Annotated in this window: 107 protein-coding genes, 5 tRNA genes, 1 pseudogene and 1 riboswitch (2 of these 114 cut by a window edge); of the genes and pseudogenes, 39 read left to right on the forward strand and 74 right to left on the reverse strand. The window is 44.4% G+C overall.

What is annotated here, in order from left to right; all coding sequences use genetic code 11:
* The 4 genes from AYW76_RS01330 to AYW76_RS01345 all read left to right on the forward strand — a co-directional run.
* Positions 1-1,494 carry the 3' portion of a sodium:solute symporter family protein gene (locus AYW76_RS01330; protein WP_067214833.1) on the forward strand. It extends 273 nt beyond the left edge of the window, so only the last 1,494 of its 1,767 coding nucleotides appear in the window; the start codon falls outside the window, past its left edge; it ends in the stop codon at positions 1,492-1,494.
* 75 nt (positions 1,495-1,569) lie between these two features.
* A complete protein-coding gene (locus tag AYW76_RS01335; RefSeq protein ID WP_067034460.1) occupies positions 1,570-2,097 on the forward strand; it encodes a hypothetical protein in 528 nt (175 codons plus the stop codon).
* 86 nt (positions 2,098-2,183) lie between these two features.
* Positions 2,184-2,831, forward strand: a complete 648-nt coding sequence (bluB, locus tag AYW76_RS01340; RefSeq protein ID WP_067034463.1) for a 5,6-dimethylbenzimidazole synthase — start codon at positions 2,184-2,186, stop codon at positions 2,829-2,831.
* A 130-nt stretch (positions 2,832-2,961) separates the two neighbouring features.
* Entirely contained in the window at positions 2,962-3,162 is a 201-nt protein-coding gene (locus AYW76_RS01345; protein ID WP_067034466.1) for a hypothetical protein, read from the forward strand.
* Between the two features lie 203 nt (positions 3,163-3,365).
* Here the strand turns inward: AYW76_RS01345 and AYW76_RS01350 are convergent, their stop codons facing one another.
* Together AYW76_RS01350 and AYW76_RS01355 are read right to left on the reverse strand one after the other, a co-directional pair.
* The gene (locus tag AYW76_RS01350) at positions 3,366-3,848 is read right to left on the reverse strand and encodes an FKBP-type peptidyl-prolyl cis-trans isomerase (RefSeq protein WP_067034470.1); all 483 of its coding nucleotides are present in this window, start codon (positions 3,846-3,848) and stop codon (positions 3,366-3,368) included.
* A 169-nt stretch (positions 3,849-4,017) separates the two neighbouring features.
* Entirely contained in the window at positions 4,018-4,365 is a 348-nt protein-coding gene (locus tag AYW76_RS01355; RefSeq protein ID WP_067034473.1) for a DOPA 4,5-dioxygenase family protein, read from the reverse strand.
* 196 nt (positions 4,366-4,561) lie between these two features.
* On the opposite strand from AYW76_RS01355, the gene AYW76_RS01360 reads away from it, so the two are divergent.
* Positions 4,562-8,029, forward strand: a complete 3,468-nt coding sequence (locus AYW76_RS01360; protein WP_067214835.1) for a PAS domain-containing hybrid sensor histidine kinase/response regulator — start codon at positions 4,562-4,564, stop codon at positions 8,027-8,029.
* Here the strand turns inward: AYW76_RS01360 and AYW76_RS01365 are convergent.
* From AYW76_RS01365 to AYW76_RS01430, 14 genes are all read right to left on the reverse strand, one after another.
* Positions 8,026-8,658 carry a TetR/AcrR family transcriptional regulator gene (locus tag AYW76_RS01365; protein WP_067214838.1) on the reverse strand — a complete coding sequence of 211 codons (633 nt, stop codon included), beginning with the start codon at positions 8,656-8,658 and terminating at the stop codon, positions 8,026-8,028. The genes AYW76_RS01360 and AYW76_RS01365 overlap by 4 nt on opposite strands.
* 21 nt (positions 8,659-8,679) lie before the next feature.
* Positions 8,680-9,180: a HugZ family pyridoxamine 5'-phosphate oxidase gene (locus AYW76_RS01370; RefSeq protein ID WP_067214840.1), complete on the reverse strand. Its 501-nt coding sequence runs from the start codon at positions 9,178-9,180 to the stop codon at positions 8,680-8,682.
* A gap of 29 nt (positions 9,181-9,209) precedes the next feature.
* On the reverse strand, positions 9,210-9,587 hold the full coding sequence (locus tag AYW76_RS01375) for a DUF2750 domain-containing protein (protein WP_067034487.1): 378 nt from the start codon (positions 9,585-9,587) through the stop codon (positions 9,210-9,212).
* Between the two features lie 24 nt (positions 9,588-9,611).
* Positions 9,612-10,325, reverse strand: coding sequence for a pseudouridine synthase (locus AYW76_RS01380; RefSeq protein ID WP_231872519.1), 714 nt, complete (start codon positions 10,323-10,325; stop codon positions 9,612-9,614).
* Between the two features lie 159 nt (positions 10,326-10,484).
* Complete coding sequence (locus tag AYW76_RS01385; RefSeq protein WP_067214843.1) at positions 10,485-11,102, reverse strand: YitT family protein; 618 nt, start codon at positions 11,100-11,102, stop codon at positions 10,485-10,487.
* Between the two features lie 187 nt (positions 11,103-11,289).
* A complete protein-coding gene (locus AYW76_RS01390) occupies positions 11,290-11,745 on the reverse strand; it encodes a hypothetical protein (RefSeq protein ID WP_067214846.1) in 456 nt (151 codons plus the stop codon).
* Positions 11,746-11,825: 80 nt separating this feature from the next.
* Positions 11,826-12,437: a cob(I)yrinic acid a,c-diamide adenosyltransferase gene (gene cobO, locus AYW76_RS01395; RefSeq protein WP_082866049.1), complete on the reverse strand. Its 612-nt coding sequence runs from the start codon at positions 12,435-12,437 to the stop codon at positions 11,826-11,828.
* A gap of 1 nt (position 12,438) precedes the next feature.
* The gene (locus AYW76_RS01400) at positions 12,439-13,059 is read right to left on the reverse strand and encodes a trimeric intracellular cation channel family protein (RefSeq protein ID WP_067034497.1); all 621 of its coding nucleotides are present in this window, start codon (positions 13,057-13,059) and stop codon (positions 12,439-12,441) included.
* 13 nt (positions 13,060-13,072) lie between these two features.
* Positions 13,073-13,654: a histidine phosphatase family protein gene (locus AYW76_RS01405; protein ID WP_067214850.1), complete on the reverse strand. Its 582-nt coding sequence runs from the start codon at positions 13,652-13,654 to the stop codon at positions 13,073-13,075.
* Complete coding sequence (locus AYW76_RS01410) at positions 13,654-14,427, reverse strand: adenosylcobinamide-GDP ribazoletransferase (protein ID WP_067214854.1); 774 nt, start codon at positions 14,425-14,427, stop codon at positions 13,654-13,656. Before AYW76_RS01410 ends, AYW76_RS01405 begins: the two co-directional genes overlap by 1 nt.
* On the reverse strand, positions 14,417-15,493 hold the full coding sequence (cobT, locus tag AYW76_RS01415) for a nicotinate-nucleotide--dimethylbenzimidazole phosphoribosyltransferase (protein WP_231872520.1): 1,077 nt from the start codon (positions 15,491-15,493) through the stop codon (positions 14,417-14,419). Before cobT ends, AYW76_RS01410 begins: the two co-directional genes overlap by 11 nt.
* Positions 15,494-15,513: 20 nt before the next feature.
* Complete coding sequence (gene rlmB / locus AYW76_RS01420) at positions 15,514-16,278, reverse strand: 23S rRNA (guanosine(2251)-2'-O)-methyltransferase RlmB (RefSeq protein ID WP_067034507.1); 765 nt, start codon at positions 16,276-16,278, stop codon at positions 15,514-15,516.
* Between the two features lie 31 nt (positions 16,279-16,309).
* A complete protein-coding gene (gene rnr / locus AYW76_RS01425; RefSeq protein WP_067214857.1) occupies positions 16,310-18,904 on the reverse strand; it encodes a ribonuclease R in 2,595 nt (864 codons plus the stop codon).
* A gap of 316 nt (positions 18,905-19,220) precedes the next feature.
* Positions 19,221-20,024: a pyruvate, water dikinase regulatory protein gene (locus AYW76_RS01430; protein ID WP_067214861.1), complete on the reverse strand. Its 804-nt coding sequence runs from the start codon at positions 20,022-20,024 to the stop codon at positions 19,221-19,223.
* A gap of 186 nt (positions 20,025-20,210) precedes the next feature.
* Between AYW76_RS01430 and ppsA the strand changes: the two genes are divergently transcribed.
* Complete coding sequence (gene ppsA / locus AYW76_RS01435) at positions 20,211-22,607, forward strand: phosphoenolpyruvate synthase (protein WP_067214864.1); 2,397 nt, start codon at positions 20,211-20,213, stop codon at positions 22,605-22,607.
* 103 nt (positions 22,608-22,710) lie between these two features.
* Here the strand turns inward: ppsA and AYW76_RS01440 are convergent, their stop codons facing one another.
* Positions 22,711-22,977, reverse strand: coding sequence for a DksA/TraR family C4-type zinc finger protein (locus AYW76_RS01440; RefSeq protein ID WP_067034518.1), 267 nt, complete (start codon positions 22,975-22,977; stop codon positions 22,711-22,713).
* Positions 22,978-23,496: 519 nt separating this feature from the next.
* Entirely contained in the window at positions 23,497-23,814 is a 318-nt protein-coding gene (locus tag AYW76_RS01445) for a hypothetical protein (protein WP_067214867.1), read from the reverse strand.
* 275 nt (positions 23,815-24,089) lie between these two features.
* On the opposite strand from AYW76_RS01445, the gene AYW76_RS01450 reads away from it, so the two are divergent.
* The gene (locus AYW76_RS01450) at positions 24,090-24,635 is read left to right on the forward strand and encodes a stationary phase growth adaptation protein (RefSeq protein ID WP_231872521.1); all 546 of its coding nucleotides are present in this window, start codon (positions 24,090-24,092) and stop codon (positions 24,633-24,635) included.
* A gap of 542 nt (positions 24,636-25,177) precedes the next feature.
* Here the strand turns inward: AYW76_RS01450 and AYW76_RS19615 are convergent.
* Positions 25,178-25,276: pseudogene (locus AYW76_RS19615) on the reverse strand (hypothetical protein); the annotation flags it as partial.
* Between the two features lie 372 nt (positions 25,277-25,648).
* Between AYW76_RS19615 and AYW76_RS01460 the strand changes: the two are divergent.
* Positions 25,649-26,326 (forward strand): hypothetical protein, encoded by a 678-nt coding sequence (locus AYW76_RS01460; protein ID WP_067214874.1) that lies wholly within the window; start codon positions 25,649-25,651, stop codon positions 26,324-26,326.
* A gap of 385 nt (positions 26,327-26,711) precedes the next feature.
* Here the strand turns inward: AYW76_RS01460 and AYW76_RS01465 are convergent, their stop codons facing one another.
* Complete coding sequence (locus tag AYW76_RS01465) at positions 26,712-26,954, reverse strand: DUF1127 domain-containing protein (protein WP_067214876.1); 243 nt, start codon at positions 26,952-26,954, stop codon at positions 26,712-26,714.
* Positions 26,955-27,082: 128 nt separating this feature from the next.
* On the opposite strand from AYW76_RS01465, the gene AYW76_RS01470 reads away from it, so the two are divergent.
* Positions 27,083-28,036, forward strand: coding sequence for a LysR substrate-binding domain-containing protein (locus tag AYW76_RS01470; protein ID WP_067214880.1), 954 nt, complete (start codon positions 27,083-27,085; stop codon positions 28,034-28,036).
* A 150-nt stretch (positions 28,037-28,186) separates the two neighbouring features.
* On the opposite strand, the gene AYW76_RS01475 is transcribed toward AYW76_RS01470, so the two are convergent.
* The 8 genes from AYW76_RS01475 to AYW76_RS01510 form a co-directional block, all read right to left on the reverse strand.
* A tRNA-Leu gene (locus AYW76_RS01475) sits at positions 28,187-28,273 on the reverse strand.
* Between the two features lie 10 nt (positions 28,274-28,283).
* A tRNA-Cys gene (locus AYW76_RS01480) sits at positions 28,284-28,357 on the reverse strand.
* Positions 28,358-28,383: 26 nt separating this feature from the next.
* Positions 28,384-28,458 (reverse strand) — tRNA-Gly (locus AYW76_RS01485).
* 138 nt (positions 28,459-28,596) lie between these two features.
* Positions 28,597-29,157, reverse strand: coding sequence for a CDP-diacylglycerol--glycerol-3-phosphate 3-phosphatidyltransferase (gene pgsA / locus AYW76_RS01490; RefSeq protein ID WP_067034529.1), 561 nt, complete (start codon positions 29,155-29,157; stop codon positions 28,597-28,599).
* Positions 29,158-29,202: 45 nt separating this feature from the next.
* A complete protein-coding gene (uvrC, locus tag AYW76_RS01495) occupies positions 29,203-31,020 on the reverse strand; it encodes an excinuclease ABC subunit UvrC (RefSeq protein ID WP_067214883.1) in 1,818 nt (605 codons plus the stop codon).
* A 10-nt stretch (positions 31,021-31,030) separates the two neighbouring features.
* Positions 31,031-31,672, reverse strand: coding sequence for a response regulator (locus tag AYW76_RS01500; RefSeq protein WP_067214886.1), 642 nt, complete (start codon positions 31,670-31,672; stop codon positions 31,031-31,033).
* 217 nt (positions 31,673-31,889) lie between these two features.
* Complete coding sequence (locus AYW76_RS01505; protein WP_231872522.1) at positions 31,890-32,696, reverse strand: replication protein P; 807 nt, start codon at positions 32,694-32,696, stop codon at positions 31,890-31,892.
* The gene (locus AYW76_RS01510; protein ID WP_231872523.1) at positions 32,605-33,366 is read right to left on the reverse strand and encodes a DnaT-like ssDNA-binding domain-containing protein; all 762 of its coding nucleotides are present in this window, start codon (positions 33,364-33,366) and stop codon (positions 32,605-32,607) included. Before AYW76_RS01510 ends, AYW76_RS01505 begins: the two co-directional genes overlap by 92 nt.
* A 319-nt stretch (positions 33,367-33,685) precedes the next feature.
* Between AYW76_RS01510 and hpf the strand changes: the two genes are divergently transcribed.
* The 6 genes from hpf to AYW76_RS01540 all read left to right on the forward strand — a co-directional run bounded on the left by hpf (position 33,686) and on the right by AYW76_RS01540 (position 36,249).
* Positions 33,686-34,003 (forward strand): ribosome hibernation-promoting factor, HPF/YfiA family, encoded by a 318-nt coding sequence (gene hpf, locus AYW76_RS01515; protein WP_067034544.1) that lies wholly within the window; start codon positions 33,686-33,688, stop codon positions 34,001-34,003.
* Between the two features lie 150 nt (positions 34,004-34,153).
* Positions 34,154-34,813 (forward strand): Bax inhibitor-1/YccA family protein, encoded by a 660-nt coding sequence (locus AYW76_RS01520; RefSeq protein ID WP_067214896.1) that lies wholly within the window; start codon positions 34,154-34,156, stop codon positions 34,811-34,813.
* A gap of 79 nt (positions 34,814-34,892) precedes the next feature.
* The gene (gene tusD / locus AYW76_RS01525; RefSeq protein WP_067214898.1) at positions 34,893-35,285 is read left to right on the forward strand and encodes a sulfurtransferase complex subunit TusD; all 393 of its coding nucleotides are present in this window, start codon (positions 34,893-34,895) and stop codon (positions 35,283-35,285) included.
* A gap of 1 nt (position 35,286) precedes the next feature.
* On the forward strand, positions 35,287-35,631 hold the full coding sequence (locus AYW76_RS01530) for a DsrE family protein (RefSeq protein WP_067214900.1): 345 nt from the start codon (positions 35,287-35,289) through the stop codon (positions 35,629-35,631).
* Positions 35,632-35,640: 9 nt separating this feature from the next.
* The gene (locus AYW76_RS01535) at positions 35,641-35,925 is read left to right on the forward strand and encodes a DsrH/TusB family sulfur relay protein (RefSeq protein ID WP_067034556.1); all 285 of its coding nucleotides are present in this window, start codon (positions 35,641-35,643) and stop codon (positions 35,923-35,925) included.
* 3 nt (positions 35,926-35,928) lie between these two features.
* Entirely contained in the window at positions 35,929-36,249 is a 321-nt protein-coding gene (locus tag AYW76_RS01540) for a TusE/DsrC/DsvC family sulfur relay protein (RefSeq protein ID WP_067214903.1), read from the forward strand.
* Between the two features lie 40 nt (positions 36,250-36,289).
* Here the strand turns inward: AYW76_RS01540 and cobA are convergent, their stop codons facing one another.
* The 7 genes from cobA to AYW76_RS01575 all read right to left on the reverse strand — a co-directional run bounded on the left by cobA (position 36,290) and on the right by AYW76_RS01575 (position 44,614).
* On the reverse strand, positions 36,290-37,030 hold the full coding sequence (cobA, locus tag AYW76_RS01545) for a uroporphyrinogen-III C-methyltransferase (RefSeq protein WP_067214905.1): 741 nt from the start codon (positions 37,028-37,030) through the stop codon (positions 36,290-36,292).
* Positions 37,031-37,095: 65 nt separating this feature from the next.
* Positions 37,096-38,391: a serine--tRNA ligase gene (serS, locus tag AYW76_RS01550; protein ID WP_067034565.1), complete on the reverse strand. Its 1,296-nt coding sequence runs from the start codon at positions 38,389-38,391 to the stop codon at positions 37,096-37,098.
* A gap of 55 nt (positions 38,392-38,446) precedes the next feature.
* Positions 38,447-38,818, reverse strand: coding sequence for a fluoride efflux transporter CrcB (crcB, locus tag AYW76_RS01555; protein ID WP_082866050.1), 372 nt, complete (start codon positions 38,816-38,818; stop codon positions 38,447-38,449).
* A complete protein-coding gene (locus AYW76_RS01560; RefSeq protein ID WP_067214908.1) occupies positions 38,818-40,167 on the reverse strand; it encodes a replication-associated recombination protein A in 1,350 nt (449 codons plus the stop codon). Before AYW76_RS01560 ends, crcB begins: the two co-directional genes overlap by 1 nt.
* Before the next feature lie 3 nt (positions 40,168-40,170).
* On the reverse strand, positions 40,171-40,776 hold the full coding sequence (gene lolA, locus AYW76_RS01565) for an outer membrane lipoprotein chaperone LolA (protein WP_067214912.1): 606 nt from the start codon (positions 40,774-40,776) through the stop codon (positions 40,171-40,173).
* Between the two features lie 24 nt (positions 40,777-40,800).
* Positions 40,801-43,629 carry a DNA translocase FtsK gene (locus AYW76_RS01570; protein WP_067214915.1) on the reverse strand — a complete coding sequence of 943 codons (2,829 nt, stop codon included), beginning with the start codon at positions 43,627-43,629 and terminating at the stop codon, positions 40,801-40,803.
* A gap of 103 nt (positions 43,630-43,732) precedes the next feature.
* Positions 43,733-44,614: a hypothetical protein gene (locus AYW76_RS01575; protein WP_067214918.1), complete on the reverse strand. Its 882-nt coding sequence runs from the start codon at positions 44,612-44,614 to the stop codon at positions 43,733-43,735.
* A gap of 469 nt (positions 44,615-45,083) precedes the next feature.
* On the opposite strand from AYW76_RS01575, the gene aat reads away from it, so the two are divergent.
* Both aat and infA read left to right on the forward strand, forming a co-directional pair.
* Complete coding sequence (gene aat / locus AYW76_RS01580; protein ID WP_067214920.1) at positions 45,084-45,851, forward strand: leucyl/phenylalanyl-tRNA--protein transferase; 768 nt, start codon at positions 45,084-45,086, stop codon at positions 45,849-45,851.
* A 127-nt stretch (positions 45,852-45,978) separates the two neighbouring features.
* The gene (gene infA / locus AYW76_RS01585; RefSeq protein WP_055461515.1) at positions 45,979-46,197 is read left to right on the forward strand and encodes a translation initiation factor IF-1; all 219 of its coding nucleotides are present in this window, start codon (positions 45,979-45,981) and stop codon (positions 46,195-46,197) included.
* Between the two features lie 107 nt (positions 46,198-46,304).
* Here infA and clpA read toward each other — a convergent pair whose 3' ends face one another.
* Both clpA and clpS read right to left on the reverse strand, forming a co-directional pair.
* On the reverse strand, positions 46,305-48,566 hold the full coding sequence (gene clpA / locus AYW76_RS01590; RefSeq protein WP_067214923.1) for an ATP-dependent Clp protease ATP-binding subunit ClpA: 2,262 nt from the start codon (positions 48,564-48,566) through the stop codon (positions 46,305-46,307).
* Between the two features lie 20 nt (positions 48,567-48,586).
* Positions 48,587-48,934 carry an ATP-dependent Clp protease adapter ClpS gene (gene clpS / locus AYW76_RS01595; RefSeq protein ID WP_082866051.1) on the reverse strand — a complete coding sequence of 116 codons (348 nt, stop codon included), beginning with the start codon at positions 48,932-48,934 and terminating at the stop codon, positions 48,587-48,589.
* A 271-nt stretch (positions 48,935-49,205) separates the two neighbouring features.
* On the opposite strand from clpS, the gene AYW76_RS01600 reads away from it, so the two are divergent.
* The 6 genes from AYW76_RS01600 (at position 49,206) to AYW76_RS01620 (ending at position 54,911) form a co-directional block, all read left to right on the forward strand.
* The gene (locus AYW76_RS01600; protein WP_067034587.1) at positions 49,206-49,451 is read left to right on the forward strand and encodes a cold shock domain-containing protein; all 246 of its coding nucleotides are present in this window, start codon (positions 49,206-49,208) and stop codon (positions 49,449-49,451) included.
* 112 nt (positions 49,452-49,563) lie between these two features.
* A complete protein-coding gene (locus tag AYW76_RS18895; RefSeq protein WP_082866052.1) occupies positions 49,564-50,271 on the forward strand; it encodes a pseudouridine synthase in 708 nt (235 codons plus the stop codon).
* Positions 50,204-50,593 carry an NUDIX domain-containing protein gene (locus AYW76_RS01605; RefSeq protein ID WP_082866053.1) on the forward strand — a complete coding sequence of 130 codons (390 nt, stop codon included), beginning with the start codon at positions 50,204-50,206 and terminating at the stop codon, positions 50,591-50,593. Before AYW76_RS18895 ends, AYW76_RS01605 begins: the two co-directional genes overlap by 68 nt.
* Positions 50,594-50,676: 83 nt before the next feature.
* Complete coding sequence (gene mnmA, locus AYW76_RS01610; RefSeq protein WP_067034591.1) at positions 50,677-51,786, forward strand: tRNA 2-thiouridine(34) synthase MnmA; 1,110 nt, start codon at positions 50,677-50,679, stop codon at positions 51,784-51,786.
* Between the two features lie 26 nt (positions 51,787-51,812).
* The gene (gene hflD / locus AYW76_RS01615) at positions 51,813-52,442 is read left to right on the forward strand and encodes a high frequency lysogenization protein HflD (protein WP_067034593.1); all 630 of its coding nucleotides are present in this window, start codon (positions 51,813-51,815) and stop codon (positions 52,440-52,442) included.
* A 249-nt stretch (positions 52,443-52,691) separates the two neighbouring features.
* Entirely contained in the window at positions 52,692-54,911 is a 2,220-nt protein-coding gene (locus tag AYW76_RS01620; protein ID WP_067214929.1) for an NADP-dependent isocitrate dehydrogenase, read from the forward strand.
* Between the two features lie 105 nt (positions 54,912-55,016).
* On the opposite strand, the gene gbdR is transcribed toward AYW76_RS01620, so the two are convergent.
* The 4 genes from gbdR to AYW76_RS01640 all read right to left on the reverse strand — a co-directional run bounded on the left by gbdR (position 55,017) and on the right by AYW76_RS01640 (position 60,266).
* Positions 55,017-56,123 carry a choline metabolism transcriptional regulator GbdR gene (gene gbdR / locus AYW76_RS01625; protein ID WP_067214932.1) on the reverse strand — a complete coding sequence of 369 codons (1,107 nt, stop codon included), beginning with the start codon at positions 56,121-56,123 and terminating at the stop codon, positions 55,017-55,019.
* Positions 56,124-56,509: 386 nt separating this feature from the next.
* Positions 56,510-57,220, reverse strand: a complete 711-nt coding sequence (locus AYW76_RS01630) for a 3'-5' exonuclease (protein ID WP_067214934.1) — start codon at positions 57,218-57,220, stop codon at positions 56,510-56,512.
* Positions 57,221-57,229: 9 nt separating this feature from the next.
* Complete coding sequence (locus tag AYW76_RS01635; RefSeq protein WP_067214937.1) at positions 57,230-59,110, reverse strand: DUF294 nucleotidyltransferase-like domain-containing protein; 1,881 nt, start codon at positions 59,108-59,110, stop codon at positions 57,230-57,232.
* A gap of 22 nt (positions 59,111-59,132) precedes the next feature.
* Positions 59,133-60,266 (reverse strand): hybrid-cluster NAD(P)-dependent oxidoreductase, encoded by a 1,134-nt coding sequence (locus tag AYW76_RS01640; RefSeq protein WP_067214939.1) that lies wholly within the window; start codon positions 60,264-60,266, stop codon positions 59,133-59,135.
* 315 nt (positions 60,267-60,581) lie between these two features.
* Here AYW76_RS01640 and AYW76_RS01645 point away from each other — a divergent pair, with 315 nt between their 5' ends.
* Complete coding sequence (locus tag AYW76_RS01645) at positions 60,582-61,853, forward strand: aromatic ring-hydroxylating oxygenase subunit alpha (protein ID WP_067214942.1); 1,272 nt, start codon at positions 60,582-60,584, stop codon at positions 61,851-61,853.
* Positions 61,854-61,933: 80 nt separating this feature from the next.
* On the opposite strand, the gene AYW76_RS01650 is transcribed toward AYW76_RS01645, so the two are convergent.
* The 12 genes from AYW76_RS01650 to AYW76_RS01705 all read right to left on the reverse strand — a co-directional run bounded on the left by AYW76_RS01650 (position 61,934) and on the right by AYW76_RS01705 (position 75,909).
* A complete protein-coding gene (locus AYW76_RS01650) occupies positions 61,934-63,790 on the reverse strand; it encodes an Lnb N-terminal periplasmic domain-containing protein (RefSeq protein WP_197467745.1) in 1,857 nt (618 codons plus the stop codon).
* A 66-nt stretch (positions 63,791-63,856) separates the two neighbouring features.
* On the reverse strand, positions 63,857-64,336 hold the full coding sequence (locus AYW76_RS01655; protein ID WP_067214946.1) for a DUF3015 domain-containing protein: 480 nt from the start codon (positions 64,334-64,336) through the stop codon (positions 63,857-63,859).
* Between the two features lie 228 nt (positions 64,337-64,564).
* Positions 64,565-66,142, reverse strand: coding sequence for a BCCT family transporter (locus AYW76_RS01660; protein ID WP_067214948.1), 1,578 nt, complete (start codon positions 66,140-66,142; stop codon positions 64,565-64,567).
* Positions 66,143-66,601: 459 nt separating this feature from the next.
* A complete protein-coding gene (locus AYW76_RS01665; protein ID WP_067214951.1) occupies positions 66,602-66,844 on the reverse strand; it encodes a hypothetical protein in 243 nt (80 codons plus the stop codon).
* A 107-nt stretch (positions 66,845-66,951) separates the two neighbouring features.
* Positions 66,952-67,722 (reverse strand): electron transfer flavoprotein subunit beta, encoded by a 771-nt coding sequence (etfB, locus tag AYW76_RS01670; protein ID WP_067034631.1) that lies wholly within the window; start codon positions 67,720-67,722, stop codon positions 66,952-66,954.
* Positions 67,712-68,971, reverse strand: a complete 1,260-nt coding sequence (etfA, locus tag AYW76_RS01675; RefSeq protein ID WP_067214953.1) for an electron transfer flavoprotein subunit alpha — start codon at positions 68,969-68,971, stop codon at positions 67,712-67,714. Before etfA ends, etfB begins: the two co-directional genes overlap by 11 nt.
* A complete protein-coding gene (locus AYW76_RS01680; RefSeq protein WP_067034635.1) occupies positions 68,971-70,884 on the reverse strand; it encodes a (Fe-S)-binding protein in 1,914 nt (637 codons plus the stop codon). Before AYW76_RS01680 ends, etfA begins: the two co-directional genes overlap by 1 nt.
* A gap of 89 nt (positions 70,885-70,973) precedes the next feature.
* A complete protein-coding gene (gene dgcA / locus AYW76_RS01685) occupies positions 70,974-73,037 on the reverse strand; it encodes a dimethylglycine demethylation protein DgcA (protein WP_067214956.1) in 2,064 nt (687 codons plus the stop codon).
* A gap of 52 nt (positions 73,038-73,089) precedes the next feature.
* The gene (locus AYW76_RS01690; RefSeq protein ID WP_067214958.1) at positions 73,090-73,635 is read right to left on the reverse strand and encodes a DUF5943 domain-containing protein; all 546 of its coding nucleotides are present in this window, start codon (positions 73,633-73,635) and stop codon (positions 73,090-73,092) included.
* A 146-nt stretch (positions 73,636-73,781) separates the two neighbouring features.
* On the reverse strand, positions 73,782-74,759 hold the full coding sequence (locus AYW76_RS01695; protein ID WP_067034641.1) for a dipeptidase: 978 nt from the start codon (positions 74,757-74,759) through the stop codon (positions 73,782-73,784).
* A 207-nt stretch (positions 74,760-74,966) separates the two neighbouring features.
* On the reverse strand, positions 74,967-75,194 hold the full coding sequence (locus AYW76_RS01700; RefSeq protein WP_067214961.1) for a hypothetical protein: 228 nt from the start codon (positions 75,192-75,194) through the stop codon (positions 74,967-74,969).
* Complete coding sequence (locus tag AYW76_RS01705; protein WP_067214963.1) at positions 75,172-75,909, reverse strand: HAMP domain-containing protein; 738 nt, start codon at positions 75,907-75,909, stop codon at positions 75,172-75,174. Before AYW76_RS01705 ends, AYW76_RS01700 begins: the two co-directional genes overlap by 23 nt.
* 191 nt (positions 75,910-76,100) lie before the next feature.
* Between AYW76_RS01705 and purB the strand changes: the two genes are divergently transcribed.
* From purB to AYW76_RS01720, 3 genes are all read left to right on the forward strand, one after another.
* Positions 76,101-77,474, forward strand: coding sequence for an adenylosuccinate lyase (gene purB, locus AYW76_RS01710; RefSeq protein ID WP_067214966.1), 1,374 nt, complete (start codon positions 76,101-76,103; stop codon positions 77,472-77,474).
* Between the two features lie 75 nt (positions 77,475-77,549).
* Positions 77,550-78,746, forward strand: coding sequence for a cupin domain-containing protein (locus tag AYW76_RS01715; RefSeq protein ID WP_067214968.1), 1,197 nt, complete (start codon positions 77,550-77,552; stop codon positions 78,744-78,746).
* A 3-nt stretch (positions 78,747-78,749) separates the two neighbouring features.
* Positions 78,750-79,166 (forward strand): GNAT family N-acetyltransferase, encoded by a 417-nt coding sequence (locus tag AYW76_RS01720; RefSeq protein WP_067096629.1) that lies wholly within the window; start codon positions 78,750-78,752, stop codon positions 79,164-79,166.
* Between the two features lie 56 nt (positions 79,167-79,222).
* Here AYW76_RS01720 and AYW76_RS01725 read toward each other — a convergent pair whose 3' ends face one another.
* Positions 79,223-79,843 carry an FKBP-type peptidyl-prolyl cis-trans isomerase gene (locus AYW76_RS01725; protein ID WP_067214971.1) on the reverse strand — a complete coding sequence of 207 codons (621 nt, stop codon included), beginning with the start codon at positions 79,841-79,843 and terminating at the stop codon, positions 79,223-79,225.
* Between the two features lie 380 nt (positions 79,844-80,223).
* On the opposite strand from AYW76_RS01725, the gene AYW76_RS01730 reads away from it, so the two are divergent.
* Positions 80,224-80,709: a universal stress protein gene (locus tag AYW76_RS01730; protein ID WP_067034655.1), complete on the forward strand. Its 486-nt coding sequence runs from the start codon at positions 80,224-80,226 to the stop codon at positions 80,707-80,709.
* A 75-nt stretch (positions 80,710-80,784) separates the two neighbouring features.
* On the forward strand, positions 80,785-82,710 hold the full coding sequence (locus AYW76_RS01735) for a DNA topoisomerase III (RefSeq protein WP_067034664.1): 1,926 nt from the start codon (positions 80,785-80,787) through the stop codon (positions 82,708-82,710).
* Here the strand turns inward: AYW76_RS01735 and AYW76_RS01740 are convergent.
* From AYW76_RS01740 to exaC, 5 genes are all read right to left on the reverse strand, one after another.
* The gene (locus AYW76_RS01740; protein ID WP_067214973.1) at positions 82,707-83,327 is read right to left on the reverse strand and encodes a LysE family translocator; all 621 of its coding nucleotides are present in this window, start codon (positions 83,325-83,327) and stop codon (positions 82,707-82,709) included. The genes AYW76_RS01735 and AYW76_RS01740 overlap by 4 nt on opposite strands.
* A gap of 101 nt (positions 83,328-83,428) precedes the next feature.
* Positions 83,429-84,217, reverse strand: a complete 789-nt coding sequence (locus AYW76_RS01745) for a hypothetical protein (protein ID WP_067034666.1) — start codon at positions 84,215-84,217, stop codon at positions 83,429-83,431.
* Positions 84,218-84,284: 67 nt separating this feature from the next.
* On the reverse strand, positions 84,285-84,983 hold the full coding sequence (locus tag AYW76_RS01750) for a hypothetical protein (protein WP_067034675.1): 699 nt from the start codon (positions 84,981-84,983) through the stop codon (positions 84,285-84,287).
* 101 nt (positions 84,984-85,084) lie between these two features.
* Complete coding sequence (locus AYW76_RS01755; RefSeq protein ID WP_067214976.1) at positions 85,085-86,653, reverse strand: inorganic phosphate transporter; 1,569 nt, start codon at positions 86,651-86,653, stop codon at positions 85,085-85,087.
* Between the two features lie 365 nt (positions 86,654-87,018).
* Positions 87,019-88,536, reverse strand: coding sequence for an acetaldehyde dehydrogenase ExaC (exaC, locus tag AYW76_RS01760; protein WP_067214978.1), 1,518 nt, complete (start codon positions 88,534-88,536; stop codon positions 87,019-87,021).
* Between the two features lie 202 nt (positions 88,537-88,738).
* Here exaC and AYW76_RS01765 point away from each other — a divergent pair, with 202 nt between their 5' ends.
* Both AYW76_RS01765 and AYW76_RS01770 read left to right on the forward strand, forming a co-directional pair.
* Positions 88,739-89,647 carry an AraC family transcriptional regulator gene (locus AYW76_RS01765; protein ID WP_067214981.1) on the forward strand — a complete coding sequence of 303 codons (909 nt, stop codon included), beginning with the start codon at positions 88,739-88,741 and terminating at the stop codon, positions 89,645-89,647.
* A gap of 113 nt (positions 89,648-89,760) precedes the next feature.
* Positions 89,761-90,999 (forward strand): MFS transporter, encoded by a 1,239-nt coding sequence (locus AYW76_RS01770; protein ID WP_067214983.1) that lies wholly within the window; start codon positions 89,761-89,763, stop codon positions 90,997-90,999.
* A gap of 115 nt (positions 91,000-91,114) precedes the next feature.
* Here AYW76_RS01770 and AYW76_RS01775 read toward each other — a convergent pair.
* Positions 91,115-91,199: transfer RNA gene (locus AYW76_RS01775), tRNA-Leu, on the reverse strand.
* Between the two features lie 163 nt (positions 91,200-91,362).
* Positions 91,363-91,447: transfer RNA gene (locus AYW76_RS01780), tRNA-Leu, on the reverse strand.
* Positions 91,448-91,638: 191 nt separating this feature from the next.
* Here AYW76_RS01780 and AYW76_RS01785 point away from each other — a divergent pair.
* Positions 91,639-92,523 carry a carboxylate/amino acid/amine transporter gene (locus tag AYW76_RS01785; RefSeq protein ID WP_067214986.1) on the forward strand — a complete coding sequence of 295 codons (885 nt, stop codon included), beginning with the start codon at positions 91,639-91,641 and terminating at the stop codon, positions 92,521-92,523.
* 82 nt (positions 92,524-92,605) lie between these two features.
* Here the strand turns inward: AYW76_RS01785 and folE are convergent, their stop codons facing one another.
* Positions 92,606-93,289: a GTP cyclohydrolase I FolE gene (gene folE, locus AYW76_RS01790; RefSeq protein WP_067034698.1), complete on the reverse strand. Its 684-nt coding sequence runs from the start codon at positions 93,287-93,289 to the stop codon at positions 92,606-92,608.
* 47 nt (positions 93,290-93,336) lie between these two features.
* Complete coding sequence (locus AYW76_RS01795) at positions 93,337-93,684, reverse strand: SDR family oxidoreductase (protein WP_067214988.1); 348 nt, start codon at positions 93,682-93,684, stop codon at positions 93,337-93,339.
* 198 nt (positions 93,685-93,882) lie between these two features.
* On the opposite strand from AYW76_RS01795, the gene AYW76_RS01800 reads away from it, so the two are divergent.
* On the forward strand, positions 93,883-94,779 hold the full coding sequence (locus AYW76_RS01800) for a dienelactone hydrolase family protein (RefSeq protein WP_156489004.1): 897 nt from the start codon (positions 93,883-93,885) through the stop codon (positions 94,777-94,779).
* Positions 94,780-94,848: 69 nt separating this feature from the next.
* Here AYW76_RS01800 and AYW76_RS01805 read toward each other — a convergent pair whose 3' ends face one another.
* From AYW76_RS01805 to AYW76_RS01835, 7 genes are all read right to left on the reverse strand, one after another.
* The gene (locus tag AYW76_RS01805; RefSeq protein ID WP_067214993.1) at positions 94,849-95,928 is read right to left on the reverse strand and encodes an MJ1255/VC2487 family glycosyltransferase; all 1,080 of its coding nucleotides are present in this window, start codon (positions 95,926-95,928) and stop codon (positions 94,849-94,851) included.
* Positions 95,925-96,440 (reverse strand): phosphatase PAP2 family protein, encoded by a 516-nt coding sequence (locus AYW76_RS01810; RefSeq protein ID WP_067214996.1) that lies wholly within the window; start codon positions 96,438-96,440, stop codon positions 95,925-95,927. The genes AYW76_RS01805 and AYW76_RS01810 overlap by 4 nt, the downstream gene beginning before the upstream one ends.
* A gap of 147 nt (positions 96,441-96,587) precedes the next feature.
* A complete protein-coding gene (locus tag AYW76_RS01815) occupies positions 96,588-97,547 on the reverse strand; it encodes a phospholipase A (protein WP_231872524.1) in 960 nt (319 codons plus the stop codon).
* Between the two features lie 43 nt (positions 97,548-97,590).
* Positions 97,591-97,938, reverse strand: a complete 348-nt coding sequence (locus tag AYW76_RS01820) for a 5-carboxymethyl-2-hydroxymuconate Delta-isomerase (RefSeq protein ID WP_067215002.1) — start codon at positions 97,936-97,938, stop codon at positions 97,591-97,593.
* 34 nt (positions 97,939-97,972) lie between these two features.
* On the reverse strand, positions 97,973-98,923 hold the full coding sequence (locus AYW76_RS01825; RefSeq protein WP_156489005.1) for a 2-hydroxyacid dehydrogenase: 951 nt from the start codon (positions 98,921-98,923) through the stop codon (positions 97,973-97,975).
* A gap of 44 nt (positions 98,924-98,967) precedes the next feature.
* Positions 98,968-101,367, reverse strand: coding sequence for a putative bifunctional diguanylate cyclase/phosphodiesterase (locus AYW76_RS01830; protein ID WP_067215164.1), 2,400 nt, complete (start codon positions 101,365-101,367; stop codon positions 98,968-98,970).
* A 241-nt stretch (positions 101,368-101,608) separates the two neighbouring features.
* Positions 101,609-102,829, reverse strand: coding sequence for an MFS transporter (locus AYW76_RS01835; RefSeq protein WP_067215004.1), 1,221 nt, complete (start codon positions 102,827-102,829; stop codon positions 101,609-101,611).
* A 96-nt stretch (positions 102,830-102,925) separates the two neighbouring features.
* Between AYW76_RS01835 and AYW76_RS01840 the strand changes: the two genes are divergently transcribed.
* Complete coding sequence (locus AYW76_RS01840; RefSeq protein WP_067215168.1) at positions 102,926-103,813, forward strand: LysR family transcriptional regulator; 888 nt, start codon at positions 102,926-102,928, stop codon at positions 103,811-103,813.
* A 28-nt stretch (positions 103,814-103,841) separates the two neighbouring features.
* Here AYW76_RS01840 and AYW76_RS01845 read toward each other — a convergent pair whose 3' ends face one another.
* Together AYW76_RS01845 and AYW76_RS01850 are read right to left on the reverse strand one after the other, a co-directional pair.
* Positions 103,842-104,519 carry an energy-coupling factor ABC transporter permease gene (locus tag AYW76_RS01845; RefSeq protein ID WP_067215007.1) on the reverse strand — a complete coding sequence of 226 codons (678 nt, stop codon included), beginning with the start codon at positions 104,517-104,519 and terminating at the stop codon, positions 103,842-103,844.
* A 40-nt stretch (positions 104,520-104,559) separates the two neighbouring features.
* Positions 104,560-104,751, reverse strand: a riboswitch (cobalamin riboswitch).
* A gap of 34 nt (positions 104,752-104,785) precedes the next feature.
* Positions 104,786-105,877 carry an FUSC family protein gene (locus AYW76_RS01850; protein WP_067215010.1) on the reverse strand — a complete coding sequence of 364 codons (1,092 nt, stop codon included), beginning with the start codon at positions 105,875-105,877 and terminating at the stop codon, positions 104,786-104,788.
* A 144-nt stretch (positions 105,878-106,021) separates the two neighbouring features.
* Here AYW76_RS01850 and AYW76_RS01855 point away from each other — a divergent pair, with 144 nt between their 5' ends.
* Positions 106,022-107,926, forward strand: coding sequence for a methyl-accepting chemotaxis protein (locus tag AYW76_RS01855; protein ID WP_067215012.1), 1,905 nt, complete (start codon positions 106,022-106,024; stop codon positions 107,924-107,926).
* Between the two features lie 56 nt (positions 107,927-107,982).
* Here AYW76_RS01855 and AYW76_RS01860 read toward each other — a convergent pair whose 3' ends face one another.
* Complete coding sequence (locus AYW76_RS01860) at positions 107,983-108,564, reverse strand: NnrU family protein (protein WP_067034751.1); 582 nt, start codon at positions 108,562-108,564, stop codon at positions 107,983-107,985.
* Positions 108,565-108,883: 319 nt separating this feature from the next.
* Between AYW76_RS01860 and AYW76_RS01865 the strand changes: the two genes are divergently transcribed.
* The 4 genes from AYW76_RS01865 to AYW76_RS01880 all read left to right on the forward strand — a co-directional run bounded on the left by AYW76_RS01865 (position 108,884) and on the right by AYW76_RS01880 (position 114,287).
* The gene (locus tag AYW76_RS01865; RefSeq protein WP_067034754.1) at positions 108,884-110,446 is read left to right on the forward strand and encodes a glucan biosynthesis protein G; all 1,563 of its coding nucleotides are present in this window, start codon (positions 108,884-108,886) and stop codon (positions 110,444-110,446) included.
* On the forward strand, positions 110,446-112,581 hold the full coding sequence (gene mdoH / locus AYW76_RS01870; protein WP_082866054.1) for a glucans biosynthesis glucosyltransferase MdoH: 2,136 nt from the start codon (positions 110,446-110,448) through the stop codon (positions 112,579-112,581). Before AYW76_RS01865 ends, mdoH begins: the two co-directional genes overlap by 1 nt.
* A gap of 282 nt (positions 112,582-112,863) precedes the next feature.
* Positions 112,864-113,472 carry an OmpW family outer membrane protein gene (locus AYW76_RS01875; protein ID WP_067215015.1) on the forward strand — a complete coding sequence of 203 codons (609 nt, stop codon included), beginning with the start codon at positions 112,864-112,866 and terminating at the stop codon, positions 113,470-113,472.
* 236 nt (positions 113,473-113,708) lie between these two features.
* Positions 113,709-114,287: a porin family protein gene (locus AYW76_RS01880; protein ID WP_067034763.1), complete on the forward strand. Its 579-nt coding sequence runs from the start codon at positions 113,709-113,711 to the stop codon at positions 114,285-114,287.
* A 61-nt stretch (positions 114,288-114,348) separates the two neighbouring features.
* Here AYW76_RS01880 and AYW76_RS01885 read toward each other — a convergent pair whose 3' ends face one another.
* Positions 114,349-115,343: the 3' portion of an MFS transporter gene (locus tag AYW76_RS01885; protein ID WP_067215017.1), read on the reverse strand. The gene runs 229 nt beyond the window's last position; 995 of the gene's 1,224 nt are visible here — the last part of the coding sequence; its start codon lies beyond the right edge, outside the window — the gene reads right to left on this strand; the stop codon is at positions 114,349-114,351.

Raw genomic sequence — 115,343 nt, forward strand, 5'->3', positions numbered from 1 at the left:
GCTCCTTACCTACGTAAGTTCGGTAAGTTCACTGTGCCTGATTTCATCGGTGACCGCTTCTACTCAAGAACAGCGCGATTAGTCGCTGTTGCCTGTTTGATTGCAGCGTCTGTGACCTACGTTATCGGTCAAATGACGGGGGCTGGCGTTGCGTTCTCTCGCTTCCTTGAAGTAGACAAAGATACCGGCTTGATCATCGCTGCTGTGGTTGTATTCTTCTACGCTGTATTAGGCGGTATGAAAGGTATTACCTACACACAGGTTGCGCAGTACTGTGTATTGATCGTAGCTTATACGATTCCAGCGGTCTTTATCTCGCTTCAACTGACGGATACATTCATTCCAGCCATTGGCCTATTCTCTGAGCACACTCAGTCCGGTATGCCTTTGCTACAAAAATTGGATGAAGTCGTACGTGAGCTTGGTTTCAGAGACTACACCGCTGATGTAGACAATAAACTGAACATGGTTCTGTTTACTTTGTCACTTATGATCGGTACAGCAGGTCTACCTCATGTCATCATTCGTTTCTTTACAGTGCCTAAAGTGGCTGACGCTCGTTGGTCTGCTGGTTGGGCACTTGTCTTCATCGCGTTGCTTTACCTAACTGCACCAGCAGTGGCATCTATGGCTCGCTTGAATCTTATGACGACTATTTACCCTGATGGCCCAACAGAAAACTCAATCGCATACGATGAGCGTCCTGATTGGATCCAAACGTGGGAACAAACAGGTCTAATCCAATACGAAGATAAAAATGGTGACGGTCGTATTCAGTTCTACAATGACACACCTGCCTTCGCTGAAGAAGCTACGGCACGTGGTTGGGCTGGAAATGAGCTAAACGTTAACCGTGATATCTTAGTATTAGCAAACCCTGAAATTGCTAACCTTCCTAGTTGGGTTATTGGTTTGATTGCGGCAGGTGGTTTAGCCGCAGCGCTATCAACGGCAGCAGGCTTACTATTGGCTATTTCGTCTGCTATTAGTCATGATTTAATCAAAGGCTCTATCAATCCTGATATAACCGAGAAAGGTGAATTACTTGCTGCACGTGTGTCTATGTTCTTTGCCATTATTATTGCAACGTATTTAGGTATGAACCCACCGGGATTTGCGGCTCAGGTCGTCGCTCTGGCGTTCGGTATTGCAGCGGCGTCTATCTTCCCTGCGCTAATGATGGGTATCTTCTCAAAACGTGTAAACAGTAAAGGGGCGGTGTTAGGTATGCTAGCGGGGCTAGGCTCTACACTGGTATACATTTTCACGTACCTAGGTTGGTTCTTCATCCCTGATACAAATACACTTGCGAATACGCCAGATAACTGGTTATTCGGTGTGTCTCCGTTATCGTTCGGTGCCATCGGTGCAGTCATCAACTTCGCAGTTGCGTTCCTTGTTTCAAGCATGACAGAAGACGTTCCTGAAGAAATTCAAGAACTTGTTGAAAGTGTTCGTTACCCTAAAGGGGCTGGCGGCGCTGTCGACCATTAATTGTTAGCCTTGCTGACGATGCCTAGCTCCCTTGGAGCTAGGCAACTTTATAACAAATAATAAGAAGGTGACTTTATGCTTTGGGAATTAATCGCGACCATCTGTGCTGGCTTAGCTGGGGCTGGTATCGCACTCTTTATCCGCAAGCTGTCCTTTAAGAAAGCACCTAAATGGCTGGTTCCCACTTTAGCAGGACTCGGCATGATCACGTTTCAAATTCAGAGTGAATACACTTGGTATTCACACCAAGCAAGCTTACTTCCTGAAGGGGTTGTGGTTGTTAAAACAGTCGAAGAAGAAGCGCCTTGGCGCCCTTGGAGTATGTTTTATCCTCAGACAACACGCTTCATTGCTGCAGACATCAAAAATGCGGCACAAAACCATGTTAATCAAGATGTGTATTTAGTCGATTTGTATTTCTTTGAACGTCGCTTGGCCGCTAAACGCGTGACACAAGTGATACATTGCGCGGCTGGCGCTCGAGCAAACTTCACTGATCAATTACATGTTCCTAATGGTACTCAGCTAAACAATGATGATTGGGTTCCATTAGCCGATAGCGATCCATTACTTGAAGCTGTATGCGATCATCGCGCTTCATGAAAAGAACTCAGGTAATAACGCTAAAGTAAATTTGTTCTAAGAAGCGTTTTCTCTGACAATAAAAGGCCCTCTCATTGGAGCCTTTTATGCTTTTTGACGATTCTCATCGCGATACTCTCTATAACATCATCTTCCAACGACGAGATGTACGAAGAGACTTCCTCCCCACACCGATCCCTGACGACATCATTCTGCGCTTATTAACCGCTGCACATCACGCACCTAGCGTTGGTTTTATGCAACCTTGGGACTTTATTGTTATAAAAGATCCCTCTACGCGTCGCAAAATTAAAGAAGGCTTTCTAATTGCCAATGAGGTTTCTGCAGATAAGTTTCAAGGGGATAGGAAAAGCCTGTATCGAACGCTCAAGCTTGAAGGGATCGAAGAAGCGCCACTGGGCATCTGCATCACTTGTGATCGCTCGAGAACAGGTGATGTCGTGTTAGGCAAGACGATAAAACCTGAAATGGATCTCTATAGCGCCGTATGTGCCGTACAAAACTTGTGGCTGGCGGCTAGAGCAGAAAACCTTGGCATGGGATGGGTGAGCATTTTAGACGATGATGTACTCTATAACACTCTTAATATACCGCGTGATTTGAATATTATTGGTTATTTTTGTATTGGTTACGTCGAGCAGTTTCAAAACACACCCGATTTACAACAGTTTGGCTGGCAGGATCGACGCCCATTGAAAGATGCCATTCACTTTGAGACCTGGAATACAAAATAGATGAGTTTTATTCAACTGTTAGACTAATTTATATCGTTTGAGTTTAGTGAGTGCTGCACCTATCATGTGCAGCATAAAGTGATGCACTTACCATGAGCAAAACTACTTTAGATAACCAAAGGAGAGTTATATGAAAACTAAATCACTAGTTGAACTAATCGAATCTGTTGATACCAGTTACCTAACAGAACAAGAGCGAGTTGAAGCCATCGCACGAGCACAAGCAGCAGAATACTTTGCTGAATTAGTCGTTTCTGCAATGTCTTGGGTTAAGAACAAACTTGTTGGTAAACGCACTCAGTTCAACCCAGCTAAACACTCCCACGCTTAATCATTGCTAGATTAGCGTTAGGTTAAAGGCGCAAAAATAACACAAAAACGCGCTTACCTAGCCTACCTTCCCTTCTTGCACACTCCTCCTTGTTAGACCTTCAATTTATTCTTATCGCACAAATATTCCGCTACCAGTAAACCAATGGGCATAAAAAAGGCCGCCTATGGCAGCCCTTCTTAGTCTTAGCAAATCAAGCACTGTTAGTGCTGATGACCGCCTTCACCGTGAACGTGACCGTGCTCAACTTCTTCTGCCGTTGCTTCACGAACTTCCACGATTTCTACTTCAAAGCTAAGTGGCTTGCCTGCTAGCGGGTGGTTACCGTCTAGTACAACACCATCTTCTTCTAGACCCACTACTACAACTGGCTGCTGACCATTTGGCGTTTGTGCCATGAACTGCATGCCAACTTCAATAGAATCAACACCTTGGAAGTTTTCACGTGGCACTGATTGAATAAGTTCGTCATGAACTGGTCCGTAACCTTCTTCAGGAGTCACGTCAACTTTCAAAGCATCGCCAGCTGATTTACCCTGAAGTGCGTTGTCTAGACCTTCAATGATATTACGAGCACCACTAAGGAATACTAGAGGCTCTTGACCTGCAGATGAATCTAAAACTTCACCGCTCTCATCAGTCAGGGTGTAGTGCATGCTCACAACTGTGTTTTCTGCGATTTGCATTGTTTTCTCCTAAGTTTGGTTTGGGGAACGAGTGTTTGATTAAAGCAATATATATCGCATCACACCGTCACAACACGCACCCTAAGTTGAAATCGACCACAATGGTAACTAAGCCAAACTTAGTTGACTACCGTATAGGGCGTTTTCTCTTTAATTTCTGTCAATTTGTTTATATTTTAGGCAAAAATTGACTGATATTCAGCGTATGGCTATTGCCTAACCATGATGCCCCCTGAGTATGGTCAAATAATGCGTCGCCACTTAAAGGGTGGAACAATACATCCAAGTTCTGTCGATGGTAAATCAACCATGGGAGAACTCGGTCAAACAGATGCGCAGAAAATGTGATTTGTACACTCCACATGGGGTGAGGTCCAACTTTTTTCTGATGAAAACGCCCTATTGTCACATCATATTGATCGGCTAATTGCTGTGTAATATGCTGTGCGGTTTCAAGTCCAGCTTGATCGTTGTAATAAAGATGGGCATGGTATTCTTTTATATCTTCTACTCTCATAAGAGGGTTTACCTATCCATTATCTAGTGTTGGTAACATGCTACCACTCTATAAAAATGAAATAGACTAGAGCCAAAGAAAAACACCGTTTCATCAGGTGAAATACTCCACTCAAGACCAATGTCTAAAGGCAAGCCCTGCCCGCTGTGCTAAATTAAGCCTCATATTCTTTAGTTAACAGTATAAGAGTGCCTGCATGACGGCTTTTTGGGTTTTACTCGCCATCCTCTACATATTAGGGCTGTTCTGGATTGCCAATTGGGGCGACAAAGACAGCCCTATTGCGAGACGCTTTACTCGCCACCCACTGGTCTACAGCCTTTCTCTGGCGATTTACTGTACCGCTTGGACGTTTTATGGTGCCATCGGTGAAGCGACACGCTCAGGCTGGAGCTATTTACCTATTTTACTTGGCCCGATATTGCTCTACCTCTTTGGCTTTGGTCTTCTACGTAAAATGATCTTCGTAAGCCGTCGGCAAAACATCACCTCCATTGCGGACTTTATCTCATCACGTTATGGGAAACGTCCACTGACCGCGCCTGTCGTCATTTTAATCTGTATGTTAGCGGTGATCCCATACATCGCACTGCAACTTAAAGCGATCGGATCTAACTTTGCTTTATTCGTAAACCAAGACGAAAGTTCGGCAAGTTTAGTCGTGTTTGTCGCGACGGTGCTAATTGGCGTTTTCGCCATGTTGTTTGGTACGCGTAAAGTAGAAGTGACCGAATATCGCTCCGGTATGATGCTAGCGATTGGCAGTGAGTCTTTATTCAAGCTTACGGCCATCATCGCAGTGGGAATGGTGGCTATTTTTGCGGTACCTCACGACTCATTTAACGCATTTTTCGCCTCAGCTGATTTAAAGGTATGGGACACAGGCACCCTCTTTTCCTTTCCATTCCTAATGCAAACCGCAATGGCTGCCGCTGCCGTCATTTGCTTACCACGACAATTTCATGTCACCGTGGTGGATCACCAGAACGATAAACAATCTAAAACCGCTCGTTGGGTGTTTCCACTCTATTTACTGATTTTTGCCGTGCTAATCCCTCCGATTGCGATTGTCGGTCAGAGTATTTTTAGTAGCGATATAAACGGTGATACTTATGTCATTCAACTGGCACTAGAGTCAGAAAACCTTCCTTTACAAATGCTGATGTTTTTAGGGGGCATGTCTGCAACCACTGCGATGGTGATCATCGCCACCTTCGCTTTGAGCATTATGATCAGTAACGATGTAATCCTACCTTTAATGTTGGCACGCAATAAAAACCAACGCCAATCGCTACCAACGTACAATCGACGAATTTTACTTATTCGCCGAATCGCTATGCTGGGCATTCTGGCTTTGTCATTTGTGTATTATCAAGAAATGGCGAACAGTGAATCCTTAGCCAGTACGGGGTTAATCGCATTCTCATTGGTATTTCAGCTGGTACCGGCAGTCATTGGTGGACTGTACTGGAAACGAGGGCATGCATACGGTGTTTATACTGGGTTAACGCTTGGTTTCCTTTGTTGGTTCTTGTGGATGCTTCTGCCCATTACTGGCGGCAGCGACATGTCCTTAGGCAATTACAACTCTCGTTCCGAGTTAATTAGCTACGGGGCTCTGATCAGTTTAATTGCAAACATCATCGGCTATGTCATAGGGTCACTGTTAGCGAACGAACGTTTAGTCGACCGTATCCAAGCCACTGCGTTTGTTACGCCTACGTCGGAAGTCGAAAGCCGTTTCTTCAAGCCTAAAAGCAAAGCCACCAACGGCGACTTATTTGTTCTGCTAGAAACCTTCCTTGGCCAGCAAAAATGCGCTGAGGTAATCAGTAGCTTTAAGCAAAACTATAACGAAGAGCCACTTGCTAACCAGCTCCCTACTAGGCTATTTATCGAGTACTGTGAACGTGTTCTCGGCGGCGTCTTAGGCGGCTCTTCAGCGCGAACCATTATTAACTCACTATTGGTCGACAAGCAGATCAAAGTTGAAGAAATGGTGACCTATCTAGATGAAGCCACACAAGCGATTCAGTTTAACCAAAATCTTTTGTTTATCTCCCTAGATAACCTTGATCATGGAATCAGCGTTGTGGATAAAGAACTGCGAATGGTCGCTTGGAACAAAACCTATATGTCACTTTACCCCTACCCTGAAGGCATGCTGAAAATAGGTTTACCCGTCGAAGAGCTTATTCGTTTTAACGCCGTTAATGGCGAATGCGGCGTCGGCAATATTGAAGAGCTGGTCAATAAACGCTTGGAACATCTACGCAAAGGCACAGGACACCGATTCTTACGTCGCCGAGCCAATGGTCGCGTCATCGAAATGGTAGGAAATCCTCTACCTAACGGTGGGTTTGTGACCAGTTTTACCGATGTCACCGAGCACATTGAAAGCCAGCAAGCGCTAAAAGATGCCAACATCGATCTTGAAAAGCGAGTCGTCGCGCGCACCCAAGAAGTTCAAGGTATCAATCACGAACTCAGACAAGAAATCGACCGTCGTGGGCAAGCTGAACAAGAGCTGATGTCCGCTAAAGCTGAAGCGGAACGAGCCAATGCGTCAAAAACAGAGTTTTTGGCATTGGCCAGTCACGATATTCTGCAACCTTTAAATGCTGCAAAATTGTATCTAGGCGCTTTGCAAGACAGTCATGTTTCTGCCGATTTCGCCAAAACGTTACATAAATTAGGTGACTCTCTAGAATCGACCGAAACCTTGATTTCAACACTGTTAGAAATCGCTCGCCTTGATCAAGGCGCGATCAAACCGGCTTTAACAGATTGCGATATTCAACCGATTATTGAGCCAATTATTGCAGAGTTTGGTGTCATTGCAGAAAGCAAAGGTTTGCACTTAGGCACTCACCTGCGTCCGTGTCGCGTTCACAGTGACCCGATCTATTTGCGCCGTATTATTCAAAATTTTGTATCTAATGCCGTTAAATACACCGAATCAGGTCGTGTATTAATCTCTGTTCGCCCAACCAAGGACCATGTCCGTATTCAAGTGTGGGACACCGGTGTTGGCATTCCTGAAAGCGAACAAGCAAAAGTATTTGATGATTTCTACCGTTGGGAAAATAACCGCGAGCCAGGTATGGGACTAGGGCTTGGATTAGTCCGACGGATGCAAAAACTGCTGGGGGTCTCTACGAACGTACGCTCAACGCCACACAGAGGTAGCTGCTTTACTATTTTAGTTCCTAAAGCTCGTCATGCGGCCAAACCCAAACACAAAGAAACCGTGGTGCCACTGACCACCATCAATAAAGCATTGGCCATGTGCCACATTTGGTGTATTGACGATGACCCAAACAACCTAGAAGCCATGACGACTTTACTCGACAAATGGCATTGTACCTACCGTACATTCAGTCGCTATGAAACAGCTCTAGTAAACGAAGAAGATATGATCCCCGAACTGTTGCTAATGGATTATCAACTGAATGACGGCAACGACGGAATTGAATTGATTGAACGCTTACGTCAACGCTTTAAGCGAGACATTCCTGCTGTTCTTATTACCGCGGTCAGGACGGATGAGCTGGCACAAACTTGCGCCGAGAAAAATATTGCGTATATGCCAAAACCAGCAAAGCCCGCAAAATTGCGAGCTTTGGTTCAGCATATTATTACTCAGCGAGGTCAAGCTGACTAAGCTTGGCTATGAGGAGGCGTTAACCCACAGCCACGTAGAATAATGTCACTTAAGGTATTTCCGACACGTTCTAGATCTGTCTCTTCGTATCGCTCTTTGCCCGTTAAGGCCAAAATCTGAGCTTCGAAGTCTGCATAATGCTGCGTTGTCGACCAAATCATAAAGATGAGTGCTGTGGGCTCAACCTTGCGCATTTTTCCTGATTCAATCCACTGCTCGATAACCCCCACACGCGATTGCAGCCATGGGCGTAGATCTTCTTTAAGGTAGTCGCCAATGTATTGCGCCCCCTGAATCACTTCTTGAGCAAAAATACGTGATGAGCGGCCGTTCTCAAAGCTTTGACGCAACTTAGTACGAATGAACCCATCTAATACAATGGCAGGATCGTCCTCAGCCGTTGCTTTATCGAATAAATCATTCCAACTGTCGGCAATGTTGTTCAACACCTGCTTGTATAGGTTTGCTTTAGAATGAAAGTAATAAACAATATTGGGCTTTGGCAATCCCGCACGTTCGGCGATATGCTGCAGACTCGCACCACCAAAACCTTTCAGACCAAATTCAATTTCAGCCGCTTCTAATATACGCGAAAACACTTCTTCGCGGTTGGCTTGACGCTTACTCATGAGTATTCATATTCCTTCAATTTATCCACGTATATGATCCAATTGATCCGATACAAGGGAATTTGGCGCCAGCTCATAGGCCCGACCAAAACCTTTAACAAAACGTCCGCAGTGCGGCGTTAGTTTAAACATTTGAAAATCGCCTAGCTGTAGTAGCTGAACCACGATATCACCATGACGTTGCACTAATGCGTCGCCGATAATCGCCCAGCGTTTATCGTTTCGCATCACTGTACTAACCGCCATGTCATACTGTAGGCGCCTTCTGGCGTATACTGTATCGCATTCCGACTCATCATCAATGATCAAGACCGACGCTTTTTGTGCTTTTCTTAGGGCTGCTGTATGAAGCGCTAAAGCACTCACTAAAATGTACAGTGAGTTTTCATAAGCGACAAATGGCGAATAGGAAGCAATTGGCGACCCATTCTCATCCACCACCGCCAACATCAGAGATTGTTTGGCTTCCAGAAATAAAGAGATCTCTTGTTCAAGCTCACTGGCTAAGCGCTGATTTTTCACTCTTCCCTCACTGTACTACATCGTTAAATTTACGCGTTAGCTAACAATGCTTTCAAATCTGCTGCGGTGGTTAGCTTGCCTTCGTCCTCAATATTTGGAAAAACGGCTAACGTAATGTTGTCTTGCTCTAAGCTCGGCAGCCACATGCTTAGAAACGTTTCTAACGAGACTTCCACTGGTTCACAGTCATCCCATTCTTCTACCGCCCATTGCGCCGCAAAATCCGCATCTGGCCAAACCATCACACAGTCGCCATCATCGGTTTCGACCATGACAAAGCCTTCTTCGTTACTCAAACTCCAGACGACTTTGCTTTGATTGACGCTGTTAACAAAATACTCAAGACGCACATCGTCAGGAGATGCCAAAAGCTGAATTCGTTGATCTAGGCTCAGTTCTTCGCTCATGTTTAATTCTCTATATTCGACAGTTTAAAATAACGCAACTTCTGCTTCGGTTAACGAGCGGTACTGACCCTCAGCTACATCCGCTACAGTTACAGTGGCAATGGCTTCACGATGTAATCGTTCTACACGATTGCCAGTAGCAGCCAGCATTCGTTTCACTTGGTGATATTTGCCTTCGGTAATACTGAGCAAAATCTCATGGCTTGATACGCGCTCAGCCACAGCAGGCTTAGTCAAACCTTCTTCGTTATTCAGCTGAACACCTTTGCTTAACATTTCAAGATCGGCGTCCGTCACTTCGTCTATTGTCCAAACACGGTACTGTTTAGCACAATCGCTTTTCGGGGACGTAATGCGATGCAACCACTGACCATCTGTTGTCAGCAACAACAGACCTGTGGTGTCCATGTCTAATCGTCCGACAACACGTAAGTCTTTTTGCTCATGGGTTTCGATCAAATCAAGCACGACAGGATGTTCGCCGTCTTCAGTAGCGCACACGTACCCTGCAGGTTTATTAAGTAAGAAGTATTTTTCTTGGGGCCATGCCAAACGTTTATCTCGTAAAAAGATCTCATCCGTCTGTTGTACAGAGTGGTTGGCTTTTTTTATTTCAACACCATTAACTGTCACATTTCCTTTGCCAATTAATACTTTGGCTTCTTTACGGGACAAGCCCAATGTGTGGGAAACATAGAAATCTAGGCGCACGATGGCATCTGAAAAAGATTTTGACATATATTTTTTGGCTGGCTCATTTGATTGGTAAAAGACGTCCTAATAAGACACGCAAATAAGCCATAAAGCAGAGGAAAGTACGACGTTGCGGGCCTTTAGGGCATGATGATAATCATACCTGACCCGCACCGTTTAAGAAATGGAGATTCTAGATCGTTATTAGAAGGAAACGCTGTAACGACCCGGTTTGTGGTTCATGACCAACATAAAGTTAAGCACAATCGCACCCAGCACTGAAATCGCAATCAACGAAATATCGACGACGAAAATGGACATCAAAACGACTGAACAATCGACGGCCATCATGAATTTACCAATCGGCACACCACGAGTTTGGAATAAGTAACGCGCTAGGATATTCAATCCTCCCAAGCTTGCATTATGACGAAACAACATCACAAACCCGACACCAATCAAAAAACCGCCTGCAATGGAGGCATAAATTGGGTTGATATCATTCAAATGCAAAAACATCGGCGTGATATCAGAAAATACCGAAACGAGGAACACAGCGGCAAACGTCTTTAACGTAAATTCCCAACCAATACGGCGGATCGATAACCAATAGAAAGGTAAATTGATCACAAAGAAAATCTGGCCAAATGAAAACGATGTCAAATAGTTTAGCAAAAATGCGATCCCTGCCGTACCGCCCGTCAAAAGCCCAACTTGCGTATAAAAATTAATGCCTAGAGCAATCATCAAGGTACCGGCAATGATTGCTTGCGCATCTTCTAAAAAAGTATGGCGCTTGATATCAGACACAGCCACAGACATATAAACCTCACACTCAATAATTCTAATAAGCGTGTATTTTAGTCTTTGACATCGGTCTACTCTATGGGAGCAGCCTTTTTAAATAGATACATCGACCGTAAAGTGTCCATATTTATGGACACCTTAAGAGCGCAGCAATGTCATGATCAACAACAGCAGTATTCCGCCCAATGCCAGCATCAACAAATCAGTAACCATAACTCCCCTGCCATACCGTTACAGTAGAGGCTTGCTGCTTAAGCCAATTAACACGATGAACCCGTTGAGCAACGGCCAGTTTATTGCCGTACGTCTGCTGAAATAACCCCCACTCAAAGCGAATATGATTCGCAACGTGGTCAATCAATTGACGATGTTCTGGCAGGATATTGGGAGCAACAATGACACTTTGTAGAAAATGTACGCCGCGTTCAAAATAGTCGTTCGCCTGAAGCCATTCCTTCATTGAAATGGACACTTCAGCCAGACTCATATAACTGACAACCACCGCCGAAACGGCAGATTCCGCATCGAGCTGAAAATCGTCTTCAAAGGTAGCTTCAGCACAGGCTAAGGCTTTTTTACCCAATTCCTGTGCATCAACATAGTCTGCACGTGTATGTGCTTCATTTGCTTGTCGAGTTAAATGTTGCCAGTAAACCATAAGACTCCCCCTCCTTTAGATAACAATGATTATCATCTACAGGATAAAGAAAGTCCACACAAATGAGAAAGATTCTCAAACTACCATTCAATTCCCGGTTGCGCTTTGACGCCATGCTCAAACGCGTGACGCTCGTTCGCAATTTTACTATGTGTATCAACACTATCGAGTAGCTCACGCGGTGCTGTCCGCCCAGTCATCATCACATTCTGATGCGCTGGTCGATGAGCAAGCGCTTGCACTAAGTCTGCCGCATTTAAGTAGCCGTACTTGTACATATAAGTAATTTCATCTAACAAAACAAAATGCACCTCTGGGTTAGACAACGCTTGCTGCGCGACCTCCCATGCTTGATTAGCCGCTTTCTGCTCAAGCTCAGGATCACGTGTTTCCCAAGTAAAGCCGTGGCCCATCACATGAAAGTCTACTTGCGGGTGCTGGCCAAAAAACAATTGCTCGCCGGTTTCTTTGCGACCTTTGATAAACTGCACAACTGTGGCTTTTTGACCATGACCAAGGGAACGCGCCATGGTACCAAACGCACTGGAGCTTTTGCCTTTACCGTTGCCTGTCAGAAGAATGCTGACACCGCGCTCTTGTGTTGCAGCAGCAATCTTTTTATCGACCACTTCTTTTTTCTTTAAGCGCTTAGCCATCTCGATGTCTGCTAGCTGTTCTGGTGTTCTCTCCATTTTATGAGTCTCTTTTTTTAAATAGTAACCAGCTTGGGTAATACAAGCCTTTATGGATTGCGAGGATTCTAAGTATAAAGATCAAAAAGGCCGCGTAAATCGAGTTATATTCATGCCAAGGCAGATTTTGTTCCAATAACACCATCAGCATCGCGCCTAAAAATGCGGGGGTTGCATAAAACTCTTTACCTAATACCAACGGCGCACGGTCGCTTAACAAGTCACGAATGATACCGCCTGCAACCCCCGTAATAACCCCCATGGTGATGGCTATAATCGGAGAGAAGCCAAGCGTTAATACGCGCTCTGTTGCCACGACGGTAAACAATGCCAAACCAAATGAATCCGCATAATGGAACACTTGTTGACGGTGTTCGATAACACGCACACCAAAAAAAGCAAACACAGATGACACAATCGCGATCCAAAGATAAGACGTATCTTCGACCCAATACACCGCATCCATTCGTAGCACGACATCTCGAATCGTGCCGCCTCCTAACGAGGCGACCATCCCCAACAGTACAATGCTGAAAATGTCCATATTACGACGCCCAGCAGAAATCACGCCGGTAATTGCAAAGGCCGCAATACCGAACATGCCTAATACATAAAGCAGCATCTTGTCTCCTCGCTTACGCGGTCCAGTCGCCGGCACCTAATCGGTTAAGCAAAGCAAAGCTTTCTCCAACATCAAGTTCAGTGATACTGGAGTAAGTCGGATTAAAGCGGAAACACTGCTCTAGAGGAAACTCACACAACGCCACCAACAACACCTTAATCACACCAGAATGGGTCACCAATACCGTATCTTGGTCAGCCTTTCGTATGCTTTCAAACCAAGCCATTAACCGTGACAATAGGTCATTTAAGGATTCCCCTTGATAAGGCGAAGAATGCATCAGATCGGTGCGCCAAGCATCGATTTCAGACTTAGGAATGTCATTCCACAAACGATTTTCCCAATCACCAAAATCCACTTCTTTTAACGCCTCAACAGGTTTCGAAGCTGAGTTCAGTTGTTCGGCTAACAGACGTGTTCGTGTTAACGGGCTATGATAAAACTGCCATGCTTTGTCTGGATAATAACGTGCCAGCCAATCGTCAATTGCTTGAGCATCACTCTGCCACGTCGCAACCAGCGGTACATCCGTTTGCCCATAACACAACCCTTTCGCAACATCTGGCTCTGGATGTCGAATCAACAACAGCTTCATTACGCTTGCCCCCCTAATAATGTAAACAATAACAACAGTTCTGCGATTTGCTCACTCGCACCTAACGTGTCGCCGTTATACCCTTGTATGCGTCGGCGCAAATACACTAAGCACGCAATGAAACACAGGACCAATGTAAACAGCATCGATACAAACATTGCTCCACCCACCATCAGGGCAACACACAGCATCGATAACACCACCCATAGAACACCACGTACAGTAAAAGGTGAGATCATTGCCCGAGCTTTACTATCACCTTGATTGACATAATTAAGACTCGCCATAATCGCCAAAGGTAGCCAGCGAGCACCAACATGAACACTGATCCACCCCATCAACACAGCTCCTATATCGGCGTGCCAATTGGCTTGGGTCAACCACTGACTCAGCAGCCACCACTTCAAAGCAAAACTAAACAGTCCAGCTAAGACGCCATAACTGCCCACGCGAGAATCCTTCATAATGGATAAGCGCTGCTCAGGCGTCCAACCGCCGACTAAGCCATCGCAGGCATCCATTAAGCCATCCTCATGGAAAGCCCCTGTCAGCAACACCGCTGACAGCATCATTACAATGGCCTGAAACGCAGCAGACCAGTCTGACATCAGCAATGGCCAAGCACTGATCAGTGCGACAACAACACCGACCCATGGTAAAAAGCACACGCTAGGCGTGTGCTTTTTTGGGGAGCCCCACTCAATGTTTAGCGGGATTCGTGTGTAGGTAGCAAGGCTTCTTAAAAAGCCCTGCCAATCCTGATCAAGTCGCATTGCTCACTCCTGCCGACTCAAAACTCGCCATCTCATTAAAAAATGCTACCGCACTTTGAATAATCGGATAACTCAGAATCGCACCCGATCCTTCGCCCAAACGTAGATCCAATTTCAGAATAGGCTCTGCATTGAAATACTCGAGCAGCGCTTGATGGGCTTGCTCATTCGACTGGTGAGCAAAAATAGCGTAATCCACCACATGGCTCTGCAGCTTACTGGCAAAGAGCAACGCTACTGTACAAATAAAGCCATCTACCACAAACGGTTTGCCTAACTCAGCGCAACGTAGCATCGCACCTGACATCGCCAGTATCTCTAAACCGCCCACTTGCGTCGCTACTTCCCAAGGCGCCCACTCGCCGATTGGCTTATTCAATTCCGCCTCAGCACGCTGCAATGAAGCCGCAATGATATCCGCTTTTCGCGAAACACCTTGTTCGTCTAAGCCTGTGCCTCGACCTGCTGTTTGCTCAGGAGCTTGGCCGGTCATCGCACTCAACATGCACGACGACACACCAGTATTACCAATGCCCATCTCACCAAATAATAAGATGTCGACCCCTGATTTCTCTGCACTCTCAACTTCCTTTGTGCCTGCTTCGAGCGCTTGATTCACTTGTTCAAGCGTCAGTGCCGGAGCCATAGAAAAGTCTTGGCTTGCGTAGGCCACCTTACGTTTTGACAGTAGCGGATGATCCGGTAGATCGACTTTAACCCCTACGTCCACGACTTTTAGGGCCACACTATGCTGACGACAAAAAACACTGACGGCGGCACCACCGGCCAAAAAATTCGTCACCATCTGTGGCGTCACTTCTTGGGGGAAAGCACTAATACCTTGATCCACTGCGCCATGATCGGCCGCAAAGACCAGCATCTGCGCACGTTGCAACGACGGCACCAAGGTGCGTTGAATACGCGCAACTTGAAATGCAATCGATTCTAACCCACCAAGCGAACCTGGTGGTTTCGTTTTAAAATCAATTTTATGTTGAATATCGTTGTCTAACTCACCACTTAGCGCAGTGACTTCAAAGCTTTTTAACACAACCGTTTCACTCACCTAATAACCATCAACGTAGGTTATACACCTGCTTTCACAGCACGTTGACGTACAACTTCATACAAACAAACGCCCGTTGCCACGGAAACGTTCAAACTGGTGACAACACCCGCCATTGGCAGTTTGATCAGGTAATCACATTGTTCGCGTGTTAAACGACGCATGCCGTCACCTTCCGCGCCCATAACAATGGCTGTTGGAATGGTTAAGTCTTGCTGATAAAGCGTTTGAGTTGCTTCGCCTGCGGTGCCAAAGATCCAAACACCCAGATCCTGAAGTTTCTTCATCGCACGCGCCAAGTTTGTCACCGAATACACAGGCATACTTTCTGCCGCGCCACAGGCTACTTTGCTCACCGTTGCGTTTAACGTCGCTGATTTATCTTTTGGAATGACAAGTGCGTGCGCGCCAGCTGCATCGGCACTTCGTAAACAAGCGCCTAAGTTATGCGGGTCTGTGACACCATCAAGGATAATGATCAGTGGTGTTTCCTCGAGGTTTTTCACCATACGCTCGAGATCTTTCTCATCACCCATTTTAGTCACTTCAGCGTAGGCAACCACACCTTGATGAACCACACGATCTTTACTGCTGGTAAACAGCTGATCAAGGTCGCGGCGTGGCACTTGCTGAATGCGAATTTTTTGTTCCTGACACAACTTAATAATACGCTGCATCTTCTTGTCGTCTCGCCCCTCTTGAAGGCGAACTTCTTTCACTTTACCGTCTTGGCCTAGCGCGTTTTCTACGGCATGAAGGCCGTATACCCAATCTAAATCTGCCATTTGGCTGTACTACTCTTTTCAGAAATTGTGGTTAATCTTTAGCACGCGCTTTGGCATTGCTTTTCTTTTTCACCTTGGTCTTAAGCTTCTTGGCTTTGTTACCAATGGCTTTCTTTGCTTTTTTCAAAGGTGATTTTTTATCCGTTTCAGCGGCAGGCTTTTTACTTTTGGGCTTTTTGCCTTTGCTTGAATCCTTTTTCTTATTGGACTTTTGCTTGGGCTTATTGCTCCATTCCTCTTCAGCTGGCGCTTTTTGGCCTGCACGATCACCCGTTGCTTCGGACTTCGAACGTCCACCAAGCTCGATTGGAGGCAGTTGAGCCAACTGCATTTCAAGTTCGGTCAGCTCATTACGATCCATACGAGGCCTAGACTTAGGTTTTGGCTTCGCACGGTTATTAACCATTTTTAGGTCAATCTTGCGCTGTTCTAAGTTAACACTCGCAACTGTGACACGAACCTGTTCACCCAAACGATAAACTTTGCCCGTACGTTCGCCGATCATCGCTTGATGCTCAGGGTCATGCACAAAGTAGTCATCGCCTAAGCCTGATACGTGAACCAAGCCATCGACATACAAACCACCGAGCTCCACAAACAAACCAAATGGTGTTACAGCTGTTACGATGCCATCAAATTCTTGATCAAGATGCTGCTCGACATATTGGCATTTCAACCAAGACTCTACATCACGAGTGGCTTCATCAGCACGACGTTCAGTAACCGAACAGTTTTCACCAAACTGATCCATTTCTGCATCATCGTAATCGTAAATTTTGTTGGCTTTTATCGTCGGGCTACCCGGTACTTTATAAGCTTGACGCATTTGTGGCGCGCCTTCACCGCGGATCAAATAACGAATAGCACGATGTACCAATAAATCTGGGTAACGACGAATAGGCGAAGTAAAATGCGTGTAGGCGTCGTAAGCTAAGCCAAAGTGGCCAACGTTATCAGGCTGATACACCGCCTGAGACATAGAGCGCAATAGCATTGTTTGAATACTGCGTGCATCCGCACGATCACGGATTTTCTCAGCAAGGTCTGCGTAATCTTGTGGTGTTGGTTTAATGCCGCCACCCATTTCTAACCCAAGTACTGATAAGTAAGTGCGCAGAGTAATCAACTTCTCTTCACGCGGGCCTTCATGGATACGGAATAACGCCGAAATATTCGCTTTAAGCAACAACTCAGCAGACGCCACGTTAGCCGTTAACATGCACTCTTCTATCAGTTTGTGCGCATCATTTCGCTCAATGGGCACGATTTGATCGATCTTCGAATTCTCGTCAAACACCATACGTGTTTCGACAGTATCAAAGTCCATGGCGCCACGAATTTCACGTGCTTCACGCAATACTTTATAAAGACTGTACAGCTCATCGATGTGCGTGATGATATTTTGGTAACGCTCGCGCAGCTCAACGCCCTGTTCATCTGGCTCAGGTGCAATCATTTTTGCAACTTTTGAATACGTCAGACGAGCATGAGAATTGATAATGCCTTCGTAAAATTTATAGCCACGCATTTTGCCACGGCTGGTCAACGAAATTTCTGCCACCATCGCCAATCGATCAACATTTGGATTCAAAGAACACAAACCGTTCGACAGCACTTCCGGCAACATTGGGACTACTCGCCCAGGGAAATACACTGAGTTACCACGTAGAATGGCTTCCTCATCTAAAGGAGAGCCTTTTTTCACATAATTCGAAACATCGGCAATGGCAACGTACAGTTTCCATCCGCCAGCGGTTTTTTCACAATATACCGCGTCATCAAAATCACGTGCATCTTCGCCATCGATGGTTACAAATGGCGTTTGGCGCAAATCCACACGGTGTAGTTTATCTTCTTCGGCCACTTCCGTAGTGAAGTGACGAACTTGTTTTTCAACCTCTTTCGGCCACTCGTTAGGGATATCGTAATTATGAATCGCAACATCGATTTCAAGACCTGGCGCCATAAAGTCACCAAGGATCTTTTTCACGATGCCTTTCGCTGGCGTACGACGGTCTGCGTAAGTCACAATCTCGACCAAAACGTATTGGCCATGATTCGGATTCAAACCTGATGACTGCTCGATCATTACGTCTTGCGAAATACGCGGGTTTTCAGGTGTTACAAAAGCCGACCCGCTCTCTTCATAGTAACGCCCCACCAAGCTGGTGTGCTTGCGCTGCTTGACTTCAACCACAACGCCGTCAAGTCGACCTTTAATGGTTTTACCGGATAATCGCGCTACCACGTAATCACCGTCCATCACCGACTGCATCTGGCGCGGCGATAAGAAAACGTCATCGGCATCAGAGCGAAGCAAGAAGCCATGGCCATCTTTTTGACCTTGGACATAACCTTCAATCAGCTCGCTATCCAACACAGGTGCATAGGCATCGTCTGCGTTACTGACCAACTGATGGTCACGACACATGGCAATCAAACGTCGACGAGCGGCTTCAATGGAATCTTCGTCTTTTAAATTAAATGCTTCGCACAGTTCAGGGTGAGTAACAGGATGACCCACCGAGGCAATGTGCTCTAGAATGTATTCGCGACTTGGAATGGGATTATCGTATTTTGATGCTTCCCGATCTCGAAATGGGTCATGAATGCTTTTTTTACTCAAACGGTACCGTCCTATAAGTAGAAGCTCGCCTTTGCGCACTTCTTTAAATGTGTGTTTATCTATGGGTTAAGTATAAGTTATTCTTAAACAATACTCTCTAGCTCACACTACAATCTTCATCATAGCTGCAAGTTACCTCGCTTAATCTTAGTAATTACACAACATATCTGTCGCTTCATGACTATTTTGGTAACAAACTTGAATTAGATTAACCTCTAAAAACCATAAAAATGCGCTTAAAGCGCTCGATATACGATAAAAAATAGGCCATCTGGCCGACATATCAACTTTTTAGATGGGTTTCTATGCTTTTCTCTTAACCTCGATTTCGGCTTAAATGCATCTCTGCCATGATTCTGGTGGAAATTTCCTCCACTGATAAAAACGTCGTATTCAAAAACGGTACACGTGCTTGACGATAAATCGCCTCAACTTCATCCAGTTCATAACGACATTGTCGCGAGGACGCATATTTACTCGCCGCCATGCGTCCCGTGCGAATTTCATGCAAGCGATCTGGATTAATCGTTAAACCAAACAACTTGTGTTTGTGCGGCTTCAAGACTTTCGGCAACCCCACATTATCAAAATCGTCTTCCGTTAATGGGTAGTTTGCCGCTTTAATGCCATACTGCATCGCTAGATATAAACTGGTCGGCGTTTTACCTGAGCGAGACACGCCTAATAAAATAATTTCCGCTTCATCGTAGTTTTTGACAGAAGCCCCGTCATCATTAGCCAAAGCATAGTTAATCGCGTCTATCCTGCAATCATAAACCCCCGCCTTAATACCATGCGCTTTTTGCGCATTAGGCTGCGCAGGCACACCTAACGCTTTTTCTATAGGTGATAACAATTCACCAAACAAGTTATAGCAATGACTGTCACAGGATTCGATCACGGCACGAATCTTTGGATCCGAAATGGTAAAGAATACTAACGTCTTTTCGCCTCGACCAGCCTCTTCTTGAAGCTGACGGCAAAAGCCATGCGCTTGATCCAAAGTACTGAGAAACGGCACACTTTCTTGCTTAACCGCCACATCAAAAAATGACAGCATGGCCTGACCAAATACTTCCGCAGTGATCGCGGTACCATCTGAAACAAAATATACTTTCACTGTAACACTCCATTTTTGTTGTAAAACAACCACATGAAAAAAACTGATTGAAATAAAACAACATCAAATAATCAATTTTATTCATCTACGTGTCTCTTTTTACAATGACTCTATTCGTTATTGGTTGGCAAGCTAATGAACGACAACAAAAAATAATCATTTTCATAGAGCAAGCTGGAGTACAGTGTGAGCAATTTTATTAAGTGGTTTAGTGATCTTCGTCTTGAAGACGTAGGCGAAGTCGGTGGAAAGAACGCGTCTTTAGGCGAAATGATTTCCAACCTGTCTGATTTAGGTATTCAAGTACCCAACGGCTTTGCTACCACTGCTTATGCTTATCAAGCGTTTCTAGAGGAAAGCGGCCTAAATAAGCAAATTCACGATTTACTGGATTCTCTAAACGTTGATGATGTACAAGCGCTAGCGCAAGCAGGCAAATCGATCCGCACATGGATCGAAGAAGCGCCATTCTCTGACGAATTCAATCAAGAAATCGAACAAGCTTACTCTCAGCTTTCCAATGACAACGAAGGCGCCTCGTTTGCAGTACGCTCTTCTGCGACCGCTGAAGATTTACCGGACGCCTCTTTTGCGGGTCAACAAGAGACGTTTCTAAACGTGCAAGGTTTAGACGCCGTCAAACTGACCATCAAACAAGTATTCGCCTCTCTATTCAATGACCGCGCCATCTCTTACCGTGTCCACCAAGGCTTCGAGCATAAAGGTGTTGCCTTGTCAGCGGGCATTCAAAAAATGGTACGCAGTGACATTGGCGCATCAGGCGTATTGTTCACGCTGGACACAGAATCTGGTTTTGATGACGTTGTGTTCATCACTGCGGCCTACGGTCTAGGCGAAATGGTGGTTCAAGGAACCGTTAACCCGGACGAATACCATGTACACAAAGCAACCTTAGATGCAGGTCGCCCTTCTGTGGTTCGTAAAACGCTGGGCAGCAAAGCTCAGAAAATGGAATACGCCGCAGCGGACAGTGACGAATTTGTTCAAATCGTTCCCGTCGCACTGGATCAGCAAAACAAATTTGCTCTAACAAACGAAGAAATCGAAGATCTGGCACGTCAGTCATTGATCATCGAAAAGCACTACCAGCGCCCAATGGACGTTGAGTGGGCGAAAGACGGCATCGACGGCAAAATCTACATCGTACAAGCGCGCCCTGAAACGGTTCGCTCGCAATCCAATGCACAAAGCATGGAAAGCTACAATCTTAAAGACTCAGGCCCAGTCCTAACGACTGGCCGAGCCATCGGCCACAAGATTGGCTCAGGTTCTGTAAAAGTGCTTAGCTCCATCACTGAAATGGACCGCATTCAAGAAGGTGACGTACTGGTAACAGACATTACCGATCCTGATTGGGAACCTATCATGAAGAAAGCCTCCGCTATCGTAACTAATCGTGGCGGTCGTACCTGTCACGCAGCGATCATCGCGCGTGAATTAGGCATTCCAGCGGTTGTGGGGACAGGTGATGCAACAGAGACACTTAAAAGCGGACAAGATGTCACCGTTTCATGTGCACAAGGCGATATGGGCTTTGTTTACCAAGGTGAGCTGAAATTCGACGTTGTCACGTCTGAAGTGGGCAACATGCCTCAGCTTCCGGTAAAAGTGATGATGAACGTAGGCAACCCAAACCGCGCTTTTGACTTTGCTATGCTACCCAATGCAGGTGTGGGTCTAGCGCGTCTAGAGTTCATCATCAACCGCATGATCGGTATTCACCCGAAAGCTCTGCTGAACTTCGACAAAATGGATGCCGGTCTTAAAGAAGAAATCAATCATCGTATCGCAGGCTACGCTGGTCCAGTTGAATTCTACGTTGAAAAGCTTGTAGAAGGTGTCTCGACACTGGCCTGTTCATTTGCAGACAAACCCGTGATCGTGCGTTTATCTGACTTTAAATCGAACGAATACCACAACATGGTCGGCGGTCCTCAGTTCGAACCAGATGAAGAAAACCCAATGCTGGGCTTCCGCGGTGCGGCGCGCTACATAGACGAGTCGTTCCGTGATTGCTTTGCTCTCGAATGTGAAGCCATGCGCCGCGTTCGCAACGAAATGGGCTTCACCAACGTACAAATCATGATTCCATTCGTGCGTACGCTTGAAGAAGCAGAACAAGTGATTGCTCTACTGGCGGAACATGGCCTAGTACGTGGCGAGAACGGTCTTAAAATTATTATGATGTGTGAGCTACCATCAAACGCTCTACTGGCGGATGAGTTCTTAGAATTCTTTGATGGCTTCTCAATCGGCTCAAACGACTTAACACAGCTGACACTGGGCCTAGACCGTGACTCTGGTTTGATTGCAGACAAGTTTGATGAACGTAACCCTGCGGTTAAGAAACTGCTCAAAATGGCGATCGAAGCCTGTAAAGCAAAAGGAAAATACGTTGGTATTTGTGGCCAAGGCCCATCCGATCACGCAGATTTTGCCGACTGGTTGGTGGCACAAGGTATCGACAGCGTCTCTTTAAACCCTGACACAGTGGTTGAGACATGGCTGCATCTTGATGAAGTCTTAAAAGCTAATGCTTCATTGAGTCAGAACGCTGTTTAATTAACAGCACTCTCTAAGTTCTTAGCCCCGCAACTGCGGGGCTTTTTTTTGATCAAATGACACCCTATGGTTCTTATGTGTCCAATCCATCCTAGGTACAACGCTAACGCAACTGGCTGTCTTTACTGCCACTACGGTTATAAAGACTCTGAGCCTTGTCGCTGCTTTCTAATTCGGACTGACAAGCGATGCACAAACGCACACCAGGAATCGCATTGCGGCGCTTTTCAGGAATCTCTGCGTCACATTCTTCGCAGAACTCTAAACTATCACCCACCGTCAAACGACTACGCGCACGCTCGACCGCCGAGTTAACCGTTGCATCAATTTGTTCTTGCACCGCACCTTCGTGCGCCCATCCGCTTGCCATAGGTACTCCAATATAAATTCAATTATTCAATCTAGCCGATAAGTATAGAAAGCAAACTGGATAGAAACAACCAAGATTAAAACCGAAAAAACCGCATTGTGTTGCCATAACGACACCGTACAGCAATACGTCAAATAGCAACAACCAGCAGCTAAGATGCCTAAGCGTGGCGTGTTACATTTTTTATTCATGAAGGAGTTTTCATAGGTGCGCTCAGTCCAGAAACGAAAAAGCCTCGCTGATCGCGAGGCCTAGAAATGACAAAGCCCAACACGTTGACTGGGCTTTGATATGTTTGGTTGCCGCTTAGACAGAATCTTCACGGCATGGACAAAATGTACTCGCTAACTTTCTAGGTCGCAGGCTCATCGCGTGCGCAAAAACTGGAATGTCGTTCTCTTCTTATGAAAGCGACAAAACGCCCCGAAACACTTTTAACTCGTGCACTCTCGGTTTATACAGCCACTTTTCAATGGCGGTATTCTGGCGGTATCTTATAGCAAAGATAAAAAAGTGCGCTTAAAAGCCTGCTTCATCTACTGCACGCTCTACAGCATCGTATATATCTTTTTCAATAGCTTTAACTTGCGCCTTTTCTTTCTCTGTCAGTTTCGGCCCAGAAACCGCCTCACCAGTCAAACTTATTGGTGGATCATCAGGGCGTCCCATTTGGTAGTTTTCTTCTTTTTCTCGCTCCCTCAGGATATCACCTAATGCACCACCAATTGCATCACTGCGAGGCGTACCATTTTTAGCGATATCTATTGCGGCAGCTCTGCAAACGTCATCGATAATAGAGCCTCGTTGCTCATCCATCATGTCTTGATAGTCATCCATTTCAATCTCCTTGATGTTTAGGATTGGCCGTGTAGAGTATTGTTTAAAATTGAATTTAGCAAACGTAAGACATAAAAAAGCCCAGTAGAGGCAATAACAAGACAAGCTCTGCTTTAGTATCTGGCAGCATTAGTTGATCACTTCACTATAATCCTAGCTGGTAGCTATTTTGCTTGTACAAAAGCACTTCTGTACATTTGTACAGTTTGGCTTCCCACGGAGATTCGAGCAGTTATAATCTCAAGTTCTTATGATGAGCATGGAACGGAAGAGCGTTGAGAAAGATAGATGAAGTTGAGGCTTGGAGGCCGTATGTAGACCCGCTTGATGGAACGGTTTACGGCCTAAGCCACCTTAACGCTCACGAGGTTACCTATTCAACTGTTTTTAAAGGACAAACAGAAAAATATACCTTTATTGTCTCTTATTCTTTCCATTGCTTTGCTAAAGACTATGAGCACCAAGTTCAAGAAGAATTGGAACGGTTGATGTACCACGCCCCTAATGCAAGTCGTCCATTTTGCGTTCAGCGGTATGAATTATCGAAGAAATATCTGAGGCAAATCGTGGAGAGTTTGGGAGATAAGGGCACGTATATTGGGCATGCTGGCTTTGGCAGTTACGCAACCGTATCGATCCCAATTGAAGATGGCAGTAGCATGTACTATTTCGTTCCTTTCAAAGCTTATCGCGAAAAGAAACAGCTACGAATACACATCACTAGCGCGTACCCAATTGATGAGCGACAGAAGCTAAAAAAGGTTAACTTTTTCAGCATCGCGAAGAATCTTAGGCAAGGTAGACAACCACCAAAGCCTTAAAATAACAAAACCCGCCTAAAAGCGGGTTTCGTCGAGCATTGATTCTAACTTGAGCCTATGCCCGATATTCAGATAGCCTTTACCGGATTGCCCTCGACCAATTGGTAGCCGGATGTGTGATGTTAATCACTCTGCTGCATCCATTGTTATCAGGTTACCCTGTAACTGGCTTAAGATTAGCCAATCCGCCCATAGCTGTAAAGTGATTTTTAAAAATCAATTTACACCCCATCCCCAAATCCCCTGCCCGCTGCGGTTTTCACACGCTCGATGCTCTCATCCACCCAATGTAGATTGGTTTGCATGCTGGCGATTTGGTGTTGGTAGTGGCGGAGTTGGTTGACGAGGCCCATGACATCGACGGCGGGTATAATGGCGATGTCTTGTTCTATGCCTATGGATCGGGCGATGTTATTTAGGATTTGGTATTTGTCGAGGGATTCTGGTGCTGGTAGGCTGGGTTGCTCGCGGAGCTGGCGTTCGCATTCGATAAAGTAGCGGCGGGCTTATTTGCCTTTCTCGTTGCGTTCGACCATGGCGAGTTATTTCGCCATATCGAGGGAGATGTAATAGTCTTTTGTCGCGCCTCGATTCCCGTACGCCCGTTTTGGCGAGCGGCTAATAACAACGAAGTCGGTGTCTTCTTCAAAGCCATCATTGACCTCCTTCGGGTCATCATGACCACCCGGATCAAGGCTCCAATCTTAATTAGGGTAGTGGGTCAACTACTCAGGCTGGAACTACCATCCGAAGGTACGGCCAGCAAAAGGCTGCCCAAACAGTGACCCACCACATAGGCGGATTCCGACCACAAAAAAACACGCGGTGCGTTTTTAGGCCATTGCTGCAAAGCGAGATCTTAATCACGACACTGGGATTTTGCAATTGCATGGACAATAGCATAGGCATGCTTAATATATTTCAATATTTTAGAGCGAATTCCATTCAACATTTTCCAAATAAATGCAACCATACTCATATAAGTCAAAGCGGTTAAAGGGAGAGTAATACTAATGGGTATAAAGGACTACGAATGGTGGGCATGTTGCACTATGCTCGGGGCAATATTCTATACGCTAGGTACTTTAGTTGGTTACCCAATATGGTCAAGTGATACTGATGCCATGTCTATTATGGCTAATTTAGCAACTCTATTAGCTGGGATTGGTGCAGCTATCGCTGCATTTTATGCTTACAGATCTTTCGAATCATGGCCAAGCAGACAACAGCAACAACACACAAATGAAGTAATAAGACAAAAAGAACTTCACAGATTAGAGCGTTCATCTGAAAGCCTCAAAGAACTCAGTCGAGCCTACGAACAGACGATGCTTGAACTTTTTAGGTTCTGCAAACAGACAGTTAATACTCAAGCAGCCGAAGGTTTTGCTAAAAGTGGTGGACATTTTATAGATAAATATCTAAAGCAATATAAGGACTTAATTGAAGCACAAAACAGGTTTATGGATAATCTATCATCTTATAAATCTGCCTATTCTAGCCATAGATACATTCTTGGCGAAGATACAATTGACGTATACAGCGGTGAAAAAATTCTAAAATTTTATGAAGATTTAACCGAAGGAAAAAGACAATTTAATGATGGTGACGTTAAGAGTATCACTGAGTTTCATAACAAGGGAACAGCTAAGATAGAGACATTATTTAAAGAGCTTTACGCTACCAACTAAACAACATCGTTCAATTTGCCATTGATCCAAGACTCTAAAAACTGAGTGTTGAGCTCTGTAAGAGAATCGATCGGAGTCAAAGTAAAATTAAATATTTAAGATCAGCCATCGCTACTTTTCAGACAACCTTCTTTCATTCAACTCCCCTCCAGCATTTACCGTTACCATATTAGTAGCATCATTCATTGTTAGCAATCGTATGAAAATTGCATCTAACTTGCTTAGCCATTTAAGGAAAGCAGTTTAGTTGCCTTTAATGGCTGATCTAAGAACTAACGAGAAAGTAGCTCGTGATACGCGACCGTTTATAAAAGACCATAAAGCCACTTATAATCAGTAATATAAGTGGCTTTTATATTCATTTTGCTCAAGCAATACTGGATTTTCACTTCCATAATGGCTTGCGGGTTTCTTGATCAACATCGGCTGCTGTGAGCCCAATGTCTTTCAGTTGCGACTCATTTAACGTGTGCAATCTACTCCGTGTGCGCCAGTTGTGGGCCACTTTTTTAAAAAGCTGCTTCCATGCGTTTATTTTAATTTTACCTAATATATATCTTCCATTTGATGCTACGCCGATCGTGCAAGGATTAACGCACTTCAATTGTACCTCTGGATTCGTCTTCATCACGTTTCTCCTGTGTTCTCATTATCGCTGGGCTTGGTTTGTGATTAAATAATCAACAATAAGCTGTCATAGGACAAACGAGAAAAAGCAGACTATGATTTAGAAAAACTTATTCATAGGAGAGATAGATGTCTTCGAGTCGCGCCTTACCGCCTCTTAAATCCTTGCTCGCATTCCGCCACTCTGCGCAGACATTAAGCTTTAAAAAAGCCGCTGAGCATCTATTTGTGACGCAAGCCGCCGTAAGTCAACAAATCAAAAGCTTAGAACAAACTTTAGGGGTTGAGCTGTTTGAGCGACATACTCGCCAAGTCAGTTTAACGGCGGAAGGTCAGTATTTATCGGACTATGTGGAGAAAGCTTTCCTACTTTTAGAAGAAGGCATTAAAGGCATCACAGAAGATCCTAACCCGAATACGCTGGTGATCAGTTCTCTACCCTCTTTCTCGAGTCGTTGGCTGGTATCGCGCTTAGGCGGCTTTCAAGCTCAAGCGCCCGATATAAATCTCCGCCTTAATCTTGATTCCGGTCTATCAACGTTTTCCGACAGCGATTTAGACTTATGCATCCGTTTAGGACGTGGGCAATACGAAGGGCTTATGTCAAAACCTTTATTTGAGGAGCATTTGGTGCTTGTCTGTCACCCATCTTTGATCAATATGGACGAGCCCATAAAAGCGCAAATAGGAAATATTCCCGTTATTACGGACACGGGGCCCGACGTAAAGCATGTATGGCCAGTTCTGCAGCATTTTTTAGAGATGTATGATTTGCCAATGAGATCCCATTTGCATACAACGGACTCCACCACACTCATAGAGGCACTACTTTCTCGCCAAGGCCTTGCCATGGCCCGCTATGGGTTGGTATATGATCAGATCGAAAAAGGGCACCTGATCTGCCCCATTCCTATCTATATGAAGTCTCAATATGACTTCTACCTTGTCGCCCCAGCACCGCATTTTAAATATCAAAAAGTGCAGAACTTTCAACTTTGGCTAGAAACAGAAGTAAAAGCGATACAGCAATCTTGGAAGTTGTATTTACGGAAGCATCCAGAAATGAAAGAAGTGAAGGTTTAGAACTAGATAAAAGACGTTAGAGTCCATGTGCTAAAAACAAGTCTGAAAAATCATAAAGCACTGGCTATAAGGAAACAGGCTGAAAGCTTTGATGAGAGTGAACTAAAGAATAGTTAGATAAGAATTTCAGGCATAAAAAAAGGCACCAAATGGTGCCCGGGACCGGAATCGAACCGGTACGATATTTCTATCGCAAGATTTTAAGTCTTGTGCGTCTACCAATTTCGCCACCCGGGCTTGGTACTGATGGAGGCCGGAGTCGGAATCGAACCGGCGTACACGGAGTTGCAGTCCGCTGCATGACCACTCTGCCATCCGGCCTCATATATCAGTAACTCTTAAGAGATTGGAGCGGGAAACGAGGCTCGAACTCGCGACCCCAACCTTGGCAAGGTTGTGCTCTACCACTGAGCTATTCCCGCGTCTCAAAAGATGGAGCGTATTCTATATGAACTGATTCATACGTCAAGAGAAAATACTAAATAAATTGCTAACTTAGTCACTTTTTTTAGAATCGCTCAATCTTCAACCAATCGTGATTATTCCTTATACAACAACGACTAAGAATCGTTCGATTTACTCGCACTCAACTCAGGCCAAGCCGCTTTTAGGTAGATATACATAGACCAAAGCGTTAGCAGAGCTGCAATTATCAGCACAAATAAACCAAAATCTGCCCACCCTGTTCCCGGCGCATTTGATAATAAAATAAAGATCGCGATCATCTGCATAGTGGTTTTGAACTTACCGACAAATGACACAGCAACGCTTGCACGCTTGCCCATCTCAGCCATCCATTCACGCAATGCAGAAATAACAATCTCACGCCCAACAATCACCGCACTGGCCAGCGTCATTAAAGGGTTATCGTATGCAGCCACAAGAATAACCAATGCCACTGACACCATCACTTTATCAGCAACCGGATCAAAGAACGCACCAAAAGGTGTAGATTGATTCAGTGCGCGTGCGAGGAAGCCGTCTAACCAGTCGGTGATGGCAGCAATACCAAATATCGCGGCACTGGCATAATAACGCCCTTCCCAAGGTAGGTAGTAGATAACAATAAGAACCGGAATCAAGAAGATACGTAATGACGTAAGAAAATTTGGAATATTCATAAAAGCCTTTAAAAAGAATGCCCAACGCTGAAAGATAGGCTTAGCTTAACTTTTATGAAGGTAGAGGTATATCTCTTGCGCTTTATTTCCACCGATACCTTTGACTTTCGCGATATCTTCTTGTGATGCCGCTAACAGCTCTTGATAACCGCCAAATGCAGTAAGCAAGTCCTTACGTCGTTTCGGCCCAACGCCTGGAATATCTTCTAGTACAGAATGTCTGCGCTTTTTATCTCGACGACGACGATGGTTCTTTATCGCAAACCGATGCGCTTCGTCGCGAATATGCTGAATCAGATGCAAAGCCGCCGAATCAGGAGGCAAAACCACTTCGTCTTCTTTTGAACCAATATACAAGGTTTCTAAACCCGGTTTACGCGTATCCCCTTTCGCCACCCCAAGCAAAAATATATCAACGAGACCAAGCTCAGCTAGAACCGCTTCTGCTTGTGACAGTTGGCCTTTACCACCATCAATTAGCAACACATCAGGCGCATCAATTTCGCCGTCTTTGACTCGCTTATAACGCCGAGTTAAAGCTTGATGCATCGCGGCATAATCATCGCCTGCTTCAACCCCTTCTATATTGAACGAACGGTAGCGTTTTTTATCCGGTCCATCAGGGCCAAAGACCACACAAGATGCGACTGTCGCTTCACCGCTGGAGTGAGAAATATCGAAACACTCCATATGCAAAGGCGGCTCTTTAAAACCGAGCACTTTCTGCAATGCTGTAATACGACTAAAATGGTTACGCTTGTCTGTTAAGCGCGCTTGAAGGCCCTGCTCTGCATTAAGTTTCGCTAAGTCAAGCCAGCGAGCACGCTGGCCTCGCACACTGTGCGTGACTTCTATTTTTTTGCCCGTGGTTTCAAGCAAGGCATTGGCGATGGTCTCTTCATCCTCAATGGGATGACTAAGAATCAAAGATTTTGGCAGCTCTTGAGCGCCACCGATATAAAGCTGCGCGATAAATGAAGACAACAGTTCGGACTCATTCAGCTCAATGGGCATTTTAGGGTAGTGGCTTTTGCTGCCAATTACCTTACCCTGCCTGACCATCATTACATGCACACAAAAACCGCCAGGCTGAATTAGCGCTGCAATAATATCTGCATCGCCAGTTTGGCCATAAACGTGCTGCTCTTCTTGCACATGCTTAAGTTGAATAATTTGATCACGCAATGCCGCCGCACGCTCAAACTCCATGTCCGCCGCGGCGTCAGTCATTTTATCAGTTAACTCAGAGGTTAACTCTTGGTTTTTACCCTGCAAGAACATATGAGCATGATGAACATCTTCTGCGTATTCGGCATCACTGATAATCCCGACACAAGGCGCTGAGCAACGTTTGATTTGATACTGAAGGCAGGGGCGAGTTCGATTACTGTAAACCGAGTCTTCGCATTGACGTACACGAAATACTTTCTGCATGGCAATCATGCTTTCGCGAACGGCGGTACCGCTCGGAAAAGGGCCGTACAATCGACCTTCTTTAGACTTACCACCACGACGGAATAGAATGGCCGGGTGATCGTGGTTTGAGATTAAAATGTACGGGTACGACTTATCATCACGCAACAAGATATTGTATGGCGGACGATGTTGCTTAATTAAGGTTTGCTCAAGGAGTAAGGCTTCAGTTTCACTTTTTGTAACCGCAATTTCTATGGTGTCGATACGACTGACCAACGCCATGGTTTTGGTCGTTAAGCCTGTTGCTCGAAAATAACTAGCCACACGATTTTTGAGGTTTTTCGCTTTACCGACGTACAGCAATTCGCCTTCGCCATACATGCGGTATACACCTGGACGCGTTGTTAGATTTTGTACGAAATATTTTGGATCAAAGTCTTGCGACACTCAATTACCTTTAAACTAGACCAAGCACATTGTAACGCATAGCAAGCCGCGCGAGTTCAACATCACTTTGGATTTCAAGCTTGGTGAAAATACGCTTACGAAAGGTACTGACCGTTTTGTCAGATACATGAAGCCTATCCGCAATCTCTTTTGTTTTCACACAATCGACGATCATTTGTGCCACCTGAAGTTCACGCTCAGACAATTCACTAAACGGTGAATCAGACCCATTCTTGGTCGTTTTAGATAACGCTACTTTTTGGGCAACAACCCGTGAAAGGTATTGTTTGCCTTGAATAACCGTTTCAAGTGCTTCAACTAGTTCAGACTGATCTGAACCTTTTGCGACATAGCCACTTGCACCCGCTTCCATCATCTTTGCTGGATAAGGCGCATCATCTGTACCAGATAACGCAATGACTTTTGTATCAGGGTATAAGCGTTTAATCTCAAGCGTTGCGCCAAGACCGCCGATACCAGGCATATGCACGTCCATTAAAACAATGTCGATGCGTTCATTTCTCAGCACCTTAAGAGCGTCCTCACCACTGTGTACGGTTCCCCATACATTCACGCTCGGAATGTCTTCAATGACACGCTTTATCCCTTCACACACCATGGTGTGATCGTCGACAATCAGAACCTTACGCATCTCTACCTCATATAAAGCACGAAACCCTGTATACAATGTTATCGTTTACGAAACTTTTCGAAAAGAAGTAATGTCTTACTCAACGTAGTTATTTGTAAGGTAAAACGTCAGTTTTCACCATACTTTTTGTCAATATAACTTAAAGCAAACCCTTATATGTATGTTTTTGTTAAAGAAATACCTTTGAGTTCACTTAATCACATATTTGCATAAGCTTCTAGTTAGGCAACTGACCCCTGTAACCCAATGCCTTAAGCGCCTCTTGCGCTCGCTCACGGTACAAAACGCGAATCTTTGTGCCTTTGGTCTTGTACAAGTAGTACAAGTGCGGGGCTATATCACTTTCTGTTAGATTTAACTGTTTAGATAAGTCATTTAACAGGTCGTCAAGTACAGGAGCCGACTTGTCTTCTATCATGACTGGTTTCGGTATCACCAACTTCTCGCCATTGATCACTTTATCGACTAAGCGCGTGTAATGCTTTTCGAATATGGGCCTAGTCGTGCGCTCATCTTCGGTGCTTAAATAGTGCCAGCCCGTCTCCGAGCCAGCAAAATAAACAGCGGCATGCGACCAGCGGTTTTCTTGGGGATTATGACGGCAACCACACGCTTCCATATACGCTTGGCGTGGCTCTGGTAAGCCGTACGCTTTGTAAGCAGTTTGAATAACCGATAAAAACTCTGAAATAGTAGGTGGCCATGCAAAACGCTCTTTGGTGCGCTCGACAGCGTACGCCAAAAGCGGCTCTTGGAAGCCTTTCAAGGCAATCGCCCATTCACGTTTAGCCAGTTTAACTTCTTCAGTTGTCGAATACGCCGAGGCAAATTTATGCGTGTAAATCGCTTTGAAGCGAGCAAATAACATGTTCACCAGTACACGAGTTCGCTGCTCAGCTTCTGGAGAAGCTTGGCTCTGCTCTCGCTCGGTGTTACCAGTCTGTGTCGTGTATGTTTGTGAGGGCGCTGCTAACTTGCTCTCGATTGGACTTAGAATTTGCTGTATAGGTTGCGGTTCCTTCATAGGACTGACGATCCGATTGTTTGTATTGCCATTGACGTTTCACGTATTTAAAGAATTCGCTATTCCAAGTACGAACATTTTTACGCTGCTCTTTAATTCTTAGCAAAAATTCAGCTAACAGAGACTCTGCAAATTCTCGCTCTATACCCGCCTGCTGAATTTGCTCAAATGTCGCCTCTTCGGGTAACCATTGATCAGGCTGACGCGTGCGTTCTTTTGCCTCAAGATACAAATCAAAGTCAGTTAGACCTCGTCGATCTTTTCCCGAGGCAGGCATTGGCATTGCTGATTCAGTATGTTGCGGTTTAGAGCGTTGAGTAAATTGCGGCTGTGGTGTTGCGCCTTGATTATAGGCTTCTGTTTGCAAGCGAGACAATTTGCTCATCGCATCTTCTTTTGGCTCAGCGGGCTTCTGAGTAACAGGCGCAGCAGCCTGCTGCTTTGTAGCCGGAGCATCTGTGTGCGCTTGTTGCTCACCAGACTCTAATAGTATTTCTACGCCGGAGTCTGAGCGACGGAACTGTAAAACCTGCGCCATTTGAAGACTGCTCAGTAAGCGCACCACATACGGGGCGGTCCAAAAAGGCAGCATTTCGACTAATTCTCTATGAGAAATTTTCATCTGACGTGTATTAAGGTAATGCGATCGCTGCTGCAAATAGGTCAGCAATACACTTTCCTCTAGACCAAGCTCACAAGCTAGGTTAAACGAGACGGGTAACAAAAAATCAGGGGCAGCCATAAACACGACCATTTCGTTCGGGATTATTCAGTTTACCAAACAGCAAAGCTTTTAGCACGATAACTCGCTTTTCTCTTACGAAGCAAGCATAAAAAATATGTGTTTCAGAAAATTGTGACAGCAACATTTCTTTACCGTTAAAGAGTGTTGACAGGGAAATTTTGGACTCCTATGCTGAAACTGTGCCGCGGAGTTGGACACCTTCCATTCTCCAACATTCGGCCGACTTTACTGAGGAGAAAGTTGCATGTATACAATAAATATTACTGGTCACCACGTCGACATCACTCCAGCAATCAAAGATCACATCAATGAAAAAATGAACAAAATCGCCAAATTGAGTGATCAAATAACATCCGTCAACGTGACGCTTGTACAAGACAGTAAAGAACAGAAAGCAGAAGCACGAATACATTTACCCGGCAAAGAGCTATTCGCCACCGCGTCTTCTGAAGATCGCTTATTTTTCGCTATTGATAATATGATCGATAAATTAGCTCGCCAAGTGGATAAACATAAAACCAAACAAGCTTCTGGCACTCATAAAGCCGCCGTAGCTTCATAGAATCTAACGATTTCCCGACTCTCGACGCCCGCTTATCCAGCGGGCGTTTGCGTTTCTAATTAGATACGCACAATAAATATTGAACTTTGGAACTTCTGCCCGCATAGTCTGTCTTATATTGAAGGTTAATTTAACTAGGAGAGCACTATCATGCGTTACACTGATGCCCTTTCGACGACTCATACGTCACAGGCGGCCAATAAGACGCTGCGCAACACGTATGGATTACTATCACTAACCTTGCTTTTCAGTGCGTTTACCGCTGGTGTTAGCGTGGTTATGAATTTACCGCCTATGGGCTTAATTATTACTTTGGTCGGTTTCTACGGTTTACTATTTTTGACGCACAAATGTAAAAATAGCGCCGCTGGCATTTTATGCGTCTTCGCACTGACTGGCTTTATGGGACTAACACTAGGCCCTATTCTTAACATGTATCTAAACATGGCCAACGGTGGGACACTGATCATGAGTGCCTTAGCAATGACAGGACTCTCTTTTATGGGTCTTTCTGCCTACGCGCTTATATCTAAAAAAGATTTCAGTTTCCTTAATGGCTTCATCACCATAGGCTTCTTTGCATTGCTGTTTGCCATGATTGCTGGCTTCTTTATTCAACTTCCAGCGCTTCAGATCTTTATTTCTGTTGGCTTCACACTGTTCTCTGCAGCCATTATCTTACTGCAAACCAGTGAGATCGTACGTGGTGGAGAAACTAACTACATTATGGCTACAGTGAACCTATATGTTTCTTTGTACAACATGTTCCTAAGCCTATTGTCTCTATTCGGTATGGCAAGCGACGACTAATCGCGCCATAGGATATTAAAAGGCCGCAGACTGCGGCCTTTTTTATGTGTAAAATTTGCTTTATTTAAGAAGCAACTCTATGAATTACTCTCTTTTCATAACGGGCAGCCCTACAAGCAGTAAAGCCTGCCATACGGCACTAGACTTTGCTGAAGCAGTCGTCCAAGACAGCAGACATACATTGTCAGGTGTCTTTTTTTACGAAGAAGCCGTTAACATAGCGAATGCGCTGGCCATGCCACCACGCGATGAGTGCAACATTCGTGATGAGTGGGTGCAGTTCGCTCAGCAACACAGCATCCCTTTATATGTGTGTATCGCAGCAGCATTACGTCGTGGCGAACTCAATGAAGCAGAAGCTAAGCGTCATGAAGTCGATCAACACAATCTTGCCAGTGGCTTCCTGTTAGAGGGGCTCGGCAGTTTATTAAGTTTGACGCTTGAGTCTGATCGCACCATGAGGTTCAAGTAATATGTCTACTCTCATCTATCTGTCAAGCTCCCCTTATAGCAGCAATTCCATTAAAGAAGCTCTGGATCTGGCACTAGTCTTTGGCACCTTTGAGCAATCAATCAGCATTGCCATAACGGGTGACGCCTTAGCATTATTAATTGCCTCTCAAACACCAACAGTCCGACAAGGAAAGCATTTATTCAAACTGCTTGATGGACTAGAGTTTTACGATATTGAGAATATTTATGTAAAACAGGAGGAGATTGCTAAGCTCGCTATTGAAACATGGCCTGGTGTATCCCCTTTAGCACAAGAAAGCTGGCTCGACATGCTCGATCAACATTCAGACATCTACCACTTTTAAGGGGCATCCATGAAGCTGTATCAAATAAATAAAAGTATGTACCCACAAAGCGTCGAACAAGACTGGCAATTAAGTTTGATGTCTGGCGATGCGGTATTATTAATGGAAGTGGGTGTACTCCGAGGCCTAACCCAGCAATCAATGCTCACTCAACTGATCGAAAAAGGCGTTACTCTCTACTTTAGAGAGCACGATTTAACCGCCAACGGTCTATCCGTACCTTTTGGTGAGGCCATTTCTGATCCGCAGTGGGTCGATTTGACCACGCAATATGACAAAATTGTTTCTTGGTGATTTATGACATTATCAGCTAAGCAGTTCGATGAAGAAGGCTACCTGCTCAATCTCAGTGATTGGAGCGAAGCCCTAGCAGAAGAAATAGCCACACAAGAAGGTCTTGTACTCACAGCAGAGCATTGGGCGGTTTTAACAGTGTTGCGCAATTTCTATCAACAGTTTGAAGTATCACCCGCCATGCGCCCTTTTGTAAAAGCCGTCGCAAAAGAATTGGGAGCAGAAAAAGGGAAAAGCATCTATCTCATGAAGCTTTTCCCTGGCAGTCCTCCTAAGCTAGCTGCCAAAATTGCGGGATTGCCTAAACCGGCAAATTGCCTTTAGAAAAGGCAGCGAATGCTGCCTTTCTTCTCTCAAAGATTGGTTACTTTCCAAACCATGATAGCTTGTCTTGTAATGCGACAACTTCGCCAATGATCAGCAAAGCGGGTGACTTCACTTCATTGTCTAAGGCCATTTGATGCACATCTTTCATTGTTGAAGTGAACACTCGCTGCTCTATTGACGTGCCTTTTTCGACAATGGCCACTGGCATAGAGGGACGCATACCAAAACGAATCAATGACTGACTGATGGATTCTAGCCCAGTCAAGCCCATGTAAATAACCAACGTTTGTGATGGGTGTACCAGCTCATCCCAAGGTAAATCCGTGGTGCCATCTTTAAGATGCCCGGTTAGAAATCGAACCGATTGAGCATAGTCTCGATGTGTAAGTGGAATACCAGCATACGCGGCACAACCGGCTGCTGCCGTCACCCCTGGGACGACTTCAAATGACACCCCTTCGCAGACTAACTCTTCTAGTTCTTCGCCTCCACGACCAAAGATAAATGGATCGCCGCCTTTTAGACGAACAACGACTTTACCCTCTTTCGCTTTACTCGCCAGCAACTGATTAATTTGATCCTGCGGCAAGCTGTGCAATGACTTCGCTTTACCGACATAAAGCTTTTCTGCTTTGTCAGGGATCATTGCAATGATTTGTTCACCGACCAATCGATCATAAAGCACGACATCTGCAGCTAAAAGTAAACGATGCGCTTTCATCGTTAGCAAGTCAGGGTCACCTGGACCTGCTCCGACCAAATATACTTTACCCGTCATAATTTTTCTTTCTCAAACAGAAAAGCCCCACACCGGGGGCTTTTAAAATATTGTTGCAAACCCGATTAACCGATCAGAGTCTTACCGCCCATGTAAGGCACAAGTGCTTCAGGTACAGTAACCGTACCATCTGCATTCTGGTAGTTTTCAAGAATCGCCACCAGAGTACGGCCTACAGCTAGACCTGAACCATTCAAAGTATGTGCCAATTCTGGCTTACCTGTTTCAGGGTTACGCCAGCGAGCCTGCATACGACGTGCTTGGAAGTCCCACATGTTTGAGCAAGAAGAGATCTCACGGTATTTCTGCTGACCAGGAAGCCACACTTCTATGTCATAGGTTTTATGCGCAGAGAAACCTAGATCACCACCACAAAGGATAACAGTGCGGTAAGGTAAGTTTAGCTTTTGTAGAATGACTTCAGCGTGACCGATCAACTCCTCAAGCGCTTGCGTAGAACGATCAGGACGACAGATGTGCACTAGCTCTACTTTTTCAAATTGGTGCTGACGGATCATGCCGCGAGTATCACGGCCGTAGCTACCAGCTTCACTACGGAAACAAGGCGTATGCGCAACAAACTTCTGATGCAAATCTGCATCGTTTAAAATTTCATCACGAGCAATATTGGTAACTGGAACTTCTGCCGTTGGGATCAAATACAAGTCACTATTGCCGCTGTCTTTATCAACGGGTACTTTGAACAAGTCATCTTCAAATTTTGGCAGTTGACCTGTACCACGTAGCGATGCAGCGTTCACTAAGTAAGGCACATAGATTTCAGAATAGTTATGCTCTTCGATGTGTGTGTTCAACATAAATTGAATCAATGCGCGATGCAGACGAGCTAGATCAGTACGCATAACAGCAAAACGAGAGCCAGTAATCTTGGCAGCCATTTCAAAATCCAGCATACCCAGTGCAGCACCAACATCAACATGGTCTTTCACATCGAAGTCAAAGGTACGCGGCTCGCCCCAGCGACGAATTTCAACGTTGTCATCTTCCGTCGCGCCCGCTGGTACAGATTCATGGGGAATGTTTGGAATGCTTTCAAGAAACGCTTCCATTTCGGCTTGAACCTGAGAAAGCTGCTCTTTCGCGGCGGATAAGTCATCACCCAATGTGGCCGTTTTTGCTTTTAATTCATCCGCCAAAGCTTTGTCGCCCGCTTTCATTGCTGAGCCAATTTCTTTGGATGCGGCGTTACGGGACTGTTGCAGGTTCTCTGTTTCAATCTGAATTGCTTTACGACGTTCTTCTAAACTAGAGAAAGTCGCCACATTTAAATCAAAGCCTTTTTTCTTTAGTAAAGCGGCAATCGCTTCTGGATCCGCCCGTAGAGCTTTAATATCTAACATCGCTGCAACAAAACCTTATATAGTTGAATATTGAAATAACTGTTGTAGATTGGTCTTAAACAAAGCGCGCAAGGCCTACGCCTGCGGCTAATGCCAATATACCTAACAAACAGCTTAATGATAAATAGCTTAAGGCACTTAGCCAAGCCTGCTGATTCACCAGAGAGACAATTTCTAATGAAAAAGTCGAGAAGGTAGTAAAAGCCCCCAAAAAGCCGACCATAATAAAGGGCCTTAGTGACTCTACGCTCGGAATACGCTCACTGATGATCACAAATGCGACTCCCATGAGAAAACTCCCTAGTACATTGATCGACAATGTTGCCATAGGAAATGGTGCCTGCCAAAAACCATTGACCCATTTAGCTAAGGCATAACGTGACACAGCGCCTAACGCACCACCTAAAGCAACCATCAGATAAAGCACTACCCGTTTTCTCCTTCATGATAGCGTTTTTGTGAACTCTGCAAGTCTTGCTCTTCAAGCCAAGCCAGTTTCTCAGCAATTTTCTTTTCTAACCCTCTATCGGTCGGAATGTAATAACGCTCATTAGCCAATTCAGCCGGTAAATAAGATTCGCCTGCAGCGTAAGCATTCGGTTCATTATGAGCATAACGATAACCTTCACCATGCCCCATGTCTTTGGCAAGACTCGTTGGTGCGTTACGCAAATGATTTGGCACTTCCAAACTAGGCTGGTTTTTAACATCACTCATCATTTGGTTAAACGCTTTATATAACGCATTGCTCTTTGGTGCACACGCCATATAAACCGCCGCTTGAGCAATCGCACGGTTACCTTCGTATGGGCCAACTCGCTCAAATATATCCCACGCATTTAAACCAATCTGCAAGGCTCTTGGATCGGCATTACCGATATCTTCTGAGGCAATCGCTAATAATCGGCGGGCGATATAAAGTGGATCACATCCCCCATCGAGCATACGCGCCATCCAATATAATGCACCATCAGGAGAAGAGCCTCGTACCGACTTATGAAACGCGGATATCTGATCATAAAACACATCACCGCCTTTATCATAGCGACGAATGCTGCCCCCTAGTATATCTTCTAACTGGGCATTAGTGACCGCTTCCCCGTCCTCAACGAAATCCGCAAGGATTTCCAAAAAGTTCAAGCTACGACGAACATCACCATCCGCAGCCTGCGCTAAGATCGCTAATTGTTCATCTTTAATTTGGATCTTACGATCGCCTAAACCTCGGCGACAGTCATTTAGAGCATGCTTCATCGCCGATAAAAGGTCATCAACTGTAGGGGTCTGTAATCGGTACACTCGAGCACGGGATAACAAAGCGGAGTTGAGTTCAAAGGCAGGGTTTTCAGTGGTCGCACCAACAAATAGAAACGTGCCATCTTCTATATACGGTAGAAAAGCGTCTTGCTGCGATTTATTAAATCGGTGTACTTCGTCGACAAACAGTAGCGTCGATTTTTGAGTCATTAAACGCCATTGCTTGGCATCGTCAACCGCCGCACGAATGTCCTTTACGCCTGACATAACAGCCGATAATTCAATAAACTTAGCGTCCAATGAATGGGCAAACAACTGTGCAAACGTCGTTTTTCCTACGCCTGGCGGCCCCCATAAAATAAACGAATGCCCTTGGCGACGTTCCACCATTTTACGCAGTGGCTTTCCTTCGCCAACCAAATGCTCTTGCCCGACATATTCGTCTAATGTTTTAGGGCGCATGCGGGCAGCCAACGGTTGCATTAGGTTAACATCATCGGAGGCAAACAAATCGTCCATTGGCTACTGCTCAATAATTACATCGACGGACTCTGGTAGGTCCACATTAAAATTTTGTTCTGATACCCCTTCATGAGCCTCTATATTCGAGAACTCAATCACGGTTGTTTGACCTAATACATCTTTGATGCTCATCGCACTGATCGCCTTATCATTAAACGACAGTGTTAATGAATCGAACAAGTCTTCTTGATCGTTAGGCGCTAGCTTATAGCTGTCCTTACCAACGCTTTCGACAGCATAATGACTCAATACATTAGCAGCAGAATCCCCCAGCAAAGCTGCAGGTGAATTACCGACTGTTCCTGCAAAAGGTTTACGTGTGGCCTGCTCTAAATCAACATCCCAAATCGTAACCCACTCGCCGTCTGAAATAATTCGCTGTGGGAAAGGTGAAATCGTATCCCAGACAAAACGATTAGGCGCTGCAAGCAAGAAAACACCTTCGCTGTGCTGCACTTGCTCCCCCTGCTCGTTATACGTAACTTGACGAAACTCACCCTCAACATTTCGATTTTCTTCGAGCAATTGTGTCAGTGAATCGACTGATGTGTCAGCCCAAGCATTCACTGCTAAAAACATGCCTAGCGCACAAATAAAACGACTCATACATTTTCCTCGCGTAACGGATTCCTACTCAGGAATCAGAATCTCTCGTTGACCATTGGTTCCCATTGGTCCGACTAATCCAGCAGATTCCATTGCTTCGACCAAGTTTGCAGCTCGGTTATAGCCAATTTTTAGACGTCGTTGAATAGAGGAGATAGAAGCTTTACGCGTTTCTATCACAATTTTCACGGCCTCGTCGTATAAGGCATCTTTGTCTTCACCACCGCCAGCGGTAAGCTCTTCCGCACTCACGGTCACATCATTAATGTAATCTGGCTCGCCGCGTGCTTTCCACTCCTCCACTACAGCATGCACTTCTTCGTCCGACACAAAGGCACCATGCACACGTATTGGGGTTGGCAGTCCAGCCGGTAGATACAACATGTCACCTTGTCCAAGCAGCTGATCTGCACCACCTTGATCAAGGATGGTACGAGAATCTATTTTCGAGGATACTTGGAACGCCATACGTGTTGGTATATTAGCTTTAATCAAACCCGTAATAACATCCACTGAAGGACGCTGGGTCGCTAGTATTAGATGAATACCCGCCGCACGAGCTTTTTGGGCGATACGAGCAATCAGTTCTTCGACCTTTTTACCTACAATCATCATCATGTCGGCAAACTCGTCGACGACAATAACGATGTACGGTAAAGGCTCTAGATAAGGTACAGTGCGTGCCACGCCATCTTCCGAGAACATCGCCATTTCAGGTGTCCATAATGGATCTTCAATAGGCTCGCCCGCCGCCGCGGCTTCACGTACTTTTTTATTGAAACCGGCAATATTTCGTACGCCTAACTTGGACATTAATTTATAACGGCGTTCCATTTCGTCTACTGACCAACGTAAGCCATTGGCAGCATCTTTCATATCCGTGATAACAGGCGTTAATAAGTGTGGGATACCTTCGTAAATAGAAAGTTCCAACATTTTAGGGTCGACCATGATCATGCGTACTTCGTCAGGTGTCGACTTTAACAACATACTGAGAATCATGGCATTAACCCCCACCGACTTACCCGAGCCGGTAGTACCTGCCACTAACACATGAGGCATTTTAGCCAAGTCGACCACCACCGCTTCACCCGAAATATCATGTCCAAGTGACAAAGTTAAAGGCGATGTTGCATTGTCATACATAGGTGTATTGATTACTTCAGAAAAGTAAACGGTATCACGATGTTGGTTTGGTATTTCAATACCAATAGTAGATTTACCAGCGATCACTTCGACCACTCGCACACTTAATACGCTTAATGAGCGCGCTAAATCTTTGGCCAAGTTGGTGATTCTAGAAACTTTTACACCAGGCGCAGGCTGGATTTCAAACCGCGTAATCACTGGACCAGGGTTGACCTCAACAACTTCGGCTTTCACACCAAAATCTTGTAGCCGCTGCTCTAATAACGCAGAAAGATCCAACAGCTCGTCTTCGGTATAACCACCTTGTTTAGGCTTCGGCGGCGTTAATACAGCTCGATCAGGCAAACTGTAAAGTGCTTCAGAGCGCTCAATTTCAGTCGATGGTCCACCAAGACCATCAAGTTGCTTGGCCTCAGATAAGGTTTTCACCGCAGGTTTGTGCGCCGCTGAATCAGGAGTAGGTTGCGCTGATAATTGTGTTTTAGGTGGCTTGGCCACTGTTTCTGTTATAAATGGTGGCTCATCGACACTTTGATCCGCAGCAAATTGAAGCTCTGTTTCTTGCTGCGAACGAGTCTGGCTAGAAGGTTGCTCCATCGCTACTTGCTCTACAGGAGATGTCTCTGCATTAAACCTTTTCTGTTTATGCTGAATGTTCGCAGATGACAACTTTGTTTCAGATACTGCACTAGGTTCTTTCTTATCCCAGACGTCATCAAAGCTGATGTCTCGATGATCTTCTTCGACATATAAGGTATCTGTAAAATCAAAAGTATCATCGCTGTCATTAAAGGACGCTGAGTCCAGTCCATCAAAACTTGGTTCTCGATGCTCTCTATTGGCTTCTAGTTGGACTGAATCTTCTATCTTAGACGAACGCGTAAACTTGCCTTTCATTTTTTCCCATAAAGACACTTTTTCTTCCGTCTCATCTAGACCTGCCTCGTCATCGATCACTGCTGCCACTTTCTTTTTACGGAATATAGCAGGCTTTTCTAGTTCGTCGTCTTCAACTGCTTTTTTAGCTGCTTTCTCAGCAGCCTTCTTTGCTTTCTGTTTAGTTGATTTATCATTTTGTTCTTCTACGTCCTCATCACGTTGAAAACGCCTAATGACCCACAGATAAGCCATTTCCGTTCGCTCGCCAATGAATTCAAGTGCTTGGGACCAATGAACTTGAGCTAAAAGAGTAAACGCGAGTAGAACTAAAGCAAGACTGACCAGAGTACCACCATCATAGCCAATCCAATGATAAAGCAACTGCCCAAGGGATTGCCCTAGAATACCGCCTGTTCCAAACTGCAGTGAAGCATTTCCTACCGTGTGCAAAAAACAAAGCGCGGAGCCAAAACTCAAATATAAAATACTACCAACGCAACAGAGAATGGCATTATTAAGCGGAATCATTTGATGTGGGTTGCGCCATAATATAAAGGCAACCAATAAGAAAAGTAGAGGTAACGAATAAAACAGGCTGCCAAAGAAGGCTGACAATAAATCAGCTAACATTGCACCTATCGGCCCCATAGAATTTTGAACGGCACTACCACTGCCAGAATAAAACCAACCGGCATCTTCTGGATTGTAGGTATAAGTCGCGAAAGCAAAAAATAGAAAAAACAACATTGCGGCAATAAACGCCGCCTGCTTCGCAAATGTTCCCCAGACAAGTGATCGTACAGACTCACGCCCTACTTGTGTCAAAAGCCACCTTCCAATGTCATCAGCCAATGTTTAGGGTGCAAGCTTACCATAAAAAAAGCCAGCCCGAAGGGCTGGCTTTCGCTTTTACTAAGATAGGGAAATCTTAGAAGAATGCTTTAACACCAACTGTGTGATGCTCAGAACCTTCATAAGCAGAATCTGCCGCTAGATCACCGTTGTAGTTTTTGTAGTAGTACGTTAGGTCACCTGCAGCGTACTCAGCAACAAAGTAAGTACCATCTTCTTTATCGCCCTCTAGATCTTTAGAGTACTGAAGAATTAGCGTAAGCGCATCTGTCGCAGCAAGTTCAACACCGAAACCAGCTTGTTGAACATCAGTGGTATTATCTGTACCTGTTTCGCCTACACCGTAGTTAGCAGACAAAGTCGCTGGACCAGCATTGAATTGCGCGCCCACGTTTACAGAATTAGCATCGCCGATGGCACCACCAGAAATACCTAATTTGACTGCATCTAGATCAACAACATAAGAGATTGCCGCGCCGATATCGGAATCATCGTTAGAATTTGTAGTTGCTTCAAGTGCTACAGTTAGACCAGGTGCTACTGCGTAACGAAGACCTGTGTTATCAGTGTCACCTTGAGCTGTGCGAAGATCTACACCACTTTGAAGCTCATCCATGCCCATGAATGCGCCAGTAGAAACAGATCCATCAAAACGACCGAAAGATACCGCACCTTGTTTCACATAAAGTTTTTCAAAGTTGATATCAGTGCCTTCGTCATTACCCGTTGTTTTAACTTCGATCTCAGCGTATACAACACCAGTATCGATCGATAGCTCAACTTCACCAAGATCCGTACCGTCTGCTAGATCACCGGTATCTTTAGATTCGCCGTAGTAGCTAACGTATTCGATGCCCGCTTCACCAGAAAATACTGGCTCAACAGCGAAAGTAGATGTAGATACCGCAGCTGCAACAGCAGATACCGCGAAAACAGAAGCAAGTTTAATCGCTTTCATTCAAGATTCCCCTTTAATTATATATGTTCGGTCTCAAGACCTTTTGAAAGGCTTAGCACCTAAAAATCATTTAACGCTGAGATATCAGCGACTTAAATATAGTAAAGCCTATCAATTTCAGTTTTGTGACAAACCCACAACACCGAAAAATTTTTAGTCCGTGAACAGCGATTCGTTTAATATTTTTATTCGCCGCTCTGAACGTACTTGATTAAAACCAAGTTTTACTTTGCTGGTCAAGCACTACGAACACTTTTTTTGATTTTTTTTTGCATTTTTCATGTTTTACTCATGTCTAAGGAGCAAAAAAAGCATATCAGAATGCAAAATCAAGCAATAATCATACGACTTCGATACGAAATACCTACAAAGCGACCAAAAAAAGTGTATTCACTCACTAAGTACTGGTAAAACGGGGTAAGAATTGTGGATAATAACAGCACTCCAACACGTCTTTTTAAGAGAATTCATGCGAGATTCCACTGAAAAAAGCTCAGAAAACACAAAAGAGCTCGTTCTGTTGACAGAATCTATTTATGATACGCCGGACCCATTTAAGTCTCTGGATGACCCTGAAGGCCTTTCTGCGGTCGGTGGCGATTTAAAACCTGAGCGATTAGTTCACCTTTATCGGCATGGATTCTTTCCATGGTACAGCGATCCTGACCCAATCCTTTGGTGGCATCCACATGAACGCTGCACACTCACTCCTTCAGATTTCCATACCAGTAAATCGCTGCAGAAGAGCCTTAGAAATAAAAACTGGAGTTGGAAAGTAAACTCAGACTTTAGGCAGTCAGTCGACATCTGCCGTCAACTGCGTGCAAATAATGAAGGAACCTGGATATCTGAAGACATCATTGACGCATACTCAAAATTGAACAAGCAAGGCTTTGCTTTTTCGGTTGAATCTTTTTTGGATGGCGAATTAGCCGGCGGATTTTACGGCGTGGCAATGGGGAGCATGTTTTTTGGGGAATCGATGTATTCTCTTAAAAACAATGGTTCAAAGGTGGCATTATGGCAGTTTTGCCAGTTAGCGCATGATCTGGGTATACAAATGATCGACTGCCAAGTATATTCGGAGCACCTTACGTCATTGGGTGCAAAAATGCTTAACAAAAAAGATTTTGTTAGAGCGTTACAGCAACTGATACCCAGCCCATGCCCAAACAGCCAGCTAGCAGCACTAGCGAAGCATAAAGCGCCTTTGCCCATCACTAATTTTATGGGCTAAATTTGCTTTTTAGCGCTATTTTGGGCAAAATACGGCCGAAATTTTAGCAAACTCGCCAATCACAAGCCTATTTTTAGCCTAAATAGCGAGAGAATGCTTAACCTTAATTAAGAACAGGACACTGATTGTGGCAAAAGAAGATAGCATTGAAATGGAAGGTACGATTGTCGATACCCTTCCAAACACTATGTTCCGTGTGGAACTTGAAAACGGTCACGTTGTGACTGCGCATATTTCCGGAAAAATGCGTAAAAACTACATTCGAATTTTGACCGGAGATAAAGTAAAGGTTGAACTAACACCTTACGATTTATCAAAAGGTCGAATCGTTTACCGTTCTCGCTAATACACGACGAGAATGTGATTTACAAAAAAGCCGCTTAATACTTTAAGCGGCTTTTTTGTGCTTTGGTATATAGGAATTAAGCCCTCCATGGAGGGCTTAATGTTACATCAACAGCGCACAGACTCTTTCCTAACGGAGAATGACAATTCATCTTTCTCTTCATCTAATGCAACTGCGACAACACCACCCTCTACTAAATCACCAAATAAGATCATGTTAGCAAGTGGTTTCTTCAGATGCTCTTGGATCACGCGCGCCATCGGACGGGCGCCCATCTGACGATCATAACCTTTACTTGCCAACCAACCGCGAGCCGTATCACTCACTTCGATCAGAACACCTTTAGCATCAAGTTGAGCCTGCAATTCAACCAAGAATTTATCGACAACATTAAAGATAACCTGCTCATCAAGCTGCTTAAATTGAATCACCGCATCCAATCGGTTACGGAACTCTGGCGTGAAGGTCTTATTAATGGCTTCCATACCATCGGTTGAATGGTCCTGCATAGAGAAGCCAATCGATCTTTTAGCAAGCACTTCAGCGCCAGCATTAGAGGTCATCACTAACACCACATTACGGAAATCCGCTTTGCGGCCATTATTATCGGTCAATGTACCGTGGTCCATTACTTGTAACAGCAAGTTGAAAACTTCAGGATGCGCTTTTTCAATCTCATCCAACAACACAATACTGTGAGGGTTCTTAGTCACAGCCTCTGTCAACAAACCACCTTGATCGAAACCAACATAGCCCGGCGGTGCACCGATTAAACGCGATACCGCATGGCGCTCCATGTACTCAGACATATCAAAGCGAATAAGCTCAAGCCCCATGATCTTCGCCAGCTGACGCGTCACCTCGGTTTTACCAACACCGGTTGGTCCAGCCATCAAGAATGAACCAATCGGCTTCTGCTCGGCTTTCAGGCCTGCACGAGACAACTTAATCGCATCCGCTAAGGATTCGATGGCACCATCTTGACCAAACACCACCATTTTCAAGTTGCGCTCAAGATTAGAAAGTACCTTTTTGTCATCCGAATTGGCCGCTTTCACAGGCACTCGTGCGATCTTAGAAACGATATCTTCAATGTCTTCTACGGTGATGATTTGTTTGCGTGTCTCTTCTGGCTGCAAGCGCTGATAAGCACCCGCTTCATCCACTACATCAATGGCTTTATCTGGCATATGACGATCAGGAACATAACGTTGCGCCAGCTCAGACGCGGCCTTCAACGCTGCGTCTTCGTATTTAATTTTATGATGCTCTTCAAAGGCACCGATGATGCCCTTCAAAATCTCATAGGTATCATCAACACTAGGCTCATTGACATCGATTTTCTGGAATCGACGAGCCAAGGCATGATCTTTTTCGAAAATGCCACGAAATTCTTGGAACGTTGTTGAGCCAATGCAACGTAACTGGCCTGAGCTCAATGCAGGTTTCAGTAAATTCGAAGCATCCATCACACCACCTGACGCAGCGCCCGCACCAATAATAGTGTGAATTTCATCAATGAATAGGATCGCATTCGGGAGTTTTTTCAATTCGCCCAACAGATGCTTTAAACGCTTCTCAAAATCACCACGATATTTGGTACCCGCTAAAAGAGCACCAAGATCTAACGAATAAACAATACCGTCAGCTATCACATCAGGCACTTCGCCATCTACAATACGCTTAGCAAGACCTTCAGCAATGGCGGTTTTACCCACGCCTGATTCCCCCACTAAGAGCGGGTTATTTTTTCGGCGACGAGAAAGCGTTTGTACGACTCGCTCAACTTCATTTTGACGTCCGATCAAACGATCTATTCGTCCGGCTTTCGCTTCTTCATTCAAGTTTGTCGCGTATTTCTGTAGTGGCGCTTTGGCACTATCTTCGCCGTCTTCATCTTCCTGCTCAATCGATTCATCTGGTGTTGAACCGCCTAGCTTTGAAATGCCATGCGCGACAAAATTGACAACATCAATGCGCGCTACATTATGGCGGCGCAGCAAATAAACGGCTTGGCTTTCTTGTTCACTGAAAATCGCCACAAGAACATTCGCACCCGTTACTTCTCGTTTGCCAGATGATTGAACGTGGAACACCGCACGCTGGAGTACACGCTGAAATCCTAGGGTAGGCTGCACTTCCCGCTCTTGATCGTCTTCTGGGATAAGGGGGGTTGTGCTGTCAACGAACTCTTCTAACTCCTTGCTCAAGGTTTCTAACGTAACACCACAAGCCTCTAGCACTTTGCTTGCGGCAGCATTGTCAATCAAAGCCAATAAAAGGTGCTCAACAGTCATAAATTCATGACGCTTGTCACGAGCGGCTTTGAAAGCATTATTCAAGGTTTGCTCTAGTTCTTTATCTAGCATCGCTTATCCCTCACTAAAAATCAGTCGACTTTTTGCAAGTCGCACATTAGGGGGTGCTCGTTTTGCTCTGAAAACTGCTGCACCATAGCTACTTTAGTTTCCGCAATACCAAAGGGGTAAATGCCACAAACACCTTTACCCTTGGTATGTACTTCCATCATTACATGCTGTGCTTTTTCTGAATCCATATTGAAAAAGCGCTGAAGAATAAATACGACAAAATCCATTGGCGTATAGTCATCGTTAAATAAAACCACCTGATACATAGACGGCGGCTGAAGATCAGTTTCATCTGGTGCGATAGCAACCGACGAGTGACCGTTATCATCGTCCTCTAAACTTAGACTAATTTGCTTCGATGCAAACATCTCGGACCTCAAACACTACAAATATTCACGTTAATTAGCATTTCCTCAATCCCTAGTAACCCAGAAAGTGGAAAACAATAAGAATTTTACAAATCCACAATAGAGTTCTACTCTCAAGTAATATGTGGTCAAAAGTCACACAATTAAACCCTATTGAAATCATGAAAGTGAGTTTAACAGATCTTTAATCACATATATCAAACCGAATTCATTAACAGCGTTTATTTGCGGTTCGGCTAATCGAGCCTACAGAGTATTGAAGGAGTGACTCATGCATCGTGGATCCGTTAAATGGTTTAATAACGCAAAAGGGTACGGCTTTATTGTATCTGACAGTTTCGACGAAGATTTGTTCATCCACTATTCAGCGATCAATGTTGAAGGTTACAAAACCCTAAAGGCAGGTCAAACCGTAACATTTGACGTCTCTCCTGGTAAACGAGGCTTACACGCCATTGAAATTACCCCAGTTGAAAGCGGAGCCAACGTTGAGGAAAGCATCACAGAATCAGCTTAACGGCATTTGAAATAGCACTAGACATCTTAACTATTCAAACACCTCTGGTATGATCAGCAGTTCCAGAGGTGCTTTATTGCATCCTAAACTTTCGTTTTAAGTGTCCCTTGCCATGCTTTTGCTACTAAACAAGCCTTTCCAAGTCCTCAGTCAATTCACTTCTGATGGAGGTAAAGACACACTCGCTCGCTATGTCGATATCCCAGCAGTTTACCCTGCTGGCCGTCTAGACTATGACTCTGAGGGGCTGCTATTACTGACTGACCAAGGCCCTTTACAACATTTGATCGCCTCTCCAAAATTCAAAATGTCTAAGACCTATTGGGTGCAGGTGGAAGGCGATATTAATGATGATGCCATCAAAGCACTTCAAGCAGGTGTCGAGTTAAAAGATGGTATGACTAAGCCAGCTGAGTGTCGCAAGATCGCTTCGCCTAACATATGGGAACGAGTCCCCCCTATTCGCGAACGCGCCAATATCCCAACCAGCTGGATTGAACTTAAAATAACAGAGGGCAAAAACCGTCAAGTCAGACGTATGACAGCCCACGTTGGCTTCCCGACACTTCGCCTGATTCGTGCTGCAATAGGCCCTTACAGTGTTGAAAATCTTACACCTGGACAATATCTTATTACCGAACCTACAACAGAACTTGATGAGCAGGTAACTCAATTTGAACGAGAAAAAGCGAGAAAGACTCCCTCACCTAACCGTCGCAGCCCTAGTAGTAGATCAACACAATCGCTATCTAATGGTCACCGAGACTCAGGACGGAGAGATCGTCATCAACCAGCCAGCCGGTCACGTGGAAAACGGTGAGTCTCTGCAACAAGCGGTTATTCGAGAAACCCTAGAAGAGTCCGGTTGGCAAGTAGAGCCTGAAGCCATTTTAGGAATGTATGCTTTTACACCCTTCACAGGTGCGGATACGTATCATCGTGTATGTTTTATTTGTAAGCCGATACACCAAGTCGATATGGCACTCGACGATGATATTATTGAATCAAACTGGCTAACAAAAGATGACATTGTAGCTCGCAAACAACGTAGCCCTTTGATTATGCAATGCATAAACGATTATGAACGCGGCCAATCACTCGCAATTGACGGCATCAATAACAGGCACATTTTCCCGAGCTAAAGACCTCAAGCGCGTGATCCGTTACAATACGCCCTTATTCTAATGACGGGCCTTTACCCCGTTCCCACTATTAGAGAGAACCCATGAGTACAGAGAACCCAAACGCATCGATTAAAGTCATCGTTGGCATGTCCGGCGGTGTTGATTCATCAGTTTCCGCACTTCTTCTGCAACAGCAAGGCTATAAAGTCGAAGGCTTATTTATGAAGAACTGGGACGAAGATGACGGCACTGAATACTGCACAGCGAAAGATGACTTAGCCGATGCTCAAGCCGTCTGTGATAAATTAGGCATTCATCTTCACACTGCCAACTTCGCTGCAGAATACTGGGACAATGTCTTTGAACATTTCCTCGAAGAGTACAAAGCGGGTCGCACGCCAAACCCTGACATTCTATGTAACAAAGAAATTAAGTTTAAAGCATTTTTAGAATACGCACTTGAACTTGGAGCGGACTATATCGCGACAGGGCACTACGTTCGCCGAGGCGAAATAGACGGTGAACCAGTGTTACTAAAAGGTCTTGATAACAACAAAGATCAAAGCTACTTCTTGTACGCCGTTGGTAAAGACGAAATTGGCCGCACATTCTTCCCTGTTGGCGAATTAGAAAAGCCCGAAGTGCGTCGCTTAGCCGAAGAATTTGACCTTGTGACGCACAACAAGAAAGACAGTACAGGTATTTGCTTTATAGGCGAACGTCGCTTTAAAGATTTTCTTGAGCAATATCTGCCAGCACAGCCGGGCAATATTGAAACGCTTGATGGTGATATCATCGGCAAGCACCATGGCTTGATGTACCACACGATTGGCCAGCGCCAAGGGCTCGGCATTGGCGGTTTATCAAACTACCCTGACGAGCCATGGTATGTCGTTGAAAAAGACCTAAATCGCAATGTTTTAGTCGTAACTCAAGGCGGTCAACATGAATCATTGTTTAAAACGCACCTGATCGCCGATGGGTTTGACTGGGTAGCACGCCATAAGCCAAACATGCCATTAACTTGTATGGCCAAATGTCGCTACCGTCAACCGGACCAAGAGTGCACGCTAACTGAGTTAGCTGATGGTCGAATTGAGGTCAGTTTTAAAGAACCTCAAAGAGCTGTGACCCCAGGCCAATCAGTCGTTTTCTATGTTGGCGAACATTGTTTAGGCGGCGGCATCATCAATGTTGCATTTAACAAGTAAGACATTTTATTCGCTTGGAGCGCACTATGCAGCACAGTGAAAAAGAACAAGCCATTGCATTAGCGGCCATTTTCCAAGCCGCGGAGCTGGTTGCCAACCTAGCACGTAAAGGCAATACAGATCAGAGCTATGCTGAACCAATACTCAGTAGCATATTAATGGTTAATGCCCCTACGACCGAGGATATCTACGGTGGTCCATTTGACTGTCAGAGCAACCTGGCTTTGGGGCGACGCATTGCGACAGAAGTTATGGGCAAAGGCAAAGACGCCGTCAATCCCGATACCATTCGCTACGCGTTAAGCATGATCCATCTTGAATCTAAGCTACACAAAGACTCAGATATGCTAGCCGCAATCGGTCAGCGACTGAATCAGCTGGAGCGTCAATTAGAGCACTATGACTCTGTAATGCATGAAAATGTGATCGCTGGCATTTCTGGAATGTACCAAGATACTTTAAGTAAGTTATCGTTTCGTATTCAGGTGCACGGAGATAGCCGTTTCTTACAGCAATCTCATGTAGCTCACCAAGTACGCGCTATTTTAATGGCTGGCATTCGAGCAGCCATGCTTTGGCGACAAGTAGGTGGAAGACGCTGGCATCTGATCTTTAAACGCAAAGCTTTGCTTAAGCAACTTGAAGGTCGTTTCTAACCTCTTTTTACACTTCCGACACCAAGGGAAAGAAGCCAATTCAACATTTTCTTCTTTCCCTTCCCCCCTTGATTGATAACAATCATTTAGATCAATCTTGACTATATTCTTAGGCAATATTTCTCGACCTCTTAATTGAGGTAGTATAATGACCAAAAATTTAATCAAATTTGATTTGATTTAGAGAATGGCGGCCATAAGTCACCTTCTATCCAAACGGCTAACTAGCCAGAATGTTAGGGGAAATACATGTCAAAACAAACGATTTACTATACGTTGACAGATGAAGCACCGGCACTAGCGACGGCTTCTCTTCTGCCAATCTTTCGCTCTTTCGCGAAAGAAGCAGACATCGAGCTAGAACTTACGGATATTTCATTAGCAGCCCGTATTTTAGCGGCCTTTTCCGATCGCCTACCAGAAGATCAACGCGTAGAAGACGGTTTAGCGTTTCTAGGTGAATTAACCGCTGAACCAACAGCCAACTTCATCAAGCTACCAAACATTTCAGCCTCTATTCCTCAGCTAAATGCAGCCATCAAAGAGCTTCAAGGACAAGGCTACGACATCCCTAGCTACCCAGAAAGAGCTGCATCTGAAGAAGAGAAAGCCGTACAAGCACGTTACGCTAAGCTACTTGGCAGTGCAGTAAACCCTGTTTTACGTCAAGGTAACTCTGATCGCCGCGCTCCAGCCGCTGTAAAAGCATTCGCACGCAAACACCCACATTCTATGGGCGCATGGCTGAAGACATCTCAAACTCATGCTGATTACATGCGTGATGGCGACTTCTTCTCGTCTGAGCAATCTGTGACTATGGACAAAGCTCAAGACGTACGCATTGAGTTTGTTGACCAAGAAGGCAACGTAGACGTTAAGAAAACACTACCTTTACTTGAAGGCGAAGTACTCGATGGCATGCGCATGAGCGCCAGCAAACTTCGCGACTTCTTTGAAGAGTCTCTTCAAGAAGCAAAAGATGCTGGCATTATGTGGTCACTACACGTCAAAGCGACCATGATGAAAATCTCTCACCCTATTGTGTTTGGTCACGCTGTTACCGTTTTCTACAAAGAAGTTTGGGATAAGTTTGGCGATGTATTTGAAAAAATCGGTGTGAATCCAAATAACGGTATTGGCAGTGTCTACGACAAAATTAAGACACTTCCTCAGTCTCAACAAGATGATATCCTTCAGGCAATCCACGATTGCTATGAACATCGTCCAGAAATCGCCATGGTTGACTCTGTTCGCGGCATTACTAACCTACACGTTCCTTCTGATGTCATTGTTGACGCTTCTATGCCGGCTATGATTCGTAACTCGGGCAAAATGTGGGGCCGTGATGGCAAGCCAAAAGACACTAAAGCCGTTATGCCTGAGTCTACTTACGCTCGAATTTATCAAGAAGTTGTTAACTTCTGTAAAACAAACGGCGCATTTGATCCAACTACAATGGGCACTGTTCCCAACGTTGGCTTGATGGCTCAAAAAGCAGAAGAGTACGGCTCACACGACAAAACTTTCGAAGCTAAGAAAGATGGCTTGATGCGTGTTGTAGATACAGACGGCAACGTTCTAATGCAACACGATGTTGAAAAAGGCGATATCTGGCGCGCATGCCAAACAAAAGATGCTGCGATCAAAGATTGGGTTAAATTAGGCGTCACTCGTGCCCGCAACTCCGACACACCAGCTATCTTCTGGTTAGATGAAGAGCGTGCGCATGATAATGAGCTTCGTAAGAAAGTGGAACGATACCTTCAAGATCACGATTTAGAAGGTCTAGACATCCGCATCATGTCTTACAACGAAGCGATCCGCTTCTCTATGGAACGCATCATCCGTGGTAAAGACACCATCTCTGTCACAGGTAATGTTTTACGTGACTACCTAACAGACCTATTCCCTATTATGGAATTAGGTACTTCTGCTAAAATGCTGTCTATCGTTCCGATGCTAAATGGTGGCGGTATGTACGAAACAGGGGCAGGTGGTTCTGCACCTAAACACGTACAACAGCTTCAAGAAGAGAACTACCTACGCTGGGACTCTCTAGGTGAATTCCTAGCAACCGCTGTATCATTTGAAGAAATCGGTATTAAGCAAAACAACGAGAAAGCAAAAGTTTTAGCGAAATCCCTTGATAAAGCGACCGGCAAACTTTTAGACAACAACAAGTCTCCTTCTCGTAAAATTGGTGATATTGATAACCGTGGTAGCCACTTCTACCTTGCAATGTATTGGGCACAAGAACTTGCAGCGCAAACAGAAGACGCGCAACTAGCTGCTAAGTTTGCACCATTTGCTAAAACTCTGACTGAGAATGAAGCGAAGATTGTTGAAGAGTTAGCTGCTGTACAGGGTAAACCTGCTAATCTAGATGGTTACTACCATATGGATCTAGAGCAACTATGGAAAGTAATGCGCCCAAGCGCCACCTTTAATGCTGCCCTAGCATCACTATAGCTCTCTTTTTTAACCTCTAACTCAAAGCAATTTGAGTTAGAGGCTCACAAAATTTGAGCACAAAAAAGGGAGCTAATTTAGCTCCCTTTTTATTTAACTCTATGCTCAATTAACAACTGCAACAGACCCAAAACTAGGCTCTGAATGCGCATTGTTTAGCGCATGCGCTGAATGCGGCATATACACCAAATTCCCCATACTCTGTTCAGCTGGGGTAATATTTCCCATCCAAGCTACTTTACGCTCATCACGTGGAGAAATACCTAAATGCTTACGGTAACAGCGACTAAAATGCGGCGTTGAAATAAAGCCACACGCAGCCGATATCTCAACAATAGACATACTAGATTGTTTCAATAGCTGTCTCGCTCGATCTAATCGAAGGCGTAAGTAGTAACGTGAAGGAGAGCAATCTAAATACTTATGGAACATCCGCTCTAGTTGACGACGTGACACATCAACAAACGCGGCCAATTCATCAAGGTCTATCGGCTCTTCTAAGTTATTTTCCATCAACTCAATCACATCAACCAATTTAGGCTTACAACCCCCCTTATTAAGCTGACGCAATGGCACACGTTGCTGATCAAATTCACTACGAATACGATCACATATAAACATATCTGATACTGCACCAGACAATTTCGCACCATGTTCTCGAGCAATAATGGTCAGGAACATATCTAGTGGTGCACTACCGCCGGTCGCAGTAAAGCGATTTTCATCCATTGAGAAAAGGCGATTATTACAACGAACTTTAGGGAAGCTTTCTTGCAAAGCCGTCATACACTCCCAATGAACACTGCAGTTATAACCATCCAACAAGCCTGCATGAGCAAGTACGTACGCTCCTGTACATATACTGCCTAACGTAATTCCTTTACGTGATCTTTGTTGCAACCAGCTCACTTGCTTGGAAGTAAAACCGCGAGTGATGTCTAAACCACCGGCAACAATAATCATATCCAGTTCTGGACATTCAGCGATTGACGTATCGGCTGATAAACTTAATCCATCACTGGCAACGACAGGTTCGCCAGATTCGGAAATCATATGCCAGTTATACAGCTCCTCACCGTACAGCTGATTGGCCATACGTAATGGCTCAAGAGCTGAAGCCAACGCAATCATAGTAAAATTATCTAGCAGCAAGAAACCAACTCGCGTTACTTTCTTCTTGCTAGTCGCTGTAGTAGGGGAAGATGAGACCATGAATGTGCCCTCTTATACGTGATATATAGCGTAAGCAACTATCAGGCCAGTATTGCTATAAACACCATTTTTATTATGACGGACCGACAGTAGCTGTTGGGTGAACGTCTCTTCACTTTCTATTCATTATATGGCTATTCTAAGCCGTGAAACAGAACCCGTATAATAATTGACCCGAGCCTTATAAATATCACATAAACGACAAAATTTAAAACATACCACACAAAAAACGACACCACCCTAGCGCTACCTTAGAGATAGAAGAAGTCGCTTTTAATGCAGATCAACCTTAACTGTAGACCATTTTCGCCATATTAAGCTTCATATCGCCCAAAAAATAACACCTTTCACACCATTTAAGAGCAACAACACTATTATCTACTGTTTTACTGCCATAAGTCTGTCACACGTACTGACTCATCAAAGCGATGGCGAATTTGAGCCTGCAACAGCTCCGCAGTAGCAATTGCATCCGTCATCGCACTGTGCATATGATAGCGAGGCAAGCCATACCGCAAACGACTGTCTACTAAACGAATAGAAACCAGCTTACTGCCGAACAATCGCTTTAATTTGGTGCGCCAGCCATCACGATAAAGCATCGCTTCTAAACGCATGGTATCTAACATAGGAAACCAAAGTTCTTCTCCTAACACACCCTCCACTGCTCGGTTCAAAAATTGCCGTTCAATGTACTGGTAATGAACAACAACGACCTTACCTTCAAGGGCCTTGAGCACTTGCTCTAGCACTTCTGAAATACGAGGAGCAGACGACACCTCACTATGGGTAATACCATGGATAACAATCGAATCATCGCTTAATTTGCATTTAGGCCGAACAATCCAATGTTTTGCTTCCGCTACTTTTATGCGCTTTAAATTAAAAGGCACTAAACCAATACTGACAATTTCGTCTGTTTTAGGGTCAAGGCCCGTCGTTTCGAAATCTAGGGCAACAAACTCAGCTTGATCCAAAGTGAGATCTTCTGAAAAGTTTTGCGAGGCATAAAAGCTTTTAAGAAGTGGTGAGTTAACACTGGCCGTCTCTTGACGAATAAACTCATGCCAAGAAAATGCATCACTAACACGAGCCATAATTGTAACTCACGAAAATGGATAACGATATTTGAGGAAACGTTGGCTATTGCTCAACACGTTGAACGCTTCTTTTAAGTTGCGTCGCTCGATGTCAGACAACGTATCAGGTTCAATATTATTATCGACCTCAGACCCATCTTCAACGTCTTCTACTTGGTGCCTAATACGAACCATGGCCAGATACTCCAATGCATACTTAAGTTCTTGACCACGTTTATCAGGCAGTATTCCTGATTTTATTACGTCATCAAGGCGATCTATTGAATTACGCGACGTGGATCCTACGGCCAAAGCATGGACTCGAATTAGATCAACTAACGGGGCAGTTCCTCGACGTTTCAAATTAATAGTGCGACGATGCTCACCATCTTTTTCCATCACAAACTCTTTGAAGAAGCCTAATGGTGGCGTACGGAGCAAGGCATTTCTAGACAAGCTTGCAAGAAACTTAGGCGAGTTTTTGGCTCTATTGACAATGAACCGGTACAACTCATCAGCCCATTCTGTTTTACCCCAAACACCTTCAAGATCAAAAAACACTGAACTATTAAGTAATGCATCAGGATTGGGCACATCAATCCAATCTGCAAAGCACTCACGCCATTCACTGATCGTTTTTCGCCAGCGCGGGTTGGTCGCCATAATACGACCAGTACAGTAAGGGTAGCCACATTTATCCAAACCTTCTGAGACAAACTCCGTTAAAGCTTCAAAATATTCATTATGCTGGCGGGGATTATAATCGTTGGACAAGATCAAGGCGTTATCTTGATCGGTAATCAACAGCTGCTCATCACGCGCCATAGAGCCGAGGGCCAAAAAGCAATAAGGTACGGGTGGTGGACCAAGCTTCTCTTCGGCAAGCTCAAGTAAGCGCTGCTTAAAACTACGCCCAATAACCGACATAGCACTACCGACCATTTGAGCACTAGACTCCTGCCGCACCATGCGAACAAAGCAAGATGGAACATCTTTAGACACTTGAACTAATTCTTCAATAGAATGTTGTCGATGAATCAGCCCCACGATATACAGACTATTTTTAGATTCATATCGAACAATATCTGAAATCGCAATCACACCAATGGGGACATTGTTTTCTACGATAGGCAAATGATGAAGATTAAAACGCAACATCATTAACATCGCTTCAAAAACAAACGTATCCTTATCCAAGGTCTTAGGCGTTTGCGTCATCACTGAAGATACCGCACTGTCAAGATCGACACCCTGCGAGACAACGCGGGTTCTCAAATCTCGATCGGTTAGTATGCCAACCAAATGTTTAAAACTATCGCCGAAGTCTTCAACGGGGGCTATTTCATCGTAAATCAGTAACGACGAGACGGATTCATCCGTCATCACCGACGCAGCTTGGCGAATACTGGCATCGGATGAAATCATAATAGGAGGTCGAGCAATCAACGTAGACACTTTCACACTGGAAAGATCATTCTCTTCACGTTTCTGCTGTATTTCTTTATTCATCTTACGCTTGTCGTCTACTTCAACAAAGTAAGCAAACTCATCGTAATTATCACACAACTCGTTAAAAAGGGTTTCAGGAACAAAATAAATTAACGAATCTTCAAGCGCTCTCGATGGCAAACGAATGCGATTATTCATCAGCAAACCAAGCTGACCAAATACATCACCAACACTTAAACGATTGTAGAGAACACCATTACGCCGATAGATCTCTATAGAACCACTGCGAATAAAACATAAATCATGAATCTCATCGCCAAATTTATAGACATCAGCACCTTGACGGTAGTAGCTAATCTCCAAAGAAGCAGCCACCAAATTCAGTGTTTTTTCAGGTAAGAATGAAAAAGGAGGATAGCGCCCTAAGAATTCAGCTATCTCGATTTGCTCAGCTTCCATAGGGCGCCCTTAATACTAGTAATTAGTATTCGAATACAACATCAGATTTCGCGACTGTACAACATGAAAGAACGTAACCGGCTGCTACGTCCTCATCCGTAATACCACCGTTGGCTTCCATGTGTGTATCGCCTTCTTTGATCATCACTTTACATGTACCACAGATGCCCATACCGCAAGCTTTAGGAATGTGAAGGTTAAGCTTAGCGGCTGCGTTGTGAAGTGTTTCACCTGGAGCAACTTGAACACTCATCGTCATACCTGAGCTAATCACTTCTACACGATGCATGTCTTCACTATTGATTGCATCCGCTGCTTCTTGAGCCACTTCTGCGTTTTCAATCGCTTCTTCTTCAACATCAGTAGGTGTCGCACCAAATGCTTCTTCATGGTAACGAGACATGTCGAAGCCTTTCTCTTTCAAAAGCTTCTTAATCGCGCTCATGTATGGTGTAGGTCCACAACAGAAAATTTCACGCTCCATAAAATCAGGCGAAATCATCTCAAGCTTAACTGCGTCTAGATAACCACGGAAACCATGCCATGCCTGACCATTCTCTACACGTTCAACAATCAAGTTAAGATTGAAATTATCAACACGAGACGCCATGTGATCTAATTCACGTGCGTAAATTAGATCTCGAGGAGTACGTGCACTGTGGATGAATACCATATCAACTTCGGCATTTGAGTCAAACCACCAACGCGCCATCGACATAACAGGCGTGATACCAACACCACCAGATAGAAGTAGTACTTTATCTGCAGGGAAATCGATACAGTTAAAGTTACCAACTGGACCGTGAACGGCTAGTTCGTCACCCACTTTCATGTTGTCATGCAACCAGTTAGATACTAAACCACCAGGTGCGCGCTTTACAGTAATGGAAAAACTGTAAGGTACAGATGGTGCACTAGAGATGGTGTAAGAGCGCATTACTTGCTTACTGTCGATCTCAAGCTCTAAGGTTACAAATTGACCTGGCTTAAAGAAGAACATAACTGGCTGTTGTGCCATAAAGCAGAAAGTGCGCACATCCCAAGCTTCTTCAATAACCTTTACACAACGTACGTTATGACGGCCATTTACCCAAGTTTGAGTATTTACTGGTGCTAAGTAGTCTGCAGCGGATGCGACTGTTGGAGGAGTTGTCATGGTTATTCTCTCTTGATGGCGTTGACGTTTCACCGATTTGAGCAATTGTCGTTCGAGTGCTAGGATTTCAGTTGACCTTTTGCGACACCAAGTTGCTCATTGAAGCCATGAAAATAGCGCTAACTATCTGATGTAGCAAGAAGAGTCGATTTATGTATGAGAGTATGTCGCAATTAGTCATTTCGCAAACCCTAACTTAGGTGAGGATAGCGTCATTATTATAACGACAAAGGGAATATAATAAAAATTCCCAACTATGTTGCTCCGACGAGGGAAACAACATCAACTCGGCTTTTGTTATTGAGGATCACTCTAATGAATCAATATGATCTGTTAAACATGCGTTACGCGACTGTTCAAGAAGCTCGCACAGAAATGTCTAAATTGCTTGAGGCTCGCCCAGCCAATTACTCGTTGGATGCTCCACTATACAACGACCCTCACATGTTCCGCGTTGATGTGGAAGAAGTGTTCCAAAAGGAATGGCTATTCGTTGGTATGACCAGCGAAATTCCAAACCGTGGCGATTACTTCACAGTGGAAATTGCGCAAAACCCAATCCTTGTCATTCGTGATGCAGATGGTTCTGTCAATGCTTTCCACAATACATGTCGTCACCGTGGCTCTCGCGTATGTCTTGAGCACCGCGGCAAAGTAGCAAACTTAGTATGTCCTTACCACCAGTGGACGTACGACCTTAAAGGTAACCTGCTATTTGCTGGTACAGAGATGCAAGAAGGCTTCGATAAGTCTCAGCATGGTCTGAAGAAAACACATTGTAAAACAGCGGGAGGATTCGTCTTTGTCTCTCTTGGTAAAGAAGAACCAGAAGGCGACTTCGATGAGTTCCTAGCAACGCTTGAAGAGTACATGGCACCTTACGACGTGGAAAACACGAAGTTAGCGGCTGAGTCCAACATGTACGAGAAAGCTAACTGGAAACTTGTACTTGAGAACAACCGTGAGTGTTACCACTGTGCAGGTAGCCACCCTGAACTATTGAACACAATTTTAGAGTGGGATGACACGAATGACCCTCGTGCACCTCAAGACTTCCTAGACCATTACGCAGAACAGTCTGCTAAATGGGATGCAGAAGGTATTCCACACGAACACAAGAGCTACGGCCCAGGTAAGCGTAACCGCATCGTTCGTATGCCTTTGAAGAAAGGCACAAAAGTAATGACGATTGATGGTGAAGCCGGCTGTAAGAAGATGCTAGGCAACATCAAGAACCCTGAGCTTGGTTCTATGCGTATCCTTCACCTTCCGAACTCTTGGAACCACATGCAGTCTGATCACTTCATCGTGTTCCGTGTTCTACCAATCTCTGCTCAAGAGTCTATGGTGACCACTAAATGGTTCGTACACAAAGACGCAGTAGAAGGCGAAGACTACAATCCAGATCGTCTACGTCAAGTTTGGGATGCTACTAACGACCAAGACCGTGTACTGGGTGAGCAAAACCAATTGGGGATTAACTCTGTAGGTTACCAGCCTGGTCCATACTCTGAAACTTACGAGTTCGGTGTTATGAACTTCCTAGAATGGTACACAGATACTATTCAAAAGAACCTTAAGAAATAATAAGGTTTTACCCTAAATTAAAAAGCCAGCTTTAAGCTGGCTTTTTTTGTGGCTCACTTCTATAAGACTAAAATGATAGATTAGAAATAATGGAAAACAGATAATTGCGTAACGCCCCACTCATCATCACGAGTTTTGCTATATTGCCCACCCGCTCGCCATTGCCAATCCTTAGCAATCGTATGAGAATATTCCACTTTAACCTCCTGTCGTTCAGCATTATGTCGGTTTACATCAAACAAGTACTGGTAACTGGTAGACAAATTGGAAACGTCTCCATTCCAAATCCATTTTATCTGCGGCCCTGTTTCAAGTTGGTATCCATCGTGATAGTCATTATCAGCCGACGCACTACCATTCCAAAAAAAAGCTAACAATGAGTTCTGGCCAATTTGTTGCGTCACCCCAGCCCCACCCTTCAGACGAAACACCAAATTATCCTCAAGCGTAATATCACGTATAAGGCTGGCGTTCACATGCCAAGATTTTGGCAACATCAGAGCGTTTCTAGGAGCCATAGAATGAATATTTACGAAATTAAAATGGTTTACCTGAAGCTGTTCGGAATCACTCCAACGCAACGAACCACCAAACATCGAAAGCTCAGCACCTGTTAGATACCCACCCTTTGGATCCAACACATCATGGTATGAAGGCCGGTAATCCAATATCCCATAACTCCGACCATCTCTAGATTCTGCAGCCACACCAACTCTAGCTGTTTCATGCCCCTGATCATCACGAATGAGAGGCGGCTCTACGACCTCAAATACTTTGGGTACTGCAAGCTTGCTACGCAAAGAGAGAAGCTTGATTGAGCGGCTACTAAGATGGCTAAGTGTTGATTTTTTCCGTGCCGACAGATAACGACTGTATTCGTATGCCACATCTAATGTTTGCGCTTGCTGCACAACACTCAATTGGTTTAATTGCGATAAATCTAAAGTCTCAGGTTCCACCAAATTTTTCGCTAATTCGATTTGCTTAGGAGACACTTGCGCTAACATATTCTGAATTTTGTTGAGGGTGGATGGACGGTAATTCGCCTCATCAAGCACACCTTGACGCTTCATTTCACGTACCGTATCTGCAGGGATAGCCCAGATAGAAAACTGTGAAGCAAGATTCAAACGCGGACTGGCAGCATCAAGCATCGTCAACAATTGATAGGAGCAATTTTGTGAAAAGAAATAATAAGGCATTGACGTCCCTTTCATTTCCCAAATGTGCCGCACAAATTGATCAACCTCTGAAGGCGTAAGAGAAAGCTCATATTCCCAAATGTCACGATTTTCTAAGAAATTATACTCTTTAACTTTCTGGTAATAAGGCATCACGGATAGGACACCAGGATAGCCCCCAGTAAGGCCCTTATAACTGAAGACCAACTGATTATCTTCAGGATCAGTATTGGCTGCGTAATTAACCGCGTAATCTAACAATGGAGTTTCGTTGCCACGCTTTTTTACACGAAACAGTGTATGCCCATACATGGAGGAGGGACTGTTAAGGTACGCGGCAGGGAATACAAGAAAGATCTTTTCTGCATCTAACTGAAGGCGCCATTCTTCAAAGTCAGAGCATGAACGTTCAACCCAATCACGACCTGGAAGCTTAGCCTGCAACCAAGCTAAGCGCCCAGGAAAACGACATTGAGCAGATTCATTGGGGTTTTGCACAGAAAGCTTTGACGTAAAAGCTTTATATGTTGCCAACAGCTCAGCTTTAGCCGAAATCTGACCTTCCGAAGAGAGAAAAAAGTTTGGATCTTCTATTTGACTACCGACTTGCTTTACAACACCAATTTTGTCGTAATGGAGCATACTAAGCCACTGAGGATCTTGTGCTAAAGAAGACAACACGCTGTCTTCAGCAGCATGTGCTTGGGGAAACGTCGCCCCAATAGCGAGACAGGAAAAAAACGCTAGTGATCGCATAAAAATCCGTTTAAACAAAAAGAGCGGGCTAGCCCGCTCTTTCATAAATTAACTAATCAACAACTCTTAGCCTAGGTATTTAGCTAGCTCTGGAGATTTCTCCATCACTGTCACGATATCTTGGTAAGCTGTTTCAGGAGTCACCTCTGCTGACGCAAAGATAGTATCAAAGTTCGACTGCATTACTTGGTTGAACGACGCTTTGTCATTACCTTGAACACCAATCAAATCTGCTAATGCATTCAATGTTTCGCCGTCACCTTTTGCAGAATCTACTGCCAAAGGCTCTAGGTTGTCATTAATAAACATCGCTACACCACCAGCCAAAGGAGCATCAGGAACATCACAACCTAGCGTACCTGAAGTCATACCAAAAGTTTGGTTACCGGAAGTTCCGTTTGTAGTTGCAGCAAGAACGTGCTCATGCCACTCGTCCGCATTTTGGAATACAACTTCTGTACCTAGTCCACAACCCGCTGGACCGTATGCAGCAAAAGAAGAAACAGACGCCGTTGCTAGCATTGCAGACAAAATAACTTTTTTCATAATATTTTCCTTGAATTCCATTCAAATAAGATTTTTATATTAGCATCTTAGCTACTCTAAAAGAGGTCACCATAATCGCGCTGCAGAGTATTATGCATTCACTTCAATTACTCCAGCATTTGAAGTTATTTTTATGGATTTATACAAAAATCTTACAAAAAAAACCGCACTAACATTTGCTAGTGCGGCTCTTATTTAAAGCTAACCTAATTAATCAATATAATTGGATTAGTTCAACTCTGAACGTAGACCTTTGTAGATGCTCACACACATCAACAGAAGGATTACGGTAAACGGTAGACCCGTTGTTACAGCACCAGCCTGTAGAGAGCTTAGAGCCTCTGAGCCACCACCGAACAATAATACACCAGCGATCAGACCGACCATAGTCGCCCAGAAAATACGCTGTGGCACAGGCGTCTCAACTTTACCGCCAGCGGCAATAGAGTCGATTACCAATGAACCTGAGTCCGAAGAGGTAATGAAGAACACCAATACAAGAATAATGGCAACAATCGAAGTCAATGTTTGCAGAGGCAAGTTCTCAAGCATCTGGAACATAGCGCTAGATACGTCACCTAGACCACCAGCAAGTTGACCTACGCCACCTTGTACTTGGTCAAGCGCTTGACCACCGAATGCAGACATCCAGATGATGGAAACAACTGTTGGTACAAGTAATACCGCGATCATAAACTCACGAACAGTACGACCTTTCGATACACGTGCAATGAACATACCTACGAATGGAGACCAACTAATCCACCAAGCCCAGTAGAACACAGTCCAACCTTCGTAGAATTTATTGTCATCACGACCAATCCAGTTACTTAGAGGGAAGATGTATTCCGCGTAAGAAACAGTTGTGCTGAAAATATGGCCAAAGAAACCAGTAATTGAGCCAAAGATAGCAACAAACAGTACCAATATGCCCGCAAGGATCATATTGATGTTACTTAGTACTTTAACGCCACCATCAAGACCACGCATTACAGAAACAACGGCAATACTTGTTACAACGATGATGATTCCGATCTGAGTAGAGATATTGTTCTCAATACCAAACAGGAAGCTTAAACCACCAGCAGCCTGAGACGCACCTAGACCTAAAGAAGTCGCTAAACCGAAGATCGTCGCAATAACAGCAATGATATCAATACAGTGACCAATAGGACCCCAGCAGCGCTCACCCAATAGAGGGTAAAAAGCTGAACGAATGGTAAGCGGAAGACCTTTGTTAAACGAGAAGAACGCTAACGCTAGCGCAACAACACCGTAAATTGCCCATGGGTGTAAACCCCAGTGGAACATTACTGCGCCCATCGCAGCAGAAGCCGCTTCTGGTGTGTTTGCTTCTACATTTAGAGGAGTACCCCACCAGTCTGTGTAGTATGCAACTGGCTCAGCCACACTCCAGAACATCAAGCCGATACCCATACCAGCCGCGAATAACATGGAGAACCAAGACATAGTGGAGAATTCTGGACGCGCCTCATTACCACCAAGACGAATTTTACCAACCGGCAAAACAATCAACGCAAGACAGAACAACACGAAGATGTTACCGCCAATCATAAACAACCAATCAAACGTCTCGATTGACCAACCACGCGCACCCACCATCCAGTCTTTAGCTTGACCAGGGAAAATCAAAGCAAAAGCAATAAAGGCAATGATCGCCACAGCACTTGTAGTAAATACTGGGTTGTTGACATCCATACCGAGGATTTGGACGTTATCCTGCCCCGCTTTGTAGTCGGACGTATAATCCGACGACTTAGGACGTTTTTTAGTTTTTTGGTCCATTCTGTTACTCCACCTAGTTTAAGTCAGCAACCGCTCACCTAGACTCGCCAGAAATCCAGCCTAGGTGAACAGTCATTGTTTTGGTCTAACACTATAAATCTTTTGATAGGTCAGTGCCTATCTTTTTCGGACGCACATTTTTTGCACCGTCTTATGATAGTACGACGACTATTTGCGCATTTGGTGCCTAAAGGCGACAGGCTTTGAACGCATTATGACCAGACACGACAAGCATTGATTTTAGGCATAGAAATAAAACAGAAGACCAAGACAGATTCTTTACATCTGCATGATATTAGCTCAGGCGAGCCATAATGGAGCACACTAAATTATCAAAAACGCTCTAAATTAACGCGCTAAAACAAGAGGTTATATTTGCACAATATAAAGACTAAAGCATACTAGACACTAGCTAATATGCTTTAGGGAAACATAAGAAAAAGCTTATTGAAAGCAATACTAGCTCGGTATTTTCAAAAAGTTTTTTATAACAACGTGAACATCTGGAAGGATTGTTGCACCAGTCGCCTCAAGCTCACTGCAAGCACTTTGTATCACTGATATATTTTGCGGCGCATCATTAGCCCAAACCTTCAAAGCACTATCCACTTCTTCAAGGGTTTGGCAATCTTTTACTGGGGCACCCACGCCAAGCATTTTCTCTTTGAAGTCAACTTCATCAATCAAATCGACAATCATCATAAGAAACAGCCTTAATCATAGAAACTTGAAATAACAGGATAGGGAATGTAACTCAAAAAAGGGGGGATTAACAGCTGTTAACCCCCCCTCTTTATAATAAAGCCACTCTATCGAATAACTTTTTCTTCTATAAGAAGATCAAATATAGCTTGCGCTTGCTCTTGCGCAGACTCATTCTTCATCACCTTACCAGAACCGCCTTGTGGTTTTGCAGTAGCCGCTTTAAAACGATCGGCAGCGGTTTTCGCTTTCACAATCTTCAGACGCTTTGGACGCGCTTTAGCAGGCGCTTCGCTCCAATCCACACGAACAGAATCTTCAACTGTAGAACCCTTTTGGCTATCCATCTTAGCGCGTAGACCTGGGCCAAACGCACTTTGTCGTGCTGCTTCAGCAGCATTATCAATGGACGCAATAAAAGGAAGCTTGACGGTTACTTGACGACGTTGACCACGAGGAAGCGCAAGTAACACTTGAGCCTCACCCTCTTTAATGTCAACGATGTCAGCAACGCGTGCAACAATCGGCCAACCTAGCTGCTCTGAAAGAATGTAAGGCGTCATACCTGATGACTCTCCACTCTCTGCACGAACACCCGTTAAAACGATGTCGGCTTTTTCGCTTTTTAAGTAATCAGCAATAGATACTAATGCGTCGGCACTTTCGTCTTGTTCAAGCACTGTGACTTTTGGAAGCCCCATGCCGGCATATTGACGAAGCACAGGCTCCTGCGAAGAACCGGCATGAACGACGTCTAAATCAGTGCCAGCTAACTTAAGGCCTAACTCAACAGCCCTACTATCTTGGTCCGCACGACGAGAGCGACCAGACTGAGGGTGACGACCTACCGAGATTAAAGAAATCACTTTATGCGGCATGACTGTCCTCCTCTGCTTGATCACTTACACTTGTGTTTTTGTGCTCAGCAGCCAGTTTCATCAACTCACTAAGAATCTCTTCACTGTCACCAATAACACTTAGCGCGGCGCGTTTTACCATGTCACAACCAGCGTCCGTATTGATCGCAACTACTTTATCTACTTGACCAATACCTTGCATGTGCTGAATCGCGCCAGAGATACCAACAGCGATGTAAACCCGTGCCGTTACCCACGTACCAGTAGCACCAACCTGACGTGAACGAGGCATGAAGCCATCGTCTACCGCCACACGACTAGCACCTTCTGTCGCACCCAACACTTTCGCGGCATCGTGGAATTGATCCCAGTTATGGATACCATTACCAGCCGATAATATAAACTCGGCTTCAGCCATTGGGATCGCATTTGGATCGACGTCCATAAGACCTTGGTCTTGAATCGTTGGCGCAGACACAGAAACGCCGTCCAACGTAATCGGTGTTGCTTCATGACGCGTCTCGTCAATTGCATCCGCACACTCTTCAAGAAGCATAAGTATTTTTGGTGTCTTGCGCGTTATATCTAAGCTAGCAGAAGCGCCACGGCTTACTGTCTGCTCAGCATTTACTTGCCAAGCTTGTGTCGCAGGGCGCTCACCTAGACGAGCCGCTAAACGAGAAGCAAGATCACAACCACCATGAATACTGTCAGGGAACAACCAGTGCTTAACTGGGTATTGAGCCTCTACTTGAGCCAATGCTTGTACACGAGCTTCAGGCGAATAACCTTCAAACGCTTCACCATCGATATGCAATAGGCGGTCAACGCCCGCTGTATCGAAATGCTCTTCTTTTACCTCACCGAAACACACAGCAACGACGGCGCCATTACCGCCTTGCTCTGCAATCAATTTATGCGCAAGACCTAAAATATCTTTATCGTGACCAGTCAAACGACCACCCACTAGATCCGCGACAACCATGATGTAGTACTCAGGGCTATCCACTTTGTGCAGAGGCAATTGAACCTCTTGAGCAGCGGATGAACGCTTCCCTTTCGGTGCAGATGAGTTACCTTTTAAACGGTCAATACGCTTAATGCCATTCGGTCCGATAAACCCAACTTTATGTGGGAATTTACGGAGCAAACCTGAAGGGCCACGAACTTCGCCGCCCTCTTCTTGGTTTGCGTATTGATCATGTAGTGGGTGCAGGCGGTTACGAATAATCCACTCTGCACGCGGGTCACGACGAATGATGTCACTCATTAGTGAACCTCCTCAGCTAATTGATCCACTAGGATTTCAGAGATGTCTTTGACCACTGGACGAGGCTCAACAACACCTTCAAGCATGGCAGTACATTGCTGACAACCTACGGCTACTAACTCAGCACCCGTTGTGCTCGCATCTTCCATACGCATATCAGCAATACGACGTTCACCTGGAATATCCGTGATTGGAGCACCACCGCCACCGCCACAACAGCGTGAACGGAAACCAGAGCGTTCCATCTCAGCGATTTCGATACCCAAAGAACGCAAGAGCTCACGTGGCGCTTCGTACTCACCGTTATAACGCCCTAAATAACAAGGATCATGATAAGTTACTTTGCCACCCTTGAACGCATCAAGCTTCAAGGCTCCAGACTGAACCAGTTGATTTAAGAATGTAGTATGGTGCAAAACTTCAACACCTTCCAATGCACCCTCTTTATCAAAGTCAGCGTATTCATTACGTAGACAATGGTAAGCGTGTGGATCGGTTGTCACAATTTTCTTAAACTTGTACTGACCAAGCGTTGCTAGGTTACGCTGCGCAAGGCTTTGGAAAGTTGCATCATCACCTAAACGACGTGCCACATCACCACTGTCTCGCTCTTCATCACCTAGAATTGCAACATCAACATTTGCATGCTTCATTAGTTTAACGAACGCACGAAGGATACGCTGACTCCGCATATCAAATGCACCGTCAGAGACCCAGAACAATACGTCGGTTTCTTTTTTCTCTTTCATTACCGCTAGATTTTGGTCGGCCGCCCAGTTAGTACGACTACCTGGAGCATAACCCCCTGGGTTATCTGTAGCGATAATATTCTCAAGTACTTCTGAACCTTTGTTTGGTGTCTCACCTTTTTCCATAGTAAGGAAACGGCGCATATCAACGATCGCATCAACATGCTCAATCATCATCGGACACTCTTCAACACAGGCACGACAAGTCGTACATGACCATAGTGTTTCTTGGCTCACAAGACCCGCAGTGATAATCTCATTCGGACCACCTTTTGCGTTGCCTACTTCTTTACCTGGGTAAGGACTACCTGCGTAGTTCGCATCCGTACCACCAGCAAGACCAACAACCATGTCTTGAATAAGCTTTTTCGGGTTCAATGGTTGACCCGCAGCAAAGGCAGGACACATCGCCTGACATTTACCACACTGTACACACGCATCAAAACCAAGTAGCTGATTCCATTTGAAATCACTCGGTTTAGCAACACCAAGTACATCACCATCAAGGTTTACCGGCTTAAGACCTGTAGAACGGCCACCGCCAAAACGCTCTGAGCGCCGATGGAATGCTAAATGAAGTGCACCTGCGAAGGCGTGTTTCATTGGTCCACCCCAGCCCATACCGAACAACAGTTCGCCAAGGCCGATGACAATACCAACACTCAATACAGCGATCATTAAGACACTGCCTGAAGCGTCTGGCAAAATGCCCGCCGCTGGTAGGGTCAAAACGATGAAAGTAAGCGAGTAAATAATCAAACTTTTCGGCAAGCGCATCCAAGGCCCTTTTGACAGGCGCTCAGGTGGATTAAGACGACGTTTGAAAACAAAGAACGCACCTGTCAGCATAATCAGCAACGCACCAATCAACGCCCAAGCAACAATTTGTTGTTGAACATTGAATACATGCACGATCAGCACAAGCACCATAGAAAGAACGAAACCACCACCCGTTGCAACGTGTGTACGTGACATATATTTGTCGCGCTCAACTACGTGGTGCAAATCTTTAAGGTAGCGTCCGGGCATCGCTAGCAGACCAGCGATGAGATTGACTTTTTCAGGTTGGCCTGCACGCCATAGACTGACACGGCGTAACGCGCCGATAACACCTAAAGCAAGCAGTACAACAATAAGAACAGAAGGTAACCAGTCGATAACCATCTTTCAACCCTCATATAGCAATAAAGAGGCGGCCGCATTGCCGCCTCTTGGGTTCGGTTTTGTTGGTTTAGTTTTGAATGGCTAAACGATTATAGATCTTTACATAGACGTAGAGCATCGTACATTGCAGCGTGAGTGTTACGTTGAGATACGCAATCCCCTAGACGCCACAAGATCATGCCATCACCACTTTCAGAAAGTACTGGCTGTGGTTTGATGTCGAACATTGCTTCAACATCAAGCTGACCTTTGTTACGAGACTCTTCTTTCAGTTCGTAGTAAAGCTCTTCGTTTGGACGAGTGCCGTTTTCAATAACTACTTGGTCTACAACACGCTCTTCATGCTGACCTGTGTACTCGTTTTCAAGCACCGCTACTAGGTTGTCACCTTCACGGTAAACTTTCTCTAGTAGGAAGTCAGACGTCATGACGACTTCTTTCTCGTATAGAGAGCGGTAGTAAGTTGGGAACGTTGTACCACCGATACCAACACCAGGTTTAATATCGTCAGTAACGATTTCAACCAATGAACCTTTAGAAGATAGGTAGTCAGCTGCTGACAAGCCTGAGAATTCACAGATTGTATCGTAGATAAGAACATTCTTACCTGGTTCAACTTTACCGTTTAGGATATCCCAGCTCGATACACATAAACCCTCTTCCGCACCCCATGCTGGGTTTTGCTCCATGTATGGGCGGCCACCTGTCGCCATGACACACACGTCCGGCTTCAGATCACGAATCATCTGAGCATCGGCAGTGACACCAGTGCGAACATCAACACCTAGGCGATCAAGCTCCATCACCAACCAACGTGTGATACCAGCAATTTGGTCACGCTGAGGCGCTTTAGATGCGATCGTAATCTGACCACCTAACTCATCAGCACGCTCTAAAAGCGTAACTTTGTGCCCACGTTCTGCTGCAACACGCGCTGCTTCCATACCACCAGGGCCACCACCAACAACCACTACGTTGCGGATAGGTCCTTCAGTCTTCTCAATAATATGAGGCAAGCCCATGTATTCACGAGAGGTCGCCGCGTTTTGGATACATAGAACATCAAGACCTTGATACTGACGGTCGATACAGTAGTTTGCACCCACACATTGACGAATCTGATCAACTTGGTCGTTTTTGATTTTCGCGATCAAGTGCGGGTCAGCAATGTGTGCACGTGTCATACCAACAAAGTCAACATAACCCGCTTCAACGATACGTTTTGCCTGGTTTGGATCTTTGATGTTCTGTGCGTGAATAACCGGAACACTGACTACTTCTTTGATGCCTGCTGCCAAGTGTAGGAATGGCTCTGGCGGGTAGCTCATGTTTGGAATTACGTTCGCTAGCGTGTTGTGTGTATCACAACCAGAACCAACAACGCCAAAGTAGTCAATTAGACCTGTGTCGTCGTAGTACTTAGCAATTTGTTTCATGTCGTCGTGGTTTAGACCATCAGGATGGAACTCGTCACCTGTGATACGCATACCTACAACAAAGTCTGGACCTACTTCAGCACGAACCGCTTTAGCAACTTCAAGACCAAATTTCATACGACCTTCGAAAGAACCACCCCATTCGTCAGTACGTTTGTTTACACGAGGAGACCAGAATTGGTCAACCATGTGTTGGTGTACCGCAGACAGCTCCACACCGTCAAGGCCACCTTCTTTCGCACGACGTGCCGCTTGTGCGAAGTCGCCAATAACACGCCAAATTTCTTCTACTTCAATTGTTTTACATGTCGCACGGTGAACCGGCTCACGAATACCAGAAGGAGACATAAGGTTAGGCCAGTTTTCACCGTCCCAACGAGAACGACGACCCATGTGAGAAATCTGGATCATGATCTTACCGCCGTGCTTGTGCACTGCATCAGCAAGATTCTGGAAATGAGGGATAATACGATCTGTCGATAAATTGACAGAGCTCCACCAGCTTTGTGGGCTGTCAATGGATACAACACTTGATCCACCACAGATACACAAACCACAACCGCCTTTCGCTTTTTCTTCGTAGTACTTAACATAGCGATCGGTAGTCATACCACCGTCGGTTGCATAAACCTCTGCGTGAGCCGTACTGACAATACGGTTACGAATGGTTAATTTATTGATATTCAGTGGCTGAAACAGCGCATCAAACTGGGACATAGTGGAACCCCGCCTTTTTTAAACGATAGACTGACAATTAATATAATAATAATTAAAGCGGTGTTACTTCGAAGTAACCCACATCACAACCTTCTTCGGCTGCACATTGCGTTTGCTCTGCTTTAGTGCGAACAGATAGACCTTGCGCTTCCGCGATTTGGTCAAGCGCACCCGCAAACCAACCAGTAAACATGTAATCGATTTTACGATTGACTTTTTTACCGTGAATTTTTTCGTAGTGGTAAACAAAAGCTGAATTTTCTAAACGTACTTTTGCTGTACCTTTTTGGATATCTAACTCTTCAGTAATGAAGAAGCCCCAACCGCGTTGAGAAAGGCGTTTTAGGTAGTGATGCCAAACATCAGCACCAGACAGACCGTGACACTCAGCTTCTTGCTCACACCAGAAATAAGCTGATTTATAGCCAGCTTTGTAAAGAATCTCAGCGTAACGTTCTGCGCCGATTTCATCTTCGATACCCATGTGGTTGTTTACAAAGAAGTGACGTGGAACGTAAAGCATTGGCAACGCATCTGTTGTCCATACACCTGTTTCATCATTTACTTCGATTGGCATTTCTGGAGCATGTACACCCATTTTTACACCTCAATTCTTATTGTAAGCTGGAACCGCATCGCGACTCCTAAAACTCTATTAAAACAAAGTTGAAGCCGATGAACTTTGCAGTTATCGACTTCCTTTGATCGCTATAAGCCGTTTTTCGGCATAAACGTAAAAAAAAACTACTCGCCCCATACTTCAGCAAGCAGGTTCACCCAGTTTTCGCCCATAATCTTCAGCACTTGGCTTTCCGTAAAACCATGACGAAGAAGCGCTTCAGTCAAATTAGGGAATTCACCAACAGTACGAATGCCTTTCGGGTTAATGATCTCTCCGAAGCGAGTAAGACGACGTGCGTAACCCTTATCATGAGTTAGGTATTCAAAGAAATCTTCGCCGTGACCTTGAGTGAAGTCTGTACCAATACCGATCGCGTCTTCGCCAACGATGTTGTAAACGTATTGAATCGCTTCAACATAATCATCAATCGTGGCATTAACGCCTGCTCGTAGGAATGGTGTAAACATAGTGACACCAACAAAACCACCATTATCAGCGATGAATTTCAACTCTTCATCGGAGCGGTTACGTGGATGTTCTTTTAGACCTGATGGTAGGCAATGAGAGTATGCAACAGGCTTTTTAGACTCAAGAATTACTTCTTTTGCTGTATTTGGCCCCACGTGAGATAAGTCACACAACACGCCAACGCGGTTCATTTCTGCCACGATTTCACGACCAAACCCCGACAAACCACCGTCACGCTCGTAACAGCCTGTGCCCACTAAGTTTTGGGTGTTGTAACACATCTGTGTGATACCCACGCCTAGGTCTTTTAAAATTTGAACGTAACCAATTTGATCTTCGTAAGGATGCGCATTTTGGAAGCCCATAATAACGCCAGTTTTGCCTTCTGCCTTGGCACGATGAATGTCTTTTGTGGTACGAACTTTCGTAAGTAGATCGTTGTTTTCATCGATCATCTTATTCATGTCAGCGATGTTTTGCACAGCACCTTCAAAGTTTTCCCAGAACGACATTGTAAAGTTTGCCGCAGTCAGTTTACCTTTGGCCATGTCTTCAAATAACTCGCGATTCCAATTCGCACAAATCAAGCCATCGATCACAATAGCCTTATCATGTAATTCTGCTGCATTCATCGTTCTTTTCCTTCTATATCGAATATAGGATCAAGTGGAAGCAATACCTTCCGATTGGGTCAGTTTATGACTTACCCTAAAACTATTAGTGGCTGTAAGCGACTTTAGCGATACCAAAACCGACCTACACTACGGCACAAGCCAAGCAGGAATGATATAAACAAAGGGCGCACTGTTGCGCCCTTAGAAATGATAGTAGAAATATGCTTAAACGCGATATGAAGAAACCAAACCACTCAATTCTGAGGCTTGTTTCTGAACCTTTTTGCTTGCCTGATTCGTCTGAGCTGCATTAACACTGGTTGTCGCCGCCTCATCACGAATCATACGAATACGAACATCAATTGTTTCAGCAGAAGCCGCTTGCTGCTCCATCGCTGCCGCTATTTCAGTTGCTTTGGCAGACATATTACTAATTGAAGCTTTTCGCAACATCCGCCAATTCGTCATCCCCTTTTTCATCCAACCTTACCGTCAGATCACGCGCCCCTTGAGCAATATCATGCAGCGATGCTTCTAGCTTTTTAATATCGGGTAACGTTTTCTGACGTAAGACAAATAATGCAGCAACAATCAGAATCGCGGACAACAAACTGCTGATCAGAGCCACCCGTTCGGTTTGCTCTATATTGCTAATGGATAATACCGAGCTAACTTTTAAACATGTCGCAATCTCATTTGCCAGCACATTAAGAGAATCTGAAAGTTCAACCGAAGCGTCATCAAGGCCGCCAGCTCCTTTCATAAGAATATTACCTGCTTCAGTGCCATTATTTATATACGCCATCGCCATCTGGAAACCCGAGTTATAAAGCGCATCAAGCTGTTTTTTAAGATCAGCGACCGTAGCGGTGTACTCAGGTAAATATACCGTCAATCTGTCTAGACTCTGCTTTGCCCCTTTTAAGCTTTGTTGCGCCTCTGGCAGTGCGTCATCACCTCGGGTCGCCCCCATATCCGTTAAAAACTGCTGCACCTGAACCGTGTAATAACGAGCATCTTTCATAGCGCTCATCGCATTAGCTAGCCCAAACTCTTCGCGAATGGATTCTTGATTACTACTTAAACCATACTCTGTGACCGCATACAGTGCCGTCAAAATAAAAATCACACCGCCGATCACTAACCCATACAGACGATTAATTGTCATAACTACCCCAATAAACTAGCTTCAATAAACATAATTCCATACTAAGAAAAATCTTTTTTAATATAAAAAACTTTAATGTAGTTATTTGGCTAAATCATATTATTCCAATTACAAACCGTTAACGTAGCACCAAGATGCCCTTTCCCTTATAATGGCCTTTCCCTGAAAACCATGTTCGAGGCGTTAACTCAATGCAATTAACCAGCTTAAATGCGATTTCTCCGATCGACGGGCGTTATGGCTCAAAAACCAATGCTCTGCGTCGCTCTGTAAGCGAATACGGCTTACTTCGTATGCGTGTAATCGTAGAAGTTCGTTGGCTACAAGCACTTGCTGCTCATTCTGAAATTGTGGAAGTGCCAGCGCTTAGCGCTGAAGCAAACACTATCCTTGATGACTTGGCGGCTAACTTCTCAGAAGCCGATGCACAATCTATCAAAGATATCGAGAAAACGACTAACCACGATGTAAAAGCGGTTGAGTATTTCATTAAAGATAAGATTGCTGGTAACGCCGAGCTGGCTGCTGTTTCTGAATTCGTTCACTTTGCGTGTACTTCTGAAGACATCAACAACTTGTCACATGCATTGATGCTTAATGAAGCATTGGCTGAAGCCATCCTGCCTGAGATGAAAGCCGTGCTTTCTTCTATTGAAACGCTCGCGATCGAACATGCCGATCAATCTATCCTATCACGTACACACGGCCAAACGGCTTCGCCAAGTACTGTTGGTAAAGAAATGGCAAACGTTGCTGCTCGTCTACGTCGCCAAATCAAGCAAGTAGAAGCAGTTGAGTTTCTTGGTAAAATCAACGGTGCCGTAGGTAACTACAATGCTCACTTTTCTGCGTACCCTCAAGTAGACTGGCAGGCACACGCGGAAAAGTTTGTAACATCCCTTGGTTTAACGTGGAACCCGTACACAACTCAGATCGAGCCACATGATTACATTGCTGAGCTGTACGATGCTATCTGTCGTTTTAACACCATCCTGATCGACTTCGACCGTGACGTTTGGGGTTATATTTCTCTTGGCTACTTTAAACAGAAAACCATCGCCGGAGAAATTGGCTCGTCTACCATGCCACATAAAGTTAACCCTATCGACTTCGAAAACTCGGAAGGCAACTTGGGTATCGCAAATGCTATCATGGGCCATCTGAGCGCTAAACTGCCTATCTCTCGCTGGCAGCGTGACCTAACGGATTCGACTGTTTTACGTAATCTAGGTGTTGGTTTAGCGCACAGCCTGATTGCTTACCAAGCCTCTTTGAAAGGCATCAGCAAGCTTGAAATCAATGCAAAGCGCCTTAATGAAGACCTAAATTCTTCATGGGAAGTGTTAGCTGAACCTATTCAAACCGTTATGCGTCGCTACGGCATAGAATCTCCTTACGAGAAACTAAAAGAGTTAACGCGAGGTCAAACGATCAACCAAGAAATTATGCAAGAGTTTGTTGATAAGCTTGAACTTCCAGAACAAGCAAAAGAAGAGCTAAAAGCTCTAACGCCTTCAAACTACATTGGTAATGCTGTTGCTCAAGCGAAAGCTATCCGCGACTAACCTCGGCCAATAACTGTTTTTCTTATATACAAAGAGCCGCTCTTATGACGGCTCTTTTTTTTGATGAGAACCCATATGAATATCGATACGCCATTAAGCATACTCGCAGGCATCAGCGCCAAAACATTCTACCAAGACTATTGGCAAAAGAAGCCTCTATTAATTCGTGGTGGAGCAAAAGACGTAGAACTACCGATAAGCGCCGATGAGCTTGCAGGTCTTGCTATGGAAGAAGAGGTGGAATCGCGTATTGTTATTGAACACGGTGAAACACCTTGGCAGCTTCTACAAGGCCCATTCGAGGAAGAAGATTTTACCTCCCTACCAGAAAAAGAATGGACACTTTTAGTACAAGCCGTCGACCATTGGGTCCCTGAAGTTCAGGCATTAAGAGAACGGTTCAACTTCTTACCGAGCTGGCGGGTCGATGACATAATGGTAAGCTATGCAACTGAAGGAGGCAGTGTTGGGCCTCATTACGATCAATATGACGTATTTTTAGTGCAAATGGCCGGTAAACGCCGTTGGCAAGTTCTGTCACCAGAGCAATACCAAGACAGCGCCTTACAAAACTCTCAGCTTCACATTTTAGATAATTTCACTCCTGACTCGACTCAAGACTATGAACTCGAAGCGGGTGATATTTTATATCTCCCACCCAACTTTGCTCACAACGGCCGCGCCTTAGACAATGAATGTATGACGTTTTCTGTTGGCTTTCGTGCGCCCTCCACTCAAGCAGCCTTACAAGGCATTACCGACAAACTTTGTGAAGAAGTAAATGAAAAGAATCGTTTCTCTGCCCCTGAGCCATTGGAACGCGATCACCATGCCGAGATTCAAGCAAGTGACATTGAACATTTAAAGCAAAAACTCCATGAGTTGATTGATTCACCAGAGCTTTTAGCTAGCTGGTTAGCTGAATCCATGAGTGAGTTAAAATACCCAGAATACAGCGTACAATTAAATGACGAAGAACTCTCTGAAACTTACCAACAGGCACTAAATGGCGATACTTTCATTCGACCTGGCGATGCTCGGATCTGCTATTTTCTATCTGAAGATAAGCAATCATGCTCTTTATTCTGCAATGGCAATTCTATTGTTGTCGACGTAGAACTTGTACCTTTTATTCAAGCCATTTGCGATCAAGAAGAATTTGATTTCAGTGGACTAAAAATTGAGCAACATGCTCAATTACCGGATACATTGAGGTTTATACTTCAACATCAAGTAATCATTGCATTGCCGCACGAAGACGAGGACGCATAAAACATGAAAGTTTTAACGTCAGACTGGAACAGCAGTAAAGCTCAGCTTATGTTTGTTCGTCGTCAGGTTTTTATTTTAGAACTTGGCGTGGATGAACAGGATGAATGGGATGAACAAGATACTGACGCAGTGCACTTTGTGGCATTTGGCACAACTGCGGTCCCCATTGGTGTATGCCGCTTAACAGAAGACGGGCAAATTGGTCGACTCGCGGTACTACCTAATTATCGCCAGCAGGGTAATGGCACTTTACTGCTTAGAAAAGCGTTGCAAGTTGCACGTGAAATGAACCTTAAAGACCTCTATTTACATGCCATGGTGGATGTTCAGACATTTTACCATGCGCATGGGTTTGAAACGGATGGGCGAATATTCATGGAAGCAGGCAAACCACACGTCAAAATGGTTCGAGCACTCTAATTCTGCTTAACTACGCATAAAAAAATAGGAGCTAAAAGCTCCTATTTTTATCATTTTTAGATGATAGCGATTAGCTCAACATCAAATACTAATGTAGCGTGAGGCGGGATAACCGCACCCGCGCCTTGCGCACCATAGCCAAGTTCAGCAGGAATAGCGAAACGGTATTTAGCACCTTCTTTCATCAGCTGTAGACCTTCCGTCCAACCAGCGATAACGCCAGCTAATGGGAATTCAATTGGCTCACCGCGCTGGATTGAGCTATCGAACACCTGCCCATCGACCAAGCGACCTTCGTAATGTACACGAACAGTCGAAGACGCTACAGGTTGGTTACCAGTTCCCTCTTCAATGACTTCGTACTGAAGACCAGAAGCGGTTACCTGAACACCTTCACGCGTTTTATTTTGTTCAAGGAAAGCTTCGCCCGCTGCCACAGTTTCCGCCGCAGCTGCTTTTGATTTTTCTTCCATTGTCGCTTGAAGCTCAGCAAATGCGGCTTCTAGTTGCTCAGCTGGAACAGCCATTGGCTGGTCATTTAAAGCATCTTTAATCGCAGCAAATAGGTGATCTAGGGAAAGCTCGCCTAGATCACTACCACGAAGTTGATCACCGATCTGACGACCGATACCGTAAGCAATTTTCGCTTCATTTGTGTCAAAAGACAGTTCAGACATGATGTTATCTCTTTGGTGTCGTTAAAAATTCGCGCAAAGGATAACATAACCAATTAACGTTGCCGACTATCGGCAACAAACAAGCTATAGACACCATTAATGATATCAATTATCATTTTCACAAATTCCACTGTAGGACAAAATCATGAGAAACTTGGTTGCTATTATACTAGTTCCAACAAAATCTCAACAAAGATGGAGCACGTTCCTATTTGTTGGTGCGATTTTAACCATTACAGCCTTTGGTTTTATTTTTGACGGATATCAAGACAGCGCTAACCAAAGCAATCTACTTTAAGGCAACGCAAATTTGATTTGCGTCACGTCACCTTAATATGGAAGGATTAGACTTAGTAATCATCCTGATGAGGAGAAAAGTGATGTTACAGAAAATCCGTACGATTCTATTTGCTTGTGATTTAGAGCCAAAAACTAACCAAGCTATGGAGATGGCTTTGAATATGGCAATTGCTAATCAAGCAGAAATCGTTCTAATGCATGCCATAGAGCCCGTTAGTGCTCAAGCTGCCAATATGATCAACAATTACATCTCAGATGTAACCATCAAAGAAATGCGCGAAGAAGCTGATCGTTCTACCTTGGAACGAATGCAAACCTACTTAGGTCAGTTTATGGAAGCGTACGCAGAAGAAATGAAAGAGCTGCCAGCTTTCCCTAGACTTGAATTAGCACACGGTGCGCCAGCAGAAGTCATTGAAGCGACCGCCGAAAAAGTAGGCGCTGACTTAATCATTATGAATAGCCGTACACATAGCCGCATTGGCCAAATGGTTATCGGGTCAACCGCAAATAAAGTAGTTCATCACAGCCGTGTACCTGTTATGGTTGTACCAATCATCAATTAAGAAGCACTCTTAATATAGACTTGGGCACGCAAAGTACTGTATAAATAACCATAAATATACAAAATTTGTGTGTCCATGATCCTTTATATTGCCGAAAAACCCAGTCTTGCAAGAGCGATTGCGAGCGCCCTACCTACTCCACAAAAAAAGCATGATGGCTATATTCTGCTTCCCAATGGGGACTGTGTCACTTGGTGCATTGGACACTTGCTAGAACTCGCCGAACCACATGACTATGGCCCACAATATAAGCAATGGAATCTAGATCACCTACCAATAGTGCCTGCCGAGTGGCAATGGAAAGCAAAGAGCAATACCAAGAAACAGCTATCCGTAGTTAAAAAGCTAATAAAAGAAGCCAAGCAAATCGTACATGCTGGCGACCCCGATCGTGAAGGACAATTACTGGTAGATGAAGTATTGCATTTCGCTAAAGTACCGAAGCGAAAGCTTGAACAAACTCAACGCTTGTTGATCAACGATTTAACCGTCGCTGCCGTAAAAAAAGCCTTAAATACACTACGATCCAACCAAGAGTTTGCCGCACTTTCTCGTTCAGCTTTAGCGCGTTCTCGAGCAGATTGGCTATACGGCATTAATCTAACTCGAGCCTATACAGTGAAAGGCCGTCAAGCAGGCTACAACGGGGTACTATCTGTTGGCCGTGTGCAAACACCTATTTTGGGGCTCGTTGTACAACGCGACAAAGAACGTGAGAATTTTGTCTCGAAAGCTTTTTACCAAGTCATCGCTCATTTAGAAACGAACACACTCCCCTTTCAGGCCAAATGGCAGCCTAGTGAAGCCTGTGCCCCCTATCAAGACGAAGAAGGGCGTGTCTTGAGTCGCCCTTTGGCTGAAAATGTAGCCAAAAGAATCACTAACAAACCAGGGCACGTAAAACAATACGATAAGAAGCCAAAGCAGCAATCAGCACCGCTTCCCTATAATTTATCGGCCTTGCAGATCGACGCAGCGAAAGCCTTTTCAATGACCGCACAAAAAGTCCTTGATGTTTGCCAAGCACTTTATGAGCGCCATCAAATGATTACCTACCCGCGTTCAGATTGCCGCTATTTACCAACCGAACAGTTCAAACAAGCGAAGACAATTATTGATCAGTTAAAGACGTTAGCCCTTCCCTTCTCTGCAGCGGCACAAGAAGCGAACCCTGCTACACGTAGTAAAGCCTGGAATGACAAACAAGTGGGTGCCCATCACGCCATTATCCCAACCTCCCAAACGGGTTCATTTAGTAAACTGAACAATGATGAGCAGAAAGTCTTTGAACTGATCGCACGCCAATATCTTATCCAGTTTATGCCAGTCCACAAATACTTGGCGACCAAGATTCTAATTGAGATTGAAGGTGGGAACTTTGTTGCGCAAGGTATCACGGTTACAGAATTAGGCTGGAAACACCTAATGCCCAAGTCCAAAAAGGAAGACACTGAACTACCTATATTGGTCGTAGGGCAACAAATACACTGCCAAAAAGGCGAAGTTCTCGACAAGGAAACCACACCGCCAGAGGCTTTCACCGATGCAACACTGCTTGCAGCAATGACTGGGATCAGCCGCTTTGTCAGCGATAAAGAAATCAAAGCCATCTTGAAAGAAACGGATGGACTCGGAACAGAAGCCACGCGCGCGGGTATTTTAGAACTACTTTTTAAACGGAGCTTTTTGACCCGTCAGGGGAAGCAAATACATGCGACGCCAACCGGACGAGCTTTAATTGAGGCATTACCGAACAGTACAACCGTACCTGACATGACAGCAAAATGGGAATCCATGCTAAATGACATTAGTCTGAATAAGCAGAGCTACCAATCCTTCATGCACGAACTGGATCAAGCGCTACGTAATCTAATACACAGCGCCCGAGAAGGCTCTATGAGCCAATTTGCCTCATTACCCAAAACAAGCAGCACACCTAAAAAGAAACGCACCTACACTCGTAAGAGTAAACGCTCTAGTAAAGCGAAACCCACAACCTAGCCAAGTGCCAGCCAGATCCCGACACCGACCATCAACGTACCTGCGATACGGTTCATTATTCGAACATTACCACTCTGCATTAACAGAGTACGCATTGTGCGACCACCCGATGCGTAAATCAGCAGGCATGCAAACTCTAAAGTCAGGATAATTGCGACAAGACTAACAAGTTGTTGCGCTAACGGCTGCTCGGGAATGAGAAAAGGCGGTAATAAAGCAACAAAAAATGCCCACCCTTTAGGATTAGCAATGGCCGTTATAAACCCCTGAGACATTAATTCAAACGCGCTTGCTGGACGCCCACTATCACCATCAGCCTTGATCGCCATTTTCCCTCGTGACAACCACATTAAAACACCAATGTAGGCTAAATAAGCTCCACCAACATATTTAAAAATGATAAAGATAGTCGGGTAATTTAGTAAAAGCGCTGCGACACCTATAGACGACAAGGTGGCCACTAAGCCAACTCCAGCTAACTCGCCTACCATCATCCATAAAGAACGCTTAACACCAATGGTCATTCCCAACGTCATAGCAAGTGTCATACACATACCAGGCGTGATAGAAACAAAGAAAAAAGTTGGAACAAATACCGACAAAAGAGCGAAGTTCATTGCAGCTTACCGAATTAGATTAATAACCGCATTTAAATTGCCAGAAGCCATACGAATTGACAACATCTAGCCAGTGAAAATAATCGCAAAGCTGTTTGCTTTTAGAAGTGCTTCTTACGTTTAAATTCACCGTCTTCCATGAATTTTTGCCATTCATCATCAAGACCTTCTTCCGCCTCACTGTCCTCCAGCGTTGAAGCTTCCATTTCGGCTTCACGCTGCTGCAGAGCTAAATCATCTTGAATCTCTTGGATTATTTCCTGATATTTAGTGATTAGCTCAATCGCTTCAGTTTTCTCTTCAATGGGTCTTAACTGATTGATCGCCTCATTGTACTCACTGATCGCGTCTTCCATTTTATGAGTAAGAAAAAACTGCCTAGCCAAGTAAGAGTGATGATCTGCATTGATTTTGTAGCGAAACCAATGAAGTAATTCATCGTATCGCGCAAAGCTATCCTCATCAATTTGCTTAGCCGTTTTTGCCGTCTGCAAATAGCCATGGAATGATTCAAACAGACGCTTCATTTCCATTATTTGAATTTCGTCAACAACCGGTTTCGCTCGACGCTTCTCTTTACTGCTTTGGAACTGCTGCATCTCCTCATGAAGAAAACGTCGACGTCGTGATAAAGGCTCATCAGGCTGAACAGCCAATAGCTCGTCGCAAATAGCAATCATACGAGCGTACAACCATAAACGCATATCTTTTGGTTGATACTGAGCGGGCAACTCATCTAAATAGCGGCGCACTTGACGCAACTGATTGTTAAGCAGCGCGACTTTACGCAACCGCTCAATCCGAGCCTGTTCTTTTAATTGTAGATAAATAGCAAACGCAATAAAGCCACCGATTACCATCAACAGTAGCGTTACGATAATTGCAGTCATATTTTCGTTTTCCGAAGCGCTAATACGTTATTGTTATATCAACCAATCTTCCCCAATAAAAAAGGGCTTAACTGGCTGTAGAATTGTTTCCAAATAGTTCTGTTTCAATCCGCTGGATAGTGTTTTGCAGTTTTTTGAGCACCGGGTCTGCCTGCTCAAATGTCGCTACTTTTTCCATCTCAGCAAGTGCTAAACGAAGTTTTTCAAGCGCACTGGCTTTTTTATCAAGTTCCAAACTTGCTTGGGCTTCTTTCACAAGCAAATCATGATGCGCTAAGCAATACGAGAAACGAATCTGTGCCACTTGGTCCTTTGCCGTTGCTTTATCAACTAAATCACTATTAACCAGCCCTCTTAATAACAGCGGTACAGATTGCAACCCTTGTTGCACGTGAGACAACTGAACATGTGTCTGCACTTTGTCATTAATGGACGCCTGCTGACCTAGCTTGAGTTCTTCTAAAAGCTGCAGATACCCAGGCAATGCACTTTCTAAGTCTACTACCAGTTTATGTCGGCCAAGTAAGTGAATACTTGAAATTAAGTATTCCAACAAGACAACTTTCGTTGTCAGAGGTAAATAGCGATCAGGTAATACATTCAATAAGTCTGCAACACGGTAGCTACGCTTACTGAGCTGTTCTAGTTCGCGTTGCTGCTTCTCTTGGCGCTCTTTATAGAGTCTCAACAGCGATATAATCAGTATCGCCAATAGCAATACCACTGTCACGATAATTATAATTGTTACGATAAAGCTGCCCGACACGAGATCACCATGAAGATTAGAAAAGTCTAAACTCTAAGCATATAAAAAAACCGACCATTATGCATGATCGGTTTTTAAAGTATTCAAAACTAAGATGAGGTTTACGCGACTGAGAAACCTAGCAACGCATAGAAAATAATCGCTGATAGTATCCCTGAAGCAGGAACAGTAATAACCCATGCCGCAGCAATACGTATCAGTGCAGAGCGCTTCACTAACTCTTTCTTAGTTGCTTTCTTAAGACTCTTACGCTCATCACGTGAGATTGGCGCAGCGCTACGAAGAGACTTGACTTCACGTAAAATCGCACGTTTTTCCGCCACATCCGCTAACTTAAATCGCTCAACGAATGCCTGCGTTTCATCTTCACCAAGGCCTGAGCTAGTCGAGTGTTTCTCTATTTGAGCCAATTTTTTCTCGTAAGAAAGCTTCAAATATTCGCGCAAGAAGCCAACACCAAAGATACCACCGACCGCAATGTGCGTAGAGCTCACTGGTAAGCCAAGCTGAGAAGCGATAATTACCGTAATTGCAGCGGCCATTGCCACACAGAAAGCTCGAGTCTTATCCAGCTCTGTGATCTCTGAACCCACAGTACGAATAAGCTTAGGGCCAAACAATGCTAAACCAATGGCAATACCCAAACCACCTGTCAACATAACCCACAGCGGAATAGACGCTTTAGCAGAAACACCACCATGCATTAGAGCATCATTGATTGCAGCCAACGGTCCAATTGCGTTTGCAACGTCGTTGGCGCCGTGAGCAAAACTCAATAGTGCAGCAGAAACAATCAATGGAATAGTAAATAAGCTATTGACCGCGTCTTTATCATTCTTAAGTGCATTTGCTGCACGGTCGACTGCAGGGCGAACAATAAAGTAGACGGTTAACGCCAGACCTAAGCCTATCAATAAAGCCGTAACAATATCCAGATTCCAGATCTTCTTGAGACCTTTCATTGCTAGATACGTTGAAAAAGCCCATACCATTAGAGCAACCAAAAATGGCACGACTTTTTTAGCCGCTTCTATCCTGTCACTCTTGTACATGACGGATCGTTTAATATAGATCAAAAAAGACGCAGCGATAATGCCACCCAATGCAGGTGAAATCACCCAACTAGCAACAATCGCGCCCACTTTATCCCAGTTGGCGATATCCCAACCACCGGCGGCAATACCCGCTCCCATAACACCACCCACAATCGAGTGAGTCGTTGAGACTGGCGCACCTAAATACGTTGCCAAGTTCAACCAAATTGCGCCAGCCAATAAAGCAGCCATCATAACCCAGATAAATGTTTCTACATCTGCAATCGCATTAGGGTTAATAATGCCTTTTTTAATGGTCCCAACAACACTACCGCCAGCAACAATTGCCCCCGCCGCTTCAAATACTGCTGCAATTAGAATCGCTCCAACCATAGACAAAGCTTTAGAGCCTACTGCAGGGCCAACGTTGTTCGCTACGTCATTGGCACCGATATTTAACGCCATATAAGCGCCAAAAGCGGATGCAATAGCTAAGATAGAAATGTTTGAGATGCCCTCTCCATGCGTATACGCATAGTAGCCAGACAAAACAACGAACGCTAGAGCGATCAAAATCCGAACGATATCACCGCCACGGGTAGTCTTTGAGCTTGTGCCGTAATCTGTAAGATCCATAAAAAGATACTTCTTAAAAAATTAAACGACGCTGGTTGGCGAATCTTCACCTAGCCGCTCTTTTCCTAGAGGGCCCAAACCAGCCTTTCAAATTAATCCGTCAAAATTCATTAAACTGAAACGCGCGTCATTCTACACTTAGAACATTTTTATAAAAACCCAATAGAGCCTGAATCATGATTTAAGTAAGAGGTTTTTTGGCGCACATTTCATTTCGGTTGCATTTATATGACTTTAATGTGACAGCAATGTTACAACCAATACCATTCTGAATATTTTATTAAATTTAGGCAAAAAAAAGCCCCAAAAGGGGCTAAAAAGTTAGAATTGGGGGGCCAATTCTCAGGGTAAAAAGTAACTGGGACTTAGAAGAAGCCCATTGGGTTAATATCGTAGCTTACTAACATATTCTTAGTTTGCTGATAGTGATCAAGCATCATTTTGTGGTTTTCTCGACCAACACCGGATTTTTTGTAACCACCAAATGCTGCATGTGCTGGGTATTGGTGGTAGCAGTTCATCCACACTCGGCCGGACTGAATACCGCGCCCCATGCGATAAGCGCGATTGGTGTCACGGGTCCATACGCCAGCACCCAGACCAAACTCAGTATCGTTGGCTATCGCTAACGCTTCAGCTTCATCTTTAAAGGTAGTCACGGATACAACAGGACCGAAAATTTCTTCTTGGAAGACACGCATGTCATTGGTGCCTTTGAGCAGTGTTGGCTTAATGTAAAATCCATCATTGAAACCCTCAACCACTTCTTGATCACCACCAACAAGTACCTCAGCCCCCTCATCGCGGCCAATTTTTAGGTAACTTAAGATCTTTTCAAACTGCTCTTGTGACGCTTGAGCCCCCACCATGGTGTCAGTATCCAGTGGGTTCCCACGTTTAATCTTTTCAATGCGGTCTATGACAAGCTTAATAAAATCATCGTACATATCTTCTTGGATCAACAAACGCGACGGACAGGTACATACTTCACCTTGGTTAAAGAACGCCAATACGGCACCTTCAACACATTTGCTAACAAACTCGTCTTCAGCGTCCATGATGTCGCTAAAGTAGACATTAGGTGATTTTCCGCCTAACTCAACAGTGGATGGTATAATGTTTTCAGCGGCACATTTTAGGATGTGTGAGCCTACGGGGGTAGAACCAGTGAAGGCAATTTTGGCGATTCGTTTACTGGTTGCCAACGCTTGTCCGGCCTCTGCGCCGTAGCCGTTGACTATGTTGAGCACGCCAGCGGGTAACAAGTCACTAATCAATTCAGCTAATACTAAAATAGAAGCAGGTGTTTGTTCGGCAGGTTTTAGCACAACACAGTTACCCGCAGCGAGCGCTGGCGCTAATTTCCATGCTGCCATGAGCAAAGGGAAGTTCCACGGGATAATCTGACCCACAACACCTAGTGGTTCGTGAAAGTGGTAGGCGACGGTGTTCTCGTCGATTTCACCGATGGAGCCTTCTTGAGCACGAATAGCCCCCGCGAAATAGCGGAAGTGATCCGCTGCAAGTGGTACATCTGCAGCTAAGGTTTCTCGGACTGACTTCCCATTATCCCAAGTGTCTGCGACTGCCAAAACTTCTAAATTTGCTTCAATGCGATCAGCGATTTTTAACAGCACTAATGAACGCGCTTGAACCGATGTTTTACCCCAAGCCTCTTTTGCAGCATGCGCTGCATCAAGTGCAAGGTTAATATCTTCTTCGGTAGATCGAGGAATACGACAGAATGGTTTACCATCGACAGGGCTGACGTTGTCAAAGTATTCACCTTTAACTGGGGCTACCCATTCGCCACCGATAAAGTTTTCATACTGCTCATTAAAGCTAACAACGCTGCCTTCAGAACCTGGTTTTGCATAGATCATACTGTTTACTCCGGTTATTGTTGTTTTCAGTAATTCAATTACTATGCATTCAATGTAGACCTATGTTTTGGAAGTTTCTTGTCTGACAGTCTAAAAAACTTGTCTAGCAGTCCATAAACGTTGACCGTACTCTATAATTTAGGTTAATCATTAAACAACCCTTACTCAGCACTACCATCAAACAACAATTAAAGAGGTGTGTATGACTCATCAAATTGCGAGCCTTGGGACGCTGCGACAGCCCACAAAGCTTGTAGAAAACCGCGTTTGTTTTGCTGGCCCACACGCCGAACTCAGCATCTATGATACTTATGAACAAGCAGAGCGAGTTAGCTTGAAATCGGATTCACTACTCTATTGCGGCATGGTCACTGGCGCCAAAGTAATGCATACCAAAAGTGAAGAAAACATTCCCTTTCTACCGCATGAATCCTTTATTCTCGCACCTAAAGAAGAAGTCTTTATCGATTTTCCGGAAGCGTCACTAGATCGACCCACAACCTGCTTAACCGTTGAAATATCTCAAGAGCGCATTGCACAAATATGCGATCGCATGAATGATGTGACTAACATGAATGGATTGTCGCTAATCAATCCAAATAAACCACTGCACGCACTACACACACAAGGCACGCAACAGGTACTGGATCGCCTAGTAAGCGACTTTGTACAAAATGACCCTGACCGCGATTTGTTGGTCGATTTTGGGGTCAGCGAACTGGTCACTCGTATTTTGCGTCATCATGGCCGTGAAGCCTTACTACAATTCACTAAGCTAATGCCCGATGCCAACGGCTTAACAAATGCGTTAAGCTTTATTGAATCAAACTTAGCTATGCCGTTGGACATTGATCAGTTAAGTAAGCTCTCCTGTATGAGCCGAAGCCGCTTTTATCAAGAATTCAAACGTCACCTTGGGTGCACGCCTAACGAATATCAGCATCAACGGCGCATGAGCGTTGCCTTGGAGTTTTTAAAACAAAAACGTTCTGTAACAGAGGTCAGTATGGAGCTAGGCTATCAAAGTTTGAGCCACTTCAGTCGTCGCTTCCATCAACATTTCGGTGTATCGCCACGCCAAATCCAGAGTCAACTCAACCTGCAACACTAGCCCCTCTTTTATAGTGATTATAAGGGAGTATCCAAAAGCTCCCTTCGTTTTCCCTGACGTTAGTTGATACTATTAACTTCATTCTACTGTTTATGGTGATATAAGGGATCTCCATGCCATCCTTACCTGATTCGCTGCTCAGCCAGCCTAATTTTGTACATTTTTGGACTGGGCAAATCGCCTCTTCTTTCGCATTTCAGATGCTTGCTGTCGGCATTGGCTGGCAAGTCTACGATTTAACCAGTAGTGCGATGGCACTTGGTTTAGTAGGGCTATTTCAATTTTTACCACAGCTTATGCTGACGCTTGTGGTTGGACATATAGCAGATCGATATAACCGTCGTCTTATCTGTGTTTGTACTCGTTTAGCCATGGCTGCAACCGTTGGCATATTGGCCTACGGAAACATATCAGACACAGTATCAGCAAACATGATCTATACCTGCGCGGTTATGCTAGGCACTGCGCGTGCTTTTGAAATGCCTGCAGGACAAGCTATTTTACCTAACCTTGTCCCCCCAGAACTACTTTCTAAAGCCGTAAGCGCTATCGCTTCAGCCCGCGAAATATCCGTGATTGCAGGGCCTGCTTTAGGTGGTGTCATCTATTTACTGGGCGCACCTACACTCTATTTTACTAGCATGGCTTGTTTTTTAGTGTCTTGCTGTATTTTGTTTTTCTTACATTACAACTATGTATCCAAAGGAAAACAGCCCGTGAACCTGCATCATTTATTTGGTGGATTACGCTATATTAAAAATAACAAACTGATTCTTGGATCCGTATCTCTGGACATGTTTGCGGTGTTATTGGGCGGCGCAACAGCCCTACTCCCTATTGTCGCAAAAGACATTTTGCAAACGGGTCCTTGGGGGCTTGGCTTACTACGTTGTGCGCCAGCAGTGGGCGCACTATTAATGTCTGTCTATTTGGCTCGACATCCTTTAACCCACAGTGTTGGAAAAATCATGTACGCCGCCATCGCCCTATTTGGCTTAGCCACCATTGTATTTGGGTTATCGGAACATTTACTTCTATCTATGTCAGCACTGTTTGTATTGGGCGCCTCAGATATGATCAGCGTAGTCATTCGCTCAACCTTAGTTCAATTGGAAACACCGGATGATATGCGAGGACGAGTCAGTGCCGCCAATTCAATCTTCATTGGCAGCTCAAATCAGCTTGGGGAATTTGAATCGGGTGCAACGGCGGCGTTATTTGGCACTGTACCAGCCATTGTGCTTGGAGGCTTTGGCACGATCGCTGTAGTCGGTATATGGGTGTACTTATTTCCCAGCCTATTCCACCGCAACGCTCTAGAGAATGATAATGAACCCACAAAACCAGCATAGAGATCATATATCGGCGTATTGACTAAGATGAGCGCAATATTCACACAAAATGTATAGGTGGGCATAAATTTCAGGCAACAAAAAGCCGATCTAAATAGATCGGCTTTTTTAAATTTGGTGCGGAAGGAGAGACTCGAACTCTCACGCCGTGAAGCACTGGAACCTAAATCCAGCGTGTCTACCAATTCCACCACTCCCGCAAGGAATGAGGCGTATTATAGGGATACGCATTTTAAGGTCAAGTATTTTTTAGCGCTTTTATAAAAAAAGCGACTCGACTTAATATAAATAAATGCTTTATGTATCAACCATTTATTTTAGGCAATAAAAAAGCCGATCTATTTAGATCGGCTTTTTTAAATTTGGTGCGGAAGGAGAGACTCGAACTCTCACGCCGTGAAGCACTGGAACCTAAATCCAGCGTGTCTACCAATTCCACCACTCCCGCAAGGAATGTGGCGTATTATAGAGAAACGCTTATACAGGTCAAGCTTTTTATTTCATTCTTTAACCACTAAGCGTCAAACCTCTAAACAGACTGTATAAAATACATTAGTAAACCACACTTTACTGATAAGTTTACTGACAATTTCACGTGTCGTCTTTATAATGCCCGCGTCAATTTCGGAGAGTTATCTTATGTGGATCTTATTGGCCATGACTGGCCTATGGGCATTTTCATTCAGCCTGATCGGTGTTTATCTTGCGGGGCAAGTAGATGCTTGGTTTTCTGTTTTAATGCGCATAACACTTGCCATGCTCGTATTCTTGCCTTTCATTAAGCTTCGCCAAACCCCTAAGCCACTGGCTTTGAAACTTATGGCGATAGGTGCTTGCCAGCTAGGCGTAATGTATGGCCTGTATTACCAATCATTCTTGCATCTTTCGGTGCCAGAGGTGCTTCTATTTACGGTGATGACACCTATTTATATCGCTTTGATCAACGATATTCTCGAGCGCCGCTTTCACCCCACTTACATTATCAGCGCCATCATTGCTGTCGCCGGAGCCATCAGTATCCGCTATCAAGGCATTGATGAAGGCTTTATCCAAGGTTTCTTACTCGTTCAGGGCGCTAACCTATGTTTTGGTTTAGGACAGGTTGCGTACAAACGTCTTATGGCGAATACCAAAACAGAGCTTCCACAATTAACGCTGTTTGGATGGTTTTTTATTGGCGCATTTATTGTTGTTGTACCGTGCTTCTTATTACTCGGTAATACCGATAAGCTACCAACTACAAACCTTCAATGGGGGATTTTAGTGTATCTCGGTGTGATCGCATCAGGAGTAGGCTATTTCGCTTGGAACAAAGGCGCCACGTTGGTCAACGTAGGCGCCCTAGCGGTTGCAAACAACTTGCTGATACCTGCGGGAATCTTAGTAAACGTTTTGTTTTGGAATCGTGATGCCGATATCGTTCGTTTAGCCATTGGCGGCGGCATCATTCTGTTCGCACTTTATCTCAACGAGTGGTTTATCAAAAAAAACGAACGAGCAAAGCTAACCACCGCTAAGGCGTAAGCTAGGGTTTAGATCAGCTCAGTACATTAAAAAAGGGAATCGAATGATTCCCTTTTTTAATGTACTGAGCGCATCGAATGATTTAATTCGCTAGAAATTCACTACGCGTTTTATCGCTACGTTTGAACAGACCACCTAAGGCCGTAGTTTGAGTCGATGAGCTGGCATCCATCACGCCACGCGCTTTGACACAATAATGCGTTGCGTTAATGCTAACCGCCACATTGTCTGTTTCAAGCAATGCTTGCAAAGTCACCAGAATCTGTTGAGTAAGTCGCTCTTGTACCTGTGGACGCTGACCAAAGAAACGCACGATTCGGTTGATCTTTGATAAACCAATGATTTTGTTCTTCGGTAAATACGCCACTTTTGCTAAGCCATCGATGGTGACAAAATGATGCTCGCAAGTACTGGTAAACGAGATATCACTAACCTTAACCATCTCGTCCACTTTCATTTTATTTTCAATGACAGTGATTTTTGGAAATTGGCCGTAATCAAGCCCAGAGAAAATCTCTTTCACATACATTTTTGCGATTCGGTGCGGAGTCTCTGACAGACTATCATCCGTTAGATCCAAGCCTAATGTGTAGACAACATCTTCAAACGCAGATTTGATACGCTGATACTTTTCTTCTGTTGTAAACCCGTTGTCTATCATTGGCGTTTCAAGGCCATGCTTGATGAGCGCATCACGAACACGACTCGCTTCTTCGGAAAGCGCAATAGTGCTAACTTTATTGGTTTCTGCCATTGCAGTTGTCATATCAATACCTTGTCTCGCTAATTCGTTGATTCATGATGCCTAGAGCGTCATAGCTTGCTTAGTAAAGCCAAATGACGACCTCCGCCAAAAGCCAATGTACGCTTGGTCATGTAACGACTACTTAGGAGGTATTGTACCGCTGCAACCCCTTCCTGTTCACCTGATTCTAGGCATAATAACGATTTTTTTAATGCTTTCTGCTGATATTCCTTATTGTCGCCTTCCTGAAACATCAAAAGTGATGGTGCAATTGCATTAACTTTTACATTGGTTGCCAACTGGCGAGAGAAGGATAAACTTAAATTAGCTAGGCGCGCTTTGCTAGCAGCGCACGCAATATGCTTATCACTGCCTTTTCCCGCCACATAGTCGGTTAAATATATATATTTGCTCATTCTGCCATTTTGGCAGCGTTAATGAGTAAATTCCTGCTATAACGCACTTATTACGATTGCGTAATACTTTTAAGCTTCAATCATACATCAAGCCATTTTTTTCATTTGATAACGCAATCAAATTTAGGTTGATTCGCAAAAGTAGTCTAACTTTTATAGATCCTTAACCCATGCCTACTCTTAACGATGGAGCGCACTATGAGTTCACAAGAAAAGCTACCTAGCATCCCCCAAGCGGCATTTGATTGGTATGACGAGTACGCTCACGGTGATATCGACCGCCGTACTTTTATTCGCCGTTTATCAACGCTAGGCGCAGCAGGAATTACAGCATCGGCAGTATCAGCTGCTTTACTACCGAATTACGCTTTAGCAGAACAAGTCTCATTTAATGACCCACAGATTTCAGCTCGTTATGTTGAAATTGATGCACCCAATGGACATGGCAAAGCGCGCGGCTATCTAGTAACCCCCGTTGGTGTAAGCAACGATAACCCAGCCCCAGGCGTCATTGTGGTCCATGAAAATCGGGGCTTAAATCCCTACATAGAGGACGTCGCTAGACGTCTTGCTAAAGACGGATTCGTCGCCTTCGCACCTGATGCGTTGTTTCCATTGGGAGGCTATCCAGGCAATGATGATGAAGGCCGAGCAATGCAAAAGACCTTGGACCGAGACAAGATTCTAGGAGATTTCAGTGATGCGGCCACGTACCTTAAATCATCTTCCATCACGACCAATAAACTTGGCATTGTTGGTTTTTGCTTTGGGGGTTATGTTTCCAACCAATTAGCCGCTTCTTGGCCTAATATGATTGATGCTGCTGTCCCATTTTACGGCACACCGCCAACGACTGACTTACAAAATTTAAAAGGCCCTCTCTTGCTACACTTCGCCGAACTCGATCAACGGGTCAATGCAACATGGCCCGATTACGAAAGTGCTTTAAAAACCATGGGAGTGGATTATCAGGCGCATATGTACGAACGGGTTAATCATGGTTTTCATAATGATTCCACTGCTCGCTACGATGAAGACAGCGCCGAACTGGCATGGCAGCGCACTGTCGATTTTTTCAAGCTTCAACTAACCTAACAACCCTCATCTAGAAATAACAAAGGCCTTTTTGGAAGGCCTTTGTTTATGACGCATCGCTCACAATTATTATATTGCTGCAGGCATGATGTCATTTTTGCAAAAATACACGCCATTACTTGGCAGAACATGCTGCCACATCGCCGTACTCAGTTCTTCGATCGGCGTTTTTGCGCCAGCAGCGACCCACTCAGCAATACCACGAGCAACATTCGGGTAGGCAACTCTGACGACTTTGGCATTATCAAGCCAATCACGAATCACATCTGACGATAAAGCACTCGTCGAACTCGCAAACCTTAAACGCTCCAATGCTACGACATTAGACAGTTGCTCCACCTGACCTTGTAAGGGTTTCACCATAATTCGTCGCCCCAAATGCAGCGCTTCAGAGTTTAATTCAAATCCTGCGTTGCAAAGTACAGATTCACATTCTCTTAAGTTTTTCTGGAATCCCTCTCGGCTAAAGGGAAAGACTTCGATATTTCCGTAAACACCTGGATCAATGTCTTTGCAATGCATTCTGAAACGGTGTGACGTGACACTTTCCAAGCACTCCATAACCTCTTCACTGTTTTCAAACGGTAGATATACCAATACGTTATTGTCTGCAGCAGAGTTCATCGAATATTGACTAGAATGCTGAATAATAGGCGGCAAAATAGGCTTATCAAAATGATGCCAATGTACCCCGATACCTTGCGCTACTGGTGCAAAATTGGACATTACCCAGGCACCAAGCACATCCCCTTTAAACTTAGGAATATCATGTTGAAAGGCATATTGATGACCAACACCAATACAGTGTTTGCCTTGTCGCTTGGCCGCCCACGCAGTAATCGGCTCAAAATCCGTTAGGACAAGATCATAAGAGGACAAGTCTAATGCACGAATATCGCGAAATAATTGAACTATCTGAGCTTTTCGATACGTTGCCAACAAGTTCACCTTGCCATCTTTAGCAACAAACGATAATCCACTAAACGCACGAAACTCACCAAAACATTGCATATCAAAATAGTCACTTCTATCTCTTCCTGAAAAGACATAATCCACTTTGATACCGAGTCGCTCGAACTCAACACTCATTGCTCGGGCACGGGTAATGTGACCATTTCCGGTGCCCTGTACCCCATATAGAATTTTCATGCTAAAGCCTCAAATGTCACCATGGCACATGTCGTTCCCAACAAAGCCCCCATTGCCGTATCCGTTGGAAAGTGCACGCCTAAAAAGATTCGAGACATAGCCACCATGGCAGACCAGCTGTAAAAGCTCATATAAAATTCAGGAACCCATTCACTCAAGCAGTACGCCATAAAAAAGGCACCTGAAGTATGTCCGGATGGAAAGGAAAATTGATCAGAAGGACGGATAAAGCTCGTAAAATCATCCAGAATGTCGGCGGGACGGTTTCGTTTAAAACTCTTTTTCAGAAGCAGATACAGTATGCGCTCAATTGTGAAACCTACAGCAACGATCAGAGCACATTGAGAATACCCCATAGACCACATTGAGAAGGCTAATAAGACGTACAAAGGCCCATCAGCAGACATTGAAACAACACGACTTGCTCGTGTCATAATTTGGCGATGCTTACGTGCCATCAGCCAATAAAACGTCGAAACGTCCATGTTGTGAATGCTGTTCAGTATGTTCATAACCCCCCCGCCTCTACACGTCTTCTATACTTACAACATAGAAAGTTTGGGTGTCATTTTCGTGGCAGGAGGATGATGCTTTTATGACAAAAAAACGCTCCCGAAGGAGCGTGTAATACAAATATGATGTTCTACTTATTAAAACAACTATAACCAGTTCGACAACATAATTCCTAAACCAAATGAGCGCGTGTAGTTATCATAGTCTAATAATGACTGCCCATACCCTTCGAAATATTGCGCGTAACCGCGCGCCTTGCCCCACATTGGAAAACTCACGCCCAGCTGCACTGCTCCACGATTGTCGGAGAAATTAAGATTGTTGCGCAGTACCAAATCGTATGTCACATCATTGTCCACATGCACAATGGTCAACTCGCCATTTCCCATGTAGTCATCAATATCCGGGTTGTCATCGTCCTCATCGGATTCAGGAATGCGATACCAAGGTTTGAACGACACAACAGTGTTATTACGTTCAAATATAAAATCCGCGTACACTCGATTCCATGATCTAGACAGAGGATCAGCACGACCATTAGATTGATGATTGATGCCGTAATTAATGTGTTTTAGCTCAGTCCCCCAAAAAGAAAAATTGGGCTCCGTGGTAATGAAGGCCTCCGGTTCGTAATTTGTATCTCGAAATGGGGCAGATATTTCACTATTGTAGGCTTGCCAATAAGACTGCTGCGTGTAAGCAAACCACAGTTTAGAGTTTCGACCCAGTACCCCTTTTGCAACCGGAAATTTAAAACTCAATTGGAACTTAAACTCTACATCCTGTAATTCATTGGACTCAATACTGTTATATGTGTCGCGATCCCCTGTCTTTTGTGTGTAATAAACAGGCAGAAAATAATTAGGACGGTGAGGCGTTAAAACAAAAGGTTCATTAGAGGTTCTTTCTTCTCGCTGAACACGCTGCTCAATCATGCCATTGGCTTTTCTAGCGCGCTCAGCAATTGGCTCAGGCACATCAGGTTCCATCGATGATTTCGTTTTTTGCGTTGTACTAGAATCGTCTATTGACGGTTGATCTACAGCCCAAGCACTAGAGAAAACCCCTAAGCTGATTAAGAGCATACTTACCTTTCGCCAATTCATGACCTGATCCTGCCTATTGAAATGTTTATTTAATAAAGGGTAATTAACTAGAAAAGACTTTGCGGATGTAACTGTCTTGCACCATTTCACATATCTCTACTGACAGGCTAACCTGTTTCACGGCAAAGCGGCACAAAGCATCAAGGACAGACTGTGAAAGTTGAGATTTTTGTTGCGATGTTCGCCCAGGCAACAGTCGGATTGTTACATGCACAAAGGCATCCTGAACACCACCCGTTATAAAATGCTTACAGGCAAAAGCGCGTAGTTTAATATCATTCGCTTCAAATAAGTTGGACTCAAGACAAGCTTGCTGAACCGCCTCCATCCAATCTAGTGGTGGCACTTCTTGCTCAAGATTTTGGCTGTACTCAATAATACAATGCGGCATAGTGACTTCCTTTTATTGTTTTATAACGAAAGTATTAGTACCCAAGCTGGGTATTCACCGTGTCAGGTAAAACCCGCAAATGGCGGTAGTTACGAACATTTTGAGCCACTATTTCACTTGCACTTTGCACTGTCGTAGGGGCCGATATATGAGGCAGAACGGTGACTTTAGGATGAGTCCAAAATGTATGCGAAACGGGCAAAGGTTCGTAGGCAAATACATCTAATACAGCATGCTGAATATGCCCACGATTGAGGTCATAAAGCAAAGCTTCATCATCAATGATTCGTCCTCGCGCAAAATTAATCAGTTTTGCCCCTGGCTTTAATTTGCTTAAGTTCTCGAAGCTTAAAAGATTTTCTGTGGCCGGGGTGTGAGGCAATAAACAGATTAAGATATCGCTTCGCCCTAATACCCTATCAAGACCTTCACTCGTTGAAAACGTTTCAATCTGGTCAATCGTTTTCTGACTTCGGCTCCAAGCAATCACATTAAAACCGAGCTTCGCTAACAACAATGCAGCCTCTTTACCTAACTCACCTAGGCCAAGCACGCCAACCGTTCGTTCGCTAGCAGAAATATAAGACAATGGCTGCCAAACTGCTTTTGCTTGCTGCGCAGCGTATTCTGGCATATCTCGATGTAGGTATAATGTCCATGCTAATACAGCTTCAGCCATCGTCTGACTAAGTTTAGGGTCAACTAACCGAACAATACTAAAATTATGAGTCACTGGGCTTTGGAGTATTTTTTCAACTCCCGCCCACACACTGTGAACCCAGACCAGATTCGGCAGTGTTTGCAACTCTTCTGGGTTTGGATTCGCAACTATGGCAATGTCGACTAATTGACGTGCTTGATCGTTAAGCATTCGTAAAGGAAGAATCGTCTCATCAGGCATTAACTTAGATAAAGCTTGTAACCAAACATTCTCATCGGATTCGTTCATCGTACTTACGAAAGGAATAGTAGGGGTTGTTATCATGCTTCAGCCTCCATTATTTCGTACTACTCTGCTGTATTCTGAACTCAGAGTGCAGCAGATGAATTTTCACAAAATGACTCGAAATCGACCGCACACATAGGTCGACCAAAGTAGTACCCCTGATAGGTGTAACAACCCATTAATTTCAGTTGTTTAAAATGTTCATTTGTTTCTACGCCTTCCGCTAATACTTTCAAGGATAAGGCATTAGCCATGGCAATCACAGCTAAAACAATTGCGTAATCATCCTTATCAGCAATTAAGTCGCGAACAAAAGACTGGTCTATTTTAAGGCGATCGATAGGTAAATCTTTCAGATATTTGAGCGAAGAATAGCCCGTACCAAAATCGTCGATTGACAAACTAATTCCCAGAGAGCGAATTTTCTCCATTTTAGACAAAGCACTGTCCAAATCCGTCATCAAGGTATTTTCAGTGATCTCAATATCCATCAACTTAGCAGGTAAACCACTTTTTGTGAGGGCAAACATAATACCATCGATCAGACTTTCATGCGCAAATTGCAGCGGGCTCACATTTATCGATATGCGCCAATCTTCTTGCCAAACACCTTGCTGAAGCCAAGTCGCTACTTGTGATGTAGCCTGCTTTAAAACAATCCGGCCAATATCATGAATTAAGCCAATGTCTTCAGCGATACCGATAAAATCCATTGGGGAGACGCGGCCCATATCTTTATCATCCCAACGCAATAACGCTTCGGCACCAATGATCTCGCCTTTTTCATTATTTTGAGGCTGGTAATAAACCTCAAACTCTTCATTTTTAACCGCGCGATACAGCGATTTCTCCATTTTCAAACGCGCATCAGACAGCGATTGCATGTCCTCTTGGAAAAAAGCAAAGGTGTTTCGCCCGAGCTCTTTCGCTTTGTAAAGTGCGGTATCCGCCTGACGAACGATGATAGCAGTGGACTCTTCACTTCCATCAAAAAATGAAACGCCCATACTTGCTGTTATATGCAAATCATGACCACTTACATGTTTGAGATCAGAACAAGACGCTAACACCCTTTGCATAAAGCTAATAATAGGAACATTGCTCTCATTCATGGAGCCACGAACTTGGCTCCACAAAAAGACAAATTCATCCCCCCCCATACGGGCAAACGTGGTATTGGGTGGAACTAGCGGCAATAAAGACTCAACAACTTCCACTAAAAGCTGGTCACCAACATTGTGGCCTAGTGCATCATTGATGGTCTTAAAGCGGTCTAAGTCTAAAATGATCAAAGCCCCAAAATGACCTTTTGCCATATGGTCCATGGACTTCTGTAAATGATCAATCATCAATGTTCGGTTAGGCAAACGTGTTAACGAATCGTAATACGATAAACGATTGATTCGCTGTTGCGCTTCTTTTCGCTCAGATAAATCTCGCATTAGCAGTACAACCTCTGTTTCACCTTGAACTTGATATTTGCTAATACGAATTTCAATTGGAATAAAATGCTGGTTTGTCGATAAGGTAGTCTCCGCCGTCATCACCTCATCGACAGGTAAATTATGCAACGACTCTTCTAGAGACACCCAAAAGCTTCCACCCTGCAAACTGGCTAAAGAGATACCTGTTAACTGCTCTGAAGGAAGACCCATCAGTTTTTCGGTGGCTTCGTTTACAACACAAATCGTTAACGCTTCATCCAAGACAATGATGCCATCTGCTGCGTGACTGATCATTGCTTTAGAGTGCTGATGGCTTCGCTCTAATGCATCAAGAGCACTGGTTAAACGACGCCACAATTCACTAAATGTCGACTTTAAACGACCCAGTTCATCGTGCCGATGCAGGGCGTCAAATGAAGGTGGCATCACCACATTTTGGTTTTCATCGACACGACTGATCGACCACGTAAGCTGTTTGAGTGGACGTGTAACAATAAAATAAAAAAGCAGAGAAAGAATAGACGCCAGTAAGATATCTTTTATGAGGTTTTGTATGAAAAGGTGGCTGTTAAAACCAATAATTTGCTCTATTAGATAACGTCGATCGAGCTCAACTTGAATGATCCCCAGCTGTATTTCTATACCACTGTAATTCAGATTACGGGTTACCGTTAACTCATCTCGTATTAAAAAGTTCGCTATCTCACCACTCCAAGAGGGCTCCATATACGGCGCACTGGCTTCAGAAAATACGTTATTGTTTTCATCAAAAACAACGGCTTTAGCTATAGCAGGATTATACAGCAGGCTTTCGACTTGCTGTTGGGCAAAGGCTTTATCTAAACGAAACAACGCTTGAGCCAACGGTCGCTCAACAATGGACAAAAGATCGTTAAACTCTTTTTGAATTCGGTAAGGCTCTTGCTGGATAGTTTGGTAAGATTTGAAAAAGCTAAGAACTAGGCTCAATACTACGGCCAGTATAAATGTGGCCAGCGATTGTTTTATATACAGTGATCGATTCAATTTTGATGCCATTACTGCCCAGCCGCTGTCGATAAACACAGTACCTATTTGGTACACCTAACTCTAACGATAGAGAAAGACTATACAGCGTTAAGGGTTGTATTAAAACAACCCTTAACATGACATAAAACAGAATTATCACACAATTGTATAAGCTTATTATTCTCTTCGACTAGTACCATTAAGTTTTTCAAAATCAGCTAGATACACATTAAGGATTGCTAATTAAGATCTTGTGAAAACGTTGCTTCTTCTAAACGGCATTAGAAGTCAAGCTACCGGTAGACAGCTTCGATTGCTTTAGATGATATTGGGACAAAATCAAAGCCACCACAAACACTCCGGACAAAATCAGCCAAGAACCAAGCACAACTCCTATCCAACCTCCAGCCTGCCAAAATGGATCTAAGTAGAACCCACCTACACTTGCCCCTAAATAGTAAAATACTAGGTACAAAGACGATGCGCTGGCTTTTGCCTGATGAGCATTTTTGCTTACAAAGCCACTGGCCGTGGAATGACATAAAAAGAAGCCAAAACAATTAATCAGCAAACCAATAATGATGCTAGTTAACGACCCGTATAAAGTGATCGCAGAGCCTAGCATCAGTATAAGTGTACCAAGTGCCATAATTTTTGGTTGCGAACAATACGCCGCTAATTTTCCCGAGAACGCTGACCCTATCGTCCCGGTCAAATAGGTTAAAAAAAGCAGGCTGACATACGTGGCAGACAAAGAGTAAGGCTCAGCTTCTAAAACAAACGTAATATAGCTGTACTGATTAATGAATATGAAAAAATTAAAGCCGCCAATCAAATAGCACATTAACAAAATAGGATTGCTTATATGCAGCTTTACATTCGTGAATAATGTAGCAGGGTGAAAACGCTTAGCATGAAAGTTCTCGGAATTTGGCAGTAATACCCAGAACAGAAAGAAACATACCATACTGACAACAGACATTACGAAAAACGCCGCAGAAGGCCCCTGCCATTCACCCACAAACCCGCCAATTAAGCGCCCCCCAATACCGCCGATCGTATTGCCACTAATATACAAACCAACGGCTACAGCCATCGCTTGCGGACGATATTCATCACCCAGATACGCAACGGCAATAGCAGGCAAACCAGCGAGAAAAAATCCCTGTAAAGCTCTGAGTAATAGCAGCTCACTGTATTGAGTAACAAAACCAAGAGAAAATGTCGTCAGTGTCACCCCAAGCAACGCCATGATCATAATATTTTTACGGCCTAACGCGTCAGATAAGGGCCCGTAAACCAGCAAAGATAAGCCTAAGGTCAAAGTGGTAATGGTAAAGCTGCTTGCGGCTTGGAGCTCGGAAATCGAAAACTCATGCGCAATCATTGGCAACAAGGGCTGAGTGACATAGACGTTCGCAAAAACCATAAACGAACCAATCACCAGTGCTAATGTACCGCGCCAAAATGCCCAACTACCTGTATCAATCACCTTATCCACTCCGATAATAGAAGAATAAAATGACTATACGTATTATATTTGCATCAATAAAATATATTTAAATTATCGATTGGATAACATAAATTGATAGAAATAAAACCTATACGCTATTTTTTAGCTGTAGCGGAAGAGCTCAGTTTTACACGTGCAGCGGAACGACTGCACATTGCTCAACCCGCCATCAGTATGGCAATCAAAAAGCTTGAGAAAGAAGTCGGCGTCGACCTTTTTCATCGACAAGATAGAAAAGTCAGTCTTACCGATGAAGGTCGCGTACTGCTAAATCATGCAAAAAAACTCATTCAGCAAGCAGACGAAACGGCACTCGCTATGCAAGAGCTTAGCGGTCTTGAAAAAGGGGAAGTACGCGTCGGCATCCCAAGCATGCTTGGCTCGTACTACTTCCCTCCAATATTAATGGCATTTCGACATCAGCACCCGAACCTGACTCTGCAAGTCATTGAGGGTGGCACATGGAAACTTCAACAAATGCTGGAAGTCGGAGAAATTGATTTAAGCGTTATCGTCGCAGAGAAGCCCAGCGAACAACTTGAAACACGTGCCTTACTTAAGGAACAAATGATGGTCACGGTTAATCAAGAGCACCCTTTCGCACAATATGAAAGCGTCACGTCTGAGCAATTTTTTAAAGAAGAATTGGTGATGTTTAAAGAAGGTTATTTTCATCGCAGAGTCATTGACCGACTGGCACAAGAACAAGGGGTCACACCGAACTTTGGCTTTGAAACCAACCTTATTCCACTGATCAAATCCATCGTCAAACAAGGTTTTGGTATTACCACCCTACTTGGGATGGTCATTGAAGAAAATGACCATCTTGTTACCCGCCCTTTTTCGGAAGCAGTATGGCTGGACATTAACATCGCTTGGCGCAAAGATGGTTACTTGTCCAAAGCAAACGCAGCCTTTCTGTCCTTCTTAATTCAAGAAACAGAACACAAAAAGCCAGCGTAAACGCTGGCTTTAATACTACTATTTTATGTTATTTAGTTTGGTATAAGCGCTCTTCTACTAAGCGTGACCCCTGCAAAGAACGACACGTCTTTGCACCGGCCAAGATTGCGAGATCCAAAATAGGCTCTAATAGCACAACGCTTAAGTACGCCATACCAAATGTCGCGACAGAACTAAGGTTTTCAGCGCCAAACCCCTGACCATAGAATGCCCAAAAGGCAACCCAAGCAACGATCCCGCTTTGATACGTTAAAGACAGGCGCAATGCTTGGCTATAACGGATATCGACGTACGCTGTTTTCTCAGAAATAGTTCGACGTGCGATGGCCGTCATCGCAAATAAAGGCAATAACAACGTGGTTACGTTCATGGCGTATTGAGGCAGATCAAACGGTGCGAAAAACACTCCTTGTAACAATAACCCCACACTTAGCCCGATCGCTGCTGCAGCCGAGCCAAAGATCAAAAACAGTGTCGATCCCAATATAAAGTGCACTTCCGATACACCTACTGGCTGTTTTGGAAACACTTCAAAAAAGATAAATACCAGCAAAGCTGACATCAATGCCCGACTTAAAAGACTGACTAAGCCATCTTTTTTGATCGTGTCTAATGAAGATTTTGCGGCAATAGCAAAAGCCAATGCCGCAGTTGCGTAACTCAATCCTAGCTTAGCGCCTGTGACAACGCCTGGTTCGATATGCACAATGTGCCTCCTAATGGTTTTCATACCACCCGTATGAGAAAAGAACAGAAGTCAAATGGCCGGTCTCCGGACTCGGTAACGTTTACAGCCACCTTCCCAAAAATCAGTGGTGACTGCCGTGCAATCCTTGCTGTTACCTACCGTTGCGGGGGCAGTATAGGATCATCAGCACTGGCTGATTCCCTATTTCCCGTTTCACTTTTTACAAAGCACCGTTCAACAGGCGCACTTTAACAACTTTAGAGGCAATAAAGAACTGAGTATATTTACTGATCCGAGTGGTTTGATTCATGAGTACGCGAAAATAATAGTTCTGATAATCGGCTACGTTCGTCCATTTTTTGTTCTAACGAGCGAAATAGGCCCGTACGATGAAAAATTGCCCCAGCGACAAAGCCGATGACACTACCCAGCACAATATCAATCATGCGATGCTCAAGTAACACCGACGCATCCATCCCACTTGAGGTAATCTCTGCCATAATGACGGTCAAAGGCGTGATAAAAATCACCGCCAGTCCGTAATTTTTGACGATTAAAACTTCGACTATGGTTTGCAGCGCACATATCCAAAGAGCCAGTACGATGGGTGATGGATGAAACGCGAAAATAAAACTGGCAAGCAGCATCCCGATAGACGTCCCTACTATACGGTGGATATTACGATGCCAAACCATTCGGAACGTCGCACCCTGTAATATCGCCGCACACGAGATCGGCACCCAATAAGGATTGTCAAGATCCAAACTCAATGCGAAAGCATAAGCACCGCTGATGCAGATACTTAAAAATAACGCTTCTAATAATATAGCGTTTACTCTCGGGTCGACTTCTACTGGGATCGAGGTCGTTCTGTGTGCACCCGTACAAAGGCTGTAAATAAATGCCATTAATACAGCCCATAACCCACCTAATGCAATCAAGCCAACTCGCATGGGAATTGCTGCAAACTCAAACGGCATTGCCATCGCGACACACGACGACAAAATAAAAAAGAAACTGCCTGGTGGAGGAAGCCGATAGTAGCGCGTGATCACAATAACGGTTAATGCAATTAGAAATAACCCAACCGGAGCTAATCCAGGTACCGCAGCGGCAAGCGTCGCAACCGTTAAACACGCCATAAAACCAAACGTACACAGAATCATCGTCAACATTCGAGACGTTGTACGATTTGGGCTCATGTATAAAAATACCATCGCGCCTAAGCTTGCAATCATGGCATCATTAAATGTCCCAGTTAACGCACCAATAACAGCGGGCGCGCCAATCGCGACACCAGCCGTCACAGGTAAATGCCATGGTCGACTAGCCTTATTCAAAGCCACTAGACCTTTTAGGGTTGTTCGAATACTCACTTAATTGAGCCTTTTAAAATTGAATCATTAATAGGTAGATCACTTTATAATAAAATAAATATTTCATTGATTAAAAAGTGTTTGTATCGTGTAAAAACCTTATAGCATCTAACTGTCATTTGCACATTTAAAAAGGAACGCCCAATGAACCTCTCGTTGCAGACTAAAATCACCCTACAAAGTATCCTTGCAACAATGATCGTAACCATTGCGGTAGCTTGGTTAGCATTTAGCAAGTTTGATACTGCCAATCAAAATAGCATTCAATCCGAGTCCGCCTCACAAGCCTCCGCTATTAATATATACCTAACCAACTGGTATAACGACCGCGAAAGCACCATGCAAGCCATTAAGCAGCACCTACAGACAAAACTTTCGCAAGGAGAAAACGAGACCGATATTTTACCCATTTTGCAACAAGCGCAATCAAGCCTTGGGTTTGGTATGACTTTTTTGGGTCTGGAAAACGGCCATATGTATCGTCATGATCCAAGCTTGAACAGTGCGGATTACGACCCTAGAGCTCGGTCTTGGTATAAAGAAGCCAAGTCTTCTAATGCCGCCTATGTCACAGCACCTTATGTTTCTGCGTCGACAGGAAAGCTGTCGATGACCTTTGTGCAGCCGATCATCGTCAACGGAAAATTCATTGGCGCCATTGGCGGGTTGGTGTTCTTAGACGATTTGCTCGACCGCATTCTTGAACTGGATGTTCTTGGTGACGGTGAGCTGATGCTAATAGGTCAATCCGGTGAAATATTAGCAAATCAGAATAAAGACCTGATTCAGAAAAACATTACCGAAACAGACTATTCGATTACGCCTGCAGACCTAAAACAAGCGGCCACTTCTTTTACCTACAAAGAAATTGATCTAAACGGATCTACTAAGTTTGCCTATCTAAAAGAGCTGGGAAAAACGAACTGGACGTTAGCACTGATCATGGATAAAGACACTCTGATGGCGCCAATACACGATTTTGCAAAAACTGCATTACTCTTCGCCATCATTTTGCTAATCATCATTTCCATTGTCATCTTTAAAGTATCTCAGCTACTTTTAAAAGGCTTGCGTACTGTAACAGCTCGCTTACAAGACATCGCAGAAGGAGACGCGGATCTAACGGCGCGAATTACTGTCAATAGCCGTGACGAAGTCGCCGAACTCGTAACTGGGTTTAACCAATTTGTTGAGCGATTGCAAGGCACTATTAATAATATAAAATCCATTGAAAACCGCCTATCAAAGCAATCCCAATCTATCAATTCTACCTCTAGTCACAGTCATGACCGCTTAATTGCTCAACAAAGCAGCATTACGATGGTCGCAACCGCGGTCCATGAAATGGCGCAAGCAACACAAGAAATTGCTACCAATGCTCTGGAAACTGCCCGCAATGCTGATAATGCGGTTTCATCCAGTGAAGCCGGACAAGCCCAAATAGATGCCAGTCAGCGTAGTATTCAGCAACTAGCCAACGAAGTCAGTTCCGTTTCAACGGTCATCCAGCGTGTTAGCCAAGATGCAGAAAACATAAACTCTATTCTGAATACGATCTCGGGAATCGCAGAGCAAACTAACTTACTGGCCTTAAACGCAGCCATTGAAGCCGCTCGTGCAGGTGAACAAGGGCGAGGATTTGCGGTTGTAGCGGATGAAGTTCGTGTTCTGAGTCAGCGCACTTACAGTTCCATAGAAGAAATCCAAAAAATGATCGAAAACCTGCAAGTCAGCAGTGGTAACGCCGTCACACAAATTCAGCGTAGCCATGATCAATCAGAGCGCAGCGTCGAAGATATTCGTACCGCTCGAGAAAGTTTCGATGATATCAAGCAACTTATAACCAGTATTAGCGACCGTGCGACTCAAATAGCCAGCGCCACGGAAGAACAAACCAGTGTTTCAAAAGATATCAGTGAAAATACAGCGGAAGTGGATGAAGGCGCTCGTGAAATGGTGACTTTTGCTCAGGAGAATTCAGAAACAGCCAAACAACTGGCACAGTTGACCAATGATCTAAAAGAAAACGTACATTACTTTAAAAGCTAAAAGCACTATAAATAAAAACGCCCAGCATAAAGCTGGGCGTTTTTATTTGGATTGATCTACACCGCAAAAGGTGCAACACCAATTAATAATCCGTGTAGATAAAATGCAACAGCAACGTACGCTAATACGCCCACCACCACGGCAATAAAGTCATACTTGAAATCTGGCGCCAAAAACGTCTCACCTTGCTGCTTAATACGACGTCGTGAAATCACGAAGTTCGCTACCGCCCAAGCTAAAAAGCTACCGAAAAGTACGACATCCGCGGTCGTTCCATTGCTGATTAAATGAGCAAATGCCCAGAGTTTTATACCGACCACCATTGGTACACCAACACGGGCCTTAATCTTCGAATACGGCATAGCGGCAGCGGCGATATAAATAAACGCGAACAGGATGATTAGCGCAGCAACATGACGCGTCCAAACAGGAGGAACCCATAACCATTCGGCACTGTAACGAGCATATCCATACCCCATGATCGTTGTCAGCAACCCGATAATAGCGACGACAGCATGCAGCATTTTCCAGTTATTTTCACCTAACTGCTGCATCATAAATTCCCGCCAATCTGGGGCGAATAAACGTATCGAATGAATCCCAATAAACAATACCAATCCAACCAGCAATAATGCCATAGAGCACTCCTATAAAGTCATCTCTCAGTGTTAAGCATGACGTATGCAAATATGGGCCAAAAACGCCTTTTTATGGTGCAAAAGCGCCTTATTTGTATACGATATTTCCTTTCTTAATCAGTCAATTATACAGTCTTTACAGTGTATAAATGCAGCCCCTATACATTCCGTTTTCTTTGCGCTTTCTCGACAGCAAAATCACACTGTTGTGCTTATTAATCATTATCATAATAATTAGATAATTAGATAATTAGGCTAGCTAAGTAACTGTTTAAGCTGAACCTACCCACTTTTTTTGAGACTCGAATTGTTCACTTTTATGAAAAAACTCACCACGTTCACATTACCACTGATTGCATCCGTGTGCTTTAGCTCAGGGCTCATGGCAGAGAACAATACAGCTTCGCTATCGGCATCCGACTCAGTGGAAGATGCTAACACCTCTGAAATGAATCAAGGCTACAGTTTCAATCGCAAAACAGTCATTGACTTGGCACAGCAGCTCGCACAACAGCCGATGCAAGATCCAGCTCGAGCGCCTGATGCTCTAAATAACCTTGATTACGATACTTATCGCCAAATTAATTTTCAGCAAAACCAAGCCGTGTGGGGCAAATCCCCTACCCAATTTTCTATTCAGCTGTTTGCTCCTGGCTTTCTATATAAAGACTTAGTGGAAATCGACGCGGTTGAGAGTGGTAAAGCGTATCCGATACAAGCAACTAAGGATTCATTTGTAACGCCTACAGATGAAATCGATCAACTTATTTCAGACGTCGGTAAATTTGCAGGTCTACGTTTGCATTACCCGATTAACCGTCCCGATTACAAAGACGAATTTATTGTTTTTCAAGGGGCAAGCTATTTCCGCGCAGTGTCCAAAGGGCAGAATTATGGTATCTCAGCGAGAGGACTGGCACTGGATGTGGCTCAGCCAACAGGTGAAGAGTTTCCGGTGTTTCGTCATTTCTGGATAGAACGTCCTTCCTCTTCGCAACAAGCCATTGTTGTGCATGCACTGCTAGACAGTAAAAGTGTCACGGGCGCTTACCGCTTTGGCATTTTCCCAGGAGCGCCAACACGAATCGATGTGGAAGCCACGCTCTTTCCAAGAAAGGATCTTCAACATGTGGGACTCGCACCACTAACATCAATGTATATGTTTAACGGTGCGATGGATCATCCTGAAACAGAGGATTATCGACGCGCTGTACATGATTCTGAAGGCTTACAAATTCAAACGGGGCGTGGTGAAACATTATGGCGCCCTCTTATGAACCCTGAGAACCTTCAAATCAGCGCATTCATGGATCAAACCCCTCAAGGATTTGGTTTAATTCAGCGTAATCGAGACTTTGAGGACTATTTAGATTTAGAGGCGCATTACCAAACGCGCCCATCTATCTGGGTAAAACCCCTGAACGACTGGGGAAAAGGTCATGTTGAGCTTGTTGAGATCCCATCAAATTCAGAAGCAAACGATAATATTGTCGCCTATTGGCAGCCTGAGAAAACCTTGAAAAAAGGTGAGCCTTTTAACTATTCATACCGCTTAACGCTGACAAATGACACACCTGTACTGTCTGGTAAACCACATGTGGTGCGCAGCGCACAAGGCCAAAAACTCGCCGCTGAGCACCCTCAAGTTGTTATAGATTTTAACAACATTGAAGTCCAAGACATTAACTCTGTCGAAATAGAAGCAAGTATCAGCCAAGGCAATATTATTGAAGCACATGTCGCACCTAACCCTTACGAACAAGGCCTCAGAGCGTTCGTGACATTTGACCCTGACAATGCCAACTCAGCTGAATTACGAGTGCAATTAAAACATGATGACACGCCTCTTGCAGCGACTTGGCTATACCGTTGGTTAAAATAATGATGGATCATAAAATGAAAGAATCAGGACTCTACGCATTACCCAGTGAGGCAAATCTAGACATGCCTCGTCATGAAGTTGATGAACCTAAAAAAGCCGCTAAAAAGCAGAATCAGCGTTTTTTGGTTACAACATTGCTGTCGCGCCTATTTATCATCGCAGTCACCTTTGGGCTATCAGCCTACGGTGCTAAAGAGATGTATGAGGTATTAAGCACTAATCAAATCACTTGGTTACAGTGGTTATTCCTAACGCTTTTCTGCATCAATTTTACTTGGATTTCATTTGCGTTTAGTCAGGCGACATTAGGCCTTATTTTCAAGCTTTCGCCGTTCCGCCAGAAGCGAAGAGAAGAAGATACCGAGAGGGTAACGGCTATTCTATTACCCGTTTATAACGAGGATCCTGTTCGTATTCGTGCGAGTATCGAAGCCATGCATGATGACCTCGTCGAAAAAGCGCCAGGGAAGTTCGCATTTTTTATTCTAAGTGACACAAACCAAGCTGAAAACAGCATAAAAGAGAAACAAACCTTCTACCCTATTTTGAATCAAGACGAGCATGCTTGCCCTATTTACTACCGTCGACGCCTTAATAATGCAGAACGTAAAGCCGGCAACGTCTCCGAGTGGGTCACTCGCTTTGGCAGCGATTATGAATGCATGATCGTGCTGGATGCCGACAGCTTAATGAGCGCCGAATGCCTTACTTCAATGTCACGCCGTATGGCAGCTGAACCTTCTTTAGGTTTGATCCAGACACTACCAACTATTATACGTGCAGATACGCTCTATAGCCGTATTCAGCAGTTTGCCAACCAATGCTTTGGCCCTATCTACGCAGCGGGCTTAACCACATGGCATGGCAATGCGTCTAACTTTTGGGGTCATAACGCTATCATTCGTACCAAGGCGTTTGCAGAGGCTTGCGGACTGCCTATCTTGCCAGGTAAAGCACCATTTGGCGGCCACGTAATGAGCCACGATTTTATCGAGGCGGCATTGCTTCGTCGTGCGGGCTGGGGAGTTCGCTTTGATACCGACTTACAAGCGTCCTATGAAGAAGCACCGCCATCACTTATCGATGTTATGGTGCGAGACCGACGTTGGTGTCAAGGGAACTTGCAGCATAAAGCATTTGTTAATGCGAAAGGGCTCCATTTTGCTTCTCGCATGCACCTAATGACGGGGATTTTTTCTTACTTTAGCGCCGTTTTTTGGTTTGCGCTGATCTCAGTCGGTTTTGCTCTAGCTGTACAAGCCCACTTTGTTCGCCCTGAGTACTTCAGTAACTTATCGCTTTTCCCAAACTGGCCAGTATTTGACTTTGAAAAAGCTCGATCACTGTTTGTGCTTTCCATGGCGCTAGTATTAGCTCCTAAACTTTTTGGCTGGCTTAATGCCATGCTTCATTGGCGCCAGTGCCGAAAATTTGGCGGCCCAATCATGTTGACATTGGACACATTACTAGAGGTCCTTGTCTCTGCATTGTATGCCCCTATTCTGATGTTCTCTCAATTCCTCGTCGTAATGGATGTCCTTAAAGGAAGAGACAGCGGCTGGAAGCCTCAATCGCGTGATGACGGTGCTAATAAATGGTCTGAAACGACCCGCGCTCATATTTATCACACTATTTTTGGTCTACTTCTAGCTGCAAGCGCCTATTTTTTAAGCGCACAATTATTTTATTGGTCTCTACCTATCACATTCGGACTTATTTGCTCCATTCCCTTGTCTTGGTTAAGTGGTGGCGCTAAACGCGGTAACTTGCTATCGAAACTTGGCTTACTAAAAGGTCCAGAAGAACGACGACCAACAGCCATCGTTAAACGACTTGAGCAAAAAATACATCAATTAGATCAGAATAATCCGCTAGACTTGGATCAAGACGTGCCACTTAAAAGCTACATCGACAATGTCAGCTTTTACACGTGGCACTTAGCTCAGTTACCGGAGCAGGAAGGCCAACAATTCGACCGTCATAAAGTTTGCGCCGCTTGGCAAATAGAGAGCAGCGACAGTATTGAAGAGCTTATGAGTCATTTAAATGAACAAGAGCATCTGGCCATTATCAAATACCGATCCCTATTCGTGAAGTTGCAGAAGTTTTTACCAAAAAATAAGGCCTGCGCCTAATCCCCAAAACCGCTACGCTGTAGCGGTTTTTTTTTATACTGAAGCACACAGATATAACCACTATGATGTGTATTTCTAGGTTGATATAAAAAAGAATGAATCACGCATAACTTCAGTAAGTGGCGCTTACCTCTCCCCATTAAGCCTATTTTCATGACGTAGATTAATAAATATCTCTTATTGAACACACGTATCTCTCATAAATTGATCTAGGTTAATTTCTTTATTCTGCTAAGGCGTATGGTTAGCACATCTTACTTGCGTCCATCAGGAGACTTTGATATGAAATCTGTAACTAAATTCGCTCTACTTTCTGCTGCAATCGTTAGCGCACCATTCGCTATGGCTCACGAAGCGGGTGATATGTTTGTTCGTGGCGGTCTAATCAATGTTATGCCAGACGAAAGCAGCACTGGTCTTGACCTTAGTGTGGGCAACGATCTTCAAGTTGGCCTAACAGCAACCTACATGTACTCTGATAATGTCGGTATTGAATTGTTGGCAGCTACGCCATTTACTCACGATGTTACGCTAGCCGGTGCAGGTAAAATCGGTGAAGTGTCTCACCTTCCGCCTTCATTGATGGCGCAGTACTACTTCGGCAATGCTGAAAGCACTGTACGTCCTTACGTAGGTGCAGGCTTGAACTACACCGTTTTCTTCGATGAAGAAACAACGGGCGCCATTGCCGGTACTGATCTTGACCTTGATAACTCGTTTGGCCTAGCGCTTCAAGCTGGTGTGGATTACAACATCTCTAAAAACTTGTTTGTAAACGCATCTCTTTGGTACATGGATATCAGCACTGATGTGAAACTCGATGGTGTTAAATCTGCTGAACTTGATATCGACCCACTAGGCTTCATGGCAAGCGTTGGCTACACTTTCTAAGCATTGATTCGCTGCTTATGCTTTTATAAAGCCCTAATGGCATACCATTAGGGCTTTTTTACGCCTTAAAAATATGTCAAGAAACACCCAAATCACTACTACTTTGGCAACTTCATGCATATAACCTGAAGCAACAGCACATCAAAAAAGAAGACGTCGCACTTTGTATTTACTCCATTTCTAATTCGGTCAACACTGAAATAGTTCAAACCAAATTGGTCACAAGGAGTAATACAATGAAAAAAGTAATGCCTATTTTAGCAAGCACCCTTGCCCTTACATCTTTTGCATCGGTTGCTCAGGCTCAAGACTGGAGCACGAATGAAAGTGGCTTATACGTTGGTGGTAATTACGGCTACCTTAAAGTAGATGGCGATGATGACTTCGATGACAACAACGACGTTTGGCAAGGTTTAATTGGTTACCGCTTTAATCAATATATGGCATTAGAGGGTGGTTACACGGACTTCGGTTCTTATGGCAGTGACATTGCTAATGCTGAAACGGATGGCTACAGTGCAGCGGTAAAAGGTATCCTACCTCTAACTGAGTCTATTGAGTTCTTCGCCAAAGCAGGTCAAGTATGGTACGACACTGACTACTCCGTTGCAGGCTTCAAAGGCAGTTCAGATGATGAAGCCCTATTTGCAGGAGCAGGTTTTAACTTCAAGCTGTCCGATCAATTACTATTAAATGCCCAATACACTTGGTATGACGCTGATCTGAGTGTAGATGAAGCTGCGGATGATATTGAAAATACCGACTTCGACACAAACTTTAATCAAGCAAGTGTCGGTGTAGAGTACCGCTTCTAAATGTTTAATTTAAAGTATCAAAAGCCCGCACAAGAAGTGCGGGCTTTTTTGTGTCCATAAGCTAACGAGATGCTAAGTCAAAACGTTTTACTTGACGATAAAGACTGGTCCCCGCTATTAATGCGATAAGAGCAAAACCAACCCAAACGAACTCCCTTGGAACCGTTTCTGCTGATAGCAGAGCTCCAACACCGACGTTTCCGGTAAACGCAGCGATACCACCTACACAGGAATACAACCCATAGTAGCTGCCTAGCTCTGATTTATGACAAAACTTAGGGACATAAGAGCCAAGTAGAGGCAACACCAGCATTGAACCAAGACTGAATATTATGGCGTAAGCGATAAAATTTGCCCAAGGAAAATGTGTCACGTGCGCGAGAAAAAACAGTGAAGCGTTCCCCATCAAAAAGATCCCTAGGCCCATGGCTTTAGCGCTCCCCATACCATTAGCCACCCAACGACTGATCGGCATTTGCAGTAAAATCCCCATAATTGAAGACGTCATGAAGACCCACGTAATCACATCGGTGCCTAATCCACGATGCTCCACTTCACTGGGCAGTGATAAATACAATTGGTGAAAGAACAAATGGAATGCACAAGCGCAAGCAATAAACTTCATGAACTGTCGATTCAGCAGCATTGAATGCCACTGCTGCCAAAATGAAGCGCCCGGTCCACTTCGCTTTTCTTGCTCCACTAAATCGGGTAAAAAGCGCCACTGAATGACAAACAAAAGTGAGAATAATAATGCCGCACCTAAGCCTACCCATTGAAAGCTTAAACTAATCAGAGAAATCCCAAGTAATGGCCCTAAAAACATTCCTGCTTCGCTGGTCCAGTTTTGCATGGCAAAGATTCGATCCCGACGAACCTGATCGGGCGCTTCATAGGCCAAATAAGCATTACTTGAAGGCGTAAACAAAGCACCAGCAAACCCCGTCAGAAAGGCCCCAAGCAGCAATAACGGTAAATTGGCAGCAAAGCCTAATAATACAAACCCAGCCACTCGAACTAGGCATCCCATTAAGATTAAACGTCGGTAGCCTAAAT

This window comes from Marinomonas gallaica, assembly GCF_001639745.1.
Taxonomy (GTDB): domain Bacteria; phylum Pseudomonadota; class Gammaproteobacteria; order Pseudomonadales; family Marinomonadaceae; genus Marinomonas; species Marinomonas gallaica.

What these genes read in the sequence shown, in the direction of transcription:
- AYW76_RS01335 (WP_067034460.1), top strand. Translation starts at nt 1,570, where the DNA reads ATGCTTTGGGAATTAATCGCGACCATCTGTGCTGGCTTAGCTGGGGCT.
- bluB (WP_067034463.1), top strand. Translation starts at nt 2,184, where the DNA reads ATGCTTTTTGACGATTCTCATCGCGATACTCTCTATAACATCATCTTC.
- AYW76_RS01345 (WP_067034466.1), top strand. Translation starts at nt 2,962, where the DNA reads ATGAAAACTAAATCACTAGTTGAACTAATCGAATCTGTTGATACCAGT.
- AYW76_RS01350 (WP_067034470.1), bottom strand. Translation starts at nt 3,848, where the DNA reads ATGCAAATCGCAGAAAACACAGTTGTGAGCATGCACTACACCCTGACT.
- AYW76_RS01355 (WP_067034473.1), bottom strand. Translation starts at nt 4,365, where the DNA reads ATGAGAGTAGAAGATATAAAAGAATACCATGCCCATCTTTATTACAAC.
- AYW76_RS01360 (WP_067214835.1), top strand. Translation starts at nt 4,562, where the DNA reads ATGACGGCTTTTTGGGTTTTACTCGCCATCCTCTACATATTAGGGCTG.
- AYW76_RS01365 (WP_067214838.1), bottom strand. Translation starts at nt 8,658, where the DNA reads ATGAGTAAGCGTCAAGCCAACCGCGAAGAAGTGTTTTCGCGTATATTA.
- AYW76_RS01375 (WP_067034487.1), bottom strand. Translation starts at nt 9,587, where the DNA reads ATGAGCGAAGAACTGAGCCTAGATCAACGAATTCAGCTTTTGGCATCT.
- AYW76_RS01380 (WP_231872519.1), bottom strand. Translation starts at nt 10,325, where the DNA reads ATGTCAAAATCTTTTTCAGATGCCATCGTGCGCCTAGATTTCTATGTT.
- AYW76_RS01385 (WP_067214843.1), bottom strand. Translation starts at nt 11,102, where the DNA reads ATGTCTGTGGCTGTGTCTGATATCAAGCGCCATACTTTTTTAGAAGAT.
- AYW76_RS01390 (WP_067214846.1), bottom strand. Translation starts at nt 11,745, where the DNA reads ATGGTTTACTGGCAACATTTAACTCGACAAGCAAATGAAGCACATACA.
- cobO (WP_082866049.1), bottom strand. Translation starts at nt 12,437, where the DNA reads ATGGAGAGAACACCAGAACAGCTAGCAGACATCGAGATGGCTAAGCGC.
- AYW76_RS01400 (WP_067034497.1), bottom strand. Translation starts at nt 13,059, where the DNA reads ATGCTGCTTTATGTATTAGGCATGTTCGGTATTGCGGCCTTTGCAATT.
- AYW76_RS01405 (WP_067214850.1), bottom strand. Translation starts at nt 13,654, where the DNA reads ATGAAGCTGTTGTTGATTCGACATCCAGAGCCAGATGTTGCGAAAGGG.
- AYW76_RS01410 (WP_067214854.1), bottom strand. Translation starts at nt 14,427, where the DNA reads ATGCGACTTGATCAGGATTGGCAGGGCTTTTTAAGAAGCCTTGCTACC.
- rlmB (WP_067034507.1), bottom strand. Translation starts at nt 16,278, where the DNA reads ATGGCAGATTTAGATTGGGTATACGGCCTTCATGCCGTAGAAAACGCG.
- AYW76_RS01440 (WP_067034518.1), bottom strand. Translation starts at nt 22,977, where the DNA reads ATGGCAAGCGGATGGGCGCACGAAGGTGCGGTGCAAGAACAAATTGAT.
- AYW76_RS01445 (WP_067214867.1), bottom strand. Translation starts at nt 23,814, where the DNA reads ATGGATGACTATCAAGACATGATGGATGAGCAACGAGGCTCTATTATC.
- AYW76_RS01460 (WP_067214874.1), top strand. Translation starts at nt 25,649, where the DNA reads ATGGGTATAAAGGACTACGAATGGTGGGCATGTTGCACTATGCTCGGG.
- AYW76_RS01465 (WP_067214876.1), bottom strand. Translation starts at nt 26,954, where the DNA reads ATGAAGACGAATCCAGAGGTACAATTGAAGTGCGTTAATCCTTGCACG.
- AYW76_RS01470 (WP_067214880.1), top strand. Translation starts at nt 27,083, where the DNA reads ATGTCTTCGAGTCGCGCCTTACCGCCTCTTAAATCCTTGCTCGCATTC.
- pgsA (WP_067034529.1), bottom strand. Translation starts at nt 29,157, where the DNA reads ATGAATATTCCAAATTTTCTTACGTCATTACGTATCTTCTTGATTCCG.
- AYW76_RS01500 (WP_067214886.1), bottom strand. Translation starts at nt 31,672, where the DNA reads ATGCGTAAGGTTCTGATTGTCGACGATCACACCATGGTGTGTGAAGGG.
- AYW76_RS01505 (WP_231872522.1), bottom strand. Translation starts at nt 32,696, where the DNA reads ATGAAGGAACCGCAACCTATACAGCAAATTCTAAGTCCAATCGAGAGC.
- hpf (WP_067034544.1), top strand. Translation starts at nt 33,686, where the DNA reads ATGTATACAATAAATATTACTGGTCACCACGTCGACATCACTCCAGCA.
- AYW76_RS01520 (WP_067214896.1), top strand. Translation starts at nt 34,154, where the DNA reads ATGCGTTACACTGATGCCCTTTCGACGACTCATACGTCACAGGCGGCC.
- tusD (WP_067214898.1), top strand. Translation starts at nt 34,893, where the DNA reads ATGAATTACTCTCTTTTCATAACGGGCAGCCCTACAAGCAGTAAAGCC.
- AYW76_RS01530 (WP_067214900.1), top strand. Translation starts at nt 35,287, where the DNA reads ATGTCTACTCTCATCTATCTGTCAAGCTCCCCTTATAGCAGCAATTCC.
- AYW76_RS01535 (WP_067034556.1), top strand. Translation starts at nt 35,641, where the DNA reads ATGAAGCTGTATCAAATAAATAAAAGTATGTACCCACAAAGCGTCGAA.
- AYW76_RS01540 (WP_067214903.1), top strand. Translation starts at nt 35,929, where the DNA reads ATGACATTATCAGCTAAGCAGTTCGATGAAGAAGGCTACCTGCTCAAT.
- cobA (WP_067214905.1), bottom strand. Translation starts at nt 37,030, where the DNA reads ATGACGGGTAAAGTATATTTGGTCGGAGCAGGTCCAGGTGACCCTGAC.
- serS (WP_067034565.1), bottom strand. Translation starts at nt 38,391, where the DNA reads ATGTTAGATATTAAAGCTCTACGGGCGGATCCAGAAGCGATTGCCGCT.
- AYW76_RS01560 (WP_067214908.1), bottom strand. Translation starts at nt 40,167, where the DNA reads ATGGACGATTTGTTTGCCTCCGATGATGTTAACCTAATGCAACCGTTG.
- lolA (WP_067214912.1), bottom strand. Translation starts at nt 40,776, where the DNA reads ATGAGTCGTTTTATTTGTGCGCTAGGCATGTTTTTAGCAGTGAATGCT.
- AYW76_RS01575 (WP_067214918.1), bottom strand. Translation starts at nt 44,614, where the DNA reads ATGAAAGCGATTAAACTTGCTTCTGTTTTCGCGGTATCTGCTGTTGCA.
- aat (WP_067214920.1), top strand. Translation starts at nt 45,084, where the DNA reads ATGCGAGATTCCACTGAAAAAAGCTCAGAAAACACAAAAGAGCTCGTT.
- clpA (WP_067214923.1), bottom strand. Translation starts at nt 48,566, where the DNA reads ATGCTAGATAAAGAACTAGAGCAAACCTTGAATAATGCTTTCAAAGCC.
- clpS (WP_082866051.1), bottom strand. Translation starts at nt 48,934, where the DNA reads ATGTTTGCATCGAAGCAAATTAGTCTAAGTTTAGAGGACGATGATAAC.
- AYW76_RS01600 (WP_067034587.1), top strand. Translation starts at nt 49,206, where the DNA reads ATGCATCGTGGATCCGTTAAATGGTTTAATAACGCAAAAGGGTACGGC.
- AYW76_RS18895 (WP_082866052.1), top strand. Translation starts at nt 49,564, where the DNA reads ATGCTTTTGCTACTAAACAAGCCTTTCCAAGTCCTCAGTCAATTCACT.
- AYW76_RS01605 (WP_082866053.1), top strand. Translation starts at nt 50,204, where the DNA reads ATGGTCACCGAGACTCAGGACGGAGAGATCGTCATCAACCAGCCAGCC.
- mnmA (WP_067034591.1), top strand. Translation starts at nt 50,677, where the DNA reads ATGAGTACAGAGAACCCAAACGCATCGATTAAAGTCATCGTTGGCATG.
- hflD (WP_067034593.1), top strand. Translation starts at nt 51,813, where the DNA reads ATGCAGCACAGTGAAAAAGAACAAGCCATTGCATTAGCGGCCATTTTC.
- AYW76_RS01620 (WP_067214929.1), top strand. Translation starts at nt 52,692, where the DNA reads ATGTCAAAACAAACGATTTACTATACGTTGACAGATGAAGCACCGGCA.
- gbdR (WP_067214932.1), bottom strand. Translation starts at nt 56,123, where the DNA reads ATGGTCTCATCTTCCCCTACTACAGCGACTAGCAAGAAGAAAGTAACG.
- AYW76_RS01630 (WP_067214934.1), bottom strand. Translation starts at nt 57,220, where the DNA reads ATGGCTCGTGTTAGTGATGCATTTTCTTGGCATGAGTTTATTCGTCAA.
- AYW76_RS01635 (WP_067214937.1), bottom strand. Translation starts at nt 59,110, where the DNA reads ATGGAAGCTGAGCAAATCGAGATAGCTGAATTCTTAGGGCGCTATCCT.
- AYW76_RS01640 (WP_067214939.1), bottom strand. Translation starts at nt 60,266, where the DNA reads ATGACAACTCCTCCAACAGTCGCATCCGCTGCAGACTACTTAGCACCA.
- AYW76_RS01645 (WP_067214942.1), top strand. Translation starts at nt 60,582, where the DNA reads ATGAATCAATATGATCTGTTAAACATGCGTTACGCGACTGTTCAAGAA.
- AYW76_RS01650 (WP_197467745.1), bottom strand. Translation starts at nt 63,790, where the DNA reads ATGCGATCACTAGCGTTTTTTTCCTGTCTCGCTATTGGGGCGACGTTT.
- AYW76_RS01655 (WP_067214946.1), bottom strand. Translation starts at nt 64,336, where the DNA reads ATGAAAAAAGTTATTTTGTCTGCAATGCTAGCAACGGCGTCTGTTTCT.
- AYW76_RS01660 (WP_067214948.1), bottom strand. Translation starts at nt 66,142, where the DNA reads ATGGACCAAAAAACTAAAAAACGTCCTAAGTCGTCGGATTATACGTCC.
- AYW76_RS01665 (WP_067214951.1), bottom strand. Translation starts at nt 66,844, where the DNA reads ATGATGATTGTCGATTTGATTGATGAAGTTGACTTCAAAGAGAAAATG.
- etfB (WP_067034631.1), bottom strand. Translation starts at nt 67,722, where the DNA reads ATGCCGCATAAAGTGATTTCTTTAATCTCGGTAGGTCGTCACCCTCAG.
- etfA (WP_067214953.1), bottom strand. Translation starts at nt 68,971, where the DNA reads ATGAGTGACATCATTCGTCGTGACCCGCGTGCAGAGTGGATTATTCGT.
- AYW76_RS01680 (WP_067034635.1), bottom strand. Translation starts at nt 70,884, where the DNA reads ATGGTTATCGACTGGTTACCTTCTGTTCTTATTGTTGTACTGCTTGCT.
- dgcA (WP_067214956.1), bottom strand. Translation starts at nt 73,037, where the DNA reads ATGTCCCAGTTTGATGCGCTGTTTCAGCCACTGAATATCAATAAATTA.
- AYW76_RS01690 (WP_067214958.1), bottom strand. Translation starts at nt 73,635, where the DNA reads ATGGGTGTACATGCTCCAGAAATGCCAATCGAAGTAAATGATGAAACA.
- AYW76_RS01695 (WP_067034641.1), bottom strand. Translation starts at nt 74,759, where the DNA reads ATGAATGCAGCAGAATTACATGATAAGGCTATTGTGATCGATGGCTTG.
- AYW76_RS01700 (WP_067214961.1), bottom strand. Translation starts at nt 75,194, where the DNA reads ATGTTGCGAAAAGCTTCAATTAGTAATATGTCTGCCAAAGCAACTGAA.
- AYW76_RS01705 (WP_067214963.1), bottom strand. Translation starts at nt 75,909, where the DNA reads ATGACAATTAATCGTCTGTATGGGTTAGTGATCGGCGGTGTGATTTTT.
- purB (WP_067214966.1), top strand. Translation starts at nt 76,101, where the DNA reads ATGCAATTAACCAGCTTAAATGCGATTTCTCCGATCGACGGGCGTTAT.
- AYW76_RS01715 (WP_067214968.1), top strand. Translation starts at nt 77,550, where the DNA reads ATGAATATCGATACGCCATTAAGCATACTCGCAGGCATCAGCGCCAAA.
- AYW76_RS01720 (WP_067096629.1), top strand. Translation starts at nt 78,750, where the DNA reads ATGAAAGTTTTAACGTCAGACTGGAACAGCAGTAAAGCTCAGCTTATG.
- AYW76_RS01725 (WP_067214971.1), bottom strand. Translation starts at nt 79,843, where the DNA reads ATGTCTGAACTGTCTTTTGACACAAATGAAGCGAAAATTGCTTACGGT.
- AYW76_RS01730 (WP_067034655.1), top strand. Translation starts at nt 80,224, where the DNA reads ATGTTACAGAAAATCCGTACGATTCTATTTGCTTGTGATTTAGAGCCA.
- AYW76_RS01735 (WP_067034664.1), top strand. Translation starts at nt 80,785, where the DNA reads ATGATCCTTTATATTGCCGAAAAACCCAGTCTTGCAAGAGCGATTGCG.
- AYW76_RS01740 (WP_067214973.1), bottom strand. Translation starts at nt 83,327, where the DNA reads ATGAACTTCGCTCTTTTGTCGGTATTTGTTCCAACTTTTTTCTTTGTT.
- AYW76_RS01745 (WP_067034666.1), bottom strand. Translation starts at nt 84,217, where the DNA reads ATGACTGCAATTATCGTAACGCTACTGTTGATGGTAATCGGTGGCTTT.
- AYW76_RS01755 (WP_067214976.1), bottom strand. Translation starts at nt 86,653, where the DNA reads ATGGATCTTACAGATTACGGCACAAGCTCAAAGACTACCCGTGGCGGT.
- exaC (WP_067214978.1), bottom strand. Translation starts at nt 88,536, where the DNA reads ATGATCTATGCAAAACCAGGTTCTGAAGGCAGCGTTGTTAGCTTTAAT.
- AYW76_RS01765 (WP_067214981.1), top strand. Translation starts at nt 88,739, where the DNA reads ATGACTCATCAAATTGCGAGCCTTGGGACGCTGCGACAGCCCACAAAG.
- AYW76_RS01770 (WP_067214983.1), top strand. Translation starts at nt 89,761, where the DNA reads ATGCCATCCTTACCTGATTCGCTGCTCAGCCAGCCTAATTTTGTACAT.
- AYW76_RS01785 (WP_067214986.1), top strand. Translation starts at nt 91,639, where the DNA reads ATGTGGATCTTATTGGCCATGACTGGCCTATGGGCATTTTCATTCAGC.
- folE (WP_067034698.1), bottom strand. Translation starts at nt 93,289, where the DNA reads ATGACAACTGCAATGGCAGAAACCAATAAAGTTAGCACTATTGCGCTT.
- AYW76_RS01795 (WP_067214988.1), bottom strand. Translation starts at nt 93,684, where the DNA reads ATGAGCAAATATATATATTTAACCGACTATGTGGCGGGAAAAGGCAGT.
- AYW76_RS01800 (WP_156489004.1), top strand. Translation starts at nt 93,883, where the DNA reads ATGAGTTCACAAGAAAAGCTACCTAGCATCCCCCAAGCGGCATTTGAT.
- AYW76_RS01805 (WP_067214993.1), bottom strand. Translation starts at nt 95,928, where the DNA reads ATGAAAATTCTATATGGGGTACAGGGCACCGGAAATGGTCACATTACC.
- AYW76_RS01810 (WP_067214996.1), bottom strand. Translation starts at nt 96,440, where the DNA reads ATGAACATACTGAACAGCATTCACAACATGGACGTTTCGACGTTTTAT.
- AYW76_RS01815 (WP_231872524.1), bottom strand. Translation starts at nt 97,547, where the DNA reads ATGAATTGGCGAAAGGTAAGTATGCTCTTAATCAGCTTAGGGGTTTTC.
- AYW76_RS01820 (WP_067215002.1), bottom strand. Translation starts at nt 97,938, where the DNA reads ATGCCGCATTGTATTATTGAGTACAGCCAAAATCTTGAGCAAGAAGTG.
- AYW76_RS01825 (WP_156489005.1), bottom strand. Translation starts at nt 98,923, where the DNA reads ATGATAACAACCCCTACTATTCCTTTCGTAAGTACGATGAACGAATCC.
- AYW76_RS01830 (WP_067215164.1), bottom strand. Translation starts at nt 101,367, where the DNA reads ATGGCATCAAAATTGAATCGATCACTGTATATAAAACAATCGCTGGCC.
- AYW76_RS01855 (WP_067215012.1), top strand. Translation starts at nt 106,022, where the DNA reads ATGAACCTCTCGTTGCAGACTAAAATCACCCTACAAAGTATCCTTGCA.
- AYW76_RS01860 (WP_067034751.1), bottom strand. Translation starts at nt 108,564, where the DNA reads ATGGCATTATTGCTGGTTGGATTGGTATTGTTTATTGGGATTCATTCG.
- AYW76_RS01865 (WP_067034754.1), top strand. Translation starts at nt 108,884, where the DNA reads ATGAAAAAACTCACCACGTTCACATTACCACTGATTGCATCCGTGTGC.
- mdoH (WP_082866054.1), top strand. Translation starts at nt 110,446, where the DNA reads ATGATGGATCATAAAATGAAAGAATCAGGACTCTACGCATTACCCAGT.
- AYW76_RS01875 (WP_067215015.1), top strand. Translation starts at nt 112,864, where the DNA reads ATGAAATCTGTAACTAAATTCGCTCTACTTTCTGCTGCAATCGTTAGC.
- AYW76_RS01880 (WP_067034763.1), top strand. Translation starts at nt 113,709, where the DNA reads ATGAAAAAAGTAATGCCTATTTTAGCAAGCACCCTTGCCCTTACATCT.